This window comes from Chloracidobacterium sp. (genome assembly GCA_016715795.1).
Classification (GTDB): Bacteria; Acidobacteriota; Blastocatellia; order Pyrinomonadales; family Pyrinomonadaceae; genus OLB17.
This window is the reverse complement of record JADJXP010000002.1, coordinates 1,267,022-1,381,151: the sequence shown is the minus strand read 5'-3', so window position 1 is coordinate 1,381,151 and position 114,130 is coordinate 1,267,022. Positions and strand designations below refer to the sequence as shown.

Here is a 114,130-nt window from a genome sequence, read left to right as displayed (position 1 = left end):
CACTGAGCTACGCGAGCGGATGAGTAGTTGATTATACCAGTATCGATCCGCTAACGAGGAACGATCGTCACCTTCTTGATCCTTATTGCCTCTGTCGGCCGCTCGCCTTGCCGAGGTGCTCCCGCGATCGTCCGGACGTTGTTCATTCCATCGATGATCTTACCGAAGACAGTGTATTTGTTATCGAAGGCTGCCTCACGCTTGAGCATGATAAAGAATTGAGCATTGGCCGAATTCACGTCGTTCCCCAAGCGTGCCGCACCGACAATTCCCGTTTCGTACGGGACATCAGAGAACTCCGCGGGCACGTTCGGCTTGCCTGAATCACCCTCTTTTGCGGGATTCGCTGACTTTCCCGGCTTCGTGTCCGCGTTGCCAGCCTGGATGACCGTGTCGTTGACCCGGTGAAAGATGATGCCCTCGTAATAGCCCTCTTTCGCAAGTTCCTTGAAGCGCTCCACCGCCTTTGGCGCGACATTTGAATATAGCTCCATCTTCATCGTGCCATATGCGGGGTTATCCATCTCGATCAAGGCCGCCTCAGCGTCGGCCACCGGAGCGATGCCTTTCTTTACGTCCGGTGAGGCTTTCGATGCCGTTGCCGGACGAGCGTTGTTCGCAGGCGTGCTGCATGAGGCCGCCGCGAGAGCGGCAGTCAATAGTGTGATAGCAATTCTTCTATGCATATTCTCTTAGATGGTCTTTTCGCTGTCGAGAATGATCGTGACGGGCCCCTCATTGACCAAGGTTACGTCCATCATGGCGCCAAACTCACCTGTAGCAACCTTGTCCACGGCCCTTCGTGAACGAATGACAAAGTATTCATAAAGGCGAGTTGCTTTCTCACCGCTTGCCGCCGCAATAAAAGATGGCCGCCTGCCTCGTCGCGTATCGCCATATAAAGTGAATTGCGATACCACGAGCATCCCGCCTTTCGTCTCGGCAAGCGATAAGTTCATCTTGCCGTCCGCGTCCTCGAATATGCGCAGGTTGACAATCTTTTCAACGAGGTAGTCGGCGTCAGACTCTTCATCGTTCGTAGAAACGCCCAACAGGACAAGTACGCCGCGTCCGATCTCTCCGGTCACGCGGTTTCCAACGGTCACCTTCGCTCTTGAGACACGCTGGACGACGGCCCGCATCTACCACATCCCGTCCTCGATCCTTACAGTGTTCATGACAACGGGATCGAGTGGTTTGTCATTCTGATTGGTCGTCACTTGAGCAATCGTATCAACAACATCCTGTCCTTCTATGACACGTCCAAACTTGGTATAGCTCGGCGGCAGCGGATAATCGACGTGCATGATGAAGAACTGCGAACCGTTAGTGTTCGGGCCGGAATTTGCCATCGCCACTGTCCCTTTCTCATACATTCCGGCATAGAGCATCGAGCCGCGGTCGATCTCATCGTCGAATTTACCGCCCCACGCAGATTCGCCTCCATAGCCTTCGCCGAGCGGATCGCCGCCCTGTATCATAAAATTCGGTATGATCCGATGAAAGACAACGCCGTCGTAATAGCTCTTATCCGCCAGAAGGCGAAAGTTCTCGGTAGTCTTTGGGGCGTCCTGCTCCAATAGTTCGACTTTGATCGTGCCGTGATTTGTCTCAATGACCGCTACTCTATTTCCCACTAACTATTCTCCTGATTCAAGATAAATCGTTCTATGGCGGCCGCAACGCCGCACTCATCGTTACTTAATGTTGTATAAAATTCACCGCGTTCGAGCAACTTCGGGTCGGCATTTCCCATGACGACGGGCGTTCCCGCGTACTCGAGCATCTCGAGGTCGTTGAAATTATCTCCGATCGCCATCACCTCTTCGGGTGCAAGACCTTCGATCTCAGCAAGCCTAGCCGCACCATGCCCTTTTGACGCATCGGACGGCAGGATGTCGATCAGGGTAAAGTCCAGTTTTGGATAGATCGTGGCAAGGAGATTAACGCTATCAGCTAACTGTGTCCTTAGTTCATTCTCTAACTTCAGCATAGCCCGGCAGTTCCCTGAGAATGAGATGTGCACGACGTCATGCTCGTCAAGTACATCCACAAGCGTCTCGACGTGGGAAACGGATGCCTCGGCATCGTCTCCATGAAGTCGCGTCGCCCAAGCAACGTATTTTTGAAGCGGAATGTTGTCGGCAGAGATACGATCATAGAGCAGCAAACCGTGGCCGTGCGGGTCGGTGCTGACGAGTGCATCGCCGCCGAACTGTTTCCCGGCGCGTACGATCTCTCGACTGGCTTCTGACGTCAACAGCGAATAGTGTATCGTGTCGAGAGAATCGGCGTATTTGAGCAGAGCTCCGTTGTGCGTGATCAGCGGGGCGTTCAGGCCGAGATCGAGGCCGATGGGCCGAGCGTCGCGAAAGCGGCGGCCCGTCGCGATCGTCACGAGCACGCCGGCCGCCTCGGCGGCCCGAATGGCGTCACGGTTTCGACCAGAGATATCTCCGCCCGAGCTAAGTGTTGTCCCGTCGAGGTCGAGGGCGAGCAGTTTTATCATTGGTTTGCGTTTGCTGCCCGCTTTTCCTGACGCTGCACCTCTAGCCACTGCTGATATTTTGCCTTGCCTTTTTCAAACTCGGCTGCCGATGAGTAGAACCAGTGCGAGCCGTCATTTGCTTCAACGTTCCGGACGTAGAAGATATAATCGTTTGGCTGTGGATTCAACGCTGCGCGGATAGAGCTCTCGGTAACAGACGATATCGGCCCCGGCGGAATGCCCGTCTTTATTCGCGTGTTGTAGGGCGAATCGACCTCCAGATCGCTCTTATTGATCGTGCCGTCCCATTTGCCACGCATTTTGGCGATATACACATTGGTCTGGTCGATCCCGAGCGGGATGTTCTTAGCCAGTCGGTTGTTGATTATGCCGGCGACGATCGGCCGTTCGGCTTCGACTCCCGTCTCAGTCTCGATCAGGGAAGCGATTGTCACGATCTCTTGCGGCGTGCGGCCGAGCGATCTTGCCTGCTGCGTCCATTCAGGTTTCCAAAACTTACGAAACTGCTCGACCATTGCCTTGATGATGTCCTGCGGCTTTGCGTCGCGCGCGAAGCTGTAGGTCGTCGGATACATATAGCCTTCGAGGTTGGGCGCCGTCGGTGAGATGTCCTTGATCGGGGTCACGTCGTCCATCATCACGAGGATGGCCTTGTCATCGACAGGCGGCGTCTGCGGAAACCGCTCCGCGATCCTCTTGGCGATATCAAATCTGGTAAATCCTTCGGGAATGGTCAGCTTGATCGTCAGATCCTGGCCTTTCTCGAGTTGTTTGAACACCTGTACGACCGAGATCGGCGACGGGAAAAGATACTCGCCTGCCTGCAGTTTGCTGCCGTCGGCGAATAAGCGCAGATAAAGGCTCGCGGCCATCTCGCTGGCGATAATGCCTTCGGAAAACAGTTTTGAGACGATCTGGGGCGGCGTCGAGCCTTTCTCGATCTTTACGTAAATGTTTGCTTTGTCGTGCTGGTGCGGCGAATTGACGGCCGAGTAGGCCCAATACGAGACGGCGCAGACTACGAGCACAACAATAGCGGCGAGCAGGAAGAGGAACGTGAGGATTCGGGACATTTCGGAAGCGTATTACAGTTGTTTCTCGATGGCGGCGGCAACGGTTTCACTTTCGGGCAGTTCTTTCGTCGCGAATCTTGCGACGACCTTGCCGTTCCTGTCGAGGAGGAACTTGTTAAAGTTCCACGTAATATCGCCGCCGAACTCCGGATCTGACCGCTTGCTGGTTAGCAGGGTGTAGAGCGGATGCTGATCGCTTCCGGTGACGGATATCTTTGAGAACATCGGGAACGACACGCCGTAGGTGAGGCGGCAAAAGTCCTTGATGTCGGCGTCGGAGCCGGGCTCCTGGCCGAGAAAATTGTTAGCAGGGAAGCCGAGCACCACAAAGCCGCGATCCTTATACTTCTTGTAGATATTCTCCAGCCCCTCGTACTGCGGCGTGTAGCCGCATTTGCTCGCGACGTTGACGATCATCACGACCTTGCCGCGATAGGTGTCCAATCGCACGTCATTGCCGTCGATGTCCTTCATCGTGAATTCGTAAACGGACCTTTGCGGCGGCGGCTCGGTTGGCGTCGGATTCAAAATGAAGCCGTAGCGGTAGGCGAGGGCCGCCACGGCGAGGCCGAGGACGATCAGGATGACGATGATGGCCTTTAGCATTTATTTGTCGAGTTCACGCGGGCTGCGGGGCTTTTGCAGTTCACCCGCGTCCTTGCCGGTCTCGCTGAAAACTTCCTTAAATGCTCCGACGCTCGACAGAACGGCGGACGTTTCTGTCGGCATGAAGATAACCTTGCTGTTTTGGGTGCGGGCCATGTCGCGCATGGAATCAACGTATCGCGCTGTGATGAGGTATTGTGCGGTTTGGCCCCGGTCGCCGATGGCGCCGGCGATCTGGGCGATGGCGGTCGCTTCGGCCGAGGCCGCGAGCAGGCGGGCCTGAGCGGCGCCGTCGGCCTCGAGGATGGCTGATGCCTTTTCGCCTTCGGCGCGGGTGACGGCGGCCTGTTTTTCGCCTTCGGCGCGCATGATGGCGGCCTGTTTGTCGCCTTCGGCCTGCAGGACGAGGGCGCGACGGTTGCGTTCGGCGGTCATTTGCTTTTCCATGGTGATGCGCACGTCCTCGGGCGGGCTGATGTTCTTGATATCGACGCGTGTCACCTTGACGCCCCATTTGTCTGTGGCCTCATCGAGGATCATTCTGAGCTCATTATTGATCTGATCGCGGCTCGAAAGGGTGTGGTCGAGGTCGAGTTTTCCGATCACGCTGCGCATGCCGGTAAAAGTGAGCTGCACGATCGAGCCGACGAGGTCATTTACCTCGTAAGTGGCCTTTGTCGGGTCGGTGATCTGCCAATAGACGACGGAATCGACGTTGACCATTACGTTATCGCGGGTGATAACGGACTGCGGCGGCAGGTCGATGAACTGCTCGCGAAGATCGATATACGTCGTGCCGGGGCGGACGTTAAGCCAATAGACGGCGCGCGGCGCTTCGAAGAACGGCACGATGATATTGAGCCCGCTGTTGCCGAGGCGGTTAAAGCGGCCGAGGCGCTCGATGAGCAAAACAGTCGATTGCGGGACGATCTTGATCGTTTTCCAAGCGACGGTGAGCAGCGCGATGCCGAGAAATATGAGAAAGATTGCACCAAAACCAAAAAGCTCAGGCATAAGACCTCCGTTGTGTGATACACGTCAATATATCGCATTCGCGGCGTCTTTGCTATAATCGGCGTCACACATATGGCTGTCACGCTTGATGAAATATATGCCGCTCGCACGCGCATTGCGGGCGTTATCAATCAAACGCCCGTGATCGCGGACGCGCGGCTGTCGCGCGAGATGGGCGCTGAGATCAATCTCAAGGCCGAGAGCCTGCAAAAGAGCGGTTCCTTCAAGCTGCGCGGTGCCTACAACAAGATCTCGCAGCTTTCGGCGGACGAGAAGGCGCGCGGCGTGATCGCTGCCTCGGCCGGGAACCACGCTCAGGGCGTGGCGCTTGCGGCGCGCTATGTCGGCACGGCGGCGACGATCGTTTTGCCCGAATTTGCACCGCTGACAAAGGTAAATGCCACGCGCGGTTATGGCGCTGAGGTGATCCTCAAGGGCACGACGTTTGACGAAGCGGTCGCTTATTCGCGCGAGCTTCAAAAAGAGAACGGCCTGACCTACGTTCACGCTTACGATGACGAGCGGATCATCGCCGGGCAGGGCACTATCGGCGTCGAGATCGTGGAAGCTTTGCCCGATGTCGCCACTATCATTGTGCCGATCGGCGGCGGCGGCGTGATGTCGGGCATTGCCATCGCGGCAAAGACGCTAAAGCCCGGCGTGCGCATCATCGGCGTTCAATCGGCGGCCGTTTCGTGGGTCAAGCCCTCGCTCGCCGAGGGCCGCGCGGTCATTCCCGAAACAAAACCGACGATTGCCGACGGCATTGCGGTAAAGACGCCGGGCGAATTGACGCTGCCGATCATTCGCGAATACGTTGACGAGGTCGTCGAGGTCGCTGACGAAGAGATCGCCCGTGCGATCTTTCACAGCGTGCAGAATAACCGTCTTGTGGTCGAGGGTGCGGGTGCGGCGGGGCTCAGCTGCGGTGCTCGCGGGCAAGATCGACATCGCCGCGGGCGAGAGTGTGTGTATCGTGCTGGCCGGCGGCAATATCGACGCCAATCTGCTCACGCGCGTTCTCGAGGATGTACTCGTGCGCGAGGGCCGTTATGTAATGTTCAGCGTGCTTGTCGTTGACAGGCCGGGCAATCTCGCGGGCCTGCTTGACGCGGTCGCGGCCGCCGGTGCGAATGTCATTGAGGTTTTTCACCGGCGGGCGATGTGGCTGGCCCCTTTGGGCCACGTCGGTATCGAAATGCTCCTCGAGGTCCGCGATAACGATCACGCGCTCGCCATCCACAAACATCTCGCCGCCGCCGGCTACGCCGTCACCCGCGAAGGCCACGGCGATTGGGAAAATTAAACCGCCGCCCGGCTCGGCGCGTGTCATATTGGCGGCGGTTTCAGGGCGGCTGTGCCGCTTTATTTGCGGAAAAGTTTACTTTTCGTTCGTATTGGCGGCGGTTTCAGGGCGGCTGTGCCGCTTTATTTGCGGAAAAGTTCACTTTTCCGTTCTGTTGGCAAGATCATCTGCGGCTTGCCGCCGCCTCACGCCCCGGCGGCGGCAAGCCGCAGGCATTTGGGACTCGTCCGGAAAGGCAAGCCTTTCCGCAAATAGAGCGGCAAGCCGCTTTACTTGCGGAAAAGTTCACTTTTCGTTCATATTGGCGGCGGTTTCAGGGCGGCTGTGCCGCTTTATTTGCGGAAAAGTTTACTTTTCCGTTCAGTTGGCAAGATCATCTGCGGCTTGCCGCCGCCTCACGCCCCGGCGGCGGCAAGCCGCAGGCATTTGGCACTCGTTCGGAAAGGCAAGCCTTTCCGCAAATAGAGCGGCAAGCCGCCGGTGTCACGGATTTACCGTAACGGTCGCGGTTTGCGAGACATTGGCGTAGTTTTCGTTATTTTTTCGCAATTGGACGCGGACCTCGACCTGTTCGGGGTCGCCGTCGTTTATGGGCGAGACGGTAATGTCGGCGGTCTTGCCGGTAAAACTGCCCGCATTCTGCCAAAAATGCCGCCCCGTCAAACCAATAACTCGCTCATTTGGCCCAATAACTCATTTATTGGGGCCAATAACTCATTTATTGGGCCAATAACTCGTTCATTGGCGCCAATAACTCGTTCATTGGCGCCAATAACTCGTTCATTGGCGCCAATAACTCGTTCATTGGCGCCAATGACTCGTTTATTTAGTCCAATAACTCATTTATTGGGCACAATAACTCGTTCATTGGGCACAATAACTCGTTCATTGGGCACAATAACTCACATTTGCGGACGCAAAACTCATTCTTGCGGACGCAAAACTCATTCTTGCGGACGCAAAAGTCATTCTTGCGGACGCAAAACTCATTCTTGCGGACGCAAAACTCGTTCGGCGTTGGCAAAATGTCAGGTAATGGTTCAGTTTCAACTTGTGATCGTCTCCGCGATCTCTGCGAAACTCTCTGCGTTCTCCGCGTGGAACCTTTGCTCAGGTTTCTTCCACGCAGAGAACGCAGAGAATGAAACGCAGAGTTCGCGGAGAGGCCGTTTTTCACGCTGGACCACTGCCAAATGTCATTCAGCGTCGGCAAAAGGGCGTTTGGCGGCGGTGGTGGCGGTTTTTTATTTGCGCACGAGGTGTTCGTCGTAGAGGTCGCGGTAGGTCCGGTAGTTTGCCATTACCTTTTGGACGTAATCCTTTGTCTGGGCAAAGCCGATCTCGGAGGTAAAAATGGCGCTCTCTTTGGGATTTGAGCGTTCGAGCCAGCGGGCGGCGTTATCTTCGCCGCCATTGTAGCTCGCGGCGATGGCCTCGTTAAGCCCGCCAAACTGATCGCGGAGCGCGGCGATGTATTCCACGCCAAGCGCGATGCTTACCTGCGGCAGATAAAGGTCGTCGGGCCGCAGATGAGGGAAACCGGCCGCGGCCTTATACTTTACGGCCGTGTCAAAGACGAACTGCATCAGCCCGCGTGCGGCAGACGGGCTTTTGGCACCGGGCCGGAACGCGCTCTCCTGCTTCATTATCGCCAAAATAAAGCGCGGATCGATGTGCTTTCTCTTTGCGTAACGCAAAACGTCGTCGCGATAGGCGGCGGGAAAGGCTGAGACCACGCCCGGCGAGACCTTCACGACGCGCCGGACGCGATTGTCACCTGCGGCCAGCTTATCGGCCGCCAAACCGGCGTAATACGATGCCGCATTCGCAGGAATTGACGCGTAAACAGTCATCGCGTCGGCGCGGCGACCGCTTTTTTCGAGCGCGAAGGCCTTTAGGTACTTGACCTCGTCCATTGTGGCCATCGCGCCCCCAAAAATGGCCCGCTCGATCATCACATCGGCCGCCGCAACGGCCTGATTCCAGCGGCGGCGATAGATCTCCATCCGCACGCGTGCGTGAAGTGCGTTTGTCTCGATGGCAGTGCCCGCAAAACGCTGCCGCGCCTTATCGACCCAACTGTTTGCGGCGGCGTGATCGCCCGCCTCGCGATGGGCGTCGATCGTATTCAGATACGCCGAATCGATCCGCTCGCCCGTCGGATACATCACGGTGTACTGCTCGTATATCCTGGCGGCATCGGCATACTTTCTGAGCCGAACGTGGCACGCGCCCTTGAACGCGAGAGCCTCGCGGCCGTCCTTGGTCGCCGGAAACTCGCGCCACACGCGATCCAGCCAGACAATGGCATCGGCATACTGCCGCTCCCACATGTAAGAGCGGCCGACGACGAACATCGCGCGGCCCTTGAGAGCGTCGTCGGCGAATTTGTCGAGCACAATTGCGTAATGCTCACGCGCCTCGGGAAAGTGGCGATTCTCAAAGTATGCCTCGGCACGCTCCGCGTGCTCAGCGGCCGTCAGCGTGGGAAGTTTGCCCGCGGCGTCGCGGTCCGCTTTGTCCTTTTCGACGGCCGCGCGCAGCTCAGCGTCAGACTGCGCAGGCACAAACGCGGCGGCGAAGATCATTACCAACAGCACGGCGGACAGCTTTTTCATAATAATTGCGTCAGGCGAGACTTTCTTTGACAGAATACCGAGTTTTAGACGGCCGGGCAATGCTTTCGGTTGCCGCGCGTCGTGGTAAACTTGTCCGCAATGAAGCTTGCTCTCAACGGCGCCACCACAATGCACGCCGATCTCTCGACCGACATCCGCGCCGCCTCAGCCGCCGGTTTCGAACTCATCGAGATCTGGTCGGCAAAGCTCTATCGCTATCTCGAAGCCAACACTATCGATGTCCTCGCCGCCGAATTGATCGCCGCCCACGTCGAGCCCTATGCGATAAACTCCATTGAGCACGTCACCTTTCGCGGGATCGATGATTATGACAAGGTTCTCGCCGAATGCGAGACGCTCGCCGCCATCGCGGGCCGCATCGGCTGCCCCTACATCGTCGTTGTCCCCGGCAAACTGCCCGCCGGCGTCGAGCGCGAGACCATTATCACCGAGAGCGTCCGCGTCCTCAATGAAATGGGCGACATCGCCGTCGAGCACGGCGTCTCGCTCGCTTTTGAGTTCCTCGGCCAGAGCGATTGCTCCGTCCAAACGCTCGATCTCGCCCGCGAGATCATCGCGAAGGTTGACCGCTACAACGTCGGGCTCGTGCTCGATACATTCCATTTCTACGCCGGCGGTTCGAGCTTTAACGCCATCGACGCTCTCGACCCGCGAAAATTGTTCATCTTTCACATAAACGATGCCGAAGACGTGCCGCGCGAACAATTGACCGACGCCAAACGTCTCTATCCCGGCGAGGGCATTCTCCCGCTCGCCGAAATTAAAGAGCGTCTCGCCAGGATCGGTTACGACCGCATGGCAAGCATCGAGATCTTTAGGCCAGAGTATTGGGAGCAGGACCCGTTCGACGTCGCCCGCCGCGCAAAGGCCGCCGCGGAACACGTTTTTGGGCTGGGCGGCACGCTTTAACGACCTATGGACAAGGTAAAGATCGGCATCGTCGGCACCGGCTATATCGGCAACGTCCACGGCCGTATCTACGCCCGCGACGCCCGTGCCGAGATCGCCGCTCTCTTTGACATCATTCCCGAACGAATGGCCGAAACCGCCAAACACATCGGCGGCCGCATCTGCGCCTCGCGCGAGGAACTATTGGACCATTGCGACGCCGTCCTTGTCTGTGCCCCAAACAAGACGCATCCCGAGATCGCCACGGCCGCCGTCGATGCCGGCAAGCACGTCTTCTGCGAAAAGCCATTTGCAATCGGCATCGACGAGGCCGCCGGGCTGCTCGCCGTCGCTAAGTCTTCCGGTAAGGTCTTTCAGGTCGGCCACAGCCGCCGTTTCGCTCCGCTTTACGTAAAGCTGAAGGAGCTTTTGTCGGACGACGTTCCCCATTCCGCCCATATCAAGATGAACCGCGGCGAACTCCTTCAGCCCGCCTGGACCGGCGATACAAATGTCACCGGCGGCTTTCTCTACGAGACGACCATACATTTTCTCGACCAGCTTCGCTTCCAGTTTGGCGAGATCGAGGAACTGATCGCCTACGGCTCACAACACGAATATCCCGAGATCGATGAGTTTTCCGTCATTTTCAGGTTCAGGAACGGATTTCACTGCACCTTTGCCTCCTCCGCCGATGCCGGCTGGATGTTTCCCTTCGAGCGCATCGAGGTTTTCTGCCACCACCGGACCATTGTCGCCGAGGAAATGGTCAGGCTCTTTGACGGCCAAGGCACGAGCGCCGACTATGCGACGCATTCCTTTCATATGCTCGACGACGACGCGCGAAAAGGCTTCGCCGCCGAGGACGCCGCGTTCATTAGCTCTATCGTGGACGGAACTCCGACGGCCGTTACCGCCGATGATGGTTACAAAGCAGTCGAACTCGTCGAGGCGGTTTACGAATCGATACGGACGGGGCAAAGCATCAGATTCTAGAACTTTTCCGCCTGCGATGCGTTAGTGTATAGTTTGGCAAAAGGCTATGAACACTTGTGCTAACTGCGGACAGATTAATACGGCGGAGAGCCATTTCTGCCGGTTCTGCGGAACGAAATTCACACACGCCGCGCCGCCGCCCTATCCGGCGACGGCCGAACCGTTTGGCCACGCCGCACCGCCGCGTCCGTACTCATGGAAGACGGATGAGTTTCAGACAAAGCAGGAGGCCAGACGCACAAACGCCTTCGCCGCGCCGTTGTCGGCCCCAATGCCATCGGCCGGACAGCCGCTTGTCCAACAGCCTCCGCTCTACCCGGCACAGTCATATCGATGCCCGCACTGTATGTCTCAGTTCCTGCCGCGGATCGAGAGGCGTATCTCCACCGCCGGCTGGATCACCTTTGCCGCCCTGCTCGTGTTCTTTTTTCCGCTGTTCTGGATCGGATTGCTGATCAAGGAAGATGTCCGCATTTGCCCAACCTGTATAGGCCGTGTCGGCTAACGAAAATAGTAACCGCGCGGGTGCTCGATCTTAACTTCGGGATTCGTGCTTGTGATCTTCAGCTTGTGATAGCCCTTCTTCATGTGTGTTGAAAGATAGGTAAGGGCGAACTGGCGACTCAGCGTCAGCGACATCTCTCGGAGAAATGGACGATAGCTGACGGGGCCGCTAAGCGGCCCGAGAAAAGCCCGACCGCCTGTCTCATCGGCAAGCTTTGCCAAGGCACCCTGTGCCGCGAGCGCGAGGACAGAGTTTCTATTCTCGGTGACCGCAGTCGGCGAATATAGCGGATAAACAGCAATCCCCTTCCGATTGGCTTTGAGGACGGCCCGATCCAGATCGGCACTCTGCGCGATCGACGCTAGATTCATGCCGCTTGACGAGTCCAGGCCGTCCGAGAACAGTACGACAGCCCGCCGGCCGGCGGGAACGCCTTCGAAGCGATCGATGATGGCGGCGACGCCATCAAACGGGCTTCGAGGAGCAAGCGCCGGACTCCCGGTCACGATCCGCAGGGAATTCGCCGCGGCCTCAAGGTCCTCGGTAAACCGTTGCCTGATCTGGGGCGAGCCGGAACGCGTGTACACGATCATCACCCGTGTGCCTTTAGGTAGACTGCGGATAAACTCTTGTATCTCACGGATCTGAAGGTTAAAGGTAGACGCAAGATCGTCCTGTATCACGAATGCGATCGACAGAGGTGATGTCGTTACGCTCCGGATCGACAAGATCTGCTGTTCATCGCCGTTTTCCTTGACAATGATCCGCTCGGCCTGAAGAAACTCTTCTGCCTGGCCCTCCTTCAGTTCCTTTTTTGAGAATATCGAGATAGGGACCGTCACGGTGCGAACACCATCACCGTCCGGCCGCGGCTGGGCGATTAGGGGCGCAGCCAATACGGCCATGAATAGTGTTGCGACTGCATGTAGCCTGGGTGCTCGCATCATCATCAACTATGGGAATATCAGAATCATAATACAACATCGAGCGAATACTGAAATAGGATGTCAATACGCGGGCTTCGCGTTTCCGCTAAAATGATCGCGATGCGCTAGACTCTTAGCCAGTCAGGTATGTCAGATATCACGAGATCGGAACTTGATCGAGGGCGTCGACTGGCGGCCTTTGCCGTGGCCGCTCCGGCAGCCCTGACGGCTTTGCCGGCAGCGATCACATTGCTGCTCTTGCTCCTCGCACCGCTTGCTCCTCCGTCAGCCGTCGTTGTGTTCTTCTTCGGGGCGATCGTAACGGCTGTCGGGTTGCTGATCGGCCTGTCCATAACTGGCGTGCTTTTACATAAGCGCGGGCGTTGGGTGGTTGAGATGCGCGAGCGAATAGCGGCGGACGGCATCCGTGCCGAAGAGATCGGATGGTTTACGCACGAGCTGAGATCTGCGGAGAAACGAGCCCTGCGTGCGGTTGAATCCCGCGATCTTCTGCTAGGCGACGCGTATCGCGAAACGCTCGCATCACGACTGACTGCCACTAGAATTCTGAAGTCATCAAAACGAGAACTGAGCCTGGCGCGAAAACGCGAGGGCAAGCTCAGGCAGCTAAGATCTGAGCGTCGAGATGAGTTTCTTGCCGAGATAGGCCGTGATATTGAAAAGGTCTCGGGCATTAGAGATGAGGCCGCGGCGATGCTTGCTGAGGCCGAGGCTCGACTTCAAATGATTGAAGCCGCCGCCACGCGGGGCGGGCGGCTGGCAGACAACGAACTGGCCCTGAAGAAGTTGTCAGCCCGAACCGCGCAGCTGCCACTTGCATTAGAGTCTGCGAGGCTCTCTGATGAGATACGTCTGGAACTCGAAGCAGAAACTGAGATTGGCGAATGACCACCGCGTGGCCGTTGGAACAACAAGAATTGAACCTGTTGGTAACAGGTGGGTGGCCTTCTGGAGCTTTCGTCCGCATCAGAGCCGATGGCCTCCGGCAAGGCTCCTTAGAGACCTGCACTGACCGCCGGCGTCAGCCTCCCGTCATTCATGTGTTGGCTCAATTGTAATAGCGTCCCGTGACGAGAAACGCAGTCAATGTCGTTCGCCAATTGCGATTCTAGCACACTGGCGAGACCGATGAACAAGTCATTGTTCTGTCTCAAGCACAAGCGCGCCATCTCACGATTTTTGAGAAGCCGGTCGAGCATCTCGGTGCATTCGTTGCTGCGCGCGGCGAGTTGCGCATCGCTTTGGGCCTGCGAGCTCTTCAACTGGTAATACTCGTCAGCGATGTGCAGGGCGGCCAAGATCGCGACCTTTAGGGAATCAACGGTCATCGTCCCCGACGAGATCTCGCGCATCTTTGAATCGACGTATTCAGCAAGGTCCTGTATGTACTCGTTATCCCCGTCGGACCGTATGCTGTAGGTATTGTTGTAGATCTCGACTCGTATTGTCTGTTCCGACATAATGTTATCGGCCGACTGCCTCCGCAACTTCGCCGTCAATGGCTGCTATCGCCTCGAGCATTGCCTCGACCTTCAGTTGTATGGTGTCGCGCTCGGCGAGCATTTCGTTGAGCTTATCCTCGGCAGCGATCTTTGCCGTCACCGCTTCCGCTGCCTCCTTCTTTAGGCCGTCGGCCTCTCGTTCAAGGCGATCCTTTTCGTCGCGAAGCTTCTTGACGAATTCGAGCGTAAGATATATCTTGTCCTCGAGGTGAGAGAACTTTTCCATTCCCGTCAAGGCGTTCATTCTTGTCTCCGTAGGCTCAGGGAAAAGATTATCTGTGGTTTCGGGCAAAAGTTCAAGTAAAGCGTGAAGAAAACGTCAGGCCCGCTGTTTTATAGATAAATTCTGTTCAACTGTCGTGACAATTTGCTGATGTAACGCTTCAACCTCATCTTCGATCAGAGTCCGCTCCGGGCTGCGGTATTGGAGCCGGATCGTTATCGAACGCTCCGTATCTGCCAAGCCTTTGCCCTCATAGACATCCACGAAATCAACACCTCGACAGAGCTCGACGCGCTGCTCGGTGACCGCGCTTCGGATCTCGGCGAATGTAATGCTCCTTGGGACGGCAAATGACACATCTCGTGAGATCCCCGGAAATCGCGATAACGGTCGATAAACGGCGGTAATTGTAGGCTGTGCGAGGACCAGATCAAGATTGACTTCGCCGAGATATACCGGCTGTTTGAACTTATACGCGGCTGAGATCTCGTCGTTCAGACGCCCAACGGAGCCGACAACTTTTTCCCCTATGCTGATCGATGCTGCCTGGCCGGACCGAAGATGTCGGCTTTCTGCCTCCGCAAACCGCACGTCGGAGTGGCCTAAAGCCTCCAAAGCAGCTTGGATTGCCCCTGTCGTGTCGTACAGATCGAGCGGCCTCGACGCCATCGCGCGGTCCTGAAGAATTTCTCCGCCCGTTAGTGCGATCGCCAGTATCTCGTGCTCAGCGGGAAGGCCGTCCTCGCCGTTGCCGGAAGCAAAAACTTTTCCTAGCTCAAAGAGCTTCAGGTCGCGGCGTTGGTGGTTCAGGTTTACGCGCACGGCGTCCAGCAGGCCGGGAAGTATCGTTGGACGCATCCTGACGGCGCCCTCGATAACGGAATCCTGCAATGTCACGAATCTTGCATCGGACGCCGTGTCTATGATGCCGGGAGCAAGGTCGAACACCTCGTCGTGCCCCGCATCGATAAAACTATATGAGATAGCCTCGTCAAACCCAATGTTTACAAGTGTTTGCCGCAAAACACGCTCGCGGTGCTCGGTCGGCTGGTATTCGCCGGCGCCGTATGTCGGCGGCAGCTCGTCAGCGATATTCTCGTACCCGGCGTGGCGGGCGACCTCCTCGACAAGGTCTTCCTCAATAGCGATATCATGCCGCCACGACGGGGAACTATAGGTAGAATCTCCTTTCTCTTCAATGCCGAGGGCGGCGAGAATCCTGTCACAGTCGTCTTTCGCGACATTCATGCCGGTCAAACGGGCCGTCGCCGCCGAGATATCCGTGGAAATGACCTCATTTGCCGTCCATTGCGTCGGGAAAACATCGACAAACTCGGTTAATTCGCCACCCGCGAGGTCGACGATCAACTGTGCCGCACGATTCGATGCCCGGATCAGATTGTTGATATCGACGCCGCGTTCGAATCTGTAGCTTGCCTCAGTGGCAAGGTTTAGTCGTCGCGACGTACTTCTTATATTCGCACGGTTAAAGTATGCAACCTCAAGTATAACATTAACTGTTGATTCCGTTATCGACGATGCCAAACCGCCCATTATGCCGCCGATTGCCGCCGGTTTTTCGGCGTCACAGATGCAGAGCATTCTTGTGTCGAGAGTTCGGTCCGCTTCGTCGAGCGTAGTGATCGTCTCGCCGGTCCCGGCACGCCTTACGACGATACGATTCTCCGCTAATTTGTCGAGATCGAACGCATGCATCGGCTGGCCGAGCTCGTGCATAACGTAATTCGTAATATCCGCGATGTTATTGATCGGCCGTTCGCCGATAGCCTCTAAACGGTCAACCAGCCACTGCGGCGACGGACCAACCTTTACGTTTCGGATGATTCGTGCTGTAAACCGGTTACACAGGTCGGGATCCTCGATCTTTACGAGGCTTTCTGCCAAAACGGCTGGTACCGGAATATCCTGCGACGAATCGCTCAATTTCAGCGGTTTCCCCGTGCTGACGCCCAATTCCCGCGCCACGCCGATATGCGAGAGGCAATCCGGCCTGTTCGAGGTTAGATCGATGTCCAAAACGAGATCGTCGCCGTGCGGATGGATGCCCTCGACCGCCAGACCAACGCGCGTCAGTTCAGCCGCCGCTTGTTCAGCAGTCAGGTCAAGTTCGATCAGGTCTTTTAGCCAGTCATAGCTGATGTTCATCTGAACTGCTCCAAAAACCGCACGTCGTTCTCGAATAAATGGCGGATGTCGTCGATGTTGAACATCATCGCGGCCATGCGCTCCAAACCAAAGCCGAAGGCAAAGCCGCTGTAAACCGTTGGATCAACGCCGCATGCTCGCAGGACGTTTGGATGGACCATGCCGCTGCCGCCCAGTTCGATCCACCCGGAGCCTTTGCAGGGGCGACATCGGTCGTCACCAACCTTGCCCGAACCGTGGCAGACGAAACACGAGAAATCGAATTCGGCCGATGGTTCAGTGAAGGGGAAGTACGACGGACGGAAGCGTGTTCGCGTGTCGGGGCCGAAGAGGCGTCGCAACCATTCGGTAACTGTTCCCTTGAGATGAGCCATCGTGATGCCTTTATCGACGCAGAGGCCCTCAAGCTGATGAAACATCGGCGTGTGCGTCATATCGGGCGTGTCGCGGCGATAGACCTTGCCGGGGGCGAGGATGCGTATCGGTACGCCGCGGCGTTCCATCGCTCGAATTTGAACGGTCGATGTTTGTGACCTGAGAGCAAAGCCTTCGGTCGTGTAGAAGGTGTCCTGCGATTCGCGCGCAGGGTGATTTTCGGGAATATTCAACGCGTCAAAGTTGTAATAGTCCGTCTCTATCTCACGGTCGTCCTCGATCGCGTAGCCCATCGATACAAAAATATCCTCGATCCGCTGCCGCAGTATCGTGATCGGATGCAGATGGCCCGTTCGCGGCCGTCGGCCGGGGATCGTTACGTCGAGCCGTTCACGTTCGATCCGCAGCTTTGCGATGTGCGCTGAAAGTGACGACTCGGCGGCATCGATAGCGTCGGTCGCGTTACGTTCAAGCGACTGAACGGCCTGCGCAAATTCGGCCCGGTGTTCGGGTTCTACTTGTCCGATCGCCTTCTTCAGGCCGGCAAGTTCCGACTTTTTGCCGGTGAGCCGCACCTTTACGTCATTGACCTCGCGGAGCCGAGCCTCGGCGTCCGCGATGCCCAGGGCATCAGGCGCTAGGGAAGTTAGAGGGCTCAGCTCATTCATGAGCCGCTCTCGCAGATCCTGAATCTGTGTCGAAGGTGCCGACATAAACTATTAAGAATACCCCATTTTCAGGACTGGTCAGACCGAAACAGCGTAAGTCTATTTACTGTAACGTCTTACGCCGAGAACAGCAAATAGCGTGTTTCGTTCTGTTTCACCTCTGTTTCAGTCCTTCTGAAACACCGCAACCTATTGACGTTAAATCGGTTAGAGCCGTATTCCGCGTTTGTTTCAAGATTTCGCGCAAAAAAAGACGACCGCCATGAAACGCCACTCGGCCGCCGCTTGTCCGGACCTTGTTCACGTTACCCGCAGCACGTTGCGACACTGCAACAACGTAGCATATACTCCGAAATCAGTCAAGCTTTTTGTCGGAATCGATTCTTGTCGGATCCATATGCACGATCAACTGCAGGCTGATATCATATTGCTGTAAAACGCATGAAAGCACTGGTAAAGAGTAAGGCCGAGCCGGGACTGTGGCTTGACGACGTTCCGGAACCGTCGATCACGATCAACGACGTGCTGATCCGCATCAAGCGAACGGGCATCTGCGGCACTGACGTCCACATCTGGAACTGGGACAAATGGGCACAGAGTACGATCAAGGTGCCGACGATCCTCGGCCACGAGCTTGTCGGCGAGATCGTGGAGGTCGGTTCGAATGTTAACGATTTTGCGGTCGGGGACATCGTCAGCGTCGAAGGTCACCTAGTGTGTGGCCGCTGCCGAAACTGCATGGCCGGACGGCGTTTCAAGTGCGCTCATACGCTCGGATTTGGCGTAAACACGGACGGTGGTTTTGCCGAATACATCGCCGTCCCAATGACGAACATCTGGAAGCACAAGCGGGGCGTCGATCTTGATGTTGCGGCGATATTCGACCCGTTCGGGAATGCCGTTCACACGGCCCTTGCCTTTGAGGTATTCGGCGAGGACGTGCTGATCACCGGTGCCGGCCCGATAGGCATCATGGCCGCGGCCGTTGCGAGGCACGCCGGCGCACGGAATATCGTGATCACGGATGTTAATCCGCATCGTCTGGAGCTTGCGAAGAAATTTGATGTCACACTCGCGGTGGACGTTCGCGAAAGGTCGATCGAGGACGTGCAGCAAGAACTTGGCATGAAAGAAGGCTTTGATGTGGGGATGGAGATGTCGGGCAATCCGCAGGCATTTCGCGATATGCTGGCAAATATGACGCACGGAGGGAATGTGGCATTTCTCGGTATTCCGTCAGAGGAATTCTCGATCAACTGGAAGACCGTCATCTTTAATATGCTGACTATCAAAGGCATCTATGGCCGCGAAATGTATGAGACGTGGTACCAGATGAGCGTGCTGCTCGAAGGCGGCCTCGAGATTTCGCCGGTGATCACGCATCGGTTCTCGTATAAGGATTTTGCAGAGGGATTTGAAGTGATGCGGGAAGGGAATTCGGGCAAGGTGATACTTGATTGGAGCGAGATATAGGCCCACGAAATACACGAAAAGGACGAAAATCGACGTATGTACGGCATGGTAAAGGGACATCTTGAGGCGACGCTCGTTGAGATTCAGCAGGCGGGCTTGTTTAAGAATGAGCGTGTTATCGAGAGCCCGCAAGAGGCTCGGATCAGCGTTGGCGGCCGCGAGGTGCTGAATATGTGCGCCAATAACTATCTTGGGCTGTCGGATCATCCGGATATTGTCGCGGCCGCGCACAAAGGGCTCGACGAATGGGGCTTTGGCCTGTCATCGGTGAGGTTTATCTGTGGGACGCAGACGATCCATAAGGAACTGGAGCGTAAGATCAGCGAGTTTCTCGGCACCGAAGACACGATACTTTACACATCCTGTTTCGATGCAAATGGCGGATTGTTCGAAACGATCTTGAGCGACGAAGACGCGATCATTTCTGACGAGCTCAACCATGCCAGCGTGATCGACGGTATTCGACTGAGCAAGGCTCAGCGGTTCAGATACAAGAACTGCGACATGGGCGATCTTGAAGCAAAGCTGGTCGAAACGTCGTCCGCTCGATTCAAGATGATCGCGACCGACGGTGTTTTTTCTATGGACGGCTATATCGCACCATTATCCGAGATTTGTGGCCTCGCCGAGAAGTATGAGGCGATGGTGATGGTTGATGATTCGCACGCGGTCGGGTTTATGGGGGCGACGGGACGCGGCACTCACGAACATTGCGATGTAATGGGCCGCGTTGATGTCATCACGGGCACACTCGGCAAGGCCCTCGGCGGCGCCAGCGGAGGCTATACGAGTGGACGAAAAGCGATCATCGACCTGCTGCGACAGCGCTCGCGGCCATACCTGTTCTCAAACTCGGTCGCCCCGCCGATCGTGACCGCCGCCATTGCAGCAATTGATATGTTGTCGGCATCGACAGCGTTGCGCGACAAGCTGATGGAGAATACGCGCTACTTTCGCGAAAAGATCGCCGCCGTCGGCCTCGATGTTCTTCCCGGTGAGCATCCGATCGTGCCGATAATGTTCGGCGAGGCGACACCAGCAGTAAGAATGGCGGAAAGGCTGCTGGAAAAAGGCGTTTACGTTATTCCGTTCTCATTTCCGGTCGTCCCGAAAGGGAAGGCGAGGATAAGAACACAGGTCTCGGCCGCCCATTCGCGAGAGGACCTCGATCTTGCTATCGAGAAGTTTGCGGAAGCGAAGCAGGAACTAGGAATAGAAAAAGGCGCGTCCGCTTAGGGTCGCGGACACGCCGTTGCTAATTATTGACTTCAAACCTAAGCAGCGGCCTGCGGCTTGCTCAGTGCATTCTTCGCCTGCATTGCGACCGCGGCGAATGCCTCCGGCTGTTTGACGGCCATATCGGCGAGCACTTTTCGGTCAAGCTCGATGCCGGCGAGGCTGAGGCCGTGAATGAACTGGGAATACTTCATATCATTCAAGCGGCAAGCCGCGTTAATGCGGACGATCCACAGCTTCCGAAAGTCGCGTTTCTTCAGCTTCCGGCCCGAATAGGCGAAGTTAAGTGCGCGCTCGACCGATTCCTTGGCCGAGCGATACAGCTTCGACTTGGTTCCACGATAGCCTTTGGCAAGGCTCAATATTTTCCTGCGCTTCTCGGTGCGCTTGTTACCACGTTTTGCTCTTGGCATTATTCACTCCTTACAGTCGTGAATTCAATACTAAGAATGAAAAATTCAAAAAGCCGTAGCTCCGAACTTTTGCATTTTCAATTTTGAATTTCTAATTCTCTAGTCGCGGCCGTACGGCAGCATTTTCTCGACACGCTTCTGATCGCCTTCTGACACCATTACGTCGATGTCGAGATTGCGCTTACGCTTATTCGTCTTCTTGGTCAGAATGTGGCGTGCGTGGCTGTGTCCGCGTTTGAATTTACCCGATGCTGTCGAGCGAAACCGCTTCGCCGCACCCTTATGTGTCTTTAGTTTTGGCATTTCCTTCCTCCAGTAAACCGGGGCTGTGCCCGTTCATTTCGGTTCGTTAACAAAAATCAATCTGTACTAATCGGCCAATTGGTGCATCGCCTTAGAATATCTCGTCATCATCCTTAGCCTCAGGCTTTGCCTTTTCGACGTTCTTCTTGGCAGCCGACCTCTCCTTTGTCGGTTCGGCATCCTTGTCCGGAGCCGGTGATGCATGCTTTGCCCCTGCGACTTTGGTCTTTCTCGGGGCAAGGATCGTAAACATCTGATACCCCTCCATTTTCGGAGCGACCTCGACGTCCGCGAGGTCGGCAAGTTCCTCGGTCAATCTTGCAAGGATCTTTGCCCCCAACTCTCGGTGAGACATCTCGCGGCCGCGGAAGGCGATCGCCGCCCTCACCTTATCGCCTTCTTCGAGCCACTGCCGGGCGTGCTCCATTCGGTATTTGTAATCGTGGTCATCCGTGCCCGGACGAAACTTGATCTCCTTTACCTGGACGGTGACCTGCTTCTTCTTGGCCTCATGTGCCCGCTTTTTCTGCTCATACAAGAACTTGCCATAATCAATGATCTTGCATACGGGCGGTTGGGCCTTTGGTGCGATCTCTACAAGGTCAAGGCCGCGTCCTCGGGCCTCTGCGATAGCATCACGGGTGTCCATGATGCCGAGCGTTCCGCCCTCTTCGAGCACGACGCGCACCGACGGCACCCTTATGCGTTCGTTGGTCCTATGCAGCGGTTCACGAAACCGCGGCTTGAACCTATTTCCACCAAATCTTCTAGCGATAACGCCTCCTTTTGTTAGATACGAGTTTCCTAAAGAACGCGGCCGTTCCTTTCGGTCGCGATCTTCTCCAAAAACTCCGATAGCGACATCGTGCCGAGGTCGCCCTGTTTCCTGTCCCGGACGGCAACAGTTCCGTTCTCCAGTTCCTGATCGCCAAGGACCAGCATATACGGGACCTTTTGCAATTGCGCGTTCCGGATCTTCGCACCGATCTTATCAGCCTTGATATCCGTTTCGACGCGGAAGCCCTCAGCCTTTAGCTTGGCCTCAATGTCTTGAGCGTACTCATTTATCCGGTCGGTTATCGGCAAGACCGCGACTTGGACCGGAGCGAGCCACAGAGGGAATGCTCCGGCGAAATGCTCGATCAAGACACCAAAGAACCGCTCGATCGACCCAAACAACGCCCGATGGATCATATACGGACGGTGCTTATGATTATCGTCGCCGGTGTATTCAAGCTCAAACCGTTCGGGCAGATTGAAATCGAGCTGGATCGTTCCCAATTGCCAGATACGTCCGATCGCATCCTCGATCTTTATATCGATCTTAGGGCCGTAGAACGCAGCCTCTCCTTCGATCCGCTCGTAGGGTATCTTTCGTTCCTTAAGAGCACTGGCGAGCTGATCCTCAGCCGCGGCCCAGTCTTCGTCGGCGCCCAGATAGCCCTTGTTATCAGCACCGCCGCGAACAGAAAGCTCGAACCTGACCTTGTCAAAACCGTAGGTCTCAAAGACCTTGATCGCAAAATCGAGGCAGTCAGAGACTTCGGCATGGACCTGATCCGGCCGGACGAAAAGATGGGCGTCATCGACTGAGAAGCCGCGCACGCGCATCAGGCCGTGGAGCGTTCCTGATAGCTCGGCACGATAGACGGTGCCCATCTCGGAGTATCTCTGCGGCAGATCGCGATATGAACGAGGGCTCGACTTATATATACCGATGTGGAACGGGCAGTTCATCGGCTTGAGGCGATATTCCTCGTCCTCGATCCTTGTGGGGGCGAACATTCCGTCCTCGTAGTTGTCTTCGTGGCCACTGGTGAGCCAGAGCTGCCGCTTCGCTATGTGCGGAGTAAAGACAAAGCTGTAACCGCGGCGCTCTAGCTCTTCCCTGAGGAGGCGTTCCATCTCGTTGCGGATGATGCCGCCCTTCGGATGCCAAAGGATAAGCCCCTGGCCGTAGTTGTCGTCGATGGAGAAGAGGTCGAGTTCGCGGCCAAGTTTGCGGTGATCGCGTTTCTCCGCTTCCTCACGATGGACGAACCAGGCGTCGAGTTCGGCCTGAGTTGCAAACGCCGTCCCGTAGATCCGCTGCATCTGCTCCCGTTCGGCATCTCCCTTCCAATACGCTCCGGACAAGGCAAGCAGCTTGAACGCCTTCAGCTTGCCTGTGTGCTGCACATGCGGGCCGAGACAGAAATCGATGAATGGCGAGCCGTCAATGTAATAGACACTTGCTCTGCGGTCGACCTTTTCGTCGATGAGCTCACACTTGAGCGGTTCGTCGCGGCCTTTGAACATTTCGAGGATCTCGGCCTTACTGATCGTGTCGCGCCGGTATTTGAGATCCCGCTTCGCCATCTCACGCATCTTTTTCTCGATGACGGGAAGGTCGTCCTCGGTCAGATTGCGCGGGGCGATGACGTCGTAGTAGAAGCCATATCTAGGATCCTCCATCAACGCGGGGCCAACGCCAAGCTTTGTTCCGGGGAACAGTTCGAGGATCGCAGCCGCGAGCAGATGGGCGGTCGAATGGCGGATGACCTCAAGGCCTTCGTTCGAATCAACGGTGATCGGCTCGATCGAGAGCACCTCATCCGTCCCTGTAAGCTCTTTAGACAGATCGACTTCCTCACCGTTGACCTTTGCGGCAAGAGACTTTTTCAGCACGTCGCGGTCAAACGCCTTGATGGCATCGATCACGGTCGCCGGCGCAGATATCGCCCTATGCTGATCGCCAAATTTGATATTTAGTTCGCTCATACGTGTTGATCCGGATACGTCGTTGGATGTGTCGCCCTTGCTTACGCGCCGGCTTTTTCAACGTGTCGCTCAAATTCAGCCAGATCAACAAATTTCCTACTACTAACGTTAGATCAGATCCGATAAGAGCGACTTTGCCTTGCGGCTTTTGTTACAAACCGCGAATGTCCCGCCATTAGAGGCGGGCCGTAGTAGTTGTCGTAACGGCAAAGTTCTTCGAAAGCATCTTATCGAAAAATTGTAAATGGTAGGCACTAGCAGAGTTGAACTGCTGACCCCTACCGTGTCAAGGTAGTGCTCTACCACTGAGCTAAGTGCCTACATTTCGCATCACTCGTAAGCAAAAGCGAACATAAAGAATGCCAAACGGCCTATATCGTGTCAAGTGAGCTCGTGCTTAACCGTTAGGCTCTCGATTGCGAATAGCTCGGTCGCTACGACAGGCAGAGAGCGGACGCGAATAGGCCGAATATATCCGTTGGACCCGCCTGTTCCGGTCCGTTGATACCTTCATGCAAGCGCAGCCGTAGCCATAGCTGCCGTTCGTCTCGACCCATCTTGAATTGGAGAATTCAGGCCAGTTGCCGTCGGCCTGGTGTCCGCCCTGCACGCTGACGGTCCATTCACCGGCGGCGTCGATAAGCCAGGCATTAGCAGGCGTGGGATTAACAAACCAACCGCATCTGGTAACGGCGGCGGCTTCGGCGGCCACAACGAGAGGCATCGGTGCAAGCATCGCGATTACGATCGAGATCATTGCGAGCAATATTAGGCAGGCTCCAAGCTTTTGAATCCGGGTCATAGTTTCCTCCTGATCTTGACCTATTGTACCGCACCGGTGCAGAAGCGATGCATCGCGACGGCGACGAGTTTTCCGGTTCGGCCATCGATGTCGTAACGAGGATTGACCTCGGTAAACTCAATGATCCTAGTATTTGCGAGCGAAGCGGCATATTTAACGAGCTGGATAAACTCGCCTGCCCTCAATCCAAGCGGCAATGAGGCTGAGGTTCCGGGCGCGTCTGCCGACCGGACCGCGCCGAGATCGAAGCTAAAAAATGTATTGAGCGATGTGCTATGGCCGATGAACTTCTGCCTGACCTGCTCCTTTAGCTCGAGGTCGGCTTCCGCCCGCGATCTTAGCAGCTCAAGGCTAATGCGATGGACGCCGAGCGAGCGAATGTACTCGTAATCCACTGGCGAGGTAAGGTGTGACTGGTAGCCGGCTTCATAAAAGTAGTCCGGCCGCAGATGCCCCTCGTCGAGTAGCTGGCGGAATTGAGTCGCATTGTTGCGTTCGTTGGCCAGCCTTACATCCAGTCGGGCGTCGATATTTACGCCTATCCACTGGTCGCGGCCGAAGACCGCAGCCATAGCGCGGCCGTCGGCGTAGGAGATGTCATTACCTCCACCCAGCACGATCAATCGCTTCCCGTCTTGCAAAACCAACTCGACCACGCGAGCAATGTTATCGTGTGTTTCTTCGAGGGTCGCCGCGAGGGCCACGTCGCCGAGGTCAAAGATGTTCCGTTTTATATCGAACGTGGTAAGACGGTAGAACTGATCACGTATCGCATTAGGGCCTTTGGCAGAGCCTTCGCGTCCTCCGGCGCGGCGAACACCTTCATCCTGTGGGCATCCGAGGATCACAATGTCGGCGGATGAATAGCCTTCCTCCAAACACTGGACAACGGCTCCGAGCCGGGGATCGGTTGGATCATTACTCGAAAAGAGAAGTCCCTGGTCGGGCCTCGTTGTCAGGTCAAATATTTGACTCACGATGTGTTCAGTATCCGCCCGCGGCGGCGTGCGCGTCAACGCACCGACACCAGCGGCCGCTCTTTCACGGTCATCAGCATCAGCTTGCTCGCCGGGTCAAACTTGGTCACCGTCGGCTTTCCGTCAACTTTGAGTGCGAATGTTTGCACACGTTTAGAAATGTCGAGTTTCTGTGTTGCCGTCCCGCGTGCCGTTTTGATCTCAAGATCAACAGGCAGTCTGAATGCTGACGGAATAAGCGGGTCGATACGCTGCGTCTGTGTGACAGTCAGCGTGAGCGTCTTCCTTCGCGCCGAATAAGTTCGCTTTACATCGAGCTTCGGATGGCCGGTTGCATAGACCCACTGGTCAAAGAACCAGTCGAGTTCCTGGCCCGAGGCTTCCTCCATTGCCCTGAGCAGGTCGGGCGTTTCGACGCTGGCAAATTTGTGACGCTCAAGGTAGATATTGACCGCTCTCCAAAACGCCTCGTCGCCAACCTGTTCGCGAAGCATATACAACACAACGCCGCCCTTGTTATAGGTCACGGCTGAAGTGTCAAAGAGCTTTTCGACCTCGCCGGCGCGCAAGTTGTAGAGCCCGTGCCGACGTTTTGTGATCGCATCGTCGATGAAGAAGTTAGCCGCGTCTGTGCGGACCTTTGCCAGATAATCCGCACGGCCGAAAACCTTCTCACGGTACACGGCCTCCATAAAGGTAGCAAATCCCTCGTTGAGCCATAGCTCCGCCCAATTCTTGCAGGTAACGAGGTCACCAAACCACGAATGGGCGAGCTCATGCGAGACGAGATCGATGGTAAAGTTGCGGCCCCAATCGCTGTCCGCCATCATGATCTCGGTGTCGGCCATGGTGGTCGCGGTAATATTTTCCATACCGCCAAACTGGAACGTAGCGACGACCGTCTGGTCGTACTTGTTGTAGGGGAACTTTACGCCGGTTACTTCTTCGTAGGCCTTCATCATCTCGGCTGTGCGGCCATATGCATTTCTTGCCGTCTGTTCACGGCCCGGATAGATGTAATACCCGAGTGGGACATCGCCGTACTTATCCTCGACCTTGGCGTACTTGCCGATAACGAATGAGACCAGATAGACAGAATGCGGTACCGGCATCTTGTAATGCCAGGTCTCGGTATTATCGCCGTTATCACTCTTGCCGAGCAGTTCGCCGTTCCCGACGACGGTTTCTCCCCGTTCGGCAGTTATGTACTGCTCGGTGGTTGCCTTGTCCGAGGGAAAGTCGAACGAAGGGAACCAGTGCCTTGCCTCGTCAGGTTCACCCTGTGTCCAGATCTGTTCTGAGTGTTCCTTCGTCGCTGCAACAAAGTAGACGCCCTTCTTTGGCTGGGCGGTATACTTCAGGCGGACGGAGATGGTGTCATCGGGCCCGTAATTCTTTGGCAGCGTGATGGTTACCTTGCCGGGCGATAGCTGATATTGAAGATTTGCCCCATCAGGTTCGAGCGTAACTGAAGTGAACGCCAGATCGACGGCATCGAGGTCAAAGGTCCTGAACGGCGAGGCAATCGGCTTGAGCACGACCGTTGTGTCACCGATGACCTTCTTATTGACCCGGTCAAACGATGCTCGGAGGACGTAATGCTGTGCGTCGAAGGTCTGCGGGCGATTGAAATCCGGGCGAGGCCGTTGACCGGATGCAGTATCGGCCGCGATCGCGAACGTCGCGGCCAAGAGAAACGAATAAAGCTTCTTGATCGTCATATGGAAGTCAAAAGATCATGGTTTCAAATATGTTCGGAACCAATCCATCACTTGGTTGTGCCAGAACTCGGAGTTCTGGGGCTTAAGGATCCAGTGTCCTTCGTCCGGGAACATCACGAGCTTTGAAGGCACGCCTTTCAGCTGGAGCGTCGTGTAAAGCTGCAGGCTTTGGTCGTATGGCACGCGATAATCGAGTTCGCCGGCGGTAACAAGAGTCGGCGTGCTGAAGTTCTTAGCGAACTTGTGTGGCGACCATCGATCGTAATTGACGGGGTTCTCCCAAGGCATCCCTTTGAATTCCCAGTTGACGAACCAGAGCTCTTCGGTCGCGGTGGCCATGCTCTCGAGGTTATACACGCCCGCGTGAGAGAGAAAGACCTTGAACTTGAATCTCGGGTCATTGTTGTGTCCCAACAGCCAATCGACCATATAACCGCCATAACTTGCACCTGCTCCACCTATACGCGAGCGGTCAATATAAGGTTTTTTGACCATCTCGGCGACGCCGTTCTTTAGATCGATGAATGCCTTGCCGCCCCAGTCGCCGGTGATCTCATTGACAAACTTCTGGCCGTAACCGGTCGAGCCGCGAAAGTTCGGCATAAAGACCACGTAACCCTGATTGGCCCAGACCTGAGGATTCCACCGATAGCCCCAGTTGTCGTTAAAGGCTCCCTGCGGGCCCCCGTGAATAAGAACGACGAGCGGATACTTCCTTGCAGGATCGAATCCCGCGGGCTTGATGATGAAGCCATGAACGTTCGCATTGAGCGCGCCTTTCCAGTTGAGGTCCTCAGCCTTCTGCAGGCGGAAGCGATCAAGGCCCGGCCCGGTGATATTCGTGACAGCGGCCGTGCCCGTGCCGTCACTGCCAACTCGAAATATCTCTGCTGCGGTCGCAGCGGTGCTGGAAAGGTACGTCAGCGTTCGTCCGTCCGGCGAAATATCGAGATTGGCCGCATAGCCTGCGTCAGCGACCTTGTTGACATGGGTGGCGATCCTTAGGCGAAAGTCAGGTTCGACCGGGACACTGAAGATCGGCTTGTGTCCACGCTCTTCGGCGGTAAAATAAACGGTTCGGCTGTCCGGGGAAGAGATGATATTGGAGGCCTGAAGGTCAAAGCCGCGAGTTAATTCCACGATCTCGCCGGAGCGCGGATCGTATCGCATAATACGATTTCGGTCGGCCTCAAACGTGGCTGTCGCCATCGAGAGGAAGAGCATATACTTGCCGTCCGGCGTGAAGACCGGCGAGGTGTCATAGCCCTTCATTCCCTGAGTAATATTCTTGGTAGTGTTCGCCTGGAGGTCGTACCAGTAGATGTCGCTGTTCGTGGACACGGCCTCTACCTTATCGGGATTTCGCAGGTAAGCGAGGTAGCGGCCGTCAGGCGAAAATGCCATGTCCGTGCCGGACGCCGCGCCGTAGGGCGGCGAGTCAAAATCGCCCGGCGTTATGTCGCGGGCCGTGCCTCCGCCCACCGAGATGAGAAAGGTGTGGGTCCGTTTACGATCGGTCCACGAGTCCCAGTGTTTGAAGAGGAGCCTCTCGGTGACATGCGCCTTTACCTTGCTGGCCTCTGCCTTGTCGTCTTCGGCCTTGTTACACTCGTCAGTTTGACAGGCTGGATAGACCTCGGAGAGAAATGCTATCCAGCGCCCGTCTGGAGACCAGACCGGCTGTGAAGCTCCGGACGAAAGTTTGGTGACCTGCCGTTTGTCGCCGCCATCATCACCGTCCATGGTCCAGATCTGGCCGCCCGTTACATATGCGAGCTTCTTGCCGTCCGGCGACCATCTCGGGCTGCTCGCCGATGACGTGCCCGTCGTGAGTTGTCGCTGATCGCGGCCGTCGATGCCGACGATCCACACCTGATTAACAGTGCGATTTGCGGCCTTGTCAACAACTCCGACGACGTACGCGACGGTGCGGCCGTCAGGCGATAGCTGCGGGTCGCCCACACGTTTTACGTTGATGAGGTCGTTGATGCCAAACTGAGCTGACGCCGCTGCGACGCCGACGATAACCAATGCGAAGACAGATAGAAAGCGCTTCATTTTCACCTCTCCAAGGACTTAAAGATATGTAGAACAGAAACATTATCTCATAACGCTGCGTAAAGACGGCAACCGAACGGTAGAATGACGCTTATGACACTTCGAAGATCGTTGCCGGGTATATTCCTTGCCCTTGCTCTTAGCTCCGGCGTTCTGTCGCAGGCTCCGTCGCCCACACCGCTGCTGTATAGCGAGACGACACTCTCCGATCTGAAACGCGTTCAGGACGCGGCCTTGCACGGGCGATATGCCTACGAGCAGGCGGGCTACCTTTCAAACAATATCGGCCCGCGCCTGTCAGGCTCAGCGGGAGCGGCCCGCGCGGTCGAGTACGTCGCCGCTGAGATGCGCCGGCTGGGGCTGGAGGTTCGCCTCCAAAAAGTGATGGTCCCGAATTGGGTTCGCGGTGAAGAACGCGGCGAGCTCGTCGAATGGGATGGTATGGCACCGGGCAACCGGCAGAGCATTACTCTGACGGCGCTGGGCGGCAGCATCGGGACCCCGGCGGACGGGCTGACCGGCGAGGTCGTCGTGGTGAAAGACTTCAACGAACTGAACCGGCTCGGCCGTGACAAGATCGCCGGAAAGATCGTGATGTTCAATTACAAGTTCGACACCGACCTTCAGGCAAGCGGCTTTGGCGGGGCGGCATATGGGCAGGCCGTTGCGTACCGATTTAACGGAGCCGCGGCGGCGGGGCGGCTCGGTGCTATCGCTGTGCTTGTGCGGTCGGCGGGCGGCTCGCAGAATCGTCTCGCCCATACGGGGCTGATGGGATACGCGGATGGCGTGACAAAAATACCCGCAGCGGCCGTGACATATGAGGATGCGGAGCGTATCGCCTGGCTCGCCCGCACAGGCAAGGTTAGGGTCCATCTGACACTTACGCCCAAGACACTGCCTGCGGTCGAGAGCTATAACGTGATCGCGGACCTGAAGGGAAGCGAGAAGCCGGACGAACTCGTCATCGTGTCGGGACATCTCGACTCATGGGACCTTGGGCAAGGCGCGATCGACGACGCGGCCGGGGTGGCGGCCTCGATGGCTGTCCCGGCTATCCTCAAGGACTTAAAGCTGACGCCGAAACGCACGATCCGTTTCATTGCGTGGATGGACGAGGAACAGGGTGGCAGCGGCTCCCGAGCCTATGGAGAGGCCGAGAAAAACAACACTGCGAATCATTTCGCTGCGATCGAGGCCGATCTCGGAGCATCTCGGCCCGTCGGATTCAACTTCGCCGGACGGCCCGAGGCCATGCCGTATTTCGGTCCGCTCTCAAACATCCTGCGAGCTCAGGGTGCGGGCCTCTCACAACAGCAGCAAGGCGTAGGTGCCGACACTGACATCCTCACTCGGAGGGGCGTTCCGTCGTTCGCTCCGTGGTTCGACCAGCGGACGTACTTTATGTATCACCATACGGCGGCCGATACCTTCGACAAGATCGACCCGCAGGAGCTGGCAAAGGTTACGTCGCTGGTGTCGGTTCTTGGCTATGGTCTCGCGAACCTCGAACAGCAGATCCCGCGCTGATCTGGCAGTCCAAGTTCGATGCCGGTTTGAAAGTTTGGAGTTTTGACCTTAGACTGTGGACAGATGCTGAATAGACCGCCGCCATATTTCCCGCAAGGCCAGCTTTCCCCGCCCGATGCGAACCGCTACCGGAGATTCAAGCTGATCGTCGCTTGCGCCGTCGCCGCGCTCGTTTTGGCACTCACGGGCATCGGGTTTGGTATCTATTACCTGATTCGCTATTTGTTCTGATCCCAGACGAGCATTAACGGGCGGATTACGCGCGCTTGACGATAACAAGCGTGATGTCGTCATTGGCGGGCGCGGTTCCGGTAAATTCGGACAGCGCCGATTCGACCTTATCGCGGATACCCGAAGCGGAAGCGGCAATGTTTGCCTTGATCACTGCTGAAAGGCGTTCAAGGCCAAATTCCTCCTCGGCAAGGTTATTCGCCTCGGATACACCATCAGAGTAGATCACCAGCGCATCGCCTTTCCCGAGTGAGACAGTTCCTGCCTCGTATTCTGAGAAAGGCATGATCCCAAGCGGGAGGCCGCCGGATTCGAGCTGTTCTACCGTGCCGTCAGCACGCCCAAGAACGGGCGGATTGTGCCCGGCGTTTATGAATCTGAGGTCACCGGTTGCGGGGTCGAGTTCAGCGATGAATAGCGTGACAAAACGGTTCGCAGGCGTATTTTCCGCAAGATACTCGTTGACCGCAACTACAGTTTCATCCAGCGAACTCTTGGCCGCGATCTGAGCGTGGATCGCTGCGTGAAGGCTCGACATCAGCAACGCAGCTCCCGTGCCTTTACCGGAGACATCACCCAACGCGACCAGGACCTTGCCGTCACCGCGCTCAATAAAATCGTAATAGTCACCGCCAATCTCGTAGCAGGAGAATGAGATGCCCTGAAACTCGTAGCCATCGACCGATGGTGGGCCCGACGGCTGAAACCTCTGCTGGATCTCGGTCGCGAGCTCGAGTTCGCGCTCCATCCGCTCGCGGTTCATCCGCTCCTCAAGAAGGCTGGCATTCTCGACGCGTATCGACGCTACCGAAGCGAGCGTCGTAAGAATATCAAGATGGTCACTCGTAAAGGTCGCTTCATTCGTTGGCGAATCGGCGTAGATCAAGCCAAAAATATGGCGTTCGTCCACGCTGAGCGGGACGGCGAGCACAGAACGAATGCCCTGTAGGACGATGGTCTGCGAGGCGAAACGCGGATCATGCTGCGCGTCGGACGTAAGGACCGACTTGCCATTCTCCATCACCTCGGTCATTATCGCCCGGCTGAGCCGCACTTCCTCGATAGGATCGTCCTTGCCACGGAGGCGGGCCACCTTGATCTCCATATCGGCAGCGGCCTTCTCGTCGCGCAGCATGATGATGACGCGCTCTGCGGGCACAGCCTCAAACACCAGTGATGCGACTTGATCCAGCGTCTCGTCAAGGCCGCTCGATGAGAGCAGAGCGACGCCGACCTTACTGATAATGCCCATGAGGTCGGCTCGGCTTGTGATCGAGGCGTCAAGTATCTCAGCAGTTGGGTTGCGAACACCGCTAAGGGCAATGGTCTTAGAGGGGTCGAGCTGGTCGGTAGTATCGGCGATCAGCGTTGAACTGATACTGCGCCGGACGGCTCCGTCTTCGAATCTGATCTTGGTCTCGCCGATCTGGATCTCTCCACCGTTAAAGATGGGCTGCGCGGTGGCGACAACGGCGCCCTCGTAGCGTGTTCCGTTAGCGGAACCTAGATCGTGGAGCCAAAACGAGTCGCCCTCTTGTCGCACTTCGGCGTGAAGGCGCGATGCGAAGGCATCCGGGATACATACGTCGCTTCGAGCCGAACGGCCTATCGTTGTTCGCAGCCGGGAAATTGGGAAGCGATCCGTCTCGCCGTTTGGATGTGTGACCAAAAGATCAGCCATGAGAATGATTATAGTTGCGTTTTACGGGCCTGGACAACAACGGTTCCTGCAACCATGTCGTGAAGAGTCCGTCCGGTTGAATTGAATGCCGCGACAATAAAACCGATCCCGAGAGTTGCGCAGGTTAAGAAATATCCCACAATATTCCTTTTTATGATCGTTGCGAGGTCGATTGCCGAGCCGTCAAACTTCAGGATCGTCAGGCCCGTTACCATTTTTCCGAAAGTGCGGGCGGTCAACAACGGTAAGAGCACGAGATCTATCAAAAAGAGGACGATAATCAGGAACCACACGAGTCCGCCGGGAGCTGCATTCGAGGAGGTATCGCTCAGCAGACGTCCCCACAACAACCATAAAATAGGAATCGCAAGAAGCAGAATATAATCAAGAAAAAGGGCCGCGCACCGTAATGAGAAGGATGCTCGCAGATCTGACGGTGAGAAATCAACGACCTTCTCACGCCCCCCGGAAAGTGCCGTCGATGAAATTGACGCCATAAAGTAAAGTCTATCCAAAAACGAAATGCAGAGTAGTGTCGCCCATCCTCAGCCGGTCGCCGCTTTCGAGCGAGTGTGGCTGATGTGGCAGCAGACGCACACCGTCAGACGTGGCCCCGAGGAGTATTGTCCCGTTGGAAGACCCCAGGTCTTCGACCATAAACGCGGCCCCGTCACGCCAAATTCGGGCATGCCGACGAGATATCTTGGTCTGAGGGTCAAAGCGCGAGAGGTCGACCTCAGGGAAGATATTCGACATGGGGTCGCGGCGGCCGACGAGATTTTCGGACTTCTCAAGTGAGAAAATAGGGGCGCTGAGTTCGCTGGTGCCTTCGATCAAAAGTTTCGCGGTCGGTGACGCCGGCCGTGAGGAATAGACCTCGCCATGGACGCCTTGCTGCCCGATGGGCTGTTTTGCGCCGCAGAAAGCACAGAACATGTCACTGGCCACGATCCGCTGTCCGCAAAAACCGCAAAAGACCGTCTGGTTGGCAAGGCTGACCGCCTCAGGCGCTTCGGAGACGCCATAAGTGACCGTTCCTGCTGCAAGGTTCTCCAGATGTTCCATCAACGTCCGCCGCATCTCGTCTGCCGACGCGAACCGATTTTCGGCGCGGTACTCCACAGAGCGCATCAGTATCCATTCCATCTGGTCTGATAGCTGCGGATTGATCTGACGCGGGCGCGGATTCTTTTGAAAATCGAAGATCAGCAGGGGATTATTCTGCGGATCGGCTCCGGTCAGCAGGTGAAACATCGTCGAGCCAAGGCTATATATGTCGGAGCGAGGCTCGACTTGGCCCGAGAAAAGTTCGGGCGGCGCATAGCCCATGGTGCCGACGGCGGTAACGCCTTTCTCCTGGCGTTGGTCGATCGATCTCGCGATCCCGAAATCGATAAGCATTATGCGATCGGTCTTGCCGTCGATCATTAGATTCGAGGGTTTGAGGTCGCGATAGACGATCGTCGCCGGGAGCCCGTGGAGATAGGTCAGAACGTCGGCGACCTGAGCGGCCCATTCGGTAACAGTGCGTTCGTCGATGCGCCCGCCCGGGGCCGTCCGCAGCTTTGCGGCGAGGTCGCCCCCGGAAATATATTTCATTACGAGGTAGAATCTGCCCTCATCCTCGTCGTAGAAATAGTCGTAGATCGTAGGTATCGCCGGATGATCGAGCGTCGAGAGGATCATCGACTCGCGCTTAAAATCCTCGATCGCCTTGATCTGCTGGTCTTCCTCGATACTCGCCTGGACCATCTCCTTAACGGCGCGTTCAACGCCGCCGAGGTTATTGTCCATCGCCAGATAGACGGCGCCCATGCCGCCGCCGCCTATCTTCTTGATGATCGAGTAGCGAGAGTTCAGCAGGGTCCCTTCGGCTAGAGGTTTAAGTCCCGGGCCTTTGGCACCCGTGGTGGATTGATTAGTCGCGGGCGACTCGGACGGAATGTCGGGCTCGACAACATGAGTGGCAGAGGGCTCTTGGTCCTCGCCAGAACAGTCGGCGACGGGCGGCAGCATGTCATCGGACACTAGATCGACCGGCGGAGCGGCCGATAAGGCTTCCGCGCAGTCGTGCTGCTCGTCGACTGTCTCAACTCCGCATTTTTCACAGGATGCCATTTACTATCAGCCTATCTGAAACCTCAGGAAGGTCTTCCCGACGATCACCTCGTCACCGTCGGCCAGCGGTTGGGGGCTTCCGGGCAGCAGGCGGCGGCCGCGATTTACATAAGTGCCGTTGGTCGAACCCAGGTCCTCGATCATATACGACGCGCCGCTGCGGATGACCCGTGCGTGCCGCCGAGAGACCTTGGCGTCTGAGTCGAACGCATCGAGGTCAACGTCCGGAAAGATGCCGTTATCCGCATCCCAGCGGCCGATTATGGATTCGTCGTTGCTGAGGCGGAACTCGGTCCCGGGGCCGTCGCCGCGTTCGATTACAAGACGTGAATGAGCAGGTCCGCCGGGAGGCGCCGCTTCGGGCGTCTGCGGGCTGATGCTTTCCGCAGTGTGATACTCCGGAACGCCGAAGGACGTCACGTGGTCGTGCCTGACCGGCGGCTCCGGCTCGGGCGGCACATAGGCCGGCGCGGCGGGGATAGGTTCAAAATGGGCGGCCAGGCGCTCGCCGCATTCGTCGCAGAATCGCGACGTGTCAAGGTTCGAGGTCCGGCATCTTGGGCAAACGATCATTACTATTCGCGTCGAACGGTCTTCGACACCGAAATGTTCGAAGATATCGCGATATTTTACCGCTTTCACGCTTTATGGCAAAGCGATAGCGTGCCAAACTAGCTGTTTAGTTTGCGTGTACTTGACAAGTGGCCGGACGGGCCAGTTTTTTGAAACTATGGCAAAAATGCGGTCGTAATAACGGGTTTGATACAGCGGAACGGCCGACATTATCAGCTTTTTGATCATTCCGCGCACTATTTCTGAGGAACTTTATCTATGGCCTTAACCAGAAAGACCAAGATCATCGGAGGCATCGTCGCCGCCGCCTTGTTATTGATCATCGTCTTCGTCAGCATTCTTGCGTCGCGAAGCGATACGCCGGAGGTGACGGTCGTAAAGGTCGAAAATCGCCCTCAACTTCGCTCGAGCGTGACCGCGTCGGGGGAGGTCCGGCCGATCCAGTTCATGAATCTCACCAGCGAGGTGCAGGGCCGCATTGAAGAGATCTACGTCAAAGAAGGCGATCAGGTCACGAAAGGCCAGCCGCTGGTGCGTCTCGATCCAAATCAGCTGCAATCCAATACGGATGCCCAGCTTGCGGCGTTTCAGGGCGCGCAGGATGACGTTCGCGTTTCGCAATCGCAGGTTGCGGCCGCACAGAATAATCTCGCGCAGGCGCAGCAGCAATTGAATACCGCGCAGGTAGCCGTGGATTCCGCCCGCCAGGGTGTTGTAACGGCGCAGGCCGATGTTGACCGTGCCCAGATCGAGCTTAATGCGGCAAATCGCGAATTGAACCGCAACCAGCAGCTGCTTGAGAACGGCGTGATCTCGCGTCAGCTTTACGACGAATCGAAGGACCGTGTCGAGAATGCCAAGGCATCGCTCAATACGGCCCGTTCGAACCTCAGCGCCCGCCAGCTTGGCGTCAAGGACGCGCAGACGCGTGTCGCCCAGCAGCAGGTTGCTGTCCGCGATTCGCGGCGTGCGGTCGAGACGGCGAATCTGAGCGTGGATTCGAGCCGCTCGCGTGCCAGCCAGCAGTCCGCGGTGCTGCGCGGCCAGCGAAATCAGCGCGACAAGACGCTCCAGGTCGCCCCGATCAACGGCGTGATCGCGGAAATACCTTCCAAGGTTGGGACTTTCGCGGTCGCGGGCCTCTCGACGACGGCGCTGTTGACCATTGCGGACATGTCCTCGATCAATGTCGAGGTAAAAGTTGACGAGACGTCGATCGATCAGGTCGAGGTCGGGCAGAAGGCAAAGATCAAGGTCGATGCCTTTGGTGATAAGGAGATCATCGGCGAAGTTACGCAGAAAACGCCTCTAGCGGTCGGTAAATCGCAGACGAGCGGCGGCCTTTCGACAAACATTAACGTTCAGGAAGCAAAGGAATTCCGCGTCGTCGTCGAGCTAAAGGACCTCACCGAAGAGATCCGCAGCGGCCTCAGGCCGGGAATGAGTGCGACCGCCGAGATCACGACGAAAACGGTCGAGAATGTGATCGCCGTGCCGCTGCAGGCCGTGATCGAGAAGAAGCCGGGCGCCGACGGCACACCGACGCCGGAGCTTAACGGCAGTGCCCCGCAGCCCGCGGATAAGCCGAAGATGATCACGGGCGTCTATATCCTTGACGGCAATAAGGCAAAGTTCGTCGAGGTCGAGACGGGCATCATCGGCGAGTCAGATCGGCAGATCGTGAGCGGCCTGAAGGAAGGGGACGAGGTCATCACCGGGCCGAGCCGCATACTGAACACTCTCAAGGACGGCACGGCCGTCAAGAAGACGACCAAGAAGGACGGCGACAACTCGAATAAGTCGTAAAGTCTTGAGTCTTTAGTCTTGAGCAGGAGAAATTCCTGCTCAAGACTCCAGACTGCCGACTCCAGACTCGACCGTATGTATAAGTTCATGGACGAAGAGAACGGCAACGGCAAGCCTGCACCAGCCGCGGGCGGCGCGCTCATTCGGATGGAGAACATCTGGAAGACCTACCAGATGGGCACCGAGGAATTGCACGCGCTTCGCGATGTGTCGTTTGAGGTTGAGCGTAACGAATATCTCGCGATCATCGGCCCGTCCGGCTCGGGCAAATCCACGCTGATGAATTTGATCGGCTGCCTTGATTCGCCGACAAAGGGCGACTACTGGATCAACGGCAATCTTGTCTCCGACATGACCGACGACGAGCTTGCCCACATCCGCAATAAAGAGGTCGGGTTCGTCTTTCAGACATTTAATCTGCTCGCCCGAGCGACCGCTTTGCATAATGTCGAGCTGCCGCTGATCTACGCCGGAATGCGTGCCGGCGAGCGTCACGACAAGGCGCAGGCCGCCCTTGCGTCGGTCGAGCTTGGCGACCGCGTGATGCATCGCCCGAATGAACTCTCGGGCGGCCAGCGCCAACGCGTCGCCATCGCCCGCGCGCTGGTAAATCACCCGTCGATACTGCTTGCCGACGAGCCTACGGGCGCTCTCGACTCAAAAACAAGCATCGAGATCATGCATCTCTTCGAAAAACTCCACGAAGAGGGCAACACGATCATCCTTGTAACGCACGAACACGACATCGCCGAACGCGCCCACCGCGTGATCACCATCATGGACGGCCGGATCAAATCCGACGAACGCATAAAATAAAGCGTTTGGCGGCGTCACAGCCATTATTTACCGGCTGAAAGGCTCGATCACGCCCGCGAAAGCCTCGATGCGGGGAAAAATCCGTTCGTTCAGGCCTATAGCCCGGTCTTCAGGATAGAAAAATAGTTTTTGCGGATCGGAAAGTCACTTTTCGCAGGTAGAAAATGACTTTTCGCAGGTAGAAAATGACTTTTCGCCGTCGAAAAATGAGTTTTCGCCGTCGAAAAATGAGTTTTGCGTCCGCAAGAATGACTTTTGCGTCCGCGAGAATGACTTTTGCGTCCGCAAGAATGACTTTTGCGTCCGCGAGAATGACTTTTGCGTCCGCAAGAATGAGTTTTGCGTCCGCAAGAATGAGTTTTGCGTCCGCAAGAATGAGTTTTGCGTCCGCAAGAATGAGTTTTGCGTCCGCAAGAATGAGTTTTGCGTCCGCAAATGTGAGTTTTGCGGGGCGAAAACTCTTTCATGCGGCTGAAAGGGCGCGGCGGCGATTTGTTAAACTCTTATTATGCGGTCGCGTATTAGAAGTTTGCTCTGGTGGGCGGAATGAATCTGACCGAAACACTCAAACTGGCTCTTTCTGCGATCTGGGCGCACAAGCTGAGGTCGTTTTTGACGCTGCTTGGGATGGTCATCGGCGTGACGGCGTTCATGGTGGTGCTCTCGCTGCTGCAGGGCTTTAACGTTTATGTTGACGAAAAGATCGCGGGCATCGGTTCGAACTCGTTTACCGTCAGGCGTTTCAGCTTTGAGGACTTTAAGGACACCGATACGATTGCCGAGGCCCAGCGAAAGAAGAAGGAGTTGACGTGGGACGAACTTGAGTTTCTGCGCGCACGTGCCACTTATGTCGATAAGATCGGCGCAAAGGCGTTGCCCAACAGCCGCGAGATCAAGGGGCCGAACGAAACGCTCCGCGACGTCCGTATCGACGGGGCCGAACCCGTAATAGGCGAGATCGAGAAGCTCGATATCGCCGAGGGCCGTTATTTTACCGAGGCTGAGAATGACAATGCGATGCGCGTCTGTTATGTCGGCATGGATGTGGCGACAAAGCTCTATCCGCGCGGCGATGCTGTCGGCAGCGAGATCACCATCGAAGGCATTCCGTATCGAATTATCGGCGTGCAGACCGCAAAGGGCACGATATTCGGCCAGCCGCAGGACAATTTTGTCCAGTTTCCGATAAAAACCTACGGCGCGAGCTTCGGCGGCCTGCGCGGCAGCCGCGGACTCTATTTTGTGGTCACAGCGCGGAATGACAAGGTGTTTGACGACGCCGTGGAAGAGGTGAGGACGCTGCTCCGCACAAAGCGTAAGCTGACGTTTGGCGAGAAGGACACCTTCGGCATCCTCACGCCCGACGCCATTACCGGGCTAAAAGACCGTTTGTTTGGCGTGATCTCTATGATAATTCTCATCGTGCCGTCCATCGCCCTCGTCGTCGGCGCGATCGTCATTATGAACATCATGCTCGTCGCCGTCACCGAACGGACAAAGGAGATCGGCATCAGAAAAAGCCTCGGCGCACGTCAGGGCGACATATTGCGTCAATTCTTGTTCGAATCCGGCACGCTCGCCGTCATCGGCGGCGCGGTCGGGCTCTCGGTAGCGTATTTTCTCGGCTTTATTCTGTCGCGCTACATTCTCGAAACGCGTATCACGCTGCTCTCGGGCCTCTTCGCGATCGTCTTTTCGGGCGGCATCGGCATCATCGCCGGCCTCATGCCCGCCTGGAAAGCTGCGCGGATGGACCCGATCGAAGCCCTGCGGACTGAGTAAGGTGTGAGGTGATAGGTGTTAGGTTATAGATGGACACGCGCCTGAATCAGTATTGGTAATTTTATGACGGTGAACAGCTATCGCGATCTGGTTGTCTGGCAGCGGGCCATGGATCTGGTCGAGGCCTGCTACAAGATCGTGTTGGAGTTCCCGCCGGATGAACGATACGGTTTGAGTTCACAGCTAAAACGGGCGGTTGTCTCAATTCCTGCGAATATTGCAGAGGGGCATGGGCGGGACGGACTTGGCGAATACATACATTTTCTTGGAGTCGCTCAAGGATCGCTCCGAGAGAGTGAAACACATTTACTACTCGCCGGGCGCCTGGGCTTTATCTCAAAGGAAACACTGGATGATGCCCTGAGGCTATCAGAGGAGATTAGTCGCATGCTTGGCAGCCTCATGCGAAGTCTCAAGGGGCGGCGTAACCAGAACCTAACACCTAACACCTAGCACCTGGCGCCTATGATGCTGACCGCGGGACCGTTTTACGAAAACTTCAAGATGGCCATTGACACGCTCAAGGCCAATAAGCTGCGCTCGTTTCTCACGATCTTTGGCGTTGTCGTCGGCGTTGTGACCGTTATGCTTATCTCGTCGGCCATCAGCGGCTTTGACCTCGCTTTTCGGAAAGAGATCGAGTCATACGGCACGCGTTCGATCTTTCTTTACAAATTCGATATCGGCGTGCGCACAAGTTCGCCCACCCGCGAAGAGCGTATGCGCAAGCCGCTCACGATGGATGACGCCGCCGCGCTTGCCCGGTTACCTTCCGTTGAACTTGCGGTGCCTTATCTCGATGTTTCTAGCAGCTTTTTTGGCCAGAAAGTGAGCGTTACAGGCAAGAACGGCAAGACGTCAAGTGCCGTCCAGCTTGTCGGCACGATGCCCGACGTCGAGCGCGCTCCGGGCGAAGTGCTGATCGATGGCCGCTGGTTCTCGCCCGGCGAGCACGAGGCCAAGACAAATGTCTGTGTTATCGGTGATTTTGTCAAAGAGACATATTTCCCATACGAATCGCCGATCGGACAGACCATCGAGATCGGCGGGCTTGAATTTCGGATCACTGGATTGCTCGAGAAGCGCGAGCAGCTCTTCGGCGGCGGCGGCGGGAATAACGACCAGACCAACGTCATCTATATGCCGATGGGAGCCGCCCTCAAGATCAAACCGGCGGCCGAGGACCTGTTCATTCTCGCGGTCGCTCGTGAGGGACAATTGGAAAAGGCCAAGGACGACATTCAGGACCTGCTGCGGATACGGCGCCAGGTCGCTTTTGGGGAGAAGAATAATTTTGCGATGGAAACGGCCGCGAGCATTATCGATCAGTTTCGAGCGATCATGGCGATGACGTTCCTCTTTATGGTCGTTATCTCATCGGTCGGCCTCATGATCGGCGGGCTCGGCGTGATGAATATCATGCTCGTCTCCGTGACCGAACGCACTCGCGAGATCGGCATCCGTAAGGCCATCGGCGCGCGCAAGAGCGATATTCTGCTCCAATTCCTGATCGAAGCGGCTACATTGACAGGCTTTGGCGGCCTGCTCGGCCTGCTCATCGGATGGGCGTTGAGCTTCGTCGTAAAGATCTTTTTCCCAGCCTATGTCCCGCTGTGGGCCCCGCTCGCCGGCTTTGGGGCAAGCGTGGGCATCGGGATAATTTTCGGATTGTTCCCCGCGTGGAAAGCCGCTCGGCTCGATCCTATCGAATCACTGCGTTACGAGTGATCAGCTCATAAAGCTCGGGAACAATGCCGCCATCGTCACACCAAACAGGACGAGCATAAGGTAGAGCGAGATGCTGGCTGTCCACCCCATGTTTGACGTCACCTTCTCGCCCGCGTTCGCCTGGCCGGTGGCGTTGAGCCAGATCCAATACATACCAAATAGGCTCAGCGAACTCAGCAGCGTGTAGATCACCGGATGCTGCGACGGGAGCACGAGAAAATTCAGGTTGTCCTGGATGAGCGTGCTCTGCCCGAGGATCGGATGAATATCACTTGGGTCTTTGAGAAAGAGAATAAGTGTATTCAGCAGAAACTTAAGGACGCTGAATGGGAAGGCGGCGTAAACGGCCGCCGAGAACGCTTGCCAGAAATTGATCTTTCCACCCAAGGCCATCGCAAAGAGCATAAAGACAACGGCAAGGAACGCATAGCCGAATGCCGCTGCGGCAAAGCCCGAGACGGCCTGGCCGGCGCGTTTGATCGGATCCTTTGCGTCGGCGATCGCCTCGCCCCTGCCCGCCTCGATCTGGCGCCGCGCGTCGTCGTTGAGAAACGACATCTCGAGCGTCTTGTCGATCGCAAAGTTCGCGACCCTTTCGGGCGTCAGGCGATACATAAATAGACCCGTAAATGTCGTCGATAAGATCGACATGATCAAGAGTGCAACGAGCCAACGTGGATGACGGCGAAGGTTTCGGAAGACCTCAGTGGGCGAGACGAACATATTAGCCAGCGAGGCGGGCGTCGACATGCGTTCGCTGTCATCAGCCTCAGGTTTGTCAATAAAACTAAGCCCGATAACGAGCCCGCCAAACAGTATCAACACGATGCCGGTCTGCGTGAGGCCGGCGACGACGCCCGTGATACTCAATATGGCCAACAGAAAACCCGCGGCAGCAACAATGATCCCGGCTAGACGATTCATATTATCCTCCCAGAAAATGGCCGATCAGTGATAAGTAGGTTACGACGACGCGGCGGCGCTTGTTGCATCATTCGACTGCATCGGTGTCGCGGCGTCATAACCTTCGGCCCGGATACACGCCGCGAAATGACCACTCTTTAGTTCACGAAGTTCCGGGACGGTTTCGGCACACTGTCCGATCGCGATCGGGCATCTGGTACGAAATCGACATCCTGACGGAGGCGCGATCGGCGTTGGGACATCACCCTTGAGTACTATGCGCTCGCGCTGCTGCGTTGGGTCGGGGACCGGTATCGCTGAGAGCAATGCCTGCGAATACGGATGCAGCGGGTCAGAATACAGATCGGCGGCATCGCAGATCTCGACTATCTTGCCCAAATACATTACGGCTACACGATCGGAAATGTGCTCAACAACGGCGAGGCCATGGGAGATGAAAAGATACGTCAGGCCAAACTCCTCTTGCAGTTCCTGGAGCAGATTTACGACCTGAGCCTGGACCGAAACGTCAAGTGCCGAGACCGGTTCATCACAAATGATCAGCTTTGGATTAAGTGCCAGAGCCCGAGCGATCCCGATCCGTTGACGCTGGCCGCCCGAAAACTCATGCGGGTAGCGATCGGCGTATTTTGGGTCAAGGCCTACCTTGTGGAGCAGGTCCTCAACCCGAGCGTTGCGTTCACGTTTGTCCCCAATACCGTGGACCTTAAGCGGCTCAGATACGATCGAGCGGACGCTCATACGAGGATTGAGGCTCGCGTAGGGATCCTGAAAGATGATCTGCATCTGGCGACGAAGGGCCTGCATCTGCCGATTCTGAAGGCAGAGGAGGTTCTTACCATCAAACACGACCTCGCCACTCGTCGGCTCGATCAGCCGCAGCAGACAGCGGCCAACAGTCGATTTGCCGCATCCTGACTCGCCGACAAGGCCGAGCGTCTCGCCAACGCGAATATCAAACGAAACGCCGTCGACCGCCTGTACCACGTCATCGCTTCCCGAAACCGGGAAGTGTTTTACAAGGTGCCGAACGTCCATCAACACGTCCGATCTGATATGTGGGTCAGTGTTCATCCGTTCGCGGTCAACGTCTTTGAGCCTTCATCATAAAGGACACAGCGGACCAACGCACCGTCTTCTGTGCGATAGAATGGGATCTCACCGTGCTTGCATCGCTCCATTGTAAATTCACACCGCGGCGCAAAATGGCAGCCAGGCGGCAGGTTGGTTGGATTCGGGACCGTTCCCTCGATCGTTTGCAGGCGCTCTGGCTTTGCCGCCTTACTCTCGCTGAGTTTAGGGACCGACCGTAGAAGTCCTTGCGTGTAAGGATGCTTCGACCGGGCGAACAGTTCGCGAACGCTGGATTCTTCGACGATCTTGCCGGTGTACATTACACAAACGCGGTCGGCCACCTCTGCAACCACACCGAGATCGTGAGTGATAAGCAGAACGGCGAGCTTGCGCGTTCTTCGAAGTTCATCAAGCAACTCAAGGATCTGCGCCTGTATTGTTACATCAAGTGCCGTAGTAGGCTCGTCGGCGATCAGGAGTTCAGGGTCGCACGCTAGGGCCATTGCGATCATCACACGCTGGCGCATTCCACCTGAAAGCTGGTGAGGATAGTCGGAAGCGCGCTGTTCGGGTGAAGGGATCGAAACCTCGCGCATAGCGTCGACGGCCGCAGCCCAGGCCTGCTTCCGATCGAGCCTGCGGTGTAGGCGTAAGGCCTCGGCGATCTGCTCACCGACCGAATAAACAGGATTGAGCGAGGTCATCGGGTCCTGGAAGATCATCGCGATGTCGTTGCCGCGAAGTTGGCGGAGCCGTTCGTAGGAGGCCGTCGTGATCTCCTCCCCTTTAAAGCGGATAGATCCACTAACGATCTCGCCCGGTGGTGAGACGAGCTTCATCACGGACAATGCGGTAATAGATTTGCCGCAGCCGGATTCGCCGACGAGACCGAGGAGTTCGCCCTCGCCGATGTGAAAACTCACATCATCGACGGCCTTGACGAGCCCGGACCTCGTAGGGAAGTGTGTTTTGAGGTGCTCAACCTCAAGTAAAGTCATTGCTTAAGGCCTTGTCTTGACCGGATCAGCCGGACGTTTGGGCAGCCTCACCGGTGCGGTTAGCTTCTTCATAAGCTCTGAGATCGCTCGCTCAAGTTGTGGATCGCGGCCTGCGATCACCGATCTCGGATCGTTGTCAACCTCGATATCCGGGTCGACCCCGTATCCTTCGATAATGTACTCACCCTTTGTGTTGGCAAGGGCGGACTGAGGAACATTTACAACGCCGCCGTCTATGAGCGTGCCCCGGTTGCTTATACCAACGACGCCGCCCCAGCTCCGCTTGCCGATCAGCTGCCCCAGCCCTGCCTCACGGAACATGTACGGAAATATATCACCGTCCGACGCAGAATTCTCATTAAGGATAGCGATCATCGGGCCCAGAAATACGCCGTCCGGGTAGGGGCTGCCGTCCTGATTGTAGTTGGTATAGTTAACGCCGAGCAACTTTCGCCTGAGGCGTTCGATGAGCATTCGCGAGACGTTGCCTCCGCCGTTTGCCCTGACATCCACGACCAGGCCTTCCTTCTTTAGCTGAGGGTAATACCATTTGATAAACTCCCGGAGTCCGGGCGCGCCCATATCGGGGATATGCAGGTAGCCAAGTCGTCCGCCGGACATTTCGTCAACGCGACGCCGGTTGGCAAGCACCCAATCAAGGTAGGCGAGGTTTCCCTCATCCGTGATGGGACGAATCGTTACGGTTCGAGCACCTTGTGCAGATGGCGTGGAATTGAGGGTGAAAGTGACCGTGCTGTCAGCCTTTCCGCGCAGATACGAGTATATGTCCCGGTCCGCTGTGACGTCCTGGCCATCTATCGCGATCACGTAGTCGCCAACTTTGGCGTCGCTTCCGACCTCGGTAAATGGAGATCGGTATATATCCTCTTCGTTTTGCCCCGCATAGATCTTACTGATCTTGTAGCGATTGGCAGGTTTATCGGCCTGGAATCTCGCGCCGGCCAGAGCGACACGAACCCTCGGCGGCAGATTAAAGTCGCCACCGTCGATGTAGGCGTGCTGAACGGTAAGCTCAGACTGCATCTCAGACAGCAAATAGTTAAGGTCGGAGCGATGATTCACATACGGCAGCCACTTGCGGTAGTCCTCGCGGATCTTTGCCCAGTCATAGCCATGCATGTTCGGGGCGTAGAACCAGTCACGGTATTGACGCCACACCTCGTTGAATATCTGGTTCCACTCCGCTCTCGGATCGATCTCGGTGACAAGGCCGGCGGTCGAAATGTTCTTCCGGGAGCGTTCGCCGTTCGAATTTGCATCCATCATCAGGTATGCACCCTGCTGAGCGGACATCAGCTTCAAGCCATCGGCCGAAAGCCTGAAGCCGCCGGCACCCGAAAGGAGCGTCGTTTCTTTTCGGTCCTTGGTCGAATAGATGCGGACCGACGGCTGGGTCTCGGCCTGGCGTCCATAGTAGAAGGCGGGCTGAACTGAATAGAGCAGATGCCCCTTCGTGGCCGCAAGGCCGGCGTAATTGTCTGCACCGAGGCCGGGAACCCGAACGGCGCGGCTCTCGATCCCATCGAAATCGATCTTCTCCGTCGGGGCCGCCGGTGCGGCTGTTGGCGTGGGTGATGGCGAGCCCTCCTTTTTGTCCTCGACTATCATGGCTTCATCGCTTTCAGGCGGAAAAGGGTTCTTGCCGGCGGACGTCAACGTGAGGGCATAGATCTGGCCTGTTCGATTTGTGGCATAGTTAAATTCCGCGCCTGAGATCAGCGGAGCATACTCGCGGTCACTGAGAAAATACAGGTAGTTTCCACTCGGGTCCCATGTGGGGCTATCGGCCTGGAACATCGCGGGGGTGACCCGGTAGTTCTTGTTCTCCTGCGCACTCCAGACATAGACGGACGAGACGCCATCCGTGTTCTGCATCGTGAAGGCGACAAACCCGCCCTTTGGCGAAAACTCATAATCGGTGATCTGGCCGTTCGGCGCGTCAACGATCATTTGCATTTGCTTCGTCGCTACGGTGACAACATAAACGCGGCCGTTCTTGTCGCCAAACAGGATCTTCTTGCTGTCTGACGACCATTGCACCGGGTAGCGCTGAGCCGAACCGCCGGTGGTCAACTGCTGTGGTTCGGAGGAGCCATCCTGAGCGGCGAGCCACACCTCATCCTCGCCGCTCTGATCAGACATATAGGCTATCAGGCGTCCATCAGGTGACCACGCGGGAAATCGATCATTGGCTCCTGAAGTTCGCGTCAAATTGCGAACGCCGCCTTTCTCGATGGGCACCGTAAAGATATCGCCGCGGGCGCTGAAAACAGCCCTTTCCCCTTTGGGGCTCAGTCCGAACCAGCTTACGCGGTTTGCGACGGATGCCTGTCTCGGCCGTCGATTAATGCCATCGTCGGGGACGGTGATCGAGAGCTTAGTTGCGCGTTTTGACGAAATATCAAGTATTTCGAGCTCGCCGTCTCGCTCATAGATGATGCGGCCCTTGTTGTCCGAGCTTGGCCAGCGTATATCCCAATCTCGATTGCGAGTTATCTGAGATGTCTTTCCGCTGGAAACGTCATAGGCATATAGGTTGAACTTGCCGTCCTTATCCGAGTTATAGAACACCGTATTACCGATCCACATGGCGTCACGAGAGGCACGAGGAGTATCGGAGATAAGCTTGGCATCGGCTGTCGCCATGTCGTAGATATAGAGTTTGTTGGCCTGGCCGCCGCCGTAACGCTTCTCCGGGCGAAAATCCCGAAATCGCGGGCTGTATGCCATCTTTGCACCGTCAGGCGAGAAGTCGCCCGAACCCGCCTCAGGCATCGGCAAGGCCTCAGCGGGGCCGCCCGACGGAGAAACGGTGAAGAGCCTTGCTATAGGCAGCGACCAGGATTCTCGCTGACTGCGAAAGACGATCCGACCGTCATTTGTCCAGCCATGGACCTGATTGTCGTAGCCCCAGCGAGGTGCCAGTGGGCCGCGCGACGGATAAAACGTCAATTGCTTAGGCTCACCGCCTCCTGACGGCATTACGTAGACCTGCTCATCGCCGTCATATTGGCCCGTAAAGGCGATCCACTTGCCGTCGGGCGAGAATTTCGCATAGGTCTCGACGCCGGGATGTGACGTCAGTCGGACGGCGGTGCCGCCGGAATCGGAAACCTGCCAAAGGTCGCCGCCGTAAGTAAACACGACACTATTTCCCTGTATGTCAGGGAACCGAAGTAATTTGGTTTGGGCCAGGGCGCAGATTGACAGGAATAGGCTGATGGCAGCCGCAGCGGCGATTCGCTTCAACATTCGGGTCCTCCATTAAGGCTTTGGGTTGCTCGAAAGAGTGTAACTTAAAAGCTTACGCGAAAAAAGTTTACGGGTTTCAATAATCCGTGGGGTGGGCAACGAAAATCTTCACCTGCTCCTCAAATGAATGCTATTCTTGATCGGTATGGGATCGTTCGTAAAATTACCATCTGTGGAGATCCGGTTGTTGTGAAATATTATAGTTTCGGCCTGATAGCGCTGACCTTCAGCCTGTTCCTGTCGGGGTTCGTTTATGCTCAACCGGGAAACTCGACTACTGCCGTCCCGCCGAGTTCCGAGAAGGCTGTCGTTAAATCGAACGCGGAGCGGCCGGCCTCGGTCGAGTCGATCCGTGACGATCTTCGCGAGGCTCTGGCTTCGATCGAGGGCAACTACGTTGGCGGTAAGTCCCTCAAGTACGATGAGATATTCAAAAGGTCGATCGAGGGTGCTCTTCATACGCTCGATCCACACTCGAGCTACTTTGATGCCAAAGAGAATGAGCAGTTTCGAAACGACCAGAGCTCCCGATATTTCGGCATCGGTGCGACGATCGGTGATCTGAGCACTCCGGACGGGAAGGTGATCGCCACATATATCAAGGCGACGTTTGACGGAGCACCCGCGCACCGCGCGGGGCTAAGGTATGGTGACAAAATAGTCGACGTTAATGGCAAGTCGATGTTGGGCAAGTCGTTCAGCGAGGTTCGGGGCGAGCTCAGGGGAACACAAGGCACTCTCGCACGCGTAACGGTCGAGCGAATGGCGACGGGAAAGCGCGAGACGGTTGATATCATTCGCGATGCCGTTGCCCAGCCGTCTATCAGTGAAGCATATATGATCCGTCCGGGCGTTGGCTACGTTGCGATGCGTCAAGGATTCAATACCACGACCTATGCCGAATTTGTCGGGGCCATGCGAGAGCTTAAGGCGGCCGGAATGCAGCAGCTCGTGCTCGACCTGCGTGATAACGGCGGTGGCCTGGTCATGCAGGCATATCGCGTGGCGAATGCGTTCTTGTCGGAGGGGCAGACGATCTTTACGCAGCGGGGCCGGATCGAGGTCGTTAATGAGAGATATCCGGCACAAAACAGGACGCCGGAGCGGTCACCCGTGGTGATACTCGTAAACCGCAGCACGGCCTCAGCATCCGAGATCCTCGCCGGTGCTCTGCAAGACCACGACCGGGCATTGATCGTTGGCGAGAATACGTTTGGCAAAGGCTTGGTTCAGAATCCGTTCCAACTCGATTACGGCTCGATGCTGCTACTGACGATCGCAAAATATCAGACTCCCGCGGGACGTCAGATCCAGCGGGACTACTCGAACGGAGAACTGTATAACTACCAGACCGACGGCGGAAGCTTTCGCGATGATTCCGATACGGATCCCAGATCGAAGGGTCCTGAGAGCAAGACTGACACGGGCCGAAGCGTTTACGGCGGCGGCGGCATCGACCCTGACGTTGTTGTGAAGCCACGAACGATCCCCATTGAAAGGGCCCGTTTCCAGCAGAAGATCGCGAGTCCGGTATTCGCATTTGCAATGGAACTCGCTCTTGGCAAGGTCAAGGGTTTTGAAGGATACAAGGTTGACGGGCCTATAAGATACGGTTACGACCTGAAGGCGACGGATTTTCCGATCAATGAGGGCGTTTACGCTGCTTTCAAGCAGTTCGCTGCGTCGAAATATCACTTCACGGCGGCCCAGTTAGATCCGGAGCGCGAGTTTGTAGAACGTGCACTTCGGACCGAGCTTGTGACTGCTGCCTACGGCTCTCAGACGTCGTTTCAGGTATACAACGATTACGACGATCAGCTGCTCAAGGCGATCGATCTGCTCCCGCAGGCAAGACAGCTCGCAGTTCAGGGTGAGCGCGCCCGTCTCGACGGGCAGACTGCCAATCCTCGCTTAAACTGACCCCGACGCCGGAGGTTCGCACATCAGGGTCTTCGGTAATTTCCACGGTGTTTAAACCTGTTGACCGTTTTCTTCGAAATCGGCTAGACTAGTATGAGACGCGGTCCGTCCGCGTCTACCTGCCGATGTCTCCGCCAAGCCGCAAGGTCAGCCTGATCTATTTCGTAATTCTCACCCTTCTCGTCGTGGGGCTGGTGCCGCATGTGCTGACGGGCTGGTTTTTATCGGATAGAAGCGGTAAGGAGCTCCGTTCGGCGGAGAATCGGTACCAGATCCAGCTTGTTCAGGAAAAGGCCCGGCAGATCGAGATGTTTGGGCGGCGAATGAGTTCGGTCGTAACGAGCCTGGCAACGGCGCTCGAACTGTCGCGCGACGCAGGCGTCGTCACGTCACACCAGACGGAAGCTCGGCTGGGCACGATGCTGCGTGAGAATGCAGATCTCGCGGCAGTTTACCTAAAGCCCGCCGAGGGTGAATCTCTTAGCGTCTTTCGCGCGGAGGCCTTATCGCGAAACGACGTCGACATTATCGCCGACGGTCTCGACACCGGCGGAAGGCGCGGGATCCGAATAGGCTTGCCCCAACGTATTGGATCGACCGGTGCGATGGTGATGACCTTTGCCTCGGACGTCACTGTCGACGGTGCCCATGCGGCCAGGATCGTCGGGGTTGCCTCGCTCCAAGCCATCGCGCAGAGCGTGGTTGGGATCGAACCTACTGGAGCCGAAGACCTCTGGCGTCAGGGGCTGCCGATAGTATTCGCCGTTGACAGCAGCGGCGAAGCTGTTTTTCATCCTGATCCATCTTATGCGGCCTCGCGAAAGCCGCTCGCCGACCTAAAGATAGTGCAGGAATGGCTTGAGGACGGAACGCAGGTGCAATCGGCTCTCGTGCCTTTTACGGCTAATCACAATGGCGACAAGATCGAGATGATCGGTGCGTATTCGACGGCGCGGATGCCGGATGGGACGAGTTTTGGCGTGATCACGATGCAGGATGAGTCGCGGGCGCTTGCGTCGGTTGGCGAGATGCGTCGCACGGCGTGGATGATCAGCATGGCCCTTGCGGTTGCCGCGCTGGTTGTCGGGTTTGTCGGGGCGCGGTTCATGACCGCTCCGCTGATGAAGCTGGCAGGCGCGGCGCAGAAGATATCTGCCGGTGATTTTTCGACGCGCGTCGAGGTCAACAGCGTCACGGAGATCGGCACGCTGGGCGAGACGTTCAACGTGATGACCGACAAGATCGAGGAGCAGATCGCAAAGCTCGCAAAGGCCGCCGAGGAGAATCGCGAACTCTTCGTCGGCACGGTAAAGGCGCTCGCGGCGGCTATCGATGGCAAGGATAAGTACACCCGCGGCCACTCTGAGCGTGTTTCGCGCATATCGGTCGCTATCGGGCGTCGCATGAACCTGCCCGATGACGAGGTTGAGACACTGCGTATCTCCGCCCTGCTGCACGATGTCGGCAAGATCGCCGTTGACGACAACATTCTCAAAAAGCCTGCCGCGCTTACCGAAGAAGAATTCGAGATAATGAAGACGCATCCTCAGAAGGGCTACAAGATAATGTCGCAGATTCCTGCGATGAAGGATTTTCTGCCCGGAATGTATATGCATCACGAGATGGTCAATGGCCAGGGCTATCCGCAGGGGCTGACGGGCGATGAGATCCCTCTCCAGGCAAAGATCGTGTCGGTCGCTGACACGTTTGATGCGATGACGATCGACAGGCCGTATCAGAAGGGAATGGAGCTTGGGGCCGCGCTCGAGCGGCTTCGCAGTTTTGTGGGCACGCGTTATCAATCTGAGGTTGTCGAGGCCTTAATTGAGGCTTGCAATGCGGGCGAAGTGGCAAACGGCATCGTCCGTCAGATGGCCGAGCGGCGCGCGGCCGATGTCGATCTGGAGGAAAACATGCTCGACCGGCTGGTTGCCTGAGCCCGCGCAGCCGCAGAAACACCCGCTATGGAACTCGAGATTCCCAATACAGCCGCCGAAACATGGCACGTCGAGGCAAACGGCGAGGTTTTTGAGACAAACCTTGACGAGATGGCGAATTGGATCGCCGAAGGTTCGCTTTTGCGTATCGATCGCGTGCGAAAGGGAAATCTGCGTTGGATCGAGGCGGGAAAAGTGCCCGCGCTCACGGGTTTCTTTAACGCAAAGGACGCCGCCGAGCCGCCAAAGCCCGTTATTACCACGACGCACACCGAAATTCTCGGCGTAGCACCGGCGCCTGCGTCAACTGACGCCGGTTTTGGTGTCGTAAATACTACTTTTGGCGGCGCCGGGCCGGCGAATGGCCAAAATGGCACGAGCGCGGTGTGCGCGGTGCACGGCGATGCGCCGGCGGCGTATGTTTGCGAGACCTGTGACAATCATTTTTGCCGCGCGTGCCCTAATTCCTATGGCGGCACGGTCAAGATCTGTCCGTTTTGCGGTGCCATGTGTTCGTCAATCGAGAAGATCGCGGCCGCGCGGACGGTCAGCGAGCGCAGAAATAATGCCGCTCAGGAGGCATTCGGCTTTGGCGACTTTGCAAAGGCGCTCGCGCATCCCGTTCGCTTCAAGTTCAGCCTCATCGTCGGTGCGGTAATGTTCGCTGTGTTCTCGCTGGGGCAGCTTGCGGTCGGTTTTGGCAGCATTTTTCTGGCTGCGGCGGCGCTTATCAGCTTTATGCTGGCAAATATGCTGTGGTTTGGCGTGCTTGCGACGACGGTTGACAACTTTGTCCAGGGCAAATTTGACGCTGACTTTATGCCGTCCTTCGAGGATTTCAATATCTGGGACGATGTCGTGCATCCGTTCTTCCTCAGCCTGGGCGCGTATGTTTCGAGCTTTGGGCCGTTTGTCATTGTGATGGCGGTGGCGATCTTTTTTGTGCTCGGAGCGGTGCGCGGCGAGATAAATGAGGCGCAGAACACGCCTTTTGCCGCCGCAAACACTCAATTGCCGATGGCCGAGAGTGCCGCCCGGCAGTCGCGGACCGTGCGCGAGCTGGTAAACCGTGCAAATGACGCCCAGCGCAGGCGAATTGAGGCGATCGAGAGCGGAAATGACGCCGAGATCGAGGCGAATCAGCCGCCGCAGGCATTTGACGAGGAGCAGCACTTTGAGCAGCTCAGCGAAATGATCAACCAGCAGCGCAAGGCGCAGCTCGAATCTGCCATCGGCAAGACGAGCGAGACCAGACAGGCCGAGCAGCAGGCATTTATCCAACGCATTCTCGGCTACGGCGTGATCTTTGTGCTGCTTGGCGGCGTTACGCTGTTGTGGGGCTTCTTTTATTTCCCGGCGGCGTGTGCCGTGGCGGGCTATACGCGTTCGTTTGCGGCGGCGGTCAATCCGCTTGTCGGGCTCGACACGATCCGCAGGCTGGGCGGGAGCTATGCGCTGATCCTTTTGATGGGCTTTTTGCTGATGATGATGTCGGGCGTCGTCTCGGGCGTGTTTGAGCTTGTATTTTCGCCCTTTGACCTGCCCGCGATGGGGAATATTCCCGCCAAATTCCTTGCCTCGATGTTCGGATTCTACCTTTCGGTCGTGTTTTCGTGCATTCTCGGCTACGCGCTGAGCAAAAAGGCCGACAAACTCGATCTCGCGACATAAAACCACGCTCCGGCGGCGGCAAGCCGCAGGCATTTGGCACTCGTTCGGAAAGGCAAGCCTTTCCGCAAATAGAGCGGCAAGCCGCTTTACTCGCGGAAAAGTTTACTTTTCGTTCCTATTGGCGGCGGTTTCAGGGCGGCTGTGCCGCTTTATTTGCGGAAAAGTTTACTTTTCCGTTCCGTTGGCAAGATCATCTGCGGCTTGCCGCCGCCTCACGTCCCGGCGGCGGCAAGCCGCAGGCATTTGGCACTCGTTCGGAAAGGCAAGCCTTTCCGCAAATAGAGCGGCAAGCCGCCGGTGTCACGGATTTACCGTAACGGTCGCGGTTTGCGAGACATTGCCGTAGTTTTCGTTATTTTTTCGCAATTGGACGCGGACCTCATTGGCGACAATAACTCATCTATTGGAGCCACTAACTGAGTCCTTTGGAACGAAAAGTCACATTTTCGGGCAAAAATATCGGGCGCGGGCGGGCGTGGCTGCGTCATTGGGAGCGATGACGCGGCCATTTATCGCGGAGCGGCGGGCGCGGGCCTAGCGGTCGGTCTTTACGATCCGGAGCTTTATGACACTGCGGACCCAGCGGCCGGCGCGCTTGTCGCCCTCGACGACGATCTGATAATTTCGGGCGTTCTCGGGCAGATCCTTGCCGTCGCGGCGGTCGGCGAGGATCACCTTTTTGTCGGTGAACGAATCATCGAGCTCGGTTAGCGAATAAACGGCCTTGTAACCATCGGCTGCCTCGGCGACGAGATACTCGGTGAGGCGTTTGCCGCGAAGCGCCTCGCCAAACTCAATGCCGGCGAGCTTTAGCACGTCGGCAAGCACGACGCCGTCAAACGTCGCGGGCTTGCCGTGGTCCGAAACCTTTAGCGTGACGCGCGTTAGCTTTGCGATCTGGGCCTTTTCGACCTTTGTTTCCTTGCCGTCGAGCCCTGCCACCGTTACCTGGCCGACGCCGACCGAGGCTGCGGCCGCCAGAAACGCGGCCACGAGAAGTGCGTTAAGTATATTTTTCATAAAAAAGTAAGCGGACACGCCAATTTTATCACGCTCGCCGTGGCGGGCAAGTTCGCGGGCGGCGGCGGCGTGTTTGGCGGCGGCGGGGCGATTCTTTATACTGTGTAACTTACGTTTATGGCGTTATTTTGGCGTAGAAATCGGGACGAGAAGCATTCGGCGTCGGTGCTTGGGCTTGACAGGTCGGTCGAGGAGCTAAAGGCACAGGAGGCGGCCGCCGAGCGCGATCTGGGCGTCAGGTTCAATCGGGCCATTGAGAAGACGCGCGACACGATAAATACGCGGCTCGACGCCGTTTTTGACGGGCGCAAGCAGATTGACGACGCCCTGCTCGACGAGCTCGAAGAAATGCTCATCGCGACCGATATCGGCGTCGCCACGACGATGCAGATCCTTGAGCGCGTCCGCCTCGGCGTGTCACGCGCCGAGATCGGCGACCTCGCGGCGTTAAAGGCGGCGATCAAGCAGGAACTGCTCGGCATCCTGCACCACAGCGAAGAGAGCGGCGTCGCCGACGAACGGAGCATTGACGATGGTATTCGGCCATATGTGCTGATGGTCGTGGGCGTGAACGGCGTCGGCAAGACCACGACCATCGGCAAACTCGCCCGGCGAATAAAGGCCGAGGGCAACGGCGTGCTTATCTGCGCGGCTGACACCTTCAGGGCCGCCGCGGGCGATCAATTGGAGATATGGGCCGAGCGCGCCGGCGTCGATATCATCCAGCAGCGCCACGGAACCGATCCCGCGGCCGTGCTTTTTGACGCGCTCGCGGCAGCCAAAGCAAGAAATACCGACGTTTTGATCGTCGATACCGCCGGAAGGCTCCATAATAAGGCAAATCTGATGGCCGAATTAGAGAAAATGAAGCGCATCGCCGCCCGCGAGGTCGCCGGAGCCCCGCATGAGACATTATTGGTCATCGACGCCGTCACCGGGCAGAACGGGCTCGAACAGGCGCGGCAGTTTATGAAGGCCGCCGACGTGACCGGCATCGTCCTGACAAAGCTTGACGGAACCGCAAAGGGCGGCATCGCCGTCGCTATCGCAAAGGAACTCAATTTGCCGATCCGCTACGTCGGCGTCGGCGAGCAGGCCGAAGATCTGATGGTGTTTGACCCCGAAAACTACGTCAACGGGCTGTTTAACTAGAAGCTGAGAACCGAGAACGGAGAAATTGACACGGCGGATGCTGCCTTTATGCGGCGCGCTCTTGCTCTCGCCGCCGAGGGCGTCGGCCTGGTCAGCCCAAATCCGCTCGTCGGCTGCGTCATCGTCTCGCCCGAAGGTGACGTTGTCGGCGAGGGAAGCTATATTTACGACAATGTGACCCACGCCGAGGGCGTTGCCCTGGCCATGGCAGGCAAACGCTCCGTGGGCGCGACCGCTTACGTCTCGCTCGAGCCGCACGACCATCACAGCCGCACGCGGCCCTGCACCGAAGCGTTGATCGAAGCCGGCATCGCTCGCGTAGTATGTCCCATCGAGGACCCAAATCCACTCGTTTCGGGCCGCGGCTTTGAACGGCTTCGCCGCGCCGGTGTCAATGTAACCACAGGCATCCTCGCCGACGAGGCAGCCCGGCAGAATGAGAAGTTTATCTGCTGGCACCGGAAGCAGCGGCCTTTTGTCCACCTGAAAATGGCTGTCTCGCTCGACGGCCGCATCTCCACGGGCCGCGGAATCTCTGCCAAACTGACCAGCGACGCCGCGCTTCGCCGCGTCCACGACCTCAGACACGAGCACGACGCTATCCTGATCGGCGCAAACACCGCCATCGTTGACGATCCGTCGCTCACCGACCGAAGCGGCAAGCCGCGTCGGCGCCCTTTGGTCCGCGTTGTGCTCGATAACCGGACGCAAACGCCGCTCGACGCGATGATCGTCACGAGCGCAAGGGACGTTCCGACGTTTTTGTTCTCCGATGACGGCGAGATCAGCGTTTCGGAAGCGCTTGTCGATGCCGGCGTGCGCTTTTTTCCGACCGATGCCCGCGATCTGTCAGCCGTGCTCGCCGATCTTCGTGAGAATGATATTCAAAGCGTCCTCGTCGAAGGCGGCGCCGCCGTCGCGGGATCATTTATCGATGCCCGCCTCGTCGATAAGGTCACCTTTTTCATCGCTCCCGTCATCATCGGCGGCGGAGACGCTCCCGCTGCCGTCGCCGGCCGTGGCGCCGCATCGCTCGCCGATGCATTTCACCTAAAGGACGTCGACATTGCCCGCCACGGCGATTGTTTTGAGATCACGGGCTATCCGCGCGTTTAGCTTTTGCCGATGAAAGCCAAGAGATCATTGGGCCAAAACTTCCTCCGCGACGCCGACGCCGCCCACCGCATCGTCGATGCCCTCGATCTGACCGAGCGCGATGCCGTCCTCGAGATCGGCCCCGGCACGGGCGCCCTTACGGAACATTTGATCGATGCCGCCGGCCGCGTGTTCGCTGTCGAATTTGACGGCGACCTGATCGAGGGGCTGAAAAAAAGATTTTTTGCGGCGAATAACTTTCACGTTGTCCATGCCGACGTGCTGGAACTCGACATTGCGCGTATCGGCCGCGGAAAATACAAGCTGATCGGCAACCTGCCCTATAATATCGCCACGCCGATCCTTCGGCGTCTCGCCGCCCGGCGAGAGGATATCGCCGCAATGGTGCTGATGTTCCAGCGCGAGGTCGTCGATCGCATCATTGCCGCACCCGCAACCAAGCCCCGCGGTTATCTCAGCGTGCTGGCACAGAATGCATTCGAGGCAGAAAGGCTGTTTGACGTCCCGCCAAAAGCCTTTTCGCCCGCGCCAAAGGTCTGGAGTTCCGTTGTGAGATTGGTCCCAAAGCCTCGAACTGTCGATGAGGCCGCCTTTCTCCGCCTAGTGAGCATTGCCTTTGCCCACAAACGAAAAACGCTGCTGAATAATCTCAAAACCGGTGTCTTGAACGCCGCCGAGACCCTTGCAGCCGCCAAGATCGACGGCAGCCGCCGCGCGGAAACTCTTACTCTCGCCGAGTGGCATTCGCTATTTGCCGCAATAAAAGAGGCCGGCAAGCCAAACTGAGGCGTTACGATCCGGATCGGACCACGCGATGTCGGCGCGAGCCTTAGGTACGAGCTATCGTCGCCCGGGCCCTCAAACTTCCTGTGCTATACTTCACCGTTTGATATGAGCAAGATCGAGATAATTCCGCTTGGCGGTATCGGCGAATTCGGAATGAACTGCATGGGCATTCGCTACGGTGACGAAATGATCGTCGTGGATGCCGGCATGGGTTTTCCGGAAGAGACGCCGTATGGTGTCGATATCTCGATACCAAATTTTGATTTTCTCGAAGAGTATCGTGACGACCTTACTGCCATCATATTGACACACGGCCACGAGGACCACATCGGTGCGTTGTCGTATATCCTGCGCAAGTTCAATCTCCCGGTTTATTCGTCGCGCTTTACGCTCGCTCTGACCGAGAAGCGTCTTGAAGAATTCGGCATGCTCGACGAGGTGCTGATGCACCGTGTCAGGGCCGGCGATCGCGTAACCATCGGTGCCTTTGAGATCGAATTCATTCACGCCTCGCATTCGCTTGTCGAATGTTTCTCGCTTGCGATCCATACGCCTGCCGGAACGCTTGTCCACACGGGCGACTACAAGATCGACGATACGCCGGTCATTGGTAAACCGTATGATCTCGAAATGCTGCGTCGCGTAGGCGACGAAGGTGTGCTGGCTCTGCTGTGCGATTCGACGAATGCGACCGTTCCCGGCAGGACGCCGTCAGAACAGGCGGTGATCCCGGCGTTTGAAGAGATATTCGACGAGGCACCCGGCCGATTGTTCGTCTCGACATTTTCGTCGTCGCTGCATCGCCTGCAAATAATCTTTGATGTCGCGCACGAATACGGCCGCCGTGTGTGTGTTCTGGGCCGCTCGATGCAAAAGAATGTCGAGATCGCTACTGACTTGGGCTTGCTCAAGGTAACGGGTGATACTCTGGTCGATCTTGGCGGCTCACGGGCGTTGGATGACGAGGACATTTGCTATCTGGTCACCGGTTCGCAGGGCGAGATGCGAGCGGCACTATGGAATCTTGCGACGACCACCTATAAAGGGCTTGAGATTGGAAAGGGTGACACGGTCGTGCTTTCAGCGCGGATCATTCCCGGCAACGAGAAAAACATCAGCCGGCTCATCGGCCACCTTTACAAACGTGGGGCGAATATCATTGAGGAAAAGCGCCGCCTCGTCCACGTCAGCGGCCACGCCTCGCAGGAAGATATCAAGATAATGGTCGAGACATCGCGGCCGAAATACGTCGTTCCGATCCACGGCGAGTACCGAATGCTTTTTCGCCAAAAGGAGTTCATCAAGAACCATGTCGCGGGCTACGACGACAATGACATTATCCTGATCGAGAACGGCGAACTGCTCGAGATCGATGAGTATGGAGCCCGTGTGGTAGAGAAGCACGACCTGCACAAGACCTTTATCGATGAAGAATCGATGGAAGAGGTTGAGTACGACATCATCCGCGAGCGGAAGAAGCTTGCGTACGGCGGCATGATCTCGCTCGTCGTAACCGTCGATAAGAAGCGCCATTCATTGGTCGGTGACCCACAGATCACTCTTTCAGGGGTCGCCGGCCTCGATCCGACGAACGGCTTTATCGCGGACGCACGCGGGGCAATTGGTGACGCGGTTCGAGAGATGAAACCGGAACAGATCGCCGACCGGAATGTATTCCGTGAGAATCTCCGGTTGCACCTCAAACGGATCGCTCAAAAGGACCTTAGTTCGAAACCTGTGATCATCACGACCGTAGTAGAAGTATGAATGAGGCTGGAAAGGAAGTTGCCCGTGACATACGATCACGGCTTGCTGCCCTTGAGGAGAAAGCACGCCGACTCGAACCGGACGCAGGTGAACGAGCCGGGATGCGTGAGCCTGTGCTCAATTACGCAGAGGGGTTTCTGAACACGGTCGGGTCGCTCAACGCATACAACAAAACCGACGACAAGGGCCGCGGAATTCTTGGCTCGCCGATCGCTGACGATGGCATAGATATCACCGCGGCGCTCGAACTGATAAGAGAGAATGTCGATACGCCGGGCCTCAATCCGGCGAGTGGGGGCCATCTGGCATACATTCCGGGCGGCGGTATCTATTACGCCGCACTGGGCGATTATCTGGCGGACGTCTTTAACCGTTACGCGGGCGTGTTTTACGCTTCGCCCGGCGCTGTTCGCGTCGAGAATATGCTCATCCGTTGGATGTGTGACCTTGTCGGCTACGGTGAGGGCTCGCACGGCAATCTCACGACGAGCGGCAGCCTCGCAAACATGATCGCGATCGTCGCGGCCCGCGACAGCCGTAACGTTAAGTCTGCCGACGTAAGTCGTTCGGTCATTTATCTGTCAAGACAGACCCACCATTCGGTCGCGAAAGCAATAAAGGTCGCGGGCCTAGCCGAGTGTCCGGTCAGATACATCAAGCTCGACGAGAAATATCGGATGAGGAGCGGCGATCTGTCGGCTCAGATCGAGAAGGACAAGGCCGACGGACTGAGCCCATTCCTCTTGGTGGCCTCCGCCGGCACAACTGACGTCGGTGCGATAGACCCTCTGCCCGAACTCGGGGCGATCGCAGCACGACACGGCCTTTGGTATCACATCGACGCTGCATACGGCGGTTTCTTTATCCTGACCAACGAAGGCAAGCAGAAGCTAAAGGGCCTCGACCTCGCTGATTCGCTGATAATCGATCCGCACAAGGGGCTGTTCCTGCCGTATGGGCTTGGTGTCGTGTTGGTGAAGAACGTCGAGGACCTGAAGGGGGCTTATGCATTTGATGCGGCCTATATGCAGGACGCGTTCGCGGCGCCGGACGAACTCTCGCCTGCAGAAGTGTCGCCGGAACTGACCAAACATTTCCGCGGCCTTCGGCTGTGGCTGCCGCTGAAGCTCCATGGCATTGCTCCATTCCGAGCGTGCCTTGAAGAGAAGCTGCTGCTCGCGAAATATTTTCACGCTGAGGTCCAGAAACTTGGGTTCGAGAGCGATATCGAGCCGGAACTGTCCGTGGTCACGTACAGATACATACCGAGCACCGGCGATGCAAATGAATTCAACAAGCGGCTGCTGGACGCGGTCGTCGCTGACGGCCGGATCTTCATCTCATCGACGATGTTGGACGGCAAGTTCACATTGCGGTTTGCTTGTCTGGCGTTCCGGACGCATATCGAAAACGTCGATATGTTGCTTGGGATCCTAAAGAAGGAGGTCGCTAATGCGAACCAGTAGCCTTTGGGGTCGTCACCATAATCATCTCCGTGATCGCTTTGTTCGTGATCAAAGCGGTGCTCGCGGGCATTGGCATCGGTTTTGGTCAAAGCCTCATCGCCCATTTGATCGTTCTCATTGTTATCGGTCCGGTCGTATTCGCTTTCCTTACACCGATCAACAACCGGCTTCGTGAGGTCCGAAAGGCCCACGGCCGCGATATCGAACTCGAAGAACGGCACGAATCGGAGGCCGGCGTGATAAGCATTAGACCACACGAGGCCGACACCAGAAACTCATGAACTGGCACGGCAGACGAGTATTCCTTACCGGCGCATCGAGCGGCATCGGCGAGGCATTGGCGGTCGAGCTGGCTAAGAGAGGGGCAACGCTGGGGCTCCTGGCCCGGCGTAAGGACCTTCTCGACAAACTGAAGCATACGTGTGAAAAGGCCGGCGGAACCGCTCGATCATTCGCGGCCGACGTCACCGATGACGATGCCGTTCAGCACGCGGTTGACGACTTTATCCACGAGTTCGAACATATCGACATCCTGATCGCGAACGCAGGTATCGGAGGGAACAACCGGGAAACACGCTCGCTGCAGCCGACCGCGGTCAAGAAAGTGGTCGATATAAACCTGCTCGGTGCGGCAAACGCTGTGCACGCCGTGCTTCCGTCTATGCTGAAGCGCGGCAGCGGGCATCTTGTGGCGATATCGAGCCTCGCTGGTTTTCGCGGCCTGCCCAAAAGCGCGGCGTATTCGGCCAGCAAAGCCGGAATGACCGCGTTTTTCGAGAGTGTCCGACTCGACGTCAAGCATAAGGGCATTGACGTTACGATCATTCAGCCAGGGTTTATCAGAACGCCCCTTACTTCAGGCCGTGCGGCAAAAATGCCTTTCCTGATGGAACTTGATGATGCGACGCCGTTGTTTATAAAGGCTATTGAGAGAAAAAAGCGATTTGCGGCGTTTCCGTGGCGATTGGCAACGATCGTCCGTGCCGGTAAGCTAATGCCGTCGTGGCTCTACGACCGGATTGCCACCCGCTCAAGCTATCGGGAATAGATCCGCTTGACACCGACTTTTGTCAGATTTCAAGACGTGTGGCGTGGATTGATAATCCGCGGGCAATAACTCACAATTAACCGACCGGCACAATGAACTTTCTTCACGCGATCATTCTAGGTATTGTTCAGGGGCTGACGGAGTTCATTCCGATCAGTTCCACGGCGCATCTTGTGTTTGCGAGTCGCTGGACAGGCATCTACGATGGAGACGCGCAGATGACGACCGCGACGATGGCCGTCATTCAGTTGGGAACGCTCGCAGCAGTGTTTGTTTATTTTGCAGGCGATATTTGGGGAATTGTAACTGCGTTCTCGCGGGACCACTGGAATCTGCTCTTTAGCAGCCGAAAGATGCGATTCTCCGGCACTGACGGCAACCGGCCGGTGTTCCTTTCACCTGAGTCGTGGCTCGGTTGGCTGATCGTCATCGGCTCGATACCTATCGGTGCGGTCGGTTTTCTTGCAAAGGAGTTTATTGAAGGGCCGGGCACAAAGAACCTGTGGTTCATTGCGTCAATGCTCATCGCCGTCGCAGTCATGCTGGTAATTGCAGAGCGTGTCGGGAAACAACGTAAGGATATCCGTCATCTCGGGCTTACGGATGCTCTAGTTCAGGGTTTTTGCCAAGTTCTCGCGCTAATGCCGGGAGCGAGCCGTTCAGGATCGACCATTATGGGCGGCCTGTTGGTGAATGAGAAACGCGAAACGGCGGCCAGATTCTCGTTCTTACTGTCGATCCCCGCGATAACCGGCAGCGGCTTGCTCGAACTCCGTGAGGCGCTTCGGATACTGCCTTCTGAGACATTTATGCCATTGCTTGTGGCCGTGATCGTCGCGGGTTTTGTCGGGTATCTCTCGATCTGGTTCCTTCTTGCATTCCTGCGTCGCAATTCGACAATGGTCTTTGTTATCTACCGCGTCATTCTCGGTGTTCTCATTCTTGTCCTCCTTTCGCAGGAAGTGATAGATCCGGTAGTAAAGTAGGGCTCCACGTGCAGAAGAAATGGTCGATCAGGAAACACGATGCGGGCGCGGTAAATAAGTTTGCCGCTGAACTGCGTGTCAAACCGCTTATCGCTGCCCTGCTGATCGCACGAGGACACGACACGCCTGACAAGGCCAGAGTATTTCTTAATCCTTCACCCGAACAACTCCACGAACCATACCTGCTTAAGGGAATGCGAGAGGCGGTTACGCGCATTCAGAAAGCTATCGACAATCGCGAGAAGATAATGATCTGGGGCGATTACGACGTTGACGGCACGACGGGAACAGTGCTGTTGCGTAGGATGCTTTCGCTCTTGGGCACGGATTCGACATTCCACGTTCCAAATCGATTCACGGAGGGTTATGGCATCAATATTCCGGCCCTTGAGGCTGCCCAAAAGGGCGGCGTATCGCTCGTTATTAGTGTCGATTGCGGTATCCGGAGCTTCGAGCCGCTGAAGTGGGCGGCGGCGAACGACCTGGATGTGATCGTTACAGACCACCATTTGTCCGACGCAGATAAGGGCAATCCGCTCGCGGCCGCCGTCATCAACCCAAACCAGCCCGGCTGCCTCTATCCCGACAAGAACCTCGCGGGCGTTGGTGTTGCCTTCAAGCTCGCACATGCATTGCTGCGTGAGAATGGGCTTGAGGCCGAGGTTCCGCAATTCCTCAAGATCGCCGCCATTGGCACGGTGGCGGATGTGATGGACCTTACCGGAGAGAACCGCGCGATCGTGGCCTTGGGCCTGCTCGATCTGCCAAAGACCGACAATTGGGGCTTGAAAGCCCTAATGGAGGTGTCGGATTGCCGCTCGGACATGACGAGCATGCACATCGGCTTCCGCATCGGGCCCCGGATCAACGCTGCGGGACGGATGGACGTTGCTCGCCATGTGGTTGAGCTTTTTGAAAGCGAGGGCTATAGCACGGCCCGCGAGTTGGCGTTGCTGCTCGACAGCCGCAACCGCGAACGTCAGCGGATGCAGCAGCACATCACCAAACTCGCGCTTGCGGAGACGGAAAGCCATGAAGGCAAGCATTTCATCGTCGTCGCCGGAGATGGCTGGCACCAGGGCGTGATCGGATTGGCGGCGTCTCGCATTGCGGAACGGCTATTCCGACCGACGATCGTTATTTCATTACAGGAAGGTATCGGGCATGGCAGTGCCCGTTCAATACCAGACTTTCATCTCCTTGAAGCTCTGGATACGTGCGAGGACCTATTCGAACAGTATGGTGGCCACGCTGCGGCCGCCGGAATGAAGATCCCTGCGGAAAATATTGCGGACCTTAGGACGCGACTGAACCGGCATGCCGCGACCGTTCTGACAGACGACGCCCTGATCCCCGAACTAACGATCGACGCCTTGGTCACGCCAGAAAGCCTTACGTTGAACCTCATTGATGACCTTGCTGCTTTTGAACCATTTGGTGCGGGCAATCCAAAGCCGATCTTCCTCACGCGTGGCCTTATACTTCGCGAAGAGCCCTGGGTCATGAAGGACAAGCATTTGAAGTTGAAGCTTACAGATGAGGATGGACGCCAATTTGAAGCCGTTTGGTGGGACGGTGTCGAGCGTGCAAGTGGGCAAACGCTCAACCGTGGCAGCCGCATCGAAATAGCTTACGTCCCCGAGGCCAATGTATGGCAGGGAAACAGGCGGCTGCAACTTGTCGTCGAGGGCATGAGGGCCGATAATTCAAACGATGGTTGATGCGGAGCGCAAGATCCTGGAAGGTTACAAATGGCGGGCCCAACTGCCTCGATATCTTAGGGTTGCTGCGGTCGTTGCCGCGGCCGCCGCGGTGCTCGCAGTCGTAGTCGGGTTCTTTAGTGCCGGTTCACGTTCGACGTTCAAACTTCGCAGCGAACACACGCAGTTGTCGACCGAGGTAACTGCGGAGGTCAGCGGGTACGATCGCCTTGAATCTGAGAACGGTGTCCCGCAGTATCGGATCACGGCCGACTATGCTAAAACCTTCTCCGACAATCATCAGGAGTTTACCAACATTTATCTTGAGGTTTTCGACGCTGACGGCACGTCTGCTGACAAGCTACGCGCCGCCACGGCTGTTTATATTCCGGAGGACGCCAAAGCCTTCACCGCCTACCTTAATGGGAACGTCAGCATCGAGACGCGAGACCGGCTCACGGTAAAGACGAACAACCTGATCTACGACAGAAAGAATGACGTTGCGGATGCTGATGAATCTATCGAATTCGAGCGAGATGGCCTAAAGGGCAGGTCGTTCGGCGCGAGCTTCAAGATCGGCGACAAGCGAGTGGAGCTACTCCGCGATGTTGAGATCGAGACGCTCGCGTCAGGAGGCGCAGCCAATCTCAAGGTAAACTCGGGCTACGCATCTTTTGATTTAGGGGTAGGCCTCATCGAGTTTCGCAATGGCCTGAACGCGCGGTTGGCTCAGGGGAACTCAATCCCGATCGACATTAGTTCAGGAAGGGCGATGGCGAGCCTCGACACGGGAACTGCGAATCGATCGAAGTTTAAGGGTATCGAGCTCTTCGATACTGTCCGGATCGCGTTCTCGGCATCCGAGGGCCGAGCGACGACCATCGAGTCCGGCTATGCGAGTTCTGACTCGTCAACCGACCGATTCCAGTTTCGGGAGGGCGTGCGGATCGTCGCGGACGGATCACATGCTACGGCTGTCGAGGGGACGTACTCACGCTCCGCGGGCACCGTGGCATTGGAGGGCTCGGTCGACATCACGCAAGGCAACGACCGGATCAATGCGGATTCCGTTGACGCCGCCGTTGAGCCCGGGGGCAAAGTGCGAAGTGCCGTTGCTCGCGGCGACGCTCGTATTAGAAGGGTAACGGCAGAACGCAGCATTTCGATAGCCGCGCCGGAGTTGAATGCCGACTTTACCGATTCCGGTGCGCTTCTTAACGCGAACGCTATCGGTAAGAGTTCATTCGAGGTCGTACCAACCGCTGCAACGCAGGGAGCGATTATGAGCGGCACGGCCCTTCGGGGGATCGGCGCCAGGTTTGGCACTGATGGTGTTGTAGAGGCGATCAGAACGGACGGCCGGACGACCATCGATCTGAACGCGAAGGGCGAGAGCCCTGATGCCGCGAATAAACGGCTGACCGCTGACGCCGTTCGTACAGTTTTTGGCCGCGGCGGATATGTTCACCGTTTGGAGGCGGCCGGGGACGCCGAACTCGATGTTACTCCGTTGAATCGTGTGCCCGGGAGCTATCGGACGACGGTGGCCGCTCCTCGATTCGATTGCGACTTCTCGGCATATGGCAATAAGGTCGAGGCCTGCGTTGCGGGGCGACACGCCAAGGTCACACGCATTCCGGCGGTCGCTACGGAGAAAAGGGGAACGCAAAATCTCACATGCGATCAGCTAACCGTTCGATTTAACGACAAAACAGGTGACATCGCTGTGCTTAAGGCAGCGGGCGGTGCGAAATTCAACGAACTCGACCGCAATGCTTCGGCGTCAGAGATCGCGTTTACGCAAGACGATGAGGTTGTGAGGCTGAGAGGGGCTGAGCCAACCTTCTGGAACGACAGTGGCCGGGCGAAAGCACGGGAGATCGACATTGATACGCGAGGTGAGCGATCCTATTTTCGCGGCAAGGTAAGGACGACATATTATTCCCTGAAGCGAGCCTCGAATGCGGCCCCATTCTCGTCAAATGAAAAGCCGTTTTTCATTACGGCAGAAGAAGCTGAATTCGATCACGCGCATGAGAACGGCTTATACCGTGGTAACGCTCGAGCGTGGCAAGGGGACAACTACATCCGAGCAGAGAATCTTTTTCTTGACGAGAAGATTGGCCGCCTCAAGGCGGAAGGGCGGGTCGAGACCGTCCTTTACAATGCTAAGGCCGGTCAACGCATTCGCTCAGTTCCGGTTTATGCGTCGGCGGGCAGCCTGATCTATCAGCGTGATGAACGCCGACTGCGATATGCATCGGCTGTCGACATCAGGCAGGGGAGCGACCGTCTAACAGCCTCTGCCGCTGACATTTTCGTCGACGAGCATAACGATGTAATAAGAACCGTCGCGGAAAACGATGTCGTTCTAACCCAACCCGGCCGGCGGGCGACGGGCGACTGGGCACAGTTTACCAGTGCGGATGAGGTGGCCGTAATTCGAGGCGAACCTGCGACCATTGTTGACGCAGAACGCGGCTCGTTGCAGGGACGCGAAATGACGTTTCGGTTGAAAGAGAATAGAGTTGCGATAGAGTCGCGTGTGCGCGCAGGTAATTTGGCGGGCAGGACACGCTCGGTTTACAAGGTCAATCAATAGATCTCAATGACAACTTCTGATGGAGCGATATCAAATGGCGCGGGCGAGGCGTCGCTGATCGGGCATGGGCTGCAGAAAACCTATAGCGGCCGGCGTGTTGTCGACGGTGTCTCCGTCGAGGTCAGCCGTGGTGAGGTGGTCGGACTACTTGGTTCCAACGGGGCGGGAAAGACGACGACCTTTTACATGCTCGTCGGCCTTGAATCGACCGAATCAGGCAAGATAACACTGATGGGCAGGGACGTTACAGGTTTGCCCATGTATCTACGAGCCCGGCTCGGTCTAGGGTATCTGCCGCAGGAGCCATCGGTCTTTAGAAAGCTGACGGCGGAACAGAATATTCTGGCCGTGCTCGAAAGTCGCCGCTTACGGCGCAGCGAGAGATTGGAGCGGCTTGAGCAGCTACTTACCGAATTTGGCATCGCCGATGTTCGAAGGACTATGGGGGCGGCGCTGTCGGGCGGTGAACGCCGTCGCGTCGAGATCGCGCGATGCCTCGCCGCCGAACCGCAATTCATCCTCCTCGACGAGCCCTTCGCGGGCATTGACCCGATCGCCATCGACGATATCCGCGACACGGTCCTCTATCTCAAGAGCCAGGGCATCGGTATCCTCATCACCGACCACAACGTCCGCGAAACGCTCGGCATCACCGACCGCGCCTACATAATGAGTGAAGGCCACATCTTGCGCACCGGCCGCCCAGACGAACTCGTAAACGACGACGAGGTGAAGCGCTTGTATCTCGGCGAGCGTTTTGTGCTGTGAGGTCAGGCTTTCCCATTTTGCAATGAAGTCGCTATAATGTCGCCTTAGGAACGGTTCTTGCATAGGTAAGCGTTGGAAAGCTGCAGCCGTTTCGACCCGGACGATGTCTTCGCTGAGACTTACCCACCAACTCCAGCAAAAAATGGTGCTTACGCCGCAATTGCGGCAGCGCATCGAAATGCTTCAGATGAACTCGCTTGAGCTCAACGAGCTCATTGAGGAGCAGCTTGTCGAGAATCCGGTGCTTGAGGAAGTGCAGCCGGGCGATGAGGTGCAGGAGATAGGTGAGAATATCCTCGACCAGAACTCGGACGGTTCGGACCAGGTCGCCGATACGGGAGTCGATATGTCGGCGGACGCCGTGTCCGAGGCGAGGACCGACCGGCTCGCAGAGGTTGAGGGCGTTGTTCCCGAGGGTGCGAGCCTAAACGGGAGTGAAGGAAGCCCGGCGACCGATATCGAGGGCGATGATGACGCACATGCCGAAAGCGCCGATTCGTTTGATGAGATCGATTACGGACGTGAGTTTCAGGACTATCTCGACCCCGGATACCGCACGCAGGAGATCGAGTACAAGGACGACGCGCCGAGCTTTGAACAGTTCCTGACGCACGCACCGTCGCTGGGCGAACATCTCGAATGGCAGTTGAACCTGCTCGACCTAAGCGATAAGCTCCACGAGGCCGCAACGATGGTCGTCGGCAATCTCGACGAGGACGGCCGCCTGACCGCGAGCCTTGAGGAGATCGCGGGCGGCAGCAATTGTTCGATGGAAACGGCCGACAGGGCACGCCGCACCGTGATGATGCTTGAGCCGGTAGGTTGCGGGTCGTTCGAGGTCAGGGAATGTTTGCTCGCACAACTTGAGGCGGCGGGCGAGAAGGAATCGCTGGCATGTCGGCTTGTGGCAGAGCATTTTGAGGACCTGCAGCCGCACCGGCTGCAGCACTTGTCGAAGGCGACTGGCGTTGACGTTAGGCAACTGGACACGGAGATCGGCCGGATTCGGCGTCTCGATCCGTATCCGGGCCGCAGGTACGTCGCAGAGGACGCCGTATACGTCTCGCCCGAGGTCTATGTCGAGAAGGTTGATGATGATTACGTCATCTTCTTCGCCGACGACGGCAGTCCGCGACTCAGGATCAGCCCGACTTATCAGAGCATGCTCTCGCAGTCGGATTCGTCGAAGGAGACGAAGGACTTCATAAAGGAGCGTGTCCGTTCGGCCGTTGACCTGCTCCGCAACATCGAGCACAGGCGACAGACGATCTACCGCGTGGTTGAGTGTATCGTCTCTCGGCAAAGGGAGTTCCTGGATCGTGGTGTCGAGTACCTTAAGCCGATGATGTTGAAAGATGTGGCAGAGGGCATAGGCATGCACTTGTCTACCGTGTCTCGCGTCGTCAATCGCAAGTATGCACACACGCCGCAGGGTGTGATCGAACTTCGTCGCTTCTTTAGCGAAGGCATGATGAATGAGGATGGCGAGGAGGTGTCAACACGGATCCTTAAACTCAGGATAAGGAAAATGGTTGACGACGAAGATACAAAATCACCCCTGACCGATGACCAGATCGCCCGGGTCCTGAGCAATGAAGGTGTGAAGCTGTCTCGGCGGACTGTTGCAAAGTATAGGGACCAGATGAACATCCCGGGATCGAGGGAGAGAAAGACGATTATATGAAGATCGAATTTACCGGCCGCCATATCGAGGTGACACCCGCATTGCGTAGGCACGTCGAGGAACACTTTGACCGAGTCAGTCATCTTTTTGACGGCAAGCCTGCTACGGCACACGTCATCATTGAGGTCGAGCGCGGGCGGCACCGTTCAGAAATTGTGATCAACTGGCGAAATGAGGTCCTGACAGCGACCTCAAGTATTGCCGATATGTATCAGTCGCTGTCTCAGACGATTGGGAAGATCGAAAAGCAAGCCCGGCGGCTCAAGGACAAGGTGATCGACAAGTCACACAAGGCCAAGAGGACGGCGGTTGTTTCGTCAGCCCCGGAAGTGGCCGAGAAGGCTGCACGGGGTCGCCGCATAGTGGAGATGCCCGGCCTTGCGGCTAAGCCGATGTCAGCGGAAGAGGCCGCGCTGCATCTGGACGGCAGTGACGCTCCGGCGGTGCTGTTTCGCGACTCGTCGGACGGCCGAATCGCCGTTGTATTTCGTCGCAAGGATAAGAACTTCGGCCTGATCCGTTCGTGAGGATGGCAAAGAAGGGAGAAGAGACTAGGTCGCTGCCTGATCTGGTGATCATTACCGGATTGAGTGGCTCGGGCATGAGTTCGGCAACAGATTCGCTCGAGGACCTCGGATATTTCTGTGTCGATAATCTGCCGCTCACGATGCTGTCGACCTTCGGTAGGCTACTGGTGCCCGCCGATCGCAGGAACCCATCCATTGAGAAGGCGGCGCTTGTCATCAACATTCGAGAGAGACAGTTTCTGTCGGAATTCTCGGCGGAACTTCAAAAACTTGAAGGAAAAGGGCTTGCCCCATTTATCGTCTTCTTTGAGGCCTCTGACGAAGTCCTCCAGCGACGTTTTTCCGAAACTCGAAGGCCGCACCCGGCTGACGGTGGCGACGGTCTTCTTGCTGCGATCCAAGCTGAGAGAACGGCTCTCGCTCACATCAGGGCGCAGTCTGACCTTGTGATCGATACGTCTGACCATACCGTCCATACCCTTCGGAGCTTGATCGTTCAGAAATTCAGTGGCTCAGACGAGGGCATGCCCTTGAAAGTCGAGGTAGTAAGTTTTGGGCACAAGTTCGGAAGCCCGCGGAGTCTGGATCTCCTGTTCGATGTTCGTCATTTGCCGAATCCGTACTTCGAACCTGGCTTGAAGGAGTTAAGCGGCGAAGACCCTAAGATCGTGGCTTACCTGCTGGAGCAGCCGGAGGTTGCGGAAACTATCGCGCGATTTGTTGATATGCTCGCCTACCTCCTACCGCGCTATCAACGAGAGGGAAAATCGTATCTGACAATTGGTATCGGCTGTACGGGCGGGCGGCATCGATCCGTAATGGTGGCAAACAGTGTAAGGAAGGAACTTCAGACCCGCGGTTTTGACGCCACTGTCAGCCACCGCGATATGGGAAAGTGAGGTAAGAAAGGATGAGCAGGATCGGAACAGTAGTGATCTCGCACGGGCAATTGGCCAATGAACTGCTTTCAGCGGCTGAGACTGTAGTTGGTGAACAGACCCACATTAAAGCGGTGTCGATCGACTGGCATGACGACGTGGAGACGTGTAAGAGCGAGATCGCACATGCGATCGAAGCCGTGTCGCAAGGGAAGGGCACAGTCCTCCTGACCGACATGTTTGGAGGTACTCCAACTAACATCGCAGCCATGTTTCTAAAGCCCGGTGAGGTCGAGATCGTTACCGGTGCGAGCCTGCCGATGGTGGTCAAGGCCGCGGTGACCGAAGATGACCTTCCCCTGCATGAGTTCGCCCAGAGGCTTGTCGAAGAGGGCAAGGATGCTATTTATCGGGCGGCCGATCTGCTTGAGCCGCAAAAGCTGCGGAAGGACGCATAACACAGCGTGAAATTTCAGAAGGTTGGGATCATAGGTGTTCCGCTGGGCTTCGGGGCCGGACAGACAGGCAGTGAGCTTGGCGTGAATGCGATGCGCCTGACCCGCTTTCGCGGTCTGAGTCTCTCTGAGCATATCGAGGGTCTGGGACTGGCAGTTCACGACCACGGCGACGTGCCGATAGTACTGCCAACGACTAGCGGTGACGGCGAGAACCCGAAGCACCTTGCCGAGATGCTCGCATCGAGCGCCAATATCGCAGATAGAGTGTCGAATGCTCTGGCCGCTGATGAGTTCCCGGTGATCTTGGGAGGCGACCATGCGATCGCTATTCCGACTTTTTCCGCCATTGCATCCCATTATCGCGAACGGGGAACTGAGATCGGCTTGATCTGGCTCGATGCCCACGCTGACATCAATACGCCAGAGACGTCGCCGTCGGGTAATATTCACGGTATGCCCCTCGCGACGCTATTGGGTCACGGCAACGCTCAGTTAACCGGCCTTCTGGGCTGGTTACCCAAGCTCAAGCCGAGCTTCCTATCTCACATCGGCGCGCGGGACGTTGATCCGGGCGAAAGGGCGTTCATCGAGAAGCTCGGCATCAGGCACCAGTTCTTTACGATGAGCGATATCGATAAACTTGGGATGGCGGCTTGCGTTGAGGACGCGATAAATATTGTCGCGCAGGCATCGGGAGGCTACTCGGTCACGTTTGACGTCGATATTATCGACCCACGGTTCGCGCCGGGTTCGGGCACGCTGGTCCGCGGCGGGACGACCTACCGCGAGGCCCATCTGGCGCTTGAAATAATCGCGGCGGATGGGCGGATGGTGTCCTTTGAGATCGTCGAGGTCAATCCGTTACTGGACCAATCAAATATTACAGTCGAATTGGGTTGCGAACTAATACTCTCAGCCCTCGGTAAGACGATCTTGTAGATCTATGAGCAAATACTTGGGTGTGATCTTTGGGGGTCGGTCCGGAGAGCATGAGATCGCTATCAGATCGGCAAAGACGGTGATCGAGAATGTCGATGCCGCTAAGTACGCTGTGGTACCCGTTTGCATTGAGCAGGATGGCCGCTGGATGAGCCCCGCAGAGTCTCTCAGGATGTTTCCCGAGAGTATCCAGGAGCATTTTAAGGCAACGTTTGGCGAGCCATCGGTTTCGCCCGTAGCATTGACGGGAGACACGCGTCCGCGGGGTCTGACAGTCCTCGACGATGGAGGGGCTGCGTTTCCGCTCGAAGTCATCTTTCCTGTTCTTCATGGAACATACGGCGAGGACGGCACGATACAGGGGCTGTTCGAGATGGCGGACATTCCGTACGTCGGCTGCGGCGTTCTGGCGAGCTCGTGCGGCATGGACAAGGCGTTCATGAAGACCCTGTTTCGCGACGCCGGGCTGCCGATCTGCGATTATGTGTGGTTCCTCCGCGACGAATGGGCCGGAAATCGCGAGGCGACGGTATCACGAGTTGAGGCGAAACTCGGTTACCCGTGCTTCGTAAAGCCCGCAAACCTCGGCTCATCCGTTGGCGTCTCAAGGGCCACTGACCGCGACAGCCTGGCCGCAGGCATCGAACTTGCCGCCGAGTACGACCGCAAAATCATTGTCGAAGAAGGCCTCGAAATGCGTGAGATCGAATGTGCTGTGATGGGCAACGACAAACCCGAGGCCAGTCTGCCCGGCGAATACATTATCCGAGATGACTCGAAGGCCTTTCTCGACTACACGGAGAAGTACGCGGGGACGGGAAACAACGAATTTGTTGTGCCGGCGCCGGTATCGGATGAGCTGTCAGCGAAGATCCGTGAGATGGCGGTTTTGGCATTCAAGGCCATTGACGGATCCGGACTCGGCCGTGTCGACTTCTTCCTAAGAACGGACAACGGGGCTCTCTTGGTCAACGAGATCAATACCATGCCCGGTCTGACCGACGCTTCAGGCTTTCCGAAGATGTGGGCGGGCAGCGGCAAGGGCTTTGCTCAGGTGATCGAAGAGTTGATCGAGCTTGCGCTCGCGCGCCATGCCGATAAGAGCAAGAACAGGACGAGTAGATGAACTAGTCGGGAATCGACCTACTGCCTCGGTGCATTGTAGCCCTTACGAGTTCGGATAGTAAGGCCCGGCTTGGAAACGCGAACCTCAACGGAACGCCATTTTCCGTCCTTGGTGTGATTCTTCGATTCGTAAGTGATCGTGTACTGTACGCCAAGTTCGCGGACAATATCTCTTAGTGCATCGCGCATAGCGATACCGTTCGGCGTTGCAATGAAGCGGCCGCCGGTCTTTTCTGCAAACCGCTTCAGGACGGCTTGATTTTGGATTCGCCCGGCCTGCGGGCCCGATTCCAGACCGGCCATATCGATCGTATAGACATTTGCGTCAACAGCCAGGGCAGCGTCCAGAGCTTTTGACGCGCTCCGGCGGCTCATTGTATCCTCGCCATCCGAGAGCACGATTATCGCCCGCCGTTTCTCAGGGCGGGTTTCGAGTGTTTTCGCCGCCATGTAGACCGCGTCATTAAGGACCGTCATTCCTTTGGCCTTTAGGTCGAAGACGCTTTCGCGAATGTCGCGGCTGTTAGAAAAATCCTGGATCAGTTCTACCTTCGAATGGAAGTGGTAGATGGAGCAGTTGTCGTCGGGACGAAGGCCATAAAGGAATTCGATTGCCGCCGAACGTGCTATACCGAGCCGGCTTTCCATACTGCCGGACGTGTCCATCAGAACTACTGCAGCGAAAGGCGTCTCCTCAGCGGTAAATGTTGCGATCGACTGTTCGGCCCCATCTTCGAAAATGTGGAACTGCTGTCTTCTCAGGCCACCGACAGCATTGCCATTCCGATCGGTGATGCTGGCATTGACGACCACGATCGAGGAATCGATCCGGATGACGTCGTCATTGTCAGATTGAGCCGAGGCTGCTCCGGCGACGAGGGCGAGGACCGCGACCGTAAGAAACTGTTTCATTCAGAAAGAGAAGCGCCGCTAATTTACGCCTTTTAGAAAACGAGTGACCCTGAGGATAATATTGGTGCTCTGGATGGCGGTCGCCGATATTGTAAAGCGTGACGTGCGTTTCAGGTCTGAGTGCAGGGATGCGGCGTTCCGGTTCAGAGACGCAACGGCATCGCTTGACGTAGTTGGCTGCGAGATATCCGCGGTGTCATCACCGCCGTCATCATCCGATCCGCCAAGTTCGCTGCGGATCTTCTTGACGAGCTTTTCAACTTCGGATAGCTTTGCTACGTCTTCGTTCGAAAACCGGCCGGTCAATGAATAGAGATCCTCGATCTCATTCGCAATACGCGCAGCGTCTTCACTTCGTTTAAGCATTTCGGCATACTCTTTCTTCTCGTGTTCGATACGCATTCTGTCGAGCGATTCACGTACCGATTTCGGCGGAATGTCGTCGCCGTTACGTTCACGAAATAGCGGTGGATTGGTTCCCTGTGCGTGGACCGCGGAAACGGCGATCGTCAGCAAGAAGAAAGACATAATTGCGAAAACTTTACGCATTTATTGAGTCTCCGTGTCCTGGACGGGCTCGACGGACTTTCCGGTCACATATTCCACGAGCTTTGCCAGAAACTCGTCTTCTGCGGCGCCGGAACTTCTCAGTGTCCGCCATTCCGATCCCAGTCCCGCTCCCGCTCGCCCCTCGATCTTGGCGTTCACGGCGACATTGTTCTGCACACCGTCGATCGATTGGATCTCGATGGTCAGCGTGTACTGGCCGCGCGTCCACGCGGAGTCCGGGTCATCGATCGCCGCATATCTTCGCAGTTCATTCGAAGCGACGACCGCTCCTCTCGCAAAAACGAATGGCTGCGTGACAATTATGCCGTCGCGAGGCCGTGATGAAACGTCGTCGACAACGATCTTCTGTTCCTTAAGTACCTCAACGACCGCTTCGATCAGGACGTCGCGCCTGCCGCCAAGCCGATATGGATTTGCCAGCTGGTCGCGGAGCTTGGTCTTCCCCTTGCCCCAGTCGAACGAACGTGTTGCGTCGGAGGACCTGGTCGTGACCTTGTTTCCGTCATCCTTAATGGTCTTTGTCTGTGAATCGACGCCCTTTTGAGCCTGCACGCCAAACGCCATTAGGAGGACGGGCAACACCGCCATCAGAATGAGCCTTGTTTGTGAGAAGCCAGTCATCCAATAAAAGAATACTGCAAAAGCGTAGATCTGCTGAAATATTTGATGAGGTTTATGCGTCTTCGGTTGTCGGACGCTGCTCACCCTGGAGCTCCCTGAGTATTGCGTACTTTAAGAATGCGTGGTGGGCCGCAAAACGCGCAATGGTATAACCGGTCAGACCGTCGAGGAAGCCCGCCTTTAATACGTATGATGATGCGAAGGCTAGCGGGCCGGCAAACAGCAGCCGTAGAGCCGAGCTGCGGCGGCCCGCCTCGAACATCTGACTGGCGGCAAGCGGTGCATAACGCTCGCCAATAAGCCGGTGATGCTCCTCTACTGAATCAACGGTATAGTGAAAAAGATCGCCCGCGAGGGTATCGACACTCGCACCCCGATCCATGATTACAGACTCGTGGACCAATGCGCCGTCCCATCGCCCCTTCTTTCTGTTGAAGAAGCGCAGCTGCCAATCGGGATACCAGCCAGAATGCTTCACAGGACGACCGGCGTAAAACGCCCGCCGAGCAAGACGATATCCATCAGTCACGATTGCTGAGGAGCTCTCCTTGACCTGCAGAAGCGAGTGCCGAAGCTCATCGGACACCTCTTCGTCGGCGTCGATGCTAAAGATCCAGTCGTTGGCGGCACGATCCACAGCGAACTGCTTCTGTCCCGAAAAGCCCCGCCACGGCTCTTCGATCAAAACGGCGCCGAGCGAGGAGACGATATCGCGCGTCCGATCGGTGCTCCCGGAGTCAACGACCAGCACCTCATCGGCCCAGGCCACGGACCGTATCGCTTTGCCGATCTTAGCCTCCTCATTACAGCAAATTATTACGGCCGAGATATCCATTTACCGTGAATTCTCTCAGAATCCTGATGAAAGCTGAAATATACCGATTCAGGACACGATCACTTGTTGAGGGGAACCGGTGAATCGACGACCACATTATTTGCGGAAAATGACGTTGCGGTCACACGCTGCAGTTCAGCGATCGCCTTATTATGGTCTGTCTCGGCCCGGATCTCAGAATTTCGAGCATTGGTCAGTGCATTCTCGCGCTGGAAAAGGAGGAATGTGGTCGATTTGCCGGCGTCGTAAAGTTTCCGTTCGCCGTCGAGTTGGATCTCAGCGTTCTCGCGAGCGACGCGGGCCTTAAGTACACGCTGGCGCGTAGTTTCGACGGCCTGGACGGCGTCCCTGACCTCGATAATTATGGCTTGTTCCTGTCCGCGCGTCTGAGCGGCGATCTGCTCCTGTTTCACCCGAGCTCCATCCAGGTCGGCCTTGGCGGTGCGATTGCGAAACGGGAACGACAATGTGACGCCAACCGAAAGATTCGGAGCATCTGAGCGGAAGATATTCGCAAGGGAGCGCTTGAAGCTGCCGAATAGAAATGACGGTGACGGTGGCACGACGACCAACGGATTCGTGAGGACCGGCAGGCCAAGTGCCGTCCGCGTCGCATTAAGTTGGCTAAAGAGGAAAATGTCCTGCTGCGACGTCAATACGTTCGTCGTGAAGCCCGCGTTCGACCCGCTGCGGGCGAGCCCATCCAGCGAAAATGTAGTGTTCAGGTCGATCTGAGGCTTCGTCTGGTTTTTGTAGAACGAGATATCGATCTGATTCATCTCGCTCGCTATCTTGAGGCCGCGTAGATCAAATCGATTGTCCATCGCGTCCTTTAAGGCGGCGTCCAGCATCACCGGATCGGTGCTGAACGCGGGCCTGTCGGTCGGGACAAACGTCTGAGACCACTCGTTTGACAGCGGATCACGCAGGATCAGGCCCTTTAGGGTGTTCTCGGTGGTGGCAACTTGTTGGGTCGCGACAAGGAGTTCACCCTCACGCGTCGCAAGCTCCGTCGCAACCTCTGCCCGTTCGAGCGGAGCAGCGGCACCGGCAGCTATCCGGATCTCGACCTGCCGCAGGTTCTCGCGAGCAAGGTCAACATTCGCCACCTGATTCTGCTGATTTCGTAACGCAAACACGAGATCCCAATACGTCGTCTGAACCTGCGTTATTGTATCGGTTGCCAGCGTCCTAAAGGTCGCATCCGTTTGCTCAAGCCGCTTCTTCGCGATGAGTATCGATTGTCGCTTACTATCAATTTTAAAATTTCGCGCGAGAGGCTGCGTGTAGGTGACGCCGAGCGAACTGGTATAGATGGCGCTGTTACCTCCACCGGTTACCTGCCCGGAACTTACCTGGGCCTGTGCAAACGCATTTTCGGTCCGTTGATTATTGAAGAAGACCTGATAATTGCCGCCGCTGGGGCGAATGAACTGAAAAACATTTGAGTTTATGCGAAAGTCGCGGGTGGCAGGGTTGCCGGTTGTCGAATTTCGCGAAAAATTTGGGGACAGCGTGAAGATCGGATCGTAGATGCCGAGGAGCGATATTATCTGCGTCTCCTGAAACCGGACATCGCCACGAGACACCTCGATGGCGTTGTTCTTTTCGAGTGCCCGTTTGATCGCATCCTGCAAGGTCAAAGGGATCGGCTGTGCGGTTTGGACGCCCACGCGGACAAGCGGAGACACGTTTTCGCGATCGAGCCGCCGAATCGCCACAACCCGATTCGTTGTATCGACTTTTGCCGACTGGCCATCCACCGCGCCAGCCTGCACTACGCCTTGGGCCACAGCGGCTGAGGCTGCAAAGAGCACCGCCAATACGGCTTTCGGTGGAAAAAATAGACAGTTTGGCGATAGGTTCATTCTGGTCTCGTCAAATTACTGCTGCAAAAAACTCAAACCGCTACTACGACGCGAAAAATCGGTTTGTTTCAGTTATCTCTCCGCCTGCAAGGATGTCCGTTTTTGAATGTCTCCGGCTTTTGCGGTATCCTTAAAGCTTTAATATATGCACGTTGGGGGAGGAATTTTCAAATAGTGGGTATCAAAGTTGGCATTAATGGGTTTGGACGTATCGGGCGCAACGTCATGCGGTCGTGTCTCGGTGATAAAGACATTGACTTCGTAGCCGTAAACGACCTGACGGATACAAAAACGCTCGCGCACCTGCTGAAATATGACTCGGTGATGGGCAATCTCGACCATGCGATCAGCGCCGGTGAGGGAGCTATCACGGTCGAGGGTGACACGTTCAAGGTCTTCTCGGAGAAAGACCCTGCGGCCATCGACTGGGAATCTGTCGGTGCCGAAGTCGTTATCGAATCGACGGGAAGATTCACCAAGGCGGAGGACGCAGGCAAACACCTGCGCGGCAGCGTCAAAAAAGTGATCATCTCAGCTCCCGCAAAGGGTGAGGATATCACGATAGTCCTTGGCGTAAACGAGAACGCATACGACAGTGCGAATCATCACATCATCTCGAATGCGTCCTGTACAACTAACTGTCTCGCCCCGGTCGCCAAGGTGATCCACGAGAAATTCGGCATCAAGAACGCGTTGATGAATACGATCCACAGTTATACGAACGATCAACAACTGCTCGACCTGCCGCACAAGGACCTCCGTCGGGCCCGTGCAGCGGCGTTGTCGATGATCCCAACCTCAACCGGTGCCGCCAAGGCGATCGCGCTCGTGATCCCCGAACTGAAGGGTAAATTCGATGGCATTTCTGTCCGTGTGCCAACTCCGAATGTGTCGCTGGTCGATGTTGTCATCAATGTTGAAAACGAAACCTCGACTGAGGAAGTAAACCAAGCGCTGAAAGACGCCGCGAATGAACACCTTGAAGGCATTCTGGAGTTTTGCGAAGAGCCGCTGGTGTCGATGGATTTCAAGGGAAACCCCAATTCATCGATCGTTGATGCGGAGAATACTAAGGTCATTGATGGGACGTGCGTAAAGATCCTGTCATGGTACGACAATGAGTGGGGCTACTCTTGCCGCGTCCGTGATCTGGTTAAATACATTGCGGCCAAAGGGCTATAAGGAACACCGATGAGAAAGCATCTCGGCAATCTTGGCCTGGTCAGTGTGTTGCTCGTCGCCCTGGGCTGCAACTGCGGCGATAAGCTGAAGGAGCTAGCGAACAAGGATGATTCCACCCCGCGGCCGACATCGTCGCCTGGCTCGATTAATGCGCCGGTCAGCAAGAAGGGTGAGTACGAACTCACGATGGACAAATACAACCAGCTCAAGGTCGGGATGGCCCGTTCCGAGGTCGAGAGTATTCTAGGCGGCAAGGGAACGGAGATCAGCAGCTCGAAGGGTGGCGGTATGCGGTTCTCGGTCAACAAATGGGAGGGCGACAACTTCAAGTCGATCATTCTCTCCTTCCGCAACGACAAGATCATGACGAGAGCGCAGGTCGGATTGGATAAATAGCCGACGGTCTGCCGGGGCAGTCCTTAGTATTCGCCGATGAAGAAGAAAACGATCCGAGACATTGATCTCGCAGGAAAACGTGTATTTATCCGGGTTGATTTTAACGTCCCGGTGAAGGACGGCGTGGTCGCCGACGATACGCGTATTCGGGCGGCTCTGCCGACGATCCGATATGCGATCGATCACGGGGCAAAGGTGATACTGGCGTCGCATCTGGGGCGCCCGATCAAGGACAAGAAAAAGGCTGTGGAGAAAGGGCTGCCGTATGATGCTGCGAAATACACCCTGCGGCCCGTCTTCGACTACCTGTCGAAAGTAGATGGCCTCAGCATCGCCTTTGCAAACGATTGTGTAGGGGAATCGGTTGCCGAAATGGTGGCTGCCTTGCAGATCGGTGAGGTCCTGCTATTAGAGAATCTCCGTCTCCACGCCGAAGAGGAGAAGAACGATCCTACTTTTGCAAAGCAGTTGGCAGGACTTTGCGACGTGTACGTCAATGATGCCTTTGGAACGGCTCACCGGGCCCATGCCTCGACAGAGGGCATCACGCATAACGTTGAGGATTCGGTCGCAGGCCTGCTAATGGAGAAGGAACTGAATTTTCTTGGGAAGGCTCTCAACGACCCCGATCGGCCCTTTGTCGCAATCCTCGGAGGTGCGAAGGTCTCCGACAAGATACCGGTCATCGAATCGCTCATCGAACGTCGCGTTAACAAGCTTCTGGTCGGCGGAGCGATGGCTTACACGTTCTTCAAGGCGCAGGGCTTCACAGTCGGCAAATCGCTCGTCGAGGACGATATGATGCCGACCGCGCTCGGGATCGAGGAGAAAGCGAAGGCCCTGGGAGTGGAATTGCTGCTGCCAACGGATCATCAGGTAGTTGACAGCTACGATCCGCTCAATTCGCGAAAGACGATCCCGATCGAATTTACGAACACTGGCCTCGTCGGCCTGGACATAGGCGTCGAGACAGCCGCGCGATTTGCCGAGGCCCTCGATGGTGCTAAGACCATCGTCTGGAATGGGCCAATGGGAATGTTTGAAGAGAAGCCGTTTGACGAGGGAACGATTGCGGTCGCAAATGCGGTCGCTGACGCCACCGATCGAGGCGCGATCTCAATAGTTGGCGGTGGCGATTCCGTCGCTGCAGTCAATCAAGCCGGTCTCCGAGACCGAATCTCGCACATTTCGACGGGCGGCGGAGCGACGCTCGAGTTCCTTGCGGGCGATGTGCTGCCCGGAGTCGCCGCTCTCGACGATTAGCTCCTGATGGGGACTCTGGTCGACTGTGATAGGGCAATCTAATGAATACTTTCTTAGTGGAGGCAAAGAACGCCGCTCAGATAATGGCAGGAATGCTCCTCGCGGCTTTCGGGTTGAAAGGGTTCCTCCTATCGAGCGGCTTTATTGACGGTGGGGTGACAGGCGTCTCGATGCTTGTTGCCGCGCTTAGTCCTGTTCCGCTCCCTGTGCTTATCGCGGTGATCAACCTGCCCTTTGTTTTGATCGGCTATCGGCAGATCGGCCCGCGGTTTGCCGTTAAAAGCGCTGTTGGGATCATCGGCCTGTCGCTTAGTCTTGCGTTTATTTCCTTTCCGGATGTTACTCCGGATAAGGTGTTAACCTCGGTCTTCGGCGGCTTGTCTATAGGGGCTGGTATCGGCCTGGCGATCAGGGGAGGAGCTGTGCTCGACGGAACCGAGATCGCCGCTCTCCTTATCAGCCGAAGAAGCTATCTCGTGAACGTCAGCGACGTCATATTGATACTGAATGTCCTTATCTTCAGTACAGCGGCGATCTTCCTCGGGGCCGAGGCCGCAATGTACTCTATCTTGACCTACGTTGCGGCCACTAAGTCTATCGAGTTTCTGCTTCATGGATTCGAGGAGTACACGGCCCTTACGATAATTTCGCCCCACGGGCCGGAGATCCGTGAGACCATTACAAGTCAGCTCCATCGCGGCGTTACCGTGCTCCGGGGTAGTGGCGGTATGGGCAGCACCGGTAGAGTTGAAGAAGATCGTGAGATATTATACTGCGTCGTTACGCGGCTCGAGATCGGAGCCGTCAAGAGCGCAGTTACATCGGTCGACCCGCAGGCATTCATTACGACTCATGCCCTCTCGGATGTCGATGGAGGCCTGATCAAACGACCCATATTACATTAGTTGCTCAAGCTACTTACCTATGAGAAAACCGGTGATCGCGGGGAATTGGAAGATGTTCAAGCTGCTCAACGAGGCCGTCGATACGGCGTTGACGCTCAAAACGCTTGTTGCGAACTCGGGCCATTGCGACATTGTGATAGCACCGGTGTCTACCGCTCTTAAGGCCGTCAGCGACCGACTCGAAGGGGCGAACATTGCATTGGCCGCGCAGAACTGCGCGGCTCAAAATGAGTTCGGGCCCCATACCGGCGAGGTGACGCCCGGCATGCTGAAGGATGCGGGTTGCCGGTATGTGATCATCGGGCACAGTGAGCGGCGGCAGTTTTACGGTGAGACGGATGATTCGGTCAACCGCAAGGCAAAAGCGGCGCTCGCTGGGGGCTTGCTCGCAATAGTATGCGTTGGCGAGACGCTCGAGCAGAGGGAAGCCGGCAACGCAAATTCGGTCATCGATATACAACTGGCCTGCGGCCTCAATGGTTTGACAGTGGCGGATATGGAACGTATCATTATCGCTTACGAGCCTGTCTGGGCGATCGGAACGGGTAAAACCGCGACGCCTGAACAGGCTCAAGAAATGCACGGGCACATTCGCGCGTGTCTTGAAAAAGCGCATGGCAAAAGCGTTTCCGAGAGCGTTCGCATCCTTTATGGCGGGTCGGTCAAGCCGGATAATATATCCGAGTTAATGCAGCAGCCGGACGTTGATGGCGCATTGGTCGGTGGGGCGAGCCTCGAAGCCGCGAGTTTTGCAAAAATAGTGAACTACCTTGGGTGACCGTTTTCGGGGTTCACTGTTCACGATTAAGATGGTTTATTTTTTGTACGGTGTCTTTTTTCTTTCTTGTCTGCTGTTAGTGGCGGCAGTATTGCTGCAGCCGGGCAAGACCGATGCGGGGGCTCTGTTTACCAGCAACGTATCGAGTTCCGCATTTGCACCGCGTGGTACTACCACTGTGCTCTCGAAGGTGACGATCGTAGCGGCGTGCGTCTTTATGGTATCAGCGCTGTTACTGTCGATGCCTGCCCTCACGGGAAACACATCAGTTCTTTCGAGCAATCCTGAAGCTCCCGCCGAGGCCAATACGAATGCGAACACAGCGGACTCGAATTCGAATGCCAATGCCGCAGCGACGGACGCCAACGCCAACGCGAACCCTGCTGCGACTGATGCGAACGCTAATTCGAACGTAGCAGATGCCGGAAACGCAAATACTGCGGCTCCGGCGGGCAATGTCCCTCCGGCAGATTCCGAGGCACCGGCAAACAAGTAGTTCTTTGACCTTCTAAGCTCAGGTGGCGTAATTGGTAGCCGCGCACGTTTGAGGGGCGTGTGGAGAAATCCGTGCGAGTTCGAGTCTCGCCCTGAGCACCATTCTCTTAGAGCTTTCTACTTTGATCGTTCTGTCTGATCGCCCGCTCGATGTAGTCCTGTGGGCGGTCGACGATCTTATAGGCGAGAGCGCGGATGGACGAGGCGTCGGCCTCATAGGCCGCGATCTCAGCGGTGTCTAGCTTGACCCTGATCGTGAAGATCGCGACGGTACCGCACACGGCCTCAAGGAATAACTCACCAGTCTCGGTATCGCGCTCCAACGAGTAGAACCAATTATCTTCCTCGAGCAGCTCAAGCATTTTTATCAGAAAAGGCCGAGCTTGATCCGCAGGTATTTCTTTGGGTTCTTTCTGAAGTCATCCAGCAGTTTTGTCCCTTCGCCTGTAAACGTCGCCACATTATTGGCTGTCTGATTGAAACTGTTGTAGAGCGTTTCGTCAGTTACTAGGCGCCCGATGGTACCTTTGCCGGCCTGAGCGTTGGCGATCAGGGAATCGATCCTGGTGGATGCGGAACCAAGCTTGCTGACGGCCTCTTTCAGATCAGTATAAAACTGCTCATCGCGAAATATCTTACCCGCCGTGCCGCGGCCCTCGCGTATGTCGGAGGTAATTAACTTTACGTCGTCTGCTATCGACGATATCTTCTCGGCCGAACGCCGGAGTTCCCCTATCGCGGCACGCGTGTCGGCGTAAAGAGCTTCGTCCTTCACAAACTTGCCCGCCGTACCTCGGCCGGCCTCAATGTCACCGGATATCGACTCAAGCTGACGGATCGTGCGATTGAGGCTGTCGTAGAGTTCGGGATCGTTGACGAGCTTTCCAGCCGTCCCCTCGCCTCGGTTGATGCGGTCTATTGTAGTTTGAAGCCGGGCCATGGTCTGTTTTGTTTCGGCGACGGCCCCGTCGAGATTTTCATACAGCGTTTCGTCATTTACGACACGACCAAGGGTCCCCTCGCCGTTATTTGCCTTATCAAGGATCTCATTGGCCGGCCCGGCAAGTTTATTGATCTTCGCAAAAAGGTCACTCCCGGTAGCGGTGAGTTGGTTTAGCGAAACTTCGGCCTTGGAAGGAAGCAGGCCGTTGGGCTCGATTGCTGTGCCCTTTGAGGTGCCGGGAGTGATATTGATCATCTTGTCGTTGCCCAGAACGGAGGTGGCCACGAGGTTCGCCGTCGAGTCTGACCGGATCAGCTCGCTCATCGGCTTGCCATCGAAGGTTTCCACAACCGTGAACGAGGCTTCAATTCGCTCGCCTCCGGCCGTATCAGGCGGAAGGAAACGAACGTCCCTGACCTTGCCGACCGAAACGCCCGCGAGCTGGACGTCGGATCCCTCGTGAAGTCCGTCGGCACTGACAAAGCGAGCCTTCAGGTTCATCTTCCTCTCAAACGGGTTGAAACTCCCACTCGAGTTCAAGATAAGAAACCCGGTCAATAGGAGGGCGGCCAGCATAAAGATGCCAACCTTGAGTTCACTGAGTCTTAGATTCTGCTGACGGCTCGCCATAACGGGCTATTTGATACGGAGAAATCTCCTGATATATGGGTCCGGACTGTTCCTTAACTCATCCTCGCGGCCGCTGAAAATGATACGGCCCTCACGGAGCATCATCACCTCAGTATTTAGCGGGCACCAGGTCGAACCTTCGACCTCAAAACCAACATTCCCTTGATCCGTGAGGACGGCATATTCTCCCGTAAGATATTCAAGGTTGCTCATCTCATGAGTTACAAATATCGATGATACATCTTCTATATCACGAAGCTTAATCGCAAGTTCGCAGATCGTCCTTGACGTCGGCGGATCGAGTCCTGCGGTAGGTTCATCAAACAGAATAACGCTCGGATCACCGATCAACGCCCTTGCTATGCCGACACGCCGTCGCATGCCGCCGGACAATTCAGACGGCATTTTATCGATCGCGTCCTCCAGGTCTACGAAGCGGAGCATGCGTTCTACCTCATCGGCCACCTCTGCCTCATCGACGCCGGCCTCATGCAGGCGATAGGCGACGTTGTCATAGACGGACAGGGAATCAAAAAGGGCACCCTCTTGAAAGACCATACCGATCTTCTTGCGCACCTCCACGAGATCCATATCGTCTAGTGCAGAAACATCAACACCGTCCACAATTATGCTGCCAGCGTCCGGCTTGATAAGCCCGAGAATGAGATTGATAACGGTCGACTTGCCTGTGCCGGAGCCGCCCAGGACGATTTTTGTCTCGCCGCGCCGGACGGAGAAGGAGACATCGTCAAGGATTACCTGGTCGTCAAACGCGAGATCGACGTTACGAAACTCGATAGCGGGCCTAATGTCGACTGATGTATCCATAGATCCCGGGCTAGAATACCGTTCCGCTCAGGCTCGCCTGAAGCAGCTTAGAGAGAAAGAAGTCCGCGATTATCACATTGATCGAGGATGCGACAACAGCCTGGGTAGTCGATTCTCCGACACCGACCGTGCCGCCTTTCGTTGTGAGGCCTTTATGACAGGAGATCACGCCAATGATCAGGCCAAAACATATTGGCTTTACCATGCCCGCGATGAGATCGTCCATCTGGGTTCCCGTCCGGACCGACGATATGTAAAGGTTGATGTCGAGGCCGTGAAGTTGTTTCGCAACGACGCCTCCGCCGACCATCCCGAATACGTCCGCTGAGATGGTCAAGAGCGGCAGCGTGACCACGAGTGCGGCCACGCGCGGTGTCACAAGCCGACGGATTGGCGAGGTTCCAAGCGCGCGCATGGCGTCGATCTGCTGAGAAACTACCATCGCACCCAGTTCCGCAGAGATCGCCGACCCGACCCGTCCGGCCACGATCAGCGCTGTAAGGACTGGCCCGAGTTCGCGTATCAGCGATGTCGCGATCCCTTGGCCGGTATTGCTTTGCGCCCCGTAATACTCGAGCGTTGGGTACATTTGTAGTATCAGGACGCCGCCGGTAAAGAAGCCGGTCAACAGGACTATGCCGAGCGAACCGACTCCGATCTTGTTCATCTGGATGACGAGTTCGTCAAGATAGCGGGGCCCGCTCCTGATACCCTTCAGCATGCGCCACATCAGGTCACAGACCTGTTGTAACTCGAAGAGGAACCGCGAGAAGAAATTCATTTGTGAGACCGAACTCTGGACGTTGGTGAGATTATAGCCTTAGGTCTCGGAAACAAAAAGGCCGCCCCCGGGGGCGGCCATCAGTAAATGTTGCGATTCCTAAGGTTTGGGCTTATGCACGACGGGCAAGGCAGGGTCTCTAACGTCAGGGTGCGGAGCCTCACTGTCCGGGGAAGTTCGTTCCGACCCGTCGCCAGCCTGCTCGCGCACTCGGTCAAATCGCGACCGCAGCTCGCGGAACCTGACAAGCTGTTCCGCCGTCAACAGACGCCTAACTGCGAGTTCATCCATCGACCGGAGCCGGATGAGATCGGCCTGCGCAAGCTGCACGTCCCGGAGCCTTGTCCTCACGTCTTCTTCGTTGACCTCGTCTGCATAGATCGCCGTATCGAGGAGGCGATTTGCCTCGCGAAAACGCATCTGTGCCGCGCGGATCAAGGGCCTCCTGGCTGCATTCATGCGCCGAACCCGCTGTATCTGCTCGCGCGAGAGGCCCAGTTGCTTAAGCAAATTAAACCGAGGGTCCTGTGGCCTTTCGGAAATCGGGTGCTCCCTATGCCGGCCATCGTCGGGCGTCTCCTGAGCAGACACACAGAGCGAACTGATAGCGAGGATCAACGCGAAAAGGAAATACCTAAAGCACAAGCTACATTGCATATCTCTATCCGCCTACCTCCTCAAACAGGTCAGCTAATCGCAGAGATTCGTCTTCAAGCTCGACGTCGTTACTGAGAACCGGAGCCCTGCGGGCCTGTCTCAACTGCTCATCTGCTCTTATAGCCCGGACCGGGGCCGACGGCTTGCTTGCCGTCGCTGTTCTCGTGACAGATGTCCTGATTGGCCGGAGCGGTTGGCCGCGACTTGGCCGAGCCTCGGTATCGTCGTCAATATCAACTTGCGGAAGAGACGCCGTGGTCACTGCTTGCGCCGGTGTCGTGCCTATCGCGGGGACAACAGCATTCGATGCAATCTGCTCTTCGGCTGAACGGAAAAAGCTGACCGCAAACAACGCCAGCAACAGCAGCACCGCCGTTGCACCCCCAAAAGCGAAGGAAGGGCGTGTGAAGATGGCGGCAAGCTGACCAAGGACACCGACCCTCTCGGGTGCACCACTCGGGACAACAAAGTGTGGCGTCGCCAACGGAACGAATTCCTCCTTGTGCCATTCATAAACGGAAAATCGGGCGTCCGCAACAGCCGCGAATTCATCAGTGCATGACGAACATTCAGCCAGATGCGTCTCGAACACGATCGCGTTGTTCTCCGCCATCTCCTGATACAGGTATGGCACGATGCTCTCGGCGTGCTGACACAATGAATTGTGTATCTTCTTTCTCATCGTCAAACGACCTCCACGGGCGTTCGCTCTAATCTCATCTTTAGCTGTTTCAGGGCAGTATAGAGCCGACTTTTGACCGTGCTCAGCGGCAATTCGAGCGTGTCGGAAATCTCCTGAAACGTCATTTCCTCAAATTCCTTCATCACTATCACCTGTCGAAGCTCGCTCGGCAATGCCGTCACGGCCTGTCGCACCACGCGGAGCCGTTCGCCCTGCTCCGCCTCGTTCGCAGGCGAATATCGCGAGGCCGCGACAAATACTCTTTCCTCGGCACCGTCCTCGTCGTCGAAAAAGTCCTCGGCCCGCGTCTTTTGCCGGCGTTTGATCGTCAGGCATTGGTTGACCGCGATTCGGTGGAGCCACGACGACACGCGGGCCTCGCCGCGAAAGTTTTTAAGGTTTTTATAGGCCGCAATAAAGGCCTCCTGTGCAGCATCGCGGGCGTCGTCCTCACGGCCGAGCATACCGAAGCAGAGAGCGAAGATCTTTCGCTCCCACCGCCTCATTAATTCGCCAAACGCCTCCGGCTTCTCGCTCACCGAGAGCGTGACGAGCTGTTCATCCGTCAGGTCAACAAACATTTCCCGTCGTGATAATAGCTCAAACAGCACCGAATGCGAACCTTTACGCATTCAGTTAGTTAGACGCTCCGAACTGCGAAAAAGTCTTATTTGCTGATCTCTAGTCTGGTTTCTTTACTCGCGGCTTGCCGCTCTATTTGCTGAAAAGTTTACTTTTCCGTGTCGTCCTCAATATCTTTGCGGCTTGCCGCCGCTAAAGGTACGGCGGCGGCAAGCCGCATATCAATAGTAGCTTTCCGGAAAGGCAAGCCTTTCCGCAAATAGACGGGCAAGCCCGAGGAGGTTTATCATTCTTCAATGCCAGCGGAAACCAAACCTATAATTCCGTTCGAAACCTTCGCCGCCGCCGACATCCGCCTCGGCCGTATCATTGCGGTCGAGAGGGCGGAGAATGCGGTCAAGCCGTCGTACAAACTGACCGTTGACTTCGGCAAATACGGCATTAGAACGTCGGTCGCGCGGTTTACGCATCACGCCGCCGAGGAACTGACAGGCAAACAAGTATTCGGCGTGCTCAATTTCGAGCCGCGTGAGGTTGGCGGGATCGTTTCGGAATTCCTGACGCTCGGCGTGCAGGTGCCAAAGGCAGACAGCGGCGACGCGACGCCGGTCACGCCGTTGATCGAAGTAAAGCTCGGCAGCAAACTCTTCTGACCTATGGACGCAAAACGCGAGATGTTGTGACGCGTTGGCCTGGCCGGCGAAGAATGGTGCCACCGACACGGAACACCTAGTAAGCCCGCGCAAATACCACACGCTTTGCCGATTCCTTGCCGGAATAGACGCATTTGCCGGATTCCATTATGGACGTTAGCGGGACGCAGCGGATGGTGGCTTTGGTTTCGGTTTTGATGGCCTCTTCGGTCTCGGGGGTGCCGTCCCAGTGGGCCATGAGGAAGCCGCCGCGCTCGATTCTGTCTTTGAATTCGTCCCAGGTGTCCACGTTGAAGGTGTTTTCCTCGCGAAATGCGCGGGCCTTGTTGTAGATGTTCGCCTGAATGTCGTCGAGCAGGCTCGCGACGCGGGACGCGATGCCCTCGAGCGGCTGCGATTCTTTTGTCAGCGTGTCACGGCGGGCGACCTCGACGGTCCCGGCCTCGAGATCGCGCATGCCGATGCCGAGGCGGACGGGAACGCCTTTTAGTTCGTATTCGGCAAACTTCCAGCCCGAACGCTGATTGTCGCTGTCGTCGTACTTTACGGAGATGCCGGCGGCCTTTAGCTCGGCAACGATCGGAACGACCTTTTCCGTGATGGCGGCGAGGTCCTCGGGCGTCTTGTAGATCGGGATGACGACGACCTGAATGGGCGCGAGCCTCGGCGGCAGGACAAGGCCCTGATCATCCGAGTGAGCCATTATCAACGCGCCCATCAGCCGCGTCGAAACGCCCCAACTCGTCGCCCACGGATACTCGAGCTGGTTCTCTTTATTGACGAACTGCACTTCAAAACCGCGAGCAAAATTCTGCCCGAGGAAATGCGACGTCCCGCACTGCAGCGCCTTCCCGTCCTGCATCAGCCCCTCGATGCAATAGGTCTCTTCCGCGCCCGCAAAGCGTTCGTTAGGCGTCTTTACGCCCTGAACAACGGGCACGGCCATCCAATTCTCGGCAAAGTTCGCGTAAACGCCGAGCATTCGTTCGGTCTCCTCGACGGCCTCCTGCTCGGTCGCGTGCGCCGTATGGCCCTCTTGCCAGAGAAACTCGGCGGTGCGCAGGAAAATACGCGTGCGCATCTCCCAACGGACGACATTCGCCCACTGATTAACGAGAATAGGCAGGTCACGCCACGACTGTATCCAGCCTTTGTAGGCGTTCCAGATCACGGCCTCGGACGTCGGGCGGATGACAAGCTCTTCCTCGAGCTTGGCATTAGGATCGACCATCAAACCGCCTTTCGGGTCGGCTTTGAGGCGATAATGCGTGACGACCGCGCACTCTTTGGCAAAACCCTCAGCGTGCTCCTCTTCTTTTTCCAGAAAGGACTTCGGCACAAAGAGCGGGAAATAGGCGTTCACGTGGCCCGTCTCTTTGAACATATCGTCCAACGCCCGCTGCATCTTTTCCCAGATCGCGTAACCGTATGGTTTGATCACCATACACCCGCGCACGGCACTGTTCTCAGCCAGATCGGCCCGCTTGACGATCTCGTTATACCATTCGGAATAATTCTCGGCTCTTTTCGGAAGTCCTTTGCTCATAAAAATGATTCACCACAGAGGCACAGTGGACACTGAGGCGAAGAGATGATGATAAGGCATTGGGTAAGAAACTAACAATTACGGCCTAAGCAAGATGTTCAAGATTCGTTTGCTGCTTGCGGCTCGCCGCCCTATTTGCGGAGCAGCTCGCTGCTCCGACAACGAGAATTACGATTTGCGGCTTGCCGCCGCCTGGCGTTTCGGCGGCGGCAAGCCGCAGAAAACCTTACCAGGTCCCGGAGCAGCAAGCTGCTCCGCAAATAGAGCGGCAAGCCGCTACACTTTTGGGATCGGTATGCTATCATCCCGCCTTTATGAGTGAATTCTCTCTGGACTTCCAGGACACCGCGACGGCGTTTGCCGATAAGACCGATTCACAGCTAAAAGAGAAGCACCGGCTGCTCAAGGTCCTCAACTCGCCAACCCTCAACTCGATCGGCACCAAGGCCGCGAAATTCGCTCTGTCGATCGGGCTGCCGGTCGAAGGCATGATCAAATCGACGATCTTCGAGCAATTCTGCGGCGGCGAAACGATCGCGGAATGTGATCTTGTTATCAAGAAGTTGGGCGACGCTCGTATCGGTACGATCCTTGATTATTCCGTTGAGGGAAAGGCTACCGAGGAAGATTTTGACCGAACGCGGGACGAGATAATCCGGACTATCGAGCGTGCTAAAAATGACGGGAACATCCCGTTCTCGGTCTTTAAGGTCACCGGCATCGCCCCGCTTGGAACTCTTGAGCGAATGAGCGCACGCAAAAAATTGGATGCCAAGGGCCAGGCAAAATGCGAGCGGATCACTAAGCGTATAGCCGACATCTGCGATGCGGCATACCAAGCGCAGCAGCCGCTCTTTATCGACGCCGAGGACTCGTGGATACAGGACGCCATCGATCGGATCGTCACAGAGATGATGGAACGGTACAATCGCGAGCGGCCGTTCATCTATAACACTCTACAGATGTATCGGACCGACCGCCTGCAGCATCTGAAGGATGCCAGACGCCAGGCGAAGGCCGATGGCTACTTTTATGCCGTAAAACTCGTTCGCGGCGCATATATGGAAAAAGAACGCGAACGCGCGGTCGAGATGGGCTATCCGTCACCGATCCACGAGACGAAAGCTGATACCGATGCCGATTTTGACGCCGCGCTCGACTATTGCATGCGCCATTACGAGGACATGGCGTTTGTGAACGCAACCCACAACGAGACAAGTGCTCTGCATTTGGCACGCCTAATGCACGACGCCGGCGTCGCGCCGGATCACCCGCACATACACTTTTCGCAGCTTTATGGAATGGGCGACGGCATTTCGTACGTGTTAGCTAAGCATGGCTACAACGTCTCAAAATATGTTCCCTACGGCCCGGTTCATGACGCCGTGCCATATTTGATCCGCCGAGCAGAGGAAAACACCGCAACCGCAGGCCAGGTGAGCAGGGAACTTGAGATGGTGAGGCGTGAACTCGCCCGGCGCGGTCTAGCGTAGGCCCAACAGCAGGCGAATGGAGCGTTCGTGGACCGTGCGGTCAGGGTCGTTTCGCCATTCGTCGAAGGGACGTTTCTCAGCATCGGTGAGCGCGACATTGCACAGCTTCGCCACTTGTGTGCACGAAAATGCCCGATCGGTCAAGGCGAGGTGTGGAGCGGAGACATCGAGCTTTTCAGGCGTTGCCGTTGCTGTCTCGGCGGCTGCCACATCGGGAAAGAAATCGGAGTAAGCTGCCAGATGCCAGATGCATGCCTCACCATCATCGCGGGCAAGAACGCGCAGCAGGGCGAAGCCGGCTTCGAGCTGAAAGATAAGAAAATCACCTGAACCAAAGTCCTGCGGCATAGGGGGAGATTAGCACAGCAGGCCTGCGACGCGTTAGAATCGACCCAATGAAGGCCAGCCTTGACCCGCAAGCCCTACTCGACATCGCCATCGAAGAAGCCCGCCTCGGCGCCGCCGAGGGCGGCATCCCCATCGGCGCGGCGTTGTTCGACGGCGACGGCAATCTGCTCGGCCGCGGCCATAACCGCCGTGTGCAGGAGGACGACCCGTGTATCCACGGTGAGACCGACGCTTTTCGCAAAGCCGGCCGCCAACGCCGCTACCGTGACACAATAATGGCCACAACACTCGCCCCGTGCTGGTACTGCAGCGGGCTAGTCCGACAGTTCGGCATCGGCACGGTGATCGTCGGTGAATCTTCTACCTTCTACGGCGGCATTGACTGGCTCCGTGAGAATGGCGTTGAGGTGATAGATCTGGCTAGTGGTGATTGCAAAGGGCTGCTGGGCCAATTCATTCGCGAACATCCGGACGTCTGGAATGAGGACATTGGAGAATAGGCTTCCTTCGAATGAGCAGATATACCACCCCAGAAGTAGCCGTTCGGTGCATTAGCTCCGGCGATCGCGTGTTTATCCACAGTGTCGCCGCCGCACCACAGCATCTGATCCGGGCGATGACCGCGAGGGCACCGGAATTGAGGAATGTCGAGATCGTTCACCTGCACACTGAGGGTGAAGCTCCGTATGCGGCGGCCGACATGGCGGAGAGCTTCCACGTCAATGCATTCTTTGTCGGCGGCAATGTACGCAAGGCGTTGCTGGAGGGCCATGCGGATTATGTGCCGGTATTTTTGTCGGAGGTGCCGAACCTGTTTCGCCGCGGCATTCTCCCGCTTGACGTCGCCTTATTGCATGTTTCCCCACCGGACCAGCACGGATTTTGCACGCTCGGTGTTTCGATAGACGTGGCGCGGGCGGCATTTGAGGCAGCAAAACATGTGATCGCCCAGGTCAATCCGCAGATGCCGCGAACACAGGGCGATGCATTGATCCATGTAAACGACATTGACGCGATGGTTGAGGTGGATGAACCGCTGTTCGAGGTGCCCATGCCGGAACTGACCGACGCCGACCGGTCGATAGGCCGGCACATCGCCAACCTCATCGAGGACGGTGCGACGATGCAGATGGGCATAGGCTCTATCCCGAACGCCGTGCTCGCCTCGCTTGGTGATCACAAGGACCTTGGCGTTCACACCGAGATGTTCTCTGACGGCGTTATTCCTCTGGTCGAAAAAGGTGTCATTAACGGTCGCCGCAAGGCCAAACACCCCGGCCGCATGGTGTCCGGGTTCGTGATGGGGACGCAGAGGCTATACGACTTTATCGACGACAACCCGCAGGTGCTGATGCTCGACATCGCATATGTCAACGACACGGCCGTGATCCGCCGCAACCCGAAGGTCACCGCCGTAAATTCCGCTATCGAGGTCGATCTTACGGGGCAGGTGTGTGCCGATTCTATAGGAATGCGGCAGTATTCCGGCGTTGGCGGGCAGATGGATTTTATACGCGGAGCTTCGCTGTCCGAGGGCGGCAAGCCGATCATCGCCCTGCAATCATCGACCACGAAAGGCGAGAGCAAGATCGTTCCTTTCCTAAAAGAGGGCGCCGGCGTCGTCTCGACACGTGCTCACGTTCATTACATCGTCACCGAATTTGGTGTTGCGAACCTCTATGGCCTGAATCTACGCCAGAGGGCATCCGAACTTATCAAGATCGCACATCCCGACCATCGTGAGGCTCTCGACAAAGCGGCCTTTGATCGGTTCAAGCATTATTAAAACCCGTGATAGACTGAAGTTTTGATAACCCGATAATAATCATGTCTAACAATACTCAACCAGTCATAATCAGTGCGGCGAGGACGCCGACGGGGAAGTTTCAGGGGCTTTTGAAGGGCTTTACAGCACCTGATCTCGGCGCCATCGCTATCAAAGAGGCTATCAGCCGCGCCGGAATCACCGGCGAAGAGGTCGATGAGGTCATCATGGGCTGCGTCGTGCAGGCCGGTATCGGGCAGGCTCCGGCGAGGCAGGCGGCGTTAAAGGCTGGGTTGCCGCCCGAGGTGTCGGCTCTGACCATCAACATGGTATGCGGTTCCGGTTTGCGTGCCGTCGCTCTAGCGTCGCAGGCCATTCAGCTTGGCGATGCGGAATACGTCGTCGCGGGCGGAATGGAATCGATGTCAAACATCCCATATGCGATGCCCGGAGCGCGTGACGGTTATCGGATGGGCAATCAGACGGTGACTGACCTGATGATCCACGATGGGCTTTGGTGCCCCTTTGAGAACTGGCACATGGGCAACACCGGCGAGGTCGTCGCTGAAAAATATCAGATCGGCCGTGAAGAACAGGATGATTTCGCGTTCAACTCGCACCGAAAGGCCGCCGAAGCGCAGGCCGCGGGTCGCTTTAATGACGAGATCGTTCCGGTCCAGATACCGCAGAAGAAAGGTGACCCGATCGTGCTCGACTATGACGAGCCCGTTCGTGCAGATACCACGGTCGAGAGTCTCGGCAAGCTGCGTCCAGCGTTCAAGAAAGACGGTGGAACCGTGACCGCGGGCAATGCACCGGGCGTTAATGACGGTGCCTCGGCGCTTGTTGTGACCTCGGCTGAGAATGCAGTGGCTTCAGGCATCGAACCGCTCAGCCGCGTTGTCGCATGGGCATCGTCGGGCATCGAACCCAAAATGATCATGATGGCCCCTGTAAAGGGCGTTCAGAATGTGCTGGCGAAGGCCGGTTGGTCGATGGCCGATGTAGACTTGTTCGAACTGAACGAAGCTTTTTCCGTCCAGGCTCTGGGCGTGATGAAGGAACTGGGCCTCGATATGGATAAGGTAAACGTCAACGGCGGCGCTGTCGCTCTCGGGCATGCGATCGGCAACTCGGGCGGACGCGTGCTGACGACGTTGCTTTACGAGATGAAACGACGCGGAGTTAAACGCGGCGTCGCGGCACTCTGTCTCGGCGGGGGGAATTCTGTTGCTATGGCGGTCGAACGCGATTGATCGCTGGAACCTGGCATCACGGAATTCGTTTTATAGGCTGGCTGAGGTAACGATATGACCGCAAAAGAACACAACAAGCTCGTAGGTATTTTTCTCATGGCCCATGGTGGAATGCAGGCCCTTGTCATAGGCTTGGTAACGCTCATCTATGGCGTCCTCGGCGTCGCCTTGATCGCGGGCGGTAGAGCAGGCGAAGAGAGATTCGTCGGGGCCGCTTTTATCGGCGTCGTTCTGGTCCTCGCGTTTTTTACCATTCTCTTTACCGGTTCGCAGATATTAGGAGGCTATAAGCTCTTTAAGGAGCGAGCCAACGCGCGGACCTGGGGCATTATCGGCAGCATTGTGTCCTGTTTGTCGTTCCCGATCGGGACCGCTGCGGGCGTTTACGGGCTGTGGTTTCTGTTCGGCGAGGAAGGCAAACGCTTCTATCTCGGCGGACCCCAATCGCAGCAGATGTTTCAGGCGCCGCCGCCGAATAGCTGGCAATAGTCAGAACCACCTGCGGTAGCGGGTGGTTGAACTTAACAGATTGAATGCCTCTTGATCGAAAGGCGATCTTAAGCCACCTGCTACCGCAGGTGGTTCTGACCTTATTATGAGAAAAACTATTGGCGTCATCGGCGCCGGAACAATGGGTAACGGCATCGCTCAAACGGCAGCGGCAGCAGGATTTGACGTCGTAATGTGCGACGTTTCTGCGGATCTTGTCGAGCGCGGCATTGCAAACATTACCAAGAGCCTCGACAGGTTCGTAAAGAAAGAGACGATGACGGAGGAACAGAAGAGTCAGGTGCTCGGACGGATCAAGGCTACCTCCGACCTGAACGACCTTGCACCGTGCTCACTCGTCGTTGAAGCGGCAACCGAGAATTTCGATATCAAGAAGCAAATATTCGAAAAGCTCGACTCTATCTGCTCAGCGGATGCGATTCTTTCCTCGAATACCTCGTCGATCTCAATAACCAAGATCGCAGCCGTCACGAAGCGGCCTGACAAAGTAATCGGAATGCACTTTTTCAATCCGGTTCCGCTTATGAAGCTGGTTGAGGTTATTCGCGGAATTGCAACTAGTGATGAGACTTATGCAATAGTTAAAGCGCTTTCTGAAGAGTTGGGCAAAGTTCCCGTTGAGTGCAATGATTATCCGGGATTTGTCTCGAATCGAGTCCTGATGCCGATGATAAATGAGGCTGTCTTTGCCTTGCACGAGGGCGTCGCGACCAAGGAGTCCATCGACGAGATCATGAAGCTGGGCATGAATCATCCGATGGGCCCGTTAACACTTGCTGATTTCATTGGCCTCGACGTCTGTCTCGCAATACTTAACGTCCTTCACGAGGGGCTCGGCGACCCAAAATATCGCCCCTGTCCGCTGCTTAAGAAATACGTCGATGCCGGCTGGCTCGGCCGCAAGAACGGAAAGGGCTTCTACGATTACGCCTAACGGCCAGTAGCGTGACAGATCGAGTCCCCGCTTGCGGCCCGCCTTATGCATCGGAATCTTCGAACATTCATCGACGCCCTTCGACGCGAAGGCGAGATCATAGAGGTCGCCGCCGAAGTTGACCCATATCTCGAGATCGCCGAGATACACCGCCGCGTGATCGAAAAAGGGGGCAAAGCCCTCTTTTTCCGACACGTCAACGGATCTGAATTTCCCGTAATAACGAACCTGTTCGGAACCGCTCGCCGTATGGAGCTTGCTTTTGGGCCTGAGCCGCTTGCCTTTGTAAAGCGCATAGTTGAGGCCGCTGGACAGCTTTTGCCTCCAAAACTCGGGAAACTCTGGGAGTTTCGCGATCTGGCACGCTCGGCTGCGAAACTTGGTGTGCGGTCAGTTCGACACGCCCCCGTTCTCGAACGGCGGCAGGCCGCGGCCGATCTCACCAAACTTCCGCTGCTGCAACTCTGGCACGAAGACGGCGGGCCGTTTCTCACCCTTCCGCTTGTCTATACGGAAAGCCCGACGTCCGGCAAACACAATCTCGGCATCTACCGAATGCAGCGATATGACAAGACGACGACCGGCATGCATTGGCAGATCGGAAAGGGCGGCGGATTTCATTACTACGAAGCAGAACGCCTTAATAAGGCATTACCCGTCACCGCATTTGTCGGAGGGCCGCCGGCACTGATGCTCGCGGCGGCCGCGCCCCTGCCCGAAGGTATCCCCGAATTGATGCTCGCCTCACTCCTTGCAGGCGGCAAGATCAGCACGGCCAAGAATCCGCTCGGCGAGGGTGCTCATCGTTTGCTCGCCGAGGCCGAATTTGCAATCTGCGGGCATGTAGCGCCACTGGAACGAAAGCCTGAAGGCCCTTTCGGCGATCATTACGGGTACTATTCGCTCGCACACGATTATCCCGTCTTTCATGCCGACGCGGTCTTTCACCGCAAGGATGCGATCTATCCGGCCACCGTAGTCGGCAAGCCGCGTCAGGAAGACTTTTACATCGGCGATTTTCTACAGGAGCTCCTCTCGCCGCTGTTTCCGTTGGTGATGCCTGCGGTTCGGGATCTCTGGAGCTATGGTGAGACGGGCTTTCATTCGCTGGCGGCTGCCGTCGTTCAGGAGAGATACGGACGCGAGGCGTTATCGGCCGGCTTCCGTATTCTCGGAGAAGGGCAGCTTGCATTGACCAAGTTCCTCCTGCTCACCGACACGCCACAAGACCTTCGCGATTTCAAGCCACTATTCGAGCACATTCTCGAGCGCGCCGATTGGAAACGTGATCTGCATATCTTCAGCCAGACTGCGTTCGATACGCTGGACTATGCCAGCGGCAAGATCAACTTTGGCTCAAAGGCGATCGTGATGGGCGTAGGCGACGCCAAAAGGGAACTCATTACGGAATTTGGCGGCGAGCTGCCCCGCGGCATTCGCGAAGTCGAGCCCTTCTGCCGCGGTTGTCTCGTCGTCGAAGGTGCAGAATACGGGGAAGATAAGGATCTCGCCCAGCGCGTTGCCAAAGATGATGCGTTCAGCGATTGGCAGGTTATCGTAATTCACGATAGGGTCGAATTTGCTCGCTCAACCGAGAAATTCCTCTGGGCGACATGGACAAGATTTGATCCGGCCAGCGACATTTTCGCCCGTGAGATCGATACAAGGAACAACCACATCGGCTACACCGCGCCCATCGTCATCGACGCCCGCATGAAGCCCTGGTATCCCGGCGAGGTCGAGCCGCGCGAGGACATTGTTGATCTCGTTGATCGCCGCTGGAGTGAATACTTCAGCTAAGATGACGCTGTCCCGACTATATTTATGGCTCCCAGCGGCTCTGGCGGCCGTCGCGTTCCTGTGTATAGCCTACGGATATTTTATCGAACCCGACCGGCTCGTTGTGGTTGAGGATACGATCACGGTCAACCGTCTCGAGCCTGCATTTGACGGCCTGAGGATCGTCATGATCGGCGACATTCACGCCGGATCGAACAGCATCGACGAGGCCAAGCTTCGCCGCATTGTCGAACTCACAAATGAACACTCGCCCGAGCTGGTCGTGATGCTGGGCGATTATGTTTCGGAGGCGACGGCGCGAGACGCAGACGGAAATCGAATGCTGCGAATGCCCATCGCGGTCATTGCAGAGAATTTGAAAGGCATCCGGGCGACTTATGGCGTGTTCGCCGTGATGGGCAATCACGACCGGTGGCGGATGACGCCAAATATCGGTGATGCTCTGAAAGGAATTGGCTATCGCGTGCTCGACCACGAAATCGCGACGATCGAACGAAACGGCCGGCCTCTCCGCATCTTTGGGATGAAGGATCACCTCAGTCTGCCTGATCCGTGGACAGTTACCTCGGCGAACGCAAAACGGATAGTTGAGGCATCGGGCGACGGCGATATGATCGTGCTCCAGCACAGTCCGGACATGCTCGGTGTGATTTCGGGGATGCTCTCGATCTCGCCGGACCTGCGCCTCATGCTGGCCGCTCACACGCACGGCGGCCAGGTTCGCTTTCCCCTTATCGGCGCTCCGATCGTGCCGTCAAACTACGGACAAAAGTATCTGCGTGGCCACATACGCGAGAATAATGTTGATATGTACGTCACCAGCGGGATCGGAACGAGCATCCTGCCCTTCCGGTTTCTCGTCCCGCCCGAGATCGTAGTGCTGACGTTGCGAGTTGGTTAGGCTTCGGATGGAGCCACATAGCCACAAAGCACACATAGTCCTGAACTTCCGCTTCGGCCAATGTGTCCTATGTACCTATGTGGTTGATCTCACCTCAGCATCTTTTTCACGCGGTCAAGATCGCCGTCGTTCTTGGCAGGCTTTAGCTTCAGTATCTTGCACATCAGATTGTAAACCTCAATATTTTCGAATGGTTCGGCCACGTAGCCCTTCTTAAAGGCACCGCCGTGCGCGACGAACGTCGCCATCATTGACTGGTATCGATTGTCATAACCGTGAGCTCCGCGGCTGTTCTCGGGATGATCCAGGTCTTTGAACCAACCGTCGTACCACTTATGGTTCGTTGTCATCCAGCCTTCATCGCTTGAACATACGATCGGAGCAACTCGGCGGCCCTTGTTGTAGTGGAGCCGCGCCGGAACATTCTCCTTTTTCCAGCATGTTACGTGAGCACGATCCTTTACGCGATCATAGATCTCGTCGAGCTTGCCGGGCTTTGGAAAGATCTGGATGATCTCGCTCGTCCAAAGCACTTTCTCCGCCCAGTCGAGATCGAAATAGTCGTCGAGGAAGGTCGCGTTCTGCGGTTGGACCGACGCCATGCCGTGGTCGGAAACGATAATAACATTGACCTTCTTGTCGATCTTGCGAGCGCGCAGGCCGTCCATCAGCCGAGTGAGGTACCAGTCAACCTCCTGAACTGCATACTTGATCTCGGGCGAGTCCGGCCCGAACTCATGCCCGACGTCGTCGGTGGTCGAAAAATACGTCGTCAGGATCGTCGGCCTCTTCTCGCTCGGCTCATCAAGGAACTTCAGGAGCTCATCGATGCGCATCAGGTTAGGGACGCGGCCGTTGTAGGTTCGCCAGAATGTCGAGTACGTATCAGCGATCTTTGCCTCGCTGCCGGGCCAGAAATAACTCGACGCGCGCTGGCCTTGCTTCTCGGCCGTTACCCATATCGGCTCGCCCCACCACCAGCGCGGATCACGGACCTCCTCGCGCTTTGACATTGTAAAGACCTCGCCAAAATCGTAAACGTTATTCTCTACGATCCCGTGATTCTCCGGATAGAGGCCCGTAACGATCGTGTAATGATTTGGAAACGTCTTGGTCGGGAAGGAAGGGATCATCCACTTCGCCTTGACGCCGTCTCGTGCCAGGGCCGCGAGCGTTGGCGGCTGATATTTGTCGATATAGTCCCAGCGAAAACCGTCAAGCGAGATAAGTATGACCGTTGGTTTCAGGTCCTTGATCGGCTGCTGCGACGCCACCGGAACTGAGAACACAGAGGCGATCAAAGCGATTAGGGCGACACCGGCTGATCTACGGATCGATCTCATAAAATTTCTCCAATGAAAGATTGTGAAAGTGCTGTTAACCATTATAATTACCAGTCAGACGTAAACCGAAATCTACATGCAAGGAGAATTAAGATTATGAAGGCCGCTTTCCAGGTCAGTTCTCTCGTGATAATAGTCAGCGTTATGGTGTTCTTTGCTCCGTCGTGCCGCAGTATCTCCAGTCCATCGAACGGAACTGCTCCGACGACTGATGTATCCGCCGACAATCCGCCAAAACCCGTTGAGAAGGATATTGCGGGCAGCTATGCGACCGACGGGACAAATCCCGATGGTAAGGGCGAGTACAAGGCCGATCTGACCATTACGAAGCATGGCGAGGTATTCCAGTTCTCATGGAACTCCGGTGGAAATGAGTATGACGGAGTTGGCGTCGTGAATGGCAACCACGCCGCGGTTTCCTACACCGACGGGACCGACGGAAAAGGCTGCGGCGTCGTGCTGTATCAGATCAAGGAGGACGGCACTCTGCAGGGCAAAAGCGGCTACTGGGGCGTCAACGAGGCTGAGGTCGAAAGTGCCCGCCGCACCGGCGGTACGGGGCTAGAGGGCAGCTATTCGATCAAGGGCACCAACCCGAACGGCAAAGACTACAGCGGAACCCTGACGGTCTCAAAGGCCGGCGAAGGCTATACGTTCAAGTGGAATACCGACAACGCCGTTGAGGGATTCGGCATACGCGGCGGCGATATGATAGCGGTCGGCTTTGGCGGTAGGAAATGCGCATTTGTCGGCTATGACATCAAGGACGACGGCACGCTCGACGGAAAATGGGGCAGCGCCGCGTCAAAGACGTTCGGGACCGAGGTCGCGAAAAGGAAGTAGAAATTTTGCCACGAATTACACGAATAAGCGGTTCTATGATGCGTGCAATTTGTGGCTAATTCCTTACGCCTGACCCATAATAGTTATCTCCGATTTGATCGAGTTTGCTATGTAGCACTGCTGATGGGCCTCGTGATGCAGGTCGGCAATCTCCTGCGCTGTCGGCATCTTATCGCCCGACCATCCGATCTGTGGGTCGAGGGTGATCTTTGACATCCACTGCCTGCCATCCACACCAGCCATCATCTCGCCGACGGCTTTATCGGTATAGCTATCAATGTTGTATCCAGCCTTCGCCGCCAGCCACAGGAACGTCAACATATGACACGACGAAGCCGACGCAACCAACGCCTCCTCAGGATCGACCGCCGCTTCGACAGAGAATCGTGGCACAACCTGCGGCGAACTAGACGCTGGAACACTCACCCCGCCGTCAAACTCCCACGTGTGCCCGCGCGTGTAACGGTTCTTTGTAAATATCTCCGGTGAATCGGACTTCCAAACGACCTTTGCTGAGTACGTTGACATAAGTTCATCTACGGGTTAAGACGGTATAGCATCCGGGGAAACGGGATGGTCTCTCGGACGTGTTCGATGCCGCACATCCATGCTACGGTGCGTTCGATGCCCATGCCGAAGCCGGCGTGGGGGACGCTGCCGTAGCGGCGAAGATCTAGGTACCATTCGAAGGTCTCCTGGTCGAGGCCGTGGTGTTTTAGCTGCTCGATGAGGTAGTCGAGGTCCGCGGCGCGTTCGCCGCCGCCGATGATCTCGCCATAGCCTTCGGGGGCGAGAAGATCGATTCCCAGAGCGTATTTCGGGTCATCTTTATCGACCTCAAAATAGAAGCCCTTGATCGCGGCAGGGAAATGGTGCACGAAAACCGGATGGCCGAAATGTTTGGATAGATACGTCTCATCAGGAGCGCCGAAATCGCCGCCCCATTCGAAATTGTTCTCGAGTTCGCCCTTCGCATGGCCTTCCTGCAGGATCCTGACGGCGTCGTCATAATGGCAGCGCGGGAATCCGGCCGTGATGCCTTCGAGCACGGAAACGTCGCGTTCGAGCGTCTTCAGATCCTCTTGTCTATCGGCAAGAACACGGTCGCGAATGAACAATATCAGCCCTTCAGCCAGGTCCATCATGTCTTCGTATCCTGCGTAGGCAACTTCAGGCTCGACCATCCAGAATTCGGTCAGGTGGCGGCGAGTCTTTGATTTCTCGGCTCGAAACGTAGGCCCGAAAGCATAGCTCTTTCCAAATGCCGCCGCTGTCGCCTCGTTATACAGCTGTCCGCTCTGCGTAAGGTACGCCTTGTCATCACCAAAATAATCAACCTCAAACAACGTCGTCGTCCCCTCGCACGCCGCTGGCGTGAATATCGGGGTATCGGCGAGCGTAAAGCCGTTGTTGTCAAAATAATCACGAACGGCCTTGATGACAGTATGCCGGACTTTGAGCACGGCGTGCTGCTTCTTTGACCTGATCCACAAATGCCGATGGTCCATCAGGAACTCGGTGCCGTGATCTTTCGGCGTGATCGGGTAATCGTGAACGTTTTGCAAGACCTCCAGGCCCGTTACGTCCAGTTCGACGCCGAGCGTCGAGCGCGTATCTTCCTTGACCGTGCCGGTGAGGATGATCGATGATTCCTGCCCTAGCGAATCAGCAAGTTCAAACAAAGCCTCGTCGTTCGGCTTAAAAACAACGCACTGCACGATGCCGGTGCCGTCGCGGAGCTGTAGAAACACGAGCTTCCCGCTCGAACGCTTGTTATAAAGCCAGCCCTTGAGCGTCACGGAATTGCCGATCTGCTCCTTCAACTGATTGATATATGTCTGCGCCATAAAAACTTTGAGTTTAGCACAAGGCAGCCAGCTTGACTTAGACTGTAGGGAATGGCCGACGCGGAAAAGAAAAAGAAGGTCGATTATTCAAGCGCCTGGGCCGAGGCACGGCGGATCATCTGGAACGCCCGCTGGCGACTGGCTATCGGAAGTGCCCTGCTGCTTATTTCACGACTAGCGAGCATGGTCCTGCCGGCGTCGATGAAGTACGTCGGCGACGAAGTGCTCACGAAAGGCGATTATTCCATGCTGACGTGGATAGCCCTGGCCATCGGCGGGGCGACGCTGGTTCAGGGCTCGACGGGATTTGCTCTCTCTCAGATACTCGGCGTAGCGGCACAGCGGGCGATCACCGAGATGCGAAAGCGCATTCAGGCGCACGTCGAGCGTCTGCCGATCTCATACTTCGACTCGACCCAGACCGGCCAGCTTATCTCGCGGATAATGAGCGACGCCGAGGGCATTCGCAATCTCGTTGGCACCGGCCTCGGGCAGATACTTGGCAGCAGCGTTACGGCCGTCGTCTCGATTGGCGTGCTGTTTTGGATCAACTGGCAACTCACGGCGGCGACGATGGTAGTGCTGATCGCGTTCGGCGTCGCATTGTTGCTTGCCTTTACGCGACTGCGGCCGATATTTCGCGAGCGGAACGTCATCAACGCCGAGGTTACCGGCCGCCTTGGTGAATCGCTCGGCGGAATTCGTATCGTTAAGGCATACACGGCCGAGAAACGAGAAGAATTGTCATTTGCCCGCGGCGCTCATAAACTGTTTCGCAACGTCGCCAAAACCGTCACGGGCGTCTCCGCGATCAACTCATTCGCCGCGGTAATTGTTGGCGCCGTCGCCGTGGTGATGATCGTCATCGGCGGAAACGCGATCCAGGCAAAGACGATGACACTCGGCGATTTCCTGATGTACATCTCGTTCACCTTTCTTCTCGCGATGCCGGTGATCGAGCTTACGTCTATCGGCACCCAGATAACCGAGGCTCTTGCGGGCCTCGACCGCATTCGCGACGTGATGTCGATGGCAACGGAGACGGACGAAGACGCGGGACGCGAACCATTGGGCGATGTAAAGGGAACTGTCGATTTCGAGAATGTCCATTTCGAATATGATCCTGGCGTCCCGGTGCTAAAAGGCGTTTCGTTCCACGCCGAGGCCGGCACAACGACTGCGCTCGTCGGATCGAGCGGTTCGGGCAAATCGACGATCCTCAGCCTCGTGCTGAACTTTATCCAGCCGACAAACGGCAGCATTGCCGTAGACGGGAGGAGCCTTCAGGCCGTGCGGCTGCGTGACTATCGCAAGCACCTAGGTGTCGTTCTTCAGGACAACTTCCTCTTTGACGGCACGATCCTGGACAACATACGTTTTGCAAACCCCGAGGCCGACCTTGATGAGATCAAAGCAATGTGCCGCGTCGCGAATGCGCACGATTTTATCGAGCAATTCCCAAACGGCTACGACACTATCGTCGGCGAGCGGGGCGTTAAACTGTCCGGCGGGCAGCGTCAACGCATCGCCATCGCTCGAGCTCTGCTCGCAGACCCGCGAATCCTTATCCTCGATGAGGCGACGTCCAGTCTCGACAGTGAGTCCGAGGCCCAGATCCAGGAAGGATTGAATAATCTCAGAAAGGGAAGAACGACCTTTGTCATTGCCCATCGCCTGTCAACCATCCGCAGCGCAGACCAAATACTCGTCGTCGAGGCGGGTGAGATAGTCGAACGAGGCACGCATGAGCAATTGATCGCGATGGACGGCCGGTACAAACAGCTTTATGATAAGCAGTACCGTTTTGAGCAGAATCTTTTCGTAAATCCGGGCGAGGATTTTACCGGCATACAGGCCGAATCACTTGCTCAAACCAAACTTTAATTCAGGAGGATTTCCGTGGCCGAACAAAGTTTCTCTAACCATACGCGTTGGTATCCGCTCGTTCATTTTGTGCTCTTTCCTCTGTTGTTGGCCCTTATTGGTTTCGAGGTAGTGCAGATCTCCCGGGCACCGGCCCTGGACCATCTCGCGCATCTATTGTTGATCATTGCGGTTGCCCTGCTGTCACTCGCCGCCCGGCTGCAGGCCCTTAGAGCCCAGGATCGTGTTATCAGGCTCGAAGAACGTTTGCGTTACAACTCGGTCCTCAACCCGGAGCTGGCCAACAGAGCGTCAGCCCTGCGCACGGGCCAGGTGATCGCTCTCAGGTTTGCTCCGGATGAGGAACTGGCGAACCTTATCGAGCGGACGCTCAATGACGAATTCGCGACGAACAAGGACATCAAGAGGGCGATCGGGAACTGGCGTCCGGACTATCTGCGGGTGTGATCATTCACAGTGCGGGACGAATATACGCCGTATTTCCGGGAAACGTCCAAGGCTTTCGCTCGAACGGCACGCCATTCGAAGCATCGGCTTGATGAACGGCACGAAATAGGTCTTGCCGCGCATCACTGACTGATACGCGAACGTCCCGGCGGCTTTCAGGCATCGCTGGATCGTCTGCAAGCGGAATTCGTAAGCGAACTCTTCCTCATCTATACGAGGAAGCCCAAGTTTTACTCTCAGATCGAGGAAGAACTTGCGTTTCTCGGCAAGCCACTCACGCGAAGGCAGTTCGGTGATGCGGTCGAGCAGCAGGGAGTCAAGGTCATAAGACGTTGAGCCAATCCGTGCGTCCTGATGGTCAATTATCCGCATCTTGCCGGCTCGGTCTATCATCAGATTTGCGGCGTGGTAATCGCGATGACACAAAACGGACGCGAATGTCGCGACCTCGTCCGCAAGCTCGTCAAACTCAGCCGAAAGTCGAGCATCCTCTGTCGGTGAAAGGGGTCGTTTCAAATACGTCGCAAAGTAGTGCTCCTTGAAGTAGTCCAATTCCCACCCAAGCTTCTCCTTGTCAAAACGCAGCCGCGAGGCTACTGAACCCGTATCAAAGGCCGTCGGCGTTGCCGCCTGTATCATTACTATCAGGGACATTGCCTCATTCAACAGCCGCTCTTGCTCAGCCGGTTCAAGGCTCAGCAAACAGTCGCGTAAGTTCGTGTCACCGAGGTCTTCCTGGACGACAACGCCAAGATCGCTGTCGAAGTCGAGTATCTCCGCCACTGGCAAGTGAACGCTGAGAAAGAGGCGGCTTACGTCAAGGTAGGTTTGCCCGGCCTGGTCGGCCGGCTCGGGGTAGACACACGCTATGGCGGTAGCTTCACCCCAATCAATGCGAAAATACTCACGCGTTGATGCATCTGCTGTTAGAGGGGCAACATCAAATTCTTTCCCTTTACGTTGGAGATAGGCCCGGAGCCTATCGTTGGCCGAAGTTACCATTTACGGGTGTATGCGAAGGCTTCCTCCTCGCGGTCATTATCTATTGATATCAACAAGAGCTCCCGCGAGAAACAGCTTGCCGTCGCTGGATAAGAAAAGTTCTTTTAGATGGCCACGGCCCGACACGTTTCCATGACCTCCAAAACTCCTGTCGGGAACTCCGTTCTCGTCGTAGCGAAAGATGGCCCAGCCGTCGTCGAGCTTGTTAGGATGCGAACACTCCCGGACACATGGCCGCGTGATCGCGACCAGGATCTTTCCGTCCGGCTGGAGTAGAAGATCCAGCCAAATAGACGCCGTCCTTTGCCGTTCCGGAGACAGATCGTCCAGCGCTGCATGTTCGATGACCACACTCTGTCCGATATTGAACTTAACGTCGGGCAAACCGGTCTTCGTATAACGCCTAAATACATAATCGCCATTGGCCCAGCCGCCGACAAGGAGATTTCCCCTTGAGTCAAAGGCCGCGGCATGGTTCGAACCATTTCGCTGGATATCAGTCACCAGAACACCATCCGCGGCAAATGACCTGTCCGGTGTTCCGTCTGAATTATGCCGAAAGAGGGTCAGGGTATCGAAGGCCCCAACCACTATGAATTTCCCGTCCCTCTGGAGAAGAATCTGGCTAGCCGGGTGGTGAAAAGCCGGTGCATTCGGTTGAGACACCTTGCCATGCCTCCCGAAGTCCGAGTCCGGCTTACCGTCTCGCCCGAACCGGAGAACCTGTAACGGTTCGCCATAGCCATTTCCCGCGACCATGATCTTACCGTCCGACAAAAGGACGATTCCGATCGGTTGCGAGAATTGAGACCTTAGTTCCGTTACTATCCTGCCGCCAGTTCCAAACGCCGGGTCTCTCTTTCCATCAGCGGTGGTTCGGACAATAGAGAGATAGTCATATCGCGCATCGGCCATATCGGGATCTTCGGACGCAAGATATTTCGTCTCCTCGGCTGTAAAGAGATACGAGTTGTCAGCTTGAATACTCGAGAGAAAGACGGTGCTTCCGCCAGCACCGCTTTCGGGTGTGGTCCGGCTTTCGAGAGCACCCGTGAGATCGTAACGATAAATGTCATTTCCATATTGGACTGTAATCTTGTTATCAAACGACAGGAGTGCACGATGAAGAAACATATTCTTCTGCTGAGGAGGCACGACGGGGTCAACGACAAGTTTTCCCCCGGAACCAAAGGTCTCGTCAAGTGTTCCGTCCCCGTTCAAACGAGCTATCTCAAATGACGCCGGGCGACTTGCGACCTCGGCTTTCCTTAGTTTTTCGCCCTCTGCGTCACGGAATTTCTGCCAGGCATCGAAGAAAGCGCACCCAGCGGTAGCCGCGGCTAGTAGAGCTAAGCAAAGGAGAGTTGTTGACCTGAACTTGATGAGCATGCAGGCTCTCAACCTAAATCTAGTCGAATAAGGGCACAATGTAGTTGTCCCCCTGAATATACCCTTTCATCGCCTTTTGTGGTATCTCTCTACAACTCCTGAGCATGTCAGCCTTAACGATGGCGACATTCTCAAAGTGTTCGCCCGGAGCGATCGTTACGCCGTCGGCAACAATTGTGCGGTAGAGCGATGCGCCGTTGCCGATCGTCACATCATCCCAGATGACCGAATCCTTAAGGCTGGCTGCTCCCGTCAAACGACAATTTCTGCCAAAATGGACATCACCACCGAGCATCATCGCGAGCGAGATATCCAGGTAGCGCGGAATCGTCGAGAGTTCGTACCAGTCACCATCCGAAACATGTGCCGCGATCTTACCACCTTGGCGAATATATGGAATATAGACGTCCGTGACCGTATCCGATGGGACGCCGGCCGGGATGAGGTCGAATATCGCTGGTTCCGCGATATGAATACCCGTGAACATGAGCGGCGTCGAGATCGGATGCTCTACATCTCGCAGCTCGGCCTCGCTCACAGGCGTCGCATGCGGCCCAAACCGCTTGATCTGGCCGTCTTCGGTCTCGACGATAGTAAACCGTTCACGTTTGTGGTTCGCCTTGAGCACCATTGTTGCAACGGCACCGGAACTCTTGTGAGTTTGGATGGCCGCCGCGATGTCGATATTCGTGATTATCTTGCCGTTGACGATGAGAAAGGTGCCGTTTTCAAGCAGTTCTCGCGCATTTTGGAGGGCTCCGCCGGTGCCTAAAATGTCAGGCTGTTCGATCGCGTAATCGATATGAACACCAAATTCGCTCCCGTCTCCGAGAGCATCTATCACCGATTGCGGCTGATGATGCAGATTGACAACAAAATCCTTAACACCAAAGCGAGCAATGTACTCGGCGACATAGCCTACCAGCGGCTTTCCGAGAAACGGTATCGCCGGTTTGGTCCGGTCGATAGTCAATGGAAACAGCCGCGTGCCGAACCCGGCCGCGAGGATCATTGCCTTCATAATTAGATTCAACAGGGCGGCGGTGCCCAATGCTAGATGATATGGAATGATATCGCGTTAGACAATTCTCTCTATCTGCTTTATTGTGAACAAGTAATTCCGCTGCAAGAGCATACATGACCGGAAAGAACGACCGCAAAGAGATCTTCGGATGGATGCTCTATGACTGGGCCAATTCCGCATTTTTCACCGTTGTCATCGGAGTTCTGATCGGGCCATATCTCTTGAACCTCGCGGCAACGGCGGTTGGTGAAGATGGCACCATCCTTGATCTCTTCCTTTTTCGCGTGACACCGAAGGGCCTGCCGGCCTTTTGTACGGCGCTCTCGGTTGTCTCCATGGTCCTCTTCCTCCCGATCTTGGGGGCAATTGCCGACTACACGAACCTGAAAAAGCTGCTCATGGCCGTTTTCTCCTACATCGGTGTGTTGTCCGCGGCGGGATTGTTCTTTGTTACGGAATCGTACATCGCCTGCAGCGTCCTCTTTATCGTTGGCACGATGACCTTTGCCGCTGCAAACGTATTCTACAACGCCTTCCTTATCGATATTACGACCGAGAATAATCGGGACAAGGTCTCAAGTTACGGATACGGACTTGGCTACCTGAGCGGCTTTCTCGTGCTCATTCTTAGTGCCGTCCTGCTCAGCAATGCCGAGTCGCTGGGTATTTCGACCGGCCTCGCCGTGCGGCTTTGCTTTTTTGGTGCCGCCCTCTGGTGGGGGATCTTCGCCGCCATATCTTTCGCTATGCTTAAGTCGCGCGGGGTCTCAAAGGCTATTCCGCAGGGACAGAACGTCGTGACAATAGGCTTCTCAGAGCTCCGGGCAACGCTGCGGGAACTTCGCGGCCTCCGCTATACGATGCTGTTCCTGATCGCGTATCTCTTTTACAACGACGGTATACAGACGGTCATTCTGCAGTCTTCGGTCTTTATTTCCAATGAGCTTTTCGCTCCCGACCAGAGGGCTGGCGACCTCGATAAGCCCTTTTTGATCCAGATATTTATCGTCGCCCAGATCTCCGCATTTGCCGGGGCAATCATCTTTGAACGGATCGCCCGATATCTTGGTGCAAAACGAACGATCATCTTGTCGCTTGCGATCTGGTGCGGAATCGTCATCTATGCCTATGGGTTCTTTGCGACGAAGACGCAGGCGTACGTTATGGGCGCATGTATCGGCATGGTTTTGGGCGCAGCTCAGGCGATGTCGCGGTCGCTCTTTTCGCAAATGGTCCCGCCGGGAAAGGAATCGTCCTTCTTCGGCCTTTACGAGATATCTGAAAAAGGCACATCGTGGATGGGCCAGCTCATGTTTGCTATCATTGTCGCATCTACAGGGTCTTTCAGGTATGCCATTCTCGGATTGATGGTGTTCTTCGTTATCGGGACCGTGATTCTGCTCTTTACCGATACGACGCGAGCCATCCATGCCGCCGGAAACCTTACTCCGGAAGAGGCTGGCGGAGTGAAGAGCTAGAGATGGCTGAGTTGGCATGATAACGCGGTGACGCAACAGGATGTCCCGGGCCGTGCTCAATATCAGTATTCGTTTATGGGAGAAATGATCAATGGAACCTGCTAACGCCGGGCGAATAGTGACGATATTTGGTGGCTCAAAATGTGTTGAGACGAGCAGGGAGTATATTGAGGCCAAGGATCTCGGCGGCCGGCTTGCCGAGGCGGGATTTACGATCTGTACCGGCGGCTATCTCGGGGTGATGGAGGCTGCGTCGCGCGGTGCGCGAGAAAAAGGTGGCCGTGTACTCGGAATGGTAATGAATCAGTTTCGGCACGAACCAAATCGTTTTCTTACTGAAAAGGTGGCTTCGGATCATTTTTACGACAGACTGCAGAATTTGATCACGCGCTCGGTCGGCTTCGTCGCTCTCCGCGGCGGCATGGGAACGGTTACGGAGGTGTCGCTCGTTTGGAATAAGCTGATGACCGGTGTTCTCGATCGCAGGCCGCTCGTCCTTCTTGGCGAGTGCTGGCCGCCGATCGTCGCAGCGTGGCAAAAGTATCTGGTCGTCACTGACGCTGAAACATCGATGCTGAACTTTGCGGCGACTCCCGAGCAAGCCGCTGAAATCGTAATGGAGAGATCTCGAGGAGTAGTTGTATGAATTGTCCAAAATGCACGGTCGAATTGATGGATGGGGCCAAGTTCTGCGGGTCTTGCGGTTTCACGCTTGCGGATCCGCTCGCACAAGCGCAGCAGCCCGCCACGCCAACCTCGCCCTCTCATCCGGGCGGAGGCGTTTTTCACTTTGACACGGATGGGCGAGGTCAAGGGCGCGGCTACACATGGCAGATCGAGCATCAGGGAGCCTTTGCTCTCGCGGTTGTCTCGCTCCAGCCGGAGCAAACGATCGCCGCCGAGGCAGGAGCGATGGTCTCAATGTCGGCAAACGTCGATCTCCACTCGGAAATGAAGGGCGGCGTCTTCGGTGCACTAAAACGTGCCGTTGGCGGAGAATCTGCGTTTGTTTCAACATTTACCGCTCGAGGCGGCCCCGGAGAGGTCACGTTCGCACCGGGAGCTCCCGGCGATGTCGCAGGGATCGAGATGCAGAACCAGACGTTCATGGTCCAGTCGAGTTCTTATCTCGCAGGCGACACCTCCCTTGTTGTCGATACAAAGTTTGGCGGAGCGAAATCTTTCTTTGGCGGTGAAGGCCTCTTTCTCCTTCAAGTCTCGGGTGCCGGCCTACTGCTCGTTTCTTCTTTCGGTGCCATTCACCGCCGAGTGCTGCGTCCGGGCGAGCAGTATGTTATCGATACTGGCCACCTTGTTGCGTGGGAAGGCCAGATGCAATACAGCATCCGAAAGGCCGCAAAGAGCGGTTATCTCCGAAGTCTGCTCAGCGGAGAGGGAATGGTAGCCGAATTTACCGGGCCCGGCGAGATACTCATCCAGACCCGTAATCTGGCGGCCTTCGCAGGATTACTGAAGCCATTTTTCCCATCGCAAGGCGGCGGCAGCAGCTTTAGTTTTGGAAGTTAGCTGATCTTTGACAACAAAAGGCTAGAAATTGGCCGCCTTTGTGAATTTTATTTGTCAGGCGGGATGTGTGCCCACAGCCCGCTGTGCAATTTCTGTTCACAGAGGGTAGCAATGCGCAAGGTCGATCTCAGAGTGCCTCTAATTCTTGTCATGTTGGCCGGCGTTGCCAACGCTCAGATCGCATCTGCACGGAATCGGAACAATCCGTATTCACCGAGCCCGGACGGCCGATCGAAGACTGTCGAGATAGCACCGGCAGAGACCGTGGCGATCGTGCCGGTGAGCTCGGCCGCAGGTCCGCCTCGGCACGTTGTCGAACCCGTGGTCGAGCGTCCCGTTCCCCTGACAGAGCTTTACAAGGTCGGTCTCGGCGACGTTTTGCTGATCGAGCTTGCAAACGTCTCGCAGGGCCACGGCTATTATACGGTCCGGCCGAATGGGGCCATCGATTATCAACTGGCCGGCGGCGAGGTGATCGTCGCCGACAAGTCGCCCGCGTCCATCGCTCGTGAGCTTGCGAGCCGGATCTCATTATTTCCTGATCCCGAGGTCAGGGTAAGTGTCCGCGAATACGGCAGCCACAAGATCACAGTGTCGGGCATGGTTGACCATCCGGGCGAAAAGAACCTGCAGCGCGAGGCCATCCCGCTCTTCGTCATCGCCGCCGAAGCGGGTGTCCAACCAGGCGCGGGCCAAGTGGTCATCACGAGGGCGCCGCTGCTGAAGCCTGAAAGCTTTTTGCTAAAGGAAAAGCTCACGGACGACGTCTTGATCTATCCCGGGAACTCAGTCGAATTTATCCAGCGCCCACCGGAGAGCCGGGTCCTATATTTCATCACCGGACAGGTCCTCAACGCCGGCCAGAAGGAACTCACACCTGGCCAAACGCTCTATCAGGCTATTGCAGCCGCGGGAGGCACCAAAGGCAGCCAGAAGAGGGCGTTGATCCGGCGCAAGGATGACCGCGGTGTCCTGTCGCTGTTTAAGTTCGATCTTCGTGCAATACGCGACGGTAAGGCGACAGACCCTCAGTTGAGAAGCGGCGATGTGGTCGAGATCGGTCCTTAGAAAGGAATTGGCAACACGTGATTTTAATGTTCAACAATCTTTGCTATAATTGCCAAGCCTTGCAGTGAAGCGCGTCGGGCGGTCGCTGTTCGAAAGGACAGAGGAAAGTCCGAACACCACAGGGCGGCGAGCCGGATAACGTCCGGGCACCTCGCAAGGGGTGACGACAAGTGCAACAGAGAATAGTCCAGCCCGGCAACGGGTGATGGGTGAAACGGTGGGGTAAGAGCCCACCGGCGCGGTTGGTAACAGGCGCGGCCAGGCAAACTCCTCGCGGTGCAAGGCCAAATAGGGAAACGCTATCGGACGGCCCGTTCGATGCCTCAACAGGCGGCGTTTCCGGGTAGGCTGCTCGAGCCATGCGGTAACGCACGGCCCAGATGAATGACCGCCGCTGCGATATGCAGTGACAGAATTCGGCTTATCGACGCGCTTCATCTTGCAACGGCGAATTTGCGCTCGGGCCACCCAAATCTAGGAGAGTTATCACCACTATGGCTAACCGTAAAGGTGTTTTTATCGGCGCATACGTGCCGAACGAGTTGAAGGAATCGCTTCGCCGCCGCGCTGCGCTGGAGCATCGCACGCTTTCACAAGAGATCACCCGTATTCTGATCGAGGCCGTCCACGGCAAGGGCCTGCCGGCCGGCAGCGTTGATCGTCGTGGAACTACCGCCGTACCACGTCGTCGCGCGACTGACCCGCCCACCCGGCGTCGCGCCGAAGACCTGCCATATATTGCACCTGAGGGTAAGAAGAAGTAGCGCCCAATGGATAAGAATACCGTTCTAATTGCCGCCATCGCATTGCTTGCGGGCTTTATTGGCGGCTTTTTGCTTGCCAATAACATGAACCGGTCGGAAATGAACGCAATGCGCTCAGGCTCCGCTCGCCCTGCAG

The 114,130-nt window shown here is 56.4% G+C and carries 108 protein-coding genes, 3 tRNA genes, 2 other RNA genes and 2 pseudogenes (2 of these 115 cut by a window edge); 61 read left to right on the top strand and 54 right to left on the bottom strand.

Features of this window, described 5'->3' with window-relative positions:
- From IPM59_11305 to IPM59_11270, 8 genes are all read right to left on the bottom strand, one after another.
- A tRNA-Arg gene (locus IPM59_11305) sits at positions 1 to 17 on the bottom strand (it extends 59 nt beyond the left edge of the window).
- Between the two features lie 33 nt (positions 18 to 50).
- Complete coding sequence (locus IPM59_11300; GenBank protein MBK9216163.1) at positions 51 to 686, bottom strand: peptidylprolyl isomerase; 636 nt, start codon at positions 684 to 686, stop codon at positions 51 to 53.
- Positions 687 to 692: 6 nt separating this feature from the next.
- Positions 693 to 1,142 carry a D-tyrosyl-tRNA(Tyr) deacylase gene (locus IPM59_11295; protein ID MBK9216162.1) on the bottom strand — a complete coding sequence of 150 codons (450 nt, stop codon included), beginning with the start codon at positions 1,140 to 1,142 and terminating at the stop codon, positions 693 to 695.
- On the bottom strand, positions 1,143 to 1,637 hold the full coding sequence (locus tag IPM59_11290; protein MBK9216161.1) for a peptidylprolyl isomerase: 495 nt from the start codon (positions 1,635 to 1,637) through the stop codon (positions 1,143 to 1,145).
- Positions 1,637 to 2,509: an HAD family phosphatase gene (locus IPM59_11285; protein ID MBK9216160.1), complete on the bottom strand. Its 873-nt coding sequence runs from the start codon at positions 2,507 to 2,509 to the stop codon at positions 1,637 to 1,639. Before IPM59_11285 ends, IPM59_11290 begins: the two co-directional genes overlap by 1 nt.
- The gene (gene mltG / locus IPM59_11280) at positions 2,506 to 3,582 is read right to left on the bottom strand and encodes an endolytic transglycosylase MltG (GenBank protein MBK9216159.1); all 1,077 of its coding nucleotides are present in this window, start codon (positions 3,580 to 3,582) and stop codon (positions 2,506 to 2,508) included. The genes IPM59_11285 and mltG overlap by 4 nt, the downstream gene beginning before the upstream one ends.
- A 12-nt stretch (positions 3,583 to 3,594) precedes the next feature.
- Positions 3,595 to 4,188, bottom strand: coding sequence for a glutathione peroxidase (locus tag IPM59_11275; GenBank protein ID MBK9216158.1), 594 nt, complete (start codon positions 4,186 to 4,188; stop codon positions 3,595 to 3,597).
- A complete protein-coding gene (locus IPM59_11270) occupies positions 4,189 to 5,202 on the bottom strand; it encodes an SPFH/Band 7/PHB domain protein (GenBank protein ID MBK9216157.1) in 1,014 nt (337 codons plus the stop codon).
- 72 nt (positions 5,203 to 5,274) lie between these two features.
- Between IPM59_11270 and IPM59_11265 the strand changes: the two are divergent.
- Positions 5,275 to 6,508 (top strand): annotated as a pseudogene (locus IPM59_11265) (threonine ammonia-lyase).
- Complete coding sequence (locus tag IPM59_11260) at positions 6,496 to 7,008, top strand: hypothetical protein (GenBank protein MBK9216156.1); 513 nt, start codon at positions 6,496 to 6,498, stop codon at positions 7,006 to 7,008. The pseudogene IPM59_11265 and the gene IPM59_11260 overlap by 13 nt, the downstream one beginning before the upstream one ends.
- Here IPM59_11260 and IPM59_11255 read toward each other — a convergent pair.
- Positions 6,992 to 7,171 (bottom strand): hypothetical protein, encoded by a 180-nt coding sequence (locus IPM59_11255; GenBank protein MBK9216155.1) that lies wholly within the window; start codon positions 7,169 to 7,171, stop codon positions 6,992 to 6,994. The genes IPM59_11260 and IPM59_11255 overlap by 17 nt on opposite strands.
- A gap of 581 nt (positions 7,172 to 7,752) precedes the next feature.
- Positions 7,753 to 9,126 carry a transglycosylase SLT domain-containing protein gene (locus IPM59_11250; protein ID MBK9216154.1) on the bottom strand — a complete coding sequence of 458 codons (1,374 nt, stop codon included), beginning with the start codon at positions 9,124 to 9,126 and terminating at the stop codon, positions 7,753 to 7,755.
- 99 nt (positions 9,127 to 9,225) lie between these two features.
- On the opposite strand from IPM59_11250, the gene IPM59_11245 reads away from it, so the two are divergent.
- The 3 genes from IPM59_11245 to IPM59_11235 are packed head-to-tail and all read left to right on the top strand — an operon-like array spanning position 9,226 to position 11,536.
- On the top strand, positions 9,226 to 10,056 hold the full coding sequence (locus tag IPM59_11245) for a sugar phosphate isomerase/epimerase (protein MBK9216153.1): 831 nt from the start codon (positions 9,226 to 9,228) through the stop codon (positions 10,054 to 10,056).
- Between the two features lie 6 nt (positions 10,057 to 10,062).
- Entirely contained in the window at positions 10,063 to 11,031 is a 969-nt protein-coding gene (locus IPM59_11240; GenBank protein MBK9216152.1) for a Gfo/Idh/MocA family oxidoreductase, read from the top strand.
- 46 nt (positions 11,032 to 11,077) lie between these two features.
- Positions 11,078 to 11,536: an LITAF-like zinc ribbon domain-containing protein gene (locus IPM59_11235; GenBank protein ID MBK9216151.1), complete on the top strand. Its 459-nt coding sequence runs from the start codon at positions 11,078 to 11,080 to the stop codon at positions 11,534 to 11,536.
- On the opposite strand, the gene IPM59_11230 is transcribed toward IPM59_11235, so the two are convergent.
- Positions 11,533 to 12,486, bottom strand: a complete 954-nt coding sequence (locus IPM59_11230) for a hypothetical protein (GenBank protein ID MBK9216150.1) — start codon at positions 12,484 to 12,486, stop codon at positions 11,533 to 11,535. The genes IPM59_11235 and IPM59_11230 overlap by 4 nt on opposite strands.
- A gap of 123 nt (positions 12,487 to 12,609) precedes the next feature.
- On the opposite strand from IPM59_11230, the gene IPM59_11225 reads away from it, so the two are divergent.
- Positions 12,610 to 13,371: a hypothetical protein gene (locus IPM59_11225; GenBank protein MBK9216149.1), complete on the top strand. Its 762-nt coding sequence runs from the start codon at positions 12,610 to 12,612 to the stop codon at positions 13,369 to 13,371.
- Here the strand turns inward: IPM59_11225 and ssrS are convergent.
- The 5 genes and pseudogenes from ssrS to pheS form a co-directional block, all read right to left on the bottom strand.
- Positions 13,368 to 13,572, bottom strand: a non-coding RNA gene (ssrS, locus tag IPM59_11220) — 6S RNA. The genes IPM59_11225 and ssrS overlap by 4 nt on opposite strands.
- Positions 13,573 to 13,691: 119 nt before the next feature.
- Positions 13,692 to 13,943: pseudogene (locus IPM59_11215) on the bottom strand (cell division protein ZapA).
- A gap of 4 nt (positions 13,944 to 13,947) precedes the next feature.
- Positions 13,948 to 14,229 (bottom strand): hypothetical protein, encoded by a 282-nt coding sequence (locus tag IPM59_11210; GenBank protein ID MBK9216148.1) that lies wholly within the window; start codon positions 14,227 to 14,229, stop codon positions 13,948 to 13,950.
- 75 nt (positions 14,230 to 14,304) lie between these two features.
- Positions 14,305 to 16,374, bottom strand: a complete 2,070-nt coding sequence (locus IPM59_11205) for a phenylalanine--tRNA ligase subunit beta (GenBank protein ID MBK9216147.1) — start codon at positions 16,372 to 16,374, stop codon at positions 14,305 to 14,307.
- Positions 16,371 to 17,417: a phenylalanine--tRNA ligase subunit alpha gene (gene pheS / locus IPM59_11200; protein MBK9216146.1), complete on the bottom strand. Its 1,047-nt coding sequence runs from the start codon at positions 17,415 to 17,417 to the stop codon at positions 16,371 to 16,373. The genes IPM59_11205 and pheS overlap by 4 nt, the downstream gene beginning before the upstream one ends.
- A 441-nt stretch (positions 17,418 to 17,858) precedes the next feature.
- Here pheS and tdh point away from each other — a divergent pair, with 441 nt between their 5' ends.
- Positions 17,859 to 18,890 (top strand): L-threonine 3-dehydrogenase, encoded by a 1,032-nt coding sequence (tdh, locus tag IPM59_11195; GenBank protein MBK9216145.1) that lies wholly within the window; start codon positions 17,859 to 17,861, stop codon positions 18,888 to 18,890.
- A 36-nt stretch (positions 18,891 to 18,926) separates the two neighbouring features.
- On the top strand, positions 18,927 to 20,126 hold the full coding sequence (locus tag IPM59_11190) for a glycine C-acetyltransferase (GenBank protein MBK9216144.1): 1,200 nt from the start codon (positions 18,927 to 18,929) through the stop codon (positions 20,124 to 20,126).
- Positions 20,127 to 20,164: 38 nt separating this feature from the next.
- On the opposite strand, the gene rplT is transcribed toward IPM59_11190, so the two are convergent.
- From rplT to IPM59_11145, 9 genes are all read right to left on the bottom strand, one after another.
- Positions 20,165 to 20,539 carry a 50S ribosomal protein L20 gene (gene rplT, locus IPM59_11185; protein ID MBK9216143.1) on the bottom strand — a complete coding sequence of 125 codons (375 nt, stop codon included), beginning with the start codon at positions 20,537 to 20,539 and terminating at the stop codon, positions 20,165 to 20,167.
- A 99-nt stretch (positions 20,540 to 20,638) separates the two neighbouring features.
- On the bottom strand, positions 20,639 to 20,842 hold the full coding sequence (gene rpmI / locus IPM59_11180; GenBank protein MBK9216142.1) for a 50S ribosomal protein L35: 204 nt from the start codon (positions 20,840 to 20,842) through the stop codon (positions 20,639 to 20,641).
- Between the two features lie 91 nt (positions 20,843 to 20,933).
- Positions 20,934 to 21,566, bottom strand: a complete 633-nt coding sequence (locus IPM59_11175) for a translation initiation factor IF-3 (protein MBK9216141.1) — start codon at positions 21,564 to 21,566, stop codon at positions 20,934 to 20,936.
- A gap of 80 nt (positions 21,567 to 21,646) precedes the next feature.
- Positions 21,647 to 23,602, bottom strand: coding sequence for a threonine--tRNA ligase (gene thrS / locus IPM59_11170; GenBank protein MBK9216140.1), 1,956 nt, complete (start codon positions 23,600 to 23,602; stop codon positions 21,647 to 21,649).
- Positions 23,603 to 23,847: 245 nt separating this feature from the next.
- Positions 23,848 to 23,922: transfer RNA gene (locus IPM59_11165), tRNA-Val, on the bottom strand.
- 77 nt (positions 23,923 to 23,999) lie between these two features.
- Entirely contained in the window at positions 24,000 to 24,359 is a 360-nt protein-coding gene (locus IPM59_11160; GenBank protein ID MBK9216139.1) for a DUF4087 domain-containing protein, read from the bottom strand.
- 65 nt (positions 24,360 to 24,424) lie between these two features.
- Positions 24,425 to 25,381, bottom strand: coding sequence for a formimidoylglutamase (locus tag IPM59_11155; protein MBK9216138.1), 957 nt, complete (start codon positions 25,379 to 25,381; stop codon positions 24,425 to 24,427).
- Between the two features lie 35 nt (positions 25,382 to 25,416).
- Positions 25,417 to 27,102: a M1 family metallopeptidase gene (locus IPM59_11150; protein MBK9216137.1), complete on the bottom strand. Its 1,686-nt coding sequence runs from the start codon at positions 27,100 to 27,102 to the stop codon at positions 25,417 to 25,419.
- A 15-nt stretch (positions 27,103 to 27,117) separates the two neighbouring features.
- Positions 27,118 to 29,160, bottom strand: coding sequence for a S9 family peptidase (locus tag IPM59_11145; GenBank protein MBK9216136.1), 2,043 nt, complete (start codon positions 29,158 to 29,160; stop codon positions 27,118 to 27,120).
- A gap of 93 nt (positions 29,161 to 29,253) precedes the next feature.
- On the opposite strand from IPM59_11145, the gene IPM59_11140 reads away from it, so the two are divergent.
- Positions 29,254 to 30,690, top strand: a complete 1,437-nt coding sequence (locus IPM59_11140; protein MBK9216135.1) for a M20/M25/M40 family metallo-hydrolase — start codon at positions 29,254 to 29,256, stop codon at positions 30,688 to 30,690.
- Positions 30,691 to 30,753: 63 nt separating this feature from the next.
- A complete protein-coding gene (locus IPM59_11135) occupies positions 30,754 to 30,921 on the top strand; it encodes a hypothetical protein (protein ID MBK9216134.1) in 168 nt (55 codons plus the stop codon).
- 25 nt (positions 30,922 to 30,946) lie between these two features.
- On the opposite strand, the gene IPM59_11130 is transcribed toward IPM59_11135, so the two are convergent.
- From IPM59_11130 to IPM59_11115, 4 genes are read right to left on the bottom strand one after another with little or no spacing between them, the layout of a single operon-like run.
- A complete protein-coding gene (locus IPM59_11130) occupies positions 30,947 to 32,602 on the bottom strand; it encodes a SpoIIE family protein phosphatase (GenBank protein ID MBK9216133.1) in 1,656 nt (551 codons plus the stop codon).
- Positions 32,603 to 32,610: 8 nt separating this feature from the next.
- Entirely contained in the window at positions 32,611 to 33,099 is a 489-nt protein-coding gene (locus IPM59_11125) for an RDD family protein (protein ID MBK9216132.1), read from the bottom strand.
- Positions 33,100 to 33,109: 10 nt separating this feature from the next.
- Positions 33,110 to 34,720: a protein kinase gene (locus IPM59_11120; GenBank protein ID MBK9216131.1), complete on the bottom strand. Its 1,611-nt coding sequence runs from the start codon at positions 34,718 to 34,720 to the stop codon at positions 33,110 to 33,112.
- A 6-nt stretch (positions 34,721 to 34,726) separates the two neighbouring features.
- Positions 34,727 to 35,362 carry an FHA domain-containing protein gene (locus tag IPM59_11115; GenBank protein ID MBK9216130.1) on the bottom strand — a complete coding sequence of 212 codons (636 nt, stop codon included), beginning with the start codon at positions 35,360 to 35,362 and terminating at the stop codon, positions 34,727 to 34,729.
- A 189-nt stretch (positions 35,363 to 35,551) separates the two neighbouring features.
- Between IPM59_11115 and IPM59_11110 the strand changes: the two genes are divergently transcribed.
- From IPM59_11110 to IPM59_11090, 5 genes are all read left to right on the top strand, one after another.
- The gene (locus IPM59_11110) at positions 35,552 to 37,099 is read left to right on the top strand and encodes an efflux RND transporter periplasmic adaptor subunit (protein ID MBK9216129.1); all 1,548 of its coding nucleotides are present in this window, start codon (positions 35,552 to 35,554) and stop codon (positions 37,097 to 37,099) included.
- 87 nt (positions 37,100 to 37,186) lie between these two features.
- Complete coding sequence (locus IPM59_11105; GenBank protein ID MBK9216128.1) at positions 37,187 to 37,915, top strand: ABC transporter ATP-binding protein; 729 nt, start codon at positions 37,187 to 37,189, stop codon at positions 37,913 to 37,915.
- A 546-nt stretch (positions 37,916 to 38,461) separates the two neighbouring features.
- Positions 38,462 to 39,697 carry an ABC transporter permease gene (locus IPM59_11100; protein MBK9216127.1) on the top strand — a complete coding sequence of 412 codons (1,236 nt, stop codon included), beginning with the start codon at positions 38,462 to 38,464 and terminating at the stop codon, positions 39,695 to 39,697.
- Positions 39,698 to 39,760: 63 nt separating this feature from the next.
- Complete coding sequence (locus IPM59_11095; GenBank protein ID MBK9216126.1) at positions 39,761 to 40,150, top strand: four helix bundle protein; 390 nt, start codon at positions 39,761 to 39,763, stop codon at positions 40,148 to 40,150.
- Between the two features lie 12 nt (positions 40,151 to 40,162).
- Positions 40,163 to 41,425: an ABC transporter permease gene (locus tag IPM59_11090; protein MBK9216125.1), complete on the top strand. Its 1,263-nt coding sequence runs from the start codon at positions 40,163 to 40,165 to the stop codon at positions 41,423 to 41,425.
- Here the strand turns inward: IPM59_11090 and IPM59_11085 are convergent, their stop codons facing one another.
- From IPM59_11085 to IPM59_11070, 4 genes are read right to left on the bottom strand one after another with little or no spacing between them, the layout of a single operon-like run.
- Positions 41,426 to 42,349 (bottom strand): YIP1 family protein, encoded by a 924-nt coding sequence (locus tag IPM59_11085; protein ID MBK9216124.1) that lies wholly within the window; start codon positions 42,347 to 42,349, stop codon positions 41,426 to 41,428.
- A 39-nt stretch (positions 42,350 to 42,388) separates the two neighbouring features.
- Positions 42,389 to 43,423 (bottom strand): dipeptide ABC transporter ATP-binding protein, encoded by a 1,035-nt coding sequence (locus IPM59_11080; protein MBK9216123.1) that lies wholly within the window; start codon positions 43,421 to 43,423, stop codon positions 42,389 to 42,391.
- Positions 43,420 to 44,421: an ABC transporter ATP-binding protein gene (locus IPM59_11075; protein MBK9216122.1), complete on the bottom strand. Its 1,002-nt coding sequence runs from the start codon at positions 44,419 to 44,421 to the stop codon at positions 43,420 to 43,422. The genes IPM59_11080 and IPM59_11075 overlap by 4 nt, the downstream gene beginning before the upstream one ends.
- 3 nt (positions 44,422 to 44,424) lie before the next feature.
- The gene (locus IPM59_11070; protein ID MBK9216121.1) at positions 44,425 to 47,694 is read right to left on the bottom strand and encodes a PD40 domain-containing protein; all 3,270 of its coding nucleotides are present in this window, start codon (positions 47,692 to 47,694) and stop codon (positions 44,425 to 44,427) included.
- A gap of 189 nt (positions 47,695 to 47,883) precedes the next feature.
- On the opposite strand from IPM59_11070, the gene IPM59_11065 reads away from it, so the two are divergent.
- The 3 genes from IPM59_11065 (at position 47,884) to IPM59_11055 (ending at position 53,222) form a co-directional block, all read left to right on the top strand.
- The gene (locus IPM59_11065; protein MBK9216120.1) at positions 47,884 to 49,614 is read left to right on the top strand and encodes a S41 family peptidase; all 1,731 of its coding nucleotides are present in this window, start codon (positions 47,884 to 47,886) and stop codon (positions 49,612 to 49,614) included.
- Positions 49,615 to 49,739: 125 nt separating this feature from the next.
- Positions 49,740 to 51,551: an HD domain-containing protein gene (locus tag IPM59_11060; protein MBK9216119.1), complete on the top strand. Its 1,812-nt coding sequence runs from the start codon at positions 49,740 to 49,742 to the stop codon at positions 51,549 to 51,551.
- Between the two features lie 27 nt (positions 51,552 to 51,578).
- Positions 51,579 to 53,222: a hypothetical protein gene (locus IPM59_11055; GenBank protein MBK9216118.1), complete on the top strand. Its 1,644-nt coding sequence runs from the start codon at positions 51,579 to 51,581 to the stop codon at positions 53,220 to 53,222.
- Positions 53,223 to 53,756: 534 nt separating this feature from the next.
- Here the strand turns inward: IPM59_11055 and IPM59_11050 are convergent.
- Complete coding sequence (locus IPM59_11050; protein ID MBK9216117.1) at positions 53,757 to 54,242, bottom strand: molybdopterin-dependent oxidoreductase; 486 nt, start codon at positions 54,240 to 54,242, stop codon at positions 53,757 to 53,759.
- Between the two features lie 117 nt (positions 54,243 to 54,359).
- Here IPM59_11050 and ftsY point away from each other — a divergent pair, with 117 nt between their 5' ends.
- The 17 genes from ftsY to IPM59_10965 all read left to right on the top strand — a co-directional run bounded on the left by ftsY (position 54,360) and on the right by IPM59_10965 (position 73,245).
- Positions 54,360 to 55,394, top strand: a complete 1,035-nt coding sequence (ftsY, locus tag IPM59_11045) for a signal recognition particle-docking protein FtsY (GenBank protein MBK9216116.1) — start codon at positions 54,360 to 54,362, stop codon at positions 55,392 to 55,394.
- 48 nt (positions 55,395 to 55,442) lie between these two features.
- Positions 55,443 to 56,510 carry a bifunctional diaminohydroxyphosphoribosylaminopyrimidine deaminase/5-amino-6-(5-phosphoribosylamino)uracil reductase RibD gene (ribD, locus tag IPM59_11040; protein ID MBK9216115.1) on the top strand — a complete coding sequence of 356 codons (1,068 nt, stop codon included), beginning with the start codon at positions 55,443 to 55,445 and terminating at the stop codon, positions 56,508 to 56,510.
- 9 nt (positions 56,511 to 56,519) lie between these two features.
- Positions 56,520 to 57,296, top strand: coding sequence for a ribosomal RNA small subunit methyltransferase A (gene rsmA, locus IPM59_11035; GenBank protein MBK9216114.1), 777 nt, complete (start codon positions 56,520 to 56,522; stop codon positions 57,294 to 57,296).
- A gap of 105 nt (positions 57,297 to 57,401) precedes the next feature.
- Positions 57,402 to 59,063 carry a ribonuclease J gene (locus IPM59_11030; GenBank protein ID MBK9216113.1) on the top strand — a complete coding sequence of 554 codons (1,662 nt, stop codon included), beginning with the start codon at positions 57,402 to 57,404 and terminating at the stop codon, positions 59,061 to 59,063.
- Positions 59,060 to 60,529: an aminotransferase class V-fold PLP-dependent enzyme gene (locus IPM59_11025; GenBank protein MBK9216112.1), complete on the top strand. Its 1,470-nt coding sequence runs from the start codon at positions 59,060 to 59,062 to the stop codon at positions 60,527 to 60,529. The genes IPM59_11030 and IPM59_11025 overlap by 4 nt, the downstream gene beginning before the upstream one ends.
- A gap of 29 nt (positions 60,530 to 60,558) precedes the next feature.
- Entirely contained in the window at positions 60,559 to 60,810 is a 252-nt protein-coding gene (locus IPM59_11020) for a hypothetical protein (GenBank protein MBK9216111.1), read from the top strand.
- Complete coding sequence (locus IPM59_11015) at positions 60,807 to 61,577, top strand: SDR family NAD(P)-dependent oxidoreductase (GenBank protein MBK9216110.1); 771 nt, start codon at positions 60,807 to 60,809, stop codon at positions 61,575 to 61,577. Before IPM59_11020 ends, IPM59_11015 begins: the two co-directional genes overlap by 4 nt.
- A gap of 92 nt (positions 61,578 to 61,669) precedes the next feature.
- On the top strand, positions 61,670 to 62,563 hold the full coding sequence (locus IPM59_11010; protein MBK9216109.1) for an undecaprenyl-diphosphate phosphatase: 894 nt from the start codon (positions 61,670 to 61,672) through the stop codon (positions 62,561 to 62,563).
- Between the two features lie 8 nt (positions 62,564 to 62,571).
- Positions 62,572 to 64,284: a single-stranded-DNA-specific exonuclease RecJ gene (gene recJ, locus IPM59_11005; GenBank protein MBK9216108.1), complete on the top strand. Its 1,713-nt coding sequence runs from the start codon at positions 62,572 to 62,574 to the stop codon at positions 64,282 to 64,284.
- Entirely contained in the window at positions 64,277 to 66,865 is a 2,589-nt protein-coding gene (lptC, locus tag IPM59_11000; GenBank protein MBK9216107.1) for an LPS export ABC transporter periplasmic protein LptC, read from the top strand. Before recJ ends, lptC begins: the two co-directional genes overlap by 8 nt.
- A 6-nt stretch (positions 66,866 to 66,871) precedes the next feature.
- Positions 66,872 to 67,633, top strand: coding sequence for an LPS export ABC transporter ATP-binding protein (gene lptB / locus IPM59_10995; protein MBK9216106.1), 762 nt, complete (start codon positions 66,872 to 66,874; stop codon positions 67,631 to 67,633).
- Positions 67,634 to 67,736: 103 nt separating this feature from the next.
- Positions 67,737 to 69,317: an RNA polymerase factor sigma-54 gene (rpoN, locus tag IPM59_10990; protein ID MBK9216105.1), complete on the top strand. Its 1,581-nt coding sequence runs from the start codon at positions 67,737 to 67,739 to the stop codon at positions 69,315 to 69,317.
- Positions 69,314 to 69,844, top strand: coding sequence for a ribosome-associated translation inhibitor RaiA (gene raiA / locus IPM59_10985; protein ID MBK9216104.1), 531 nt, complete (start codon positions 69,314 to 69,316; stop codon positions 69,842 to 69,844). Before rpoN ends, raiA begins: the two co-directional genes overlap by 4 nt.
- Positions 69,845 to 69,846: 2 nt before the next feature.
- Complete coding sequence (gene rapZ / locus IPM59_10980) at positions 69,847 to 70,743, top strand: RNase adapter RapZ (GenBank protein ID MBK9216103.1); 897 nt, start codon at positions 69,847 to 69,849, stop codon at positions 70,741 to 70,743.
- A gap of 11 nt (positions 70,744 to 70,754) precedes the next feature.
- Entirely contained in the window at positions 70,755 to 71,180 is a 426-nt protein-coding gene (locus IPM59_10975) for a PTS sugar transporter subunit IIA (protein ID MBK9216102.1), read from the top strand.
- 6 nt (positions 71,181 to 71,186) lie between these two features.
- The gene (gene rocF / locus IPM59_10970; GenBank protein ID MBK9216101.1) at positions 71,187 to 72,119 is read left to right on the top strand and encodes an arginase; all 933 of its coding nucleotides are present in this window, start codon (positions 71,187 to 71,189) and stop codon (positions 72,117 to 72,119) included.
- 4 nt (positions 72,120 to 72,123) lie between these two features.
- A complete protein-coding gene (locus tag IPM59_10965) occupies positions 72,124 to 73,245 on the top strand; it encodes a D-alanine--D-alanine ligase (GenBank protein ID MBK9216100.1) in 1,122 nt (373 codons plus the stop codon).
- Between the two features lie 17 nt (positions 73,246 to 73,262).
- Here IPM59_10965 and IPM59_10960 read toward each other — a convergent pair whose 3' ends face one another.
- The 5 genes from IPM59_10960 to IPM59_10940 form a co-directional block, all read right to left on the bottom strand.
- On the bottom strand, positions 73,263 to 74,156 hold the full coding sequence (locus IPM59_10960) for a VWA domain-containing protein (GenBank protein MBK9216099.1): 894 nt from the start codon (positions 74,154 to 74,156) through the stop codon (positions 73,263 to 73,265).
- An 18-nt stretch (positions 74,157 to 74,174) separates the two neighbouring features.
- Positions 74,175 to 74,705, bottom strand: coding sequence for a hypothetical protein (locus tag IPM59_10955; GenBank protein MBK9216098.1), 531 nt, complete (start codon positions 74,703 to 74,705; stop codon positions 74,175 to 74,177).
- A complete protein-coding gene (locus IPM59_10950) occupies positions 74,706 to 75,314 on the bottom strand; it encodes a hypothetical protein (GenBank protein ID MBK9216097.1) in 609 nt (202 codons plus the stop codon). It lies immediately after the preceding gene.
- Between the two features lie 85 nt (positions 75,315 to 75,399).
- Positions 75,400 to 76,182 (bottom strand): glycosyltransferase family 2 protein, encoded by a 783-nt coding sequence (locus IPM59_10945; GenBank protein ID MBK9216096.1) that lies wholly within the window; start codon positions 76,180 to 76,182, stop codon positions 75,400 to 75,402.
- 59 nt (positions 76,183 to 76,241) lie between these two features.
- Entirely contained in the window at positions 76,242 to 78,050 is a 1,809-nt protein-coding gene (locus IPM59_10940) for a TolC family protein (GenBank protein MBK9216095.1), read from the bottom strand.
- Positions 78,051 to 78,224: 174 nt separating this feature from the next.
- On the opposite strand from IPM59_10940, the gene gap reads away from it, so the two are divergent.
- From gap to IPM59_10905, 7 genes are all read left to right on the top strand, one after another.
- A complete protein-coding gene (gap, locus tag IPM59_10935; protein MBK9216094.1) occupies positions 78,225 to 79,232 on the top strand; it encodes a type I glyceraldehyde-3-phosphate dehydrogenase in 1,008 nt (335 codons plus the stop codon).
- Positions 79,233 to 79,241: 9 nt separating this feature from the next.
- Complete coding sequence (locus IPM59_10930; protein ID MBK9216093.1) at positions 79,242 to 79,628, top strand: hypothetical protein; 387 nt, start codon at positions 79,242 to 79,244, stop codon at positions 79,626 to 79,628.
- A gap of 36 nt (positions 79,629 to 79,664) precedes the next feature.
- The gene (locus IPM59_10925) at positions 79,665 to 80,891 is read left to right on the top strand and encodes a phosphoglycerate kinase (GenBank protein MBK9216092.1); all 1,227 of its coding nucleotides are present in this window, start codon (positions 79,665 to 79,667) and stop codon (positions 80,889 to 80,891) included.
- A gap of 41 nt (positions 80,892 to 80,932) precedes the next feature.
- Entirely contained in the window at positions 80,933 to 81,796 is an 864-nt protein-coding gene (locus IPM59_10920) for a YitT family protein (GenBank protein MBK9216091.1), read from the top strand.
- Between the two features lie 19 nt (positions 81,797 to 81,815).
- Positions 81,816 to 82,574, top strand: coding sequence for a triose-phosphate isomerase (locus tag IPM59_10915; GenBank protein ID MBK9216090.1), 759 nt, complete (start codon positions 81,816 to 81,818; stop codon positions 82,572 to 82,574).
- A 31-nt stretch (positions 82,575 to 82,605) separates the two neighbouring features.
- Positions 82,606 to 83,070 carry a preprotein translocase subunit SecG gene (gene secG / locus IPM59_10910; protein MBK9216089.1) on the top strand — a complete coding sequence of 155 codons (465 nt, stop codon included), beginning with the start codon at positions 82,606 to 82,608 and terminating at the stop codon, positions 83,068 to 83,070.
- 16 nt (positions 83,071 to 83,086) lie between these two features.
- A tRNA-Leu gene (locus IPM59_10905) sits at positions 83,087 to 83,171 on the top strand.
- A gap of 5 nt (positions 83,172 to 83,176) precedes the next feature.
- Here the strand turns inward: IPM59_10905 and IPM59_10900 are convergent.
- The 7 genes from IPM59_10900 to IPM59_10870 form a co-directional block, all read right to left on the bottom strand.
- Positions 83,177 to 83,431, bottom strand: a complete 255-nt coding sequence (locus IPM59_10900; GenBank protein MBK9216088.1) for a hypothetical protein — start codon at positions 83,429 to 83,431, stop codon at positions 83,177 to 83,179.
- A gap of 5 nt (positions 83,432 to 83,436) precedes the next feature.
- Entirely contained in the window at positions 83,437 to 84,513 is a 1,077-nt protein-coding gene (locus tag IPM59_10895; GenBank protein ID MBK9216087.1) for an MCE family protein, read from the bottom strand.
- Between the two features lie 135 nt (positions 84,514 to 84,648).
- Positions 84,649 to 85,470: an ATP-binding cassette domain-containing protein gene (locus IPM59_10890; protein MBK9216086.1), complete on the bottom strand. Its 822-nt coding sequence runs from the start codon at positions 85,468 to 85,470 to the stop codon at positions 84,649 to 84,651.
- A 10-nt stretch (positions 85,471 to 85,480) separates the two neighbouring features.
- The gene (locus IPM59_10885) at positions 85,481 to 86,251 is read right to left on the bottom strand and encodes an ABC transporter permease (GenBank protein ID MBK9216085.1); all 771 of its coding nucleotides are present in this window, start codon (positions 86,249 to 86,251) and stop codon (positions 85,481 to 85,483) included.
- A 99-nt stretch (positions 86,252 to 86,350) separates the two neighbouring features.
- Positions 86,351 to 86,761: a hypothetical protein gene (locus tag IPM59_10880; protein ID MBK9216084.1), complete on the bottom strand. Its 411-nt coding sequence runs from the start codon at positions 86,759 to 86,761 to the stop codon at positions 86,351 to 86,353.
- Positions 86,762 to 86,912: 151 nt separating this feature from the next.
- Positions 86,913 to 87,590: a zf-HC2 domain-containing protein gene (locus tag IPM59_10875; GenBank protein MBK9216083.1), complete on the bottom strand. Its 678-nt coding sequence runs from the start codon at positions 87,588 to 87,590 to the stop codon at positions 86,913 to 86,915.
- Between the two features lie 2 nt (positions 87,591 to 87,592).
- On the bottom strand, positions 87,593 to 88,222 hold the full coding sequence (locus IPM59_10870) for an RNA polymerase sigma factor (GenBank protein MBK9216082.1): 630 nt from the start codon (positions 88,220 to 88,222) through the stop codon (positions 87,593 to 87,595).
- 246 nt (positions 88,223 to 88,468) lie between these two features.
- On the opposite strand from IPM59_10870, the gene IPM59_10865 reads away from it, so the two are divergent.
- The gene (locus IPM59_10865; protein MBK9216081.1) at positions 88,469 to 88,825 is read left to right on the top strand and encodes a tRNA-binding protein; all 357 of its coding nucleotides are present in this window, start codon (positions 88,469 to 88,471) and stop codon (positions 88,823 to 88,825) included.
- 76 nt (positions 88,826 to 88,901) lie between these two features.
- Here the strand turns inward: IPM59_10865 and IPM59_10860 are convergent, their stop codons facing one another.
- Complete coding sequence (locus tag IPM59_10860; GenBank protein MBK9216080.1) at positions 88,902 to 90,371, bottom strand: proline--tRNA ligase; 1,470 nt, start codon at positions 90,369 to 90,371, stop codon at positions 88,902 to 88,904.
- Between the two features lie 314 nt (positions 90,372 to 90,685).
- On the opposite strand from IPM59_10860, the gene IPM59_10855 reads away from it, so the two are divergent.
- Positions 90,686 to 91,864 carry a proline dehydrogenase family protein gene (locus tag IPM59_10855; GenBank protein MBK9216079.1) on the top strand — a complete coding sequence of 393 codons (1,179 nt, stop codon included), beginning with the start codon at positions 90,686 to 90,688 and terminating at the stop codon, positions 91,862 to 91,864.
- Here the strand turns inward: IPM59_10855 and IPM59_10850 are convergent.
- Positions 91,856 to 92,212, bottom strand: a complete 357-nt coding sequence (locus IPM59_10850) for a hypothetical protein (protein ID MBK9216078.1) — start codon at positions 92,210 to 92,212, stop codon at positions 91,856 to 91,858. The two genes, IPM59_10855 and IPM59_10850, sit on opposite strands and share 9 nt — an antisense overlap.
- 47 nt (positions 92,213 to 92,259) lie before the next feature.
- On the opposite strand from IPM59_10850, the gene IPM59_10845 reads away from it, so the two are divergent.
- The 7 genes from IPM59_10845 (at position 92,260) to IPM59_10815 (ending at position 99,378) form a co-directional block, all read left to right on the top strand.
- On the top strand, positions 92,260 to 92,712 hold the full coding sequence (locus IPM59_10845; protein MBK9216077.1) for a nucleoside deaminase: 453 nt from the start codon (positions 92,260 to 92,262) through the stop codon (positions 92,710 to 92,712).
- A gap of 11 nt (positions 92,713 to 92,723) precedes the next feature.
- Complete coding sequence (locus IPM59_10840) at positions 92,724 to 93,998, top strand: 4-hydroxybutyrate CoA-transferase (GenBank protein MBK9216076.1); 1,275 nt, start codon at positions 92,724 to 92,726, stop codon at positions 93,996 to 93,998.
- 41 nt (positions 93,999 to 94,039) lie between these two features.
- Positions 94,040 to 95,233, top strand: coding sequence for an acetyl-CoA C-acetyltransferase (locus tag IPM59_10835; GenBank protein MBK9216075.1), 1,194 nt, complete (start codon positions 94,040 to 94,042; stop codon positions 95,231 to 95,233).
- A 54-nt stretch (positions 95,234 to 95,287) separates the two neighbouring features.
- Complete coding sequence (locus tag IPM59_10830; protein ID MBK9216074.1) at positions 95,288 to 95,722, top strand: hypothetical protein; 435 nt, start codon at positions 95,288 to 95,290, stop codon at positions 95,720 to 95,722.
- A 103-nt stretch (positions 95,723 to 95,825) separates the two neighbouring features.
- Positions 95,826 to 96,677 (top strand): 3-hydroxybutyryl-CoA dehydrogenase, encoded by an 852-nt coding sequence (locus tag IPM59_10825; protein ID MBK9216073.1) that lies wholly within the window; start codon positions 95,826 to 95,828, stop codon positions 96,675 to 96,677.
- 45 nt (positions 96,678 to 96,722) lie between these two features.
- The gene (locus tag IPM59_10820; protein MBK9216072.1) at positions 96,723 to 98,477 is read left to right on the top strand and encodes a UbiD family decarboxylase; all 1,755 of its coding nucleotides are present in this window, start codon (positions 96,723 to 96,725) and stop codon (positions 98,475 to 98,477) included.
- 1 nt (position 98,478) lies between these two features.
- A complete protein-coding gene (locus IPM59_10815) occupies positions 98,479 to 99,378 on the top strand; it encodes a metallophosphoesterase (protein MBK9216071.1) in 900 nt (299 codons plus the stop codon).
- Between the two features lie 89 nt (positions 99,379 to 99,467).
- Here the strand turns inward: IPM59_10815 and IPM59_10810 are convergent, their stop codons facing one another.
- Positions 99,468 to 100,721, bottom strand: a complete 1,254-nt coding sequence (locus IPM59_10810; protein ID MBK9216070.1) for an alkaline phosphatase family protein — start codon at positions 100,719 to 100,721, stop codon at positions 99,468 to 99,470.
- Positions 100,722 to 100,817: 96 nt separating this feature from the next.
- Here IPM59_10810 and IPM59_10805 point away from each other — a divergent pair, with 96 nt between their 5' ends.
- Positions 100,818 to 101,564 carry a hypothetical protein gene (locus IPM59_10805; GenBank protein ID MBK9216069.1) on the top strand — a complete coding sequence of 249 codons (747 nt, stop codon included), beginning with the start codon at positions 100,818 to 100,820 and terminating at the stop codon, positions 101,562 to 101,564.
- 63 nt (positions 101,565 to 101,627) lie between these two features.
- On the opposite strand, the gene IPM59_10800 is transcribed toward IPM59_10805, so the two are convergent.
- Both IPM59_10800 and asnS read right to left on the bottom strand, forming a co-directional pair.
- A complete protein-coding gene (locus IPM59_10800; GenBank protein MBK9216068.1) occupies positions 101,628 to 102,092 on the bottom strand; it encodes an OsmC family protein in 465 nt (154 codons plus the stop codon).
- A gap of 8 nt (positions 102,093 to 102,100) precedes the next feature.
- On the bottom strand, positions 102,101 to 103,411 hold the full coding sequence (gene asnS, locus IPM59_10795) for an asparagine--tRNA ligase (protein MBK9216067.1): 1,311 nt from the start codon (positions 103,409 to 103,411) through the stop codon (positions 102,101 to 102,103).
- A gap of 51 nt (positions 103,412 to 103,462) precedes the next feature.
- Here asnS and IPM59_10790 point away from each other — a divergent pair, with 51 nt between their 5' ends.
- Together IPM59_10790 and IPM59_10785 are read left to right on the top strand one after the other, a co-directional pair.
- Entirely contained in the window at positions 103,463 to 105,295 is a 1,833-nt protein-coding gene (locus IPM59_10790) for an ABC transporter ATP-binding protein (GenBank protein ID MBK9216066.1), read from the top strand.
- A gap of 15 nt (positions 105,296 to 105,310) precedes the next feature.
- Entirely contained in the window at positions 105,311 to 105,742 is a 432-nt protein-coding gene (locus IPM59_10785; protein ID MBK9216065.1) for a hypothetical protein, read from the top strand.
- On the opposite strand, the gene IPM59_10780 is transcribed toward IPM59_10785, so the two are convergent.
- Genes IPM59_10780 through IPM59_10770 form a run of 3 tightly spaced genes read right to left on the bottom strand, consistent with a single transcriptional unit; the run spans position 105,743 to position 109,154 of the window.
- A complete protein-coding gene (locus IPM59_10780; protein ID MBK9216064.1) occupies positions 105,743 to 106,744 on the bottom strand; it encodes a phosphotransferase in 1,002 nt (333 codons plus the stop codon). It abuts the gene before it with no gap.
- Between the two features lie 36 nt (positions 106,745 to 106,780).
- A complete protein-coding gene (locus IPM59_10775; GenBank protein ID MBK9216063.1) occupies positions 106,781 to 108,133 on the bottom strand; it encodes a hypothetical protein in 1,353 nt (450 codons plus the stop codon).
- A 19-nt stretch (positions 108,134 to 108,152) separates the two neighbouring features.
- Positions 108,153 to 109,154: an NDP-sugar synthase gene (locus IPM59_10770; protein MBK9216062.1), complete on the bottom strand. Its 1,002-nt coding sequence runs from the start codon at positions 109,152 to 109,154 to the stop codon at positions 108,153 to 108,155.
- Between the two features lie 116 nt (positions 109,155 to 109,270).
- Between IPM59_10770 and IPM59_10765 the strand changes: the two genes are divergently transcribed.
- The 7 genes from IPM59_10765 to IPM59_10735 form a co-directional block, all read left to right on the top strand.
- The gene (locus IPM59_10765; protein ID MBK9216061.1) at positions 109,271 to 110,635 is read left to right on the top strand and encodes an MFS transporter; all 1,365 of its coding nucleotides are present in this window, start codon (positions 109,271 to 109,273) and stop codon (positions 110,633 to 110,635) included.
- A 91-nt stretch (positions 110,636 to 110,726) separates the two neighbouring features.
- Positions 110,727 to 111,281, top strand: a complete 555-nt coding sequence (locus tag IPM59_10760) for an LOG family protein (protein MBK9216060.1) — start codon at positions 110,727 to 110,729, stop codon at positions 111,279 to 111,281.
- Between the two features lie 26 nt (positions 111,282 to 111,307).
- Entirely contained in the window at positions 111,308 to 112,162 is an 855-nt protein-coding gene (locus IPM59_10755) for a TIGR00266 family protein (GenBank protein MBK9216059.1), read from the top strand.
- Positions 112,163 to 112,273: 111 nt separating this feature from the next.
- Positions 112,274 to 113,230, top strand: a complete 957-nt coding sequence (locus IPM59_10750; protein MBK9216058.1) for a polysaccharide biosynthesis/export family protein — start codon at positions 112,274 to 112,276, stop codon at positions 113,228 to 113,230.
- Positions 113,231 to 113,296: 66 nt separating this feature from the next.
- Positions 113,297 to 113,670: RNase P RNA component class A (rnpB, locus tag IPM59_10745), an RNA gene on the top strand.
- A 54-nt stretch (positions 113,671 to 113,724) separates the two neighbouring features.
- On the top strand, positions 113,725 to 113,994 hold the full coding sequence (locus tag IPM59_10740; protein ID MBK9216057.1) for a hypothetical protein: 270 nt from the start codon (positions 113,725 to 113,727) through the stop codon (positions 113,992 to 113,994).
- A 6-nt stretch (positions 113,995 to 114,000) separates the two neighbouring features.
- On the top strand, positions 114,001 to 114,130 hold the start of the coding sequence (locus IPM59_10735) for a tetratricopeptide repeat protein (GenBank protein MBK9216056.1). The gene runs 611 nt beyond the window's last position; only the first 130 of its 741 coding nucleotides appear in the window; its start codon is at positions 114,001 to 114,003; its stop codon lies beyond the right edge, outside the window.

What these genes read in the sequence shown, in the direction of transcription:
- IPM59_11300 (MBK9216163.1), bottom strand. Translation starts at nt 686, where the DNA reads ATGCATAGAAGAATTGCTATCACACTATTGACTGCCGCTCTCGCGGCG.
- IPM59_11295 (MBK9216162.1), bottom strand. Translation starts at nt 1,142, where the DNA reads ATGCGGGCCGTCGTCCAGCGTGTCTCAAGAGCGAAGGTGACCGTTGGA.
- IPM59_11285 (MBK9216160.1), bottom strand. Translation starts at nt 2,509, where the DNA reads ATGATAAAACTGCTCGCCCTCGACCTCGACGGGACAACACTTAGCTCG.
- mltG (MBK9216159.1), bottom strand. Translation starts at nt 3,582, where the DNA reads ATGTCCCGAATCCTCACGTTCCTCTTCCTGCTCGCCGCTATTGTTGTG.
- IPM59_11275 (MBK9216158.1), bottom strand. Translation starts at nt 4,188, where the DNA reads ATGCTAAAGGCCATCATCGTCATCCTGATCGTCCTCGGCCTCGCCGTG.
- IPM59_11270 (MBK9216157.1), bottom strand. Translation starts at nt 5,202, where the DNA reads ATGCCTGAGCTTTTTGGTTTTGGTGCAATCTTTCTCATATTTCTCGGC.
- IPM59_11250 (MBK9216154.1), bottom strand. Translation starts at nt 9,126, where the DNA reads ATGAAAAAGCTGTCCGCCGTGCTGTTGGTAATGATCTTCGCCGCCGCG.
- IPM59_11245 (MBK9216153.1), top strand. Translation starts at nt 9,226, where the DNA reads ATGAAGCTTGCTCTCAACGGCGCCACCACAATGCACGCCGATCTCTCG.
- IPM59_11240 (MBK9216152.1), top strand. Translation starts at nt 10,063, where the DNA reads ATGGACAAGGTAAAGATCGGCATCGTCGGCACCGGCTATATCGGCAAC.
- IPM59_11235 (MBK9216151.1), top strand. Translation starts at nt 11,078, where the DNA reads ATGAACACTTGTGCTAACTGCGGACAGATTAATACGGCGGAGAGCCAT.
- IPM59_11230 (MBK9216150.1), bottom strand. Translation starts at nt 12,486, where the DNA reads ATGATGATGCGAGCACCCAGGCTACATGCAGTCGCAACACTATTCATG.
- IPM59_11225 (MBK9216149.1), top strand. Translation starts at nt 12,610, where the DNA reads ATGTCAGATATCACGAGATCGGAACTTGATCGAGGGCGTCGACTGGCG.
- IPM59_11210 (MBK9216148.1), bottom strand. Translation starts at nt 14,229, where the DNA reads ATGAACGCCTTGACGGGAATGGAAAAGTTCTCTCACCTCGAGGACAAG.
- IPM59_11205 (MBK9216147.1), bottom strand. Translation starts at nt 16,374, where the DNA reads ATGAACATCAGCTATGACTGGCTAAAAGACCTGATCGAACTTGACCTG.
- pheS (MBK9216146.1), bottom strand. Translation starts at nt 17,417, where the DNA reads ATGAATGAGCTGAGCCCTCTAACTTCCCTAGCGCCTGATGCCCTGGGC.
- tdh (MBK9216145.1), top strand. Translation starts at nt 17,859, where the DNA reads ATGAAAGCACTGGTAAAGAGTAAGGCCGAGCCGGGACTGTGGCTTGAC.
- IPM59_11190 (MBK9216144.1), top strand. Translation starts at nt 18,927, where the DNA reads ATGTACGGCATGGTAAAGGGACATCTTGAGGCGACGCTCGTTGAGATT.
- rplT (MBK9216143.1), bottom strand. Translation starts at nt 20,539, where the DNA reads ATGCCAAGAGCAAAACGTGGTAACAAGCGCACCGAGAAGCGCAGGAAA.
- rpmI (MBK9216142.1), bottom strand. Translation starts at nt 20,842, where the DNA reads ATGCCAAAACTAAAGACACATAAGGGTGCGGCGAAGCGGTTTCGCTCG.
- thrS (MBK9216140.1), bottom strand. Translation starts at nt 23,602, where the DNA reads ATGAGCGAACTAAATATCAAATTTGGCGATCAGCATAGGGCGATATCT.
- IPM59_11160 (MBK9216139.1), bottom strand. Translation starts at nt 24,359, where the DNA reads ATGATCTCGATCGTAATCGCGATGCTTGCACCGATGCCTCTCGTTGTG.
- IPM59_11150 (MBK9216137.1), bottom strand. Translation starts at nt 27,102, where the DNA reads ATGACGATCAAGAAGCTTTATTCGTTTCTCTTGGCCGCGACGTTCGCG.
- IPM59_11145 (MBK9216136.1), bottom strand. Translation starts at nt 29,160, where the DNA reads ATGAAGCGCTTTCTATCTGTCTTCGCATTGGTTATCGTCGGCGTCGCA.
- IPM59_11140 (MBK9216135.1), top strand. Translation starts at nt 29,254, where the DNA reads ATGACACTTCGAAGATCGTTGCCGGGTATATTCCTTGCCCTTGCTCTT.
- IPM59_11135 (MBK9216134.1), top strand. Translation starts at nt 30,754, where the DNA reads ATGCTGAATAGACCGCCGCCATATTTCCCGCAAGGCCAGCTTTCCCCG.
- IPM59_11130 (MBK9216133.1), bottom strand. Translation starts at nt 32,602, where the DNA reads ATGGCTGATCTTTTGGTCACACATCCAAACGGCGAGACGGATCGCTTC.
- IPM59_11125 (MBK9216132.1), bottom strand. Translation starts at nt 33,099, where the DNA reads ATGGCGTCAATTTCATCGACGGCACTTTCCGGGGGGCGTGAGAAGGTC.
- IPM59_11120 (MBK9216131.1), bottom strand. Translation starts at nt 34,720, where the DNA reads ATGGCATCCTGTGAAAAATGCGGAGTTGAGACAGTCGACGAGCAGCAC.
- IPM59_11110 (MBK9216129.1), top strand. Translation starts at nt 35,552, where the DNA reads ATGGCCTTAACCAGAAAGACCAAGATCATCGGAGGCATCGTCGCCGCC.
- IPM59_11105 (MBK9216128.1), top strand. Translation starts at nt 37,187, where the DNA reads ATGGACGAAGAGAACGGCAACGGCAAGCCTGCACCAGCCGCGGGCGGC.
- IPM59_11100 (MBK9216127.1), top strand. Translation starts at nt 38,462, where the DNA reads ATGAATCTGACCGAAACACTCAAACTGGCTCTTTCTGCGATCTGGGCG.
- IPM59_11095 (MBK9216126.1), top strand. Translation starts at nt 39,761, where the DNA reads ATGACGGTGAACAGCTATCGCGATCTGGTTGTCTGGCAGCGGGCCATG.
- IPM59_11090 (MBK9216125.1), top strand. Translation starts at nt 40,163, where the DNA reads ATGATGCTGACCGCGGGACCGTTTTACGAAAACTTCAAGATGGCCATT.
- IPM59_11085 (MBK9216124.1), bottom strand. Translation starts at nt 42,349, where the DNA reads ATGAATCGTCTAGCCGGGATCATTGTTGCTGCCGCGGGTTTTCTGTTG.
- IPM59_11080 (MBK9216123.1), bottom strand. Translation starts at nt 43,423, where the DNA reads ATGAACACTGACCCACATATCAGATCGGACGTGTTGATGGACGTTCGG.
- IPM59_11075 (MBK9216122.1), bottom strand. Translation starts at nt 44,421, where the DNA reads ATGACTTTACTTGAGGTTGAGCACCTCAAAACACACTTCCCTACGAGG.
- IPM59_11070 (MBK9216121.1), bottom strand. Translation starts at nt 47,694, where the DNA reads ATGTTGAAGCGAATCGCCGCTGCGGCTGCCATCAGCCTATTCCTGTCA.
- IPM59_11060 (MBK9216119.1), top strand. Translation starts at nt 49,740, where the DNA reads ATGTCTCCGCCAAGCCGCAAGGTCAGCCTGATCTATTTCGTAATTCTC.
- IPM59_11055 (MBK9216118.1), top strand. Translation starts at nt 51,579, where the DNA reads ATGGAACTCGAGATTCCCAATACAGCCGCCGAAACATGGCACGTCGAG.
- IPM59_11050 (MBK9216117.1), bottom strand. Translation starts at nt 54,242, where the DNA reads ATGAAAAATATACTTAACGCACTTCTCGTGGCCGCGTTTCTGGCGGCC.
- ftsY (MBK9216116.1), top strand. Translation starts at nt 54,360, where the DNA reads ATGGCGTTATTTTGGCGTAGAAATCGGGACGAGAAGCATTCGGCGTCG.
- ribD (MBK9216115.1), top strand. Translation starts at nt 55,443, where the DNA reads ATGCGGCGCGCTCTTGCTCTCGCCGCCGAGGGCGTCGGCCTGGTCAGC.
- rsmA (MBK9216114.1), top strand. Translation starts at nt 56,520, where the DNA reads ATGAAAGCCAAGAGATCATTGGGCCAAAACTTCCTCCGCGACGCCGAC.
- IPM59_11030 (MBK9216113.1), top strand. Translation starts at nt 57,402, where the DNA reads ATGAGCAAGATCGAGATAATTCCGCTTGGCGGTATCGGCGAATTCGGA.
- IPM59_11025 (MBK9216112.1), top strand. Translation starts at nt 59,060, where the DNA reads ATGAATGAGGCTGGAAAGGAAGTTGCCCGTGACATACGATCACGGCTT.
- IPM59_11015 (MBK9216110.1), top strand. Translation starts at nt 60,807, where the DNA reads ATGAACTGGCACGGCAGACGAGTATTCCTTACCGGCGCATCGAGCGGC.
- IPM59_11010 (MBK9216109.1), top strand. Translation starts at nt 61,670, where the DNA reads ATGAACTTTCTTCACGCGATCATTCTAGGTATTGTTCAGGGGCTGACG.
- lptC (MBK9216107.1), top strand. Translation starts at nt 64,277, where the DNA reads ATGGTTGATGCGGAGCGCAAGATCCTGGAAGGTTACAAATGGCGGGCC.
- lptB (MBK9216106.1), top strand. Translation starts at nt 66,872, where the DNA reads ATGACAACTTCTGATGGAGCGATATCAAATGGCGCGGGCGAGGCGTCG.
- rpoN (MBK9216105.1), top strand. Translation starts at nt 67,737, where the DNA reads ATGTCTTCGCTGAGACTTACCCACCAACTCCAGCAAAAAATGGTGCTT.
- raiA (MBK9216104.1), top strand. Translation starts at nt 69,314, where the DNA reads ATGAAGATCGAATTTACCGGCCGCCATATCGAGGTGACACCCGCATTG.
- rapZ (MBK9216103.1), top strand. Translation starts at nt 69,847, where the DNA reads ATGGCAAAGAAGGGAGAAGAGACTAGGTCGCTGCCTGATCTGGTGATC.
- IPM59_10975 (MBK9216102.1), top strand. Translation starts at nt 70,755, where the DNA reads ATGAGCAGGATCGGAACAGTAGTGATCTCGCACGGGCAATTGGCCAAT.
- IPM59_10965 (MBK9216100.1), top strand. Translation starts at nt 72,124, where the DNA reads ATGAGCAAATACTTGGGTGTGATCTTTGGGGGTCGGTCCGGAGAGCAT.
- IPM59_10960 (MBK9216099.1), bottom strand. Translation starts at nt 74,156, where the DNA reads ATGAAACAGTTTCTTACGGTCGCGGTCCTCGCCCTCGTCGCCGGAGCA.
- IPM59_10955 (MBK9216098.1), bottom strand. Translation starts at nt 74,705, where the DNA reads ATGCGTAAAGTTTTCGCAATTATGTCTTTCTTCTTGCTGACGATCGCC.
- IPM59_10950 (MBK9216097.1), bottom strand. Translation starts at nt 75,314, where the DNA reads ATGGCGGTGTTGCCCGTCCTCCTAATGGCGTTTGGCGTGCAGGCTCAA.
- IPM59_10945 (MBK9216096.1), bottom strand. Translation starts at nt 76,182, where the DNA reads ATGGATATCTCGGCCGTAATAATTTGCTGTAATGAGGAGGCTAAGATC.
- IPM59_10940 (MBK9216095.1), bottom strand. Translation starts at nt 78,050, where the DNA reads ATGAACCTATCGCCAAACTGTCTATTTTTTCCACCGAAAGCCGTATTG.
- IPM59_10930 (MBK9216093.1), top strand. Translation starts at nt 79,242, where the DNA reads ATGAGAAAGCATCTCGGCAATCTTGGCCTGGTCAGTGTGTTGCTCGTC.
- IPM59_10925 (MBK9216092.1), top strand. Translation starts at nt 79,665, where the DNA reads ATGAAGAAGAAAACGATCCGAGACATTGATCTCGCAGGAAAACGTGTA.
- IPM59_10920 (MBK9216091.1), top strand. Translation starts at nt 80,933, where the DNA reads ATGAATACTTTCTTAGTGGAGGCAAAGAACGCCGCTCAGATAATGGCA.
- IPM59_10915 (MBK9216090.1), top strand. Translation starts at nt 81,816, where the DNA reads ATGAGAAAACCGGTGATCGCGGGGAATTGGAAGATGTTCAAGCTGCTC.
- secG (MBK9216089.1), top strand. Translation starts at nt 82,606, where the DNA reads ATGGTTTATTTTTTGTACGGTGTCTTTTTTCTTTCTTGTCTGCTGTTA.
- IPM59_10900 (MBK9216088.1), bottom strand. Translation starts at nt 83,431, where the DNA reads ATGCTTGAGCTGCTCGAGGAAGATAATTGGTTCTACTCGTTGGAGCGC.
- IPM59_10895 (MBK9216087.1), bottom strand. Translation starts at nt 84,513, where the DNA reads ATGAACCTGAAGGCTCGCTTTGTCAGTGCCGACGGACTTCACGAGGGA.
- IPM59_10890 (MBK9216086.1), bottom strand. Translation starts at nt 85,470, where the DNA reads ATGGATACATCAGTCGACATTAGGCCCGCTATCGAGTTTCGTAACGTC.
- IPM59_10885 (MBK9216085.1), bottom strand. Translation starts at nt 86,251, where the DNA reads ATGAATTTCTTCTCGCGGTTCCTCTTCGAGTTACAACAGGTCTGTGAC.
- IPM59_10875 (MBK9216083.1), bottom strand. Translation starts at nt 87,590, where the DNA reads ATGAGAAAGAAGATACACAATTCATTGTGTCAGCACGCCGAGAGCATC.
- IPM59_10870 (MBK9216082.1), bottom strand. Translation starts at nt 88,222, where the DNA reads ATGCGTAAAGGTTCGCATTCGGTGCTGTTTGAGCTATTATCACGACGG.
- IPM59_10865 (MBK9216081.1), top strand. Translation starts at nt 88,469, where the DNA reads ATGCCAGCGGAAACCAAACCTATAATTCCGTTCGAAACCTTCGCCGCC.
- IPM59_10860 (MBK9216080.1), bottom strand. Translation starts at nt 90,371, where the DNA reads ATGAGCAAAGGACTTCCGAAAAGAGCCGAGAATTATTCCGAATGGTAT.
- IPM59_10855 (MBK9216079.1), top strand. Translation starts at nt 90,686, where the DNA reads ATGAGTGAATTCTCTCTGGACTTCCAGGACACCGCGACGGCGTTTGCC.
- IPM59_10850 (MBK9216078.1), bottom strand. Translation starts at nt 92,212, where the DNA reads ATGCCGCAGGACTTTGGTTCAGGTGATTTTCTTATCTTTCAGCTCGAA.
- IPM59_10845 (MBK9216077.1), top strand. Translation starts at nt 92,260, where the DNA reads ATGAAGGCCAGCCTTGACCCGCAAGCCCTACTCGACATCGCCATCGAA.
- IPM59_10840 (MBK9216076.1), top strand. Translation starts at nt 92,724, where the DNA reads ATGAGCAGATATACCACCCCAGAAGTAGCCGTTCGGTGCATTAGCTCC.
- IPM59_10835 (MBK9216075.1), top strand. Translation starts at nt 94,040, where the DNA reads ATGTCTAACAATACTCAACCAGTCATAATCAGTGCGGCGAGGACGCCG.
- IPM59_10830 (MBK9216074.1), top strand. Translation starts at nt 95,288, where the DNA reads ATGACCGCAAAAGAACACAACAAGCTCGTAGGTATTTTTCTCATGGCC.
- IPM59_10820 (MBK9216072.1), top strand. Translation starts at nt 96,723, where the DNA reads ATGCATCGGAATCTTCGAACATTCATCGACGCCCTTCGACGCGAAGGC.
- IPM59_10815 (MBK9216071.1), top strand. Translation starts at nt 98,479, where the DNA reads ATGACGCTGTCCCGACTATATTTATGGCTCCCAGCGGCTCTGGCGGCC.
- IPM59_10810 (MBK9216070.1), bottom strand. Translation starts at nt 100,721, where the DNA reads ATGAGATCGATCCGTAGATCAGCCGGTGTCGCCCTAATCGCTTTGATC.
- IPM59_10805 (MBK9216069.1), top strand. Translation starts at nt 100,818, where the DNA reads ATGAAGGCCGCTTTCCAGGTCAGTTCTCTCGTGATAATAGTCAGCGTT.
- IPM59_10800 (MBK9216068.1), bottom strand. Translation starts at nt 102,092, where the DNA reads ATGTCAACGTACTCAGCAAAGGTCGTTTGGAAGTCCGATTCACCGGAG.
- asnS (MBK9216067.1), bottom strand. Translation starts at nt 103,411, where the DNA reads ATGGCGCAGACATATATCAATCAGTTGAAGGAGCAGATCGGCAATTCC.
- IPM59_10790 (MBK9216066.1), top strand. Translation starts at nt 103,463, where the DNA reads ATGGCCGACGCGGAAAAGAAAAAGAAGGTCGATTATTCAAGCGCCTGG.
- IPM59_10780 (MBK9216064.1), bottom strand. Translation starts at nt 106,744, where the DNA reads ATGGTAACTTCGGCCAACGATAGGCTCCGGGCCTATCTCCAACGTAAA.
- IPM59_10775 (MBK9216063.1), bottom strand. Translation starts at nt 108,133, where the DNA reads ATGCTCATCAAGTTCAGGTCAACAACTCTCCTTTGCTTAGCTCTACTA.
- IPM59_10770 (MBK9216062.1), bottom strand. Translation starts at nt 109,154, where the DNA reads ATGAAGGCAATGATCCTCGCGGCCGGGTTCGGCACGCGGCTGTTTCCA.
- IPM59_10765 (MBK9216061.1), top strand. Translation starts at nt 109,271, where the DNA reads ATGACCGGAAAGAACGACCGCAAAGAGATCTTCGGATGGATGCTCTAT.
- IPM59_10760 (MBK9216060.1), top strand. Translation starts at nt 110,727, where the DNA reads ATGGAACCTGCTAACGCCGGGCGAATAGTGACGATATTTGGTGGCTCA.
- IPM59_10755 (MBK9216059.1), top strand. Translation starts at nt 111,308, where the DNA reads ATGGATGGGGCCAAGTTCTGCGGGTCTTGCGGTTTCACGCTTGCGGAT.
- IPM59_10750 (MBK9216058.1), top strand. Translation starts at nt 112,274, where the DNA reads ATGCGCAAGGTCGATCTCAGAGTGCCTCTAATTCTTGTCATGTTGGCC.
- IPM59_10740 (MBK9216057.1), top strand. Translation starts at nt 113,725, where the DNA reads ATGGCTAACCGTAAAGGTGTTTTTATCGGCGCATACGTGCCGAACGAG.